The organism is Mesorhizobium sp. WSM4976 (assembly GCF_029625685.1).
GTDB lineage: Bacteria > Pseudomonadota > Alphaproteobacteria > Rhizobiales > Rhizobiaceae > Mesorhizobium.
Genome location: NZ_JARTVT010000003.1, coordinates 64,415 through 176,917, shown reverse-complemented (window position 1 = coordinate 176,917; position 112,503 = coordinate 64,415). Strand labels below are relative to the sequence as shown.

Annotated in this window: 110 protein-coding genes (1 of these 110 running past the window's edge); 53 read left to right on the top strand and 57 right to left on the bottom strand. The window is 64.3% G+C overall.

Going from position 1 to position 112,503, the window contains the following annotated elements; translation table 11 throughout:
* Positions 1-691: the 5' portion of a YafY family protein gene (locus tag P9272_RS04930; protein WP_278159470.1), read on the bottom strand. Its footprint begins 20 nt before the window's first position; the window shows 691 of its 711 coding nt (coding positions 1-691); it begins with the start codon at positions 689-691; its stop codon lies off the left edge, out of view.
* Between the two features lie 99 nt (positions 692-790).
* On the opposite strand from P9272_RS04930, the gene P9272_RS04925 reads away from it, so the two are divergent.
* From P9272_RS04925 to P9272_RS04895, 7 genes are all read left to right on the top strand, one after another.
* Positions 791-1,276 (top strand): DUF1772 domain-containing protein, encoded by a 486-nt coding sequence (locus tag P9272_RS04925; protein ID WP_278159468.1) that lies wholly within the window; start codon positions 791-793, stop codon positions 1,274-1,276.
* 88 nt (positions 1,277-1,364) lie between these two features.
* A complete protein-coding gene (locus P9272_RS04920) occupies positions 1,365-2,447 on the top strand; it encodes a class I SAM-dependent rRNA methyltransferase (RefSeq protein WP_278159466.1) in 1,083 nt (360 codons plus the stop codon).
* 1 nt (position 2,448) lies between these two features.
* Positions 2,449-3,309, top strand: coding sequence for an RNA methyltransferase (locus P9272_RS04915; protein ID WP_278159465.1), 861 nt, complete (start codon positions 2,449-2,451; stop codon positions 3,307-3,309).
* Positions 3,310-3,319: 10 nt separating this feature from the next.
* The gene (gene lspA, locus P9272_RS04910) at positions 3,320-3,808 is read left to right on the top strand and encodes a signal peptidase II (protein WP_278159463.1); all 489 of its coding nucleotides are present in this window, start codon (positions 3,320-3,322) and stop codon (positions 3,806-3,808) included.
* A 54-nt stretch (positions 3,809-3,862) separates the two neighbouring features.
* The gene (locus tag P9272_RS04905) at positions 3,863-4,852 is read left to right on the top strand and encodes an MDR family oxidoreductase (RefSeq protein WP_128256263.1); all 990 of its coding nucleotides are present in this window, start codon (positions 3,863-3,865) and stop codon (positions 4,850-4,852) included.
* A 121-nt stretch (positions 4,853-4,973) separates the two neighbouring features.
* Positions 4,974-7,253, top strand: coding sequence for a PAS domain-containing hybrid sensor histidine kinase/response regulator (locus tag P9272_RS04900; RefSeq protein ID WP_278159461.1), 2,280 nt, complete (start codon positions 4,974-4,976; stop codon positions 7,251-7,253).
* A gap of 195 nt (positions 7,254-7,448) precedes the next feature.
* A complete protein-coding gene (locus P9272_RS04895; protein WP_278159459.1) occupies positions 7,449-8,324 on the top strand; it encodes a GNAT family N-acetyltransferase in 876 nt (291 codons plus the stop codon).
* 61 nt (positions 8,325-8,385) lie between these two features.
* Here P9272_RS04895 and P9272_RS04890 read toward each other — a convergent pair whose 3' ends face one another.
* Together P9272_RS04890 and grpE are read right to left on the bottom strand one after the other, a co-directional pair.
* Positions 8,386-9,030, bottom strand: a complete 645-nt coding sequence (locus P9272_RS04890; protein ID WP_128256343.1) for a trimeric intracellular cation channel family protein — start codon at positions 9,028-9,030, stop codon at positions 8,386-8,388.
* A 121-nt stretch (positions 9,031-9,151) separates the two neighbouring features.
* Positions 9,152-9,784, bottom strand: coding sequence for a nucleotide exchange factor GrpE (grpE, locus tag P9272_RS04885; RefSeq protein WP_042641032.1), 633 nt, complete (start codon positions 9,782-9,784; stop codon positions 9,152-9,154).
* A gap of 218 nt (positions 9,785-10,002) precedes the next feature.
* Between grpE and P9272_RS04880 the strand changes: the two genes are divergently transcribed.
* Complete coding sequence (locus P9272_RS04880; protein WP_128256267.1) at positions 10,003-10,203, top strand: hypothetical protein; 201 nt, start codon at positions 10,003-10,005, stop codon at positions 10,201-10,203.
* A 22-nt stretch (positions 10,204-10,225) separates the two neighbouring features.
* Here P9272_RS04880 and P9272_RS04875 read toward each other — a convergent pair whose 3' ends face one another.
* The 7 genes from P9272_RS04875 to cysG all read right to left on the bottom strand — a co-directional run bounded on the left by P9272_RS04875 (position 10,226) and on the right by cysG (position 17,723).
* Complete coding sequence (locus P9272_RS04875; RefSeq protein WP_278159454.1) at positions 10,226-10,846, bottom strand: DJ-1/PfpI family protein; 621 nt, start codon at positions 10,844-10,846, stop codon at positions 10,226-10,228.
* A gap of 193 nt (positions 10,847-11,039) precedes the next feature.
* On the bottom strand, positions 11,040-12,647 hold the full coding sequence (locus P9272_RS04870) for a GMC family oxidoreductase N-terminal domain-containing protein (RefSeq protein ID WP_278159452.1): 1,608 nt from the start codon (positions 12,645-12,647) through the stop codon (positions 11,040-11,042).
* A gap of 160 nt (positions 12,648-12,807) precedes the next feature.
* A complete protein-coding gene (locus P9272_RS04865; protein WP_278159451.1) occupies positions 12,808-13,347 on the bottom strand; it encodes a DUF934 domain-containing protein in 540 nt (179 codons plus the stop codon).
* 170 nt (positions 13,348-13,517) lie between these two features.
* The gene (locus P9272_RS04860) at positions 13,518-14,282 is read right to left on the bottom strand and encodes a phosphoadenylyl-sulfate reductase (protein ID WP_278159449.1); all 765 of its coding nucleotides are present in this window, start codon (positions 14,280-14,282) and stop codon (positions 13,518-13,520) included.
* Positions 14,257-15,927 (bottom strand): nitrite/sulfite reductase, encoded by a 1,671-nt coding sequence (locus P9272_RS04855; RefSeq protein WP_278159448.1) that lies wholly within the window; start codon positions 15,925-15,927, stop codon positions 14,257-14,259. Before P9272_RS04855 ends, P9272_RS04860 begins: the two co-directional genes overlap by 26 nt.
* 42 nt (positions 15,928-15,969) lie before the next feature.
* Positions 15,970-16,275: a DUF2849 domain-containing protein gene (locus P9272_RS04850; RefSeq protein ID WP_128256273.1), complete on the bottom strand. Its 306-nt coding sequence runs from the start codon at positions 16,273-16,275 to the stop codon at positions 15,970-15,972.
* A complete protein-coding gene (gene cysG / locus P9272_RS04845; RefSeq protein WP_128256274.1) occupies positions 16,272-17,723 on the bottom strand; it encodes a siroheme synthase CysG in 1,452 nt (483 codons plus the stop codon). Before cysG ends, P9272_RS04850 begins: the two co-directional genes overlap by 4 nt.
* Positions 17,724-18,139: 416 nt before the next feature.
* On the opposite strand from cysG, the gene P9272_RS04840 reads away from it, so the two are divergent.
* Complete coding sequence (locus P9272_RS04840; RefSeq protein ID WP_128256275.1) at positions 18,140-18,580, top strand: host attachment family protein; 441 nt, start codon at positions 18,140-18,142, stop codon at positions 18,578-18,580.
* A gap of 217 nt (positions 18,581-18,797) precedes the next feature.
* Positions 18,798-20,597: a YbaL family putative K(+) efflux transporter gene (ybaL, locus tag P9272_RS04835; RefSeq protein WP_278159443.1), complete on the top strand. Its 1,800-nt coding sequence runs from the start codon at positions 18,798-18,800 to the stop codon at positions 20,595-20,597.
* Between the two features lie 6 nt (positions 20,598-20,603).
* On the opposite strand, the gene P9272_RS04830 is transcribed toward ybaL, so the two are convergent.
* Positions 20,604-21,410, bottom strand: a complete 807-nt coding sequence (locus P9272_RS04830) for a helix-turn-helix transcriptional regulator (protein ID WP_278159442.1) — start codon at positions 21,408-21,410, stop codon at positions 20,604-20,606.
* 124 nt (positions 21,411-21,534) lie between these two features.
* Between P9272_RS04830 and P9272_RS04825 the strand changes: the two genes are divergently transcribed.
* Positions 21,535-22,452 carry a zinc-binding dehydrogenase gene (locus P9272_RS04825; RefSeq protein WP_278159440.1) on the top strand — a complete coding sequence of 306 codons (918 nt, stop codon included), beginning with the start codon at positions 21,535-21,537 and terminating at the stop codon, positions 22,450-22,452.
* Between the two features lie 111 nt (positions 22,453-22,563).
* Here P9272_RS04825 and P9272_RS04820 read toward each other — a convergent pair whose 3' ends face one another.
* The 9 genes from P9272_RS04820 to P9272_RS04780 form a co-directional block, all read right to left on the bottom strand.
* A complete protein-coding gene (locus tag P9272_RS04820; RefSeq protein ID WP_278159438.1) occupies positions 22,564-23,313 on the bottom strand; it encodes an SDR family oxidoreductase in 750 nt (249 codons plus the stop codon).
* Positions 23,314-23,378: 65 nt separating this feature from the next.
* Positions 23,379-25,664, bottom strand: coding sequence for a transglycosylase domain-containing protein (locus tag P9272_RS04815; RefSeq protein WP_278159436.1), 2,286 nt, complete (start codon positions 25,662-25,664; stop codon positions 23,379-23,381).
* Between the two features lie 309 nt (positions 25,665-25,973).
* Positions 25,974-26,360, bottom strand: a complete 387-nt coding sequence (locus P9272_RS04810; RefSeq protein WP_278159434.1) for a hypothetical protein — start codon at positions 26,358-26,360, stop codon at positions 25,974-25,976.
* The gene (locus P9272_RS04805; protein WP_278159432.1) at positions 26,357-27,106 is read right to left on the bottom strand and encodes an acyltransferase; all 750 of its coding nucleotides are present in this window, start codon (positions 27,104-27,106) and stop codon (positions 26,357-26,359) included. Before P9272_RS04805 ends, P9272_RS04810 begins: the two co-directional genes overlap by 4 nt.
* Before the next feature lie 457 nt (positions 27,107-27,563).
* Positions 27,564-27,710: a hypothetical protein gene (locus P9272_RS04800; RefSeq protein WP_128260363.1), complete on the bottom strand. Its 147-nt coding sequence runs from the start codon at positions 27,708-27,710 to the stop codon at positions 27,564-27,566.
* Positions 27,711-27,737: 27 nt separating this feature from the next.
* The gene (locus tag P9272_RS04795; RefSeq protein WP_278159430.1) at positions 27,738-27,992 is read right to left on the bottom strand and encodes a GlsB/YeaQ/YmgE family stress response membrane protein; all 255 of its coding nucleotides are present in this window, start codon (positions 27,990-27,992) and stop codon (positions 27,738-27,740) included.
* Between the two features lie 111 nt (positions 27,993-28,103).
* The gene (locus tag P9272_RS04790) at positions 28,104-28,304 is read right to left on the bottom strand and encodes a hypothetical protein (protein ID WP_128260365.1); all 201 of its coding nucleotides are present in this window, start codon (positions 28,302-28,304) and stop codon (positions 28,104-28,106) included.
* Positions 28,305-28,371: 67 nt separating this feature from the next.
* On the bottom strand, positions 28,372-28,992 hold the full coding sequence (locus P9272_RS04785; protein WP_128260366.1) for a ribonuclease D: 621 nt from the start codon (positions 28,990-28,992) through the stop codon (positions 28,372-28,374).
* A gap of 147 nt (positions 28,993-29,139) precedes the next feature.
* A complete protein-coding gene (locus P9272_RS04780; RefSeq protein ID WP_278159427.1) occupies positions 29,140-30,525 on the bottom strand; it encodes a M20/M25/M40 family metallo-hydrolase in 1,386 nt (461 codons plus the stop codon).
* A gap of 425 nt (positions 30,526-30,950) precedes the next feature.
* Between P9272_RS04780 and polA the strand changes: the two genes are divergently transcribed.
* The gene (gene polA / locus P9272_RS04775) at positions 30,951-33,914 is read left to right on the top strand and encodes a DNA polymerase I (protein ID WP_278159425.1); all 2,964 of its coding nucleotides are present in this window, start codon (positions 30,951-30,953) and stop codon (positions 33,912-33,914) included.
* A gap of 226 nt (positions 33,915-34,140) precedes the next feature.
* Here polA and P9272_RS04770 read toward each other — a convergent pair whose 3' ends face one another.
* The 8 genes from P9272_RS04770 to P9272_RS04735 form a co-directional block, all read right to left on the bottom strand.
* Complete coding sequence (locus P9272_RS04770) at positions 34,141-34,545, bottom strand: Fur family transcriptional regulator (protein WP_041003614.1); 405 nt, start codon at positions 34,543-34,545, stop codon at positions 34,141-34,143.
* A gap of 139 nt (positions 34,546-34,684) precedes the next feature.
* A complete protein-coding gene (gene mgrA / locus P9272_RS04765) occupies positions 34,685-35,731 on the bottom strand; it encodes an L-glyceraldehyde 3-phosphate reductase (protein ID WP_128260369.1) in 1,047 nt (348 codons plus the stop codon).
* Between the two features lie 167 nt (positions 35,732-35,898).
* Entirely contained in the window at positions 35,899-37,041 is a 1,143-nt protein-coding gene (locus tag P9272_RS04760; RefSeq protein WP_278159422.1) for a Gfo/Idh/MocA family oxidoreductase, read from the bottom strand.
* 5 nt (positions 37,042-37,046) lie between these two features.
* Positions 37,047-37,799, bottom strand: a complete 753-nt coding sequence (locus tag P9272_RS04755; protein WP_278159420.1) for a sugar phosphate isomerase/epimerase — start codon at positions 37,797-37,799, stop codon at positions 37,047-37,049.
* Between the two features lie 31 nt (positions 37,800-37,830).
* The gene (ugpC, locus tag P9272_RS04750; protein WP_278159670.1) at positions 37,831-38,928 is read right to left on the bottom strand and encodes a sn-glycerol-3-phosphate ABC transporter ATP-binding protein UgpC; all 1,098 of its coding nucleotides are present in this window, start codon (positions 38,926-38,928) and stop codon (positions 37,831-37,833) included.
* Positions 38,928-39,860 carry a carbohydrate ABC transporter permease gene (locus P9272_RS04745; RefSeq protein ID WP_278159417.1) on the bottom strand — a complete coding sequence of 311 codons (933 nt, stop codon included), beginning with the start codon at positions 39,858-39,860 and terminating at the stop codon, positions 38,928-38,930. The genes ugpC and P9272_RS04745 overlap by 1 nt, the downstream gene beginning before the upstream one ends.
* Positions 39,853-40,746 carry a sugar ABC transporter permease gene (locus P9272_RS04740; RefSeq protein ID WP_128260373.1) on the bottom strand — a complete coding sequence of 298 codons (894 nt, stop codon included), beginning with the start codon at positions 40,744-40,746 and terminating at the stop codon, positions 39,853-39,855. Before P9272_RS04740 ends, P9272_RS04745 begins: the two co-directional genes overlap by 8 nt.
* 78 nt (positions 40,747-40,824) lie before the next feature.
* A complete protein-coding gene (locus P9272_RS04735; RefSeq protein ID WP_278159414.1) occupies positions 40,825-42,063 on the bottom strand; it encodes an ABC transporter substrate-binding protein in 1,239 nt (412 codons plus the stop codon).
* A 387-nt stretch (positions 42,064-42,450) separates the two neighbouring features.
* On the opposite strand from P9272_RS04735, the gene P9272_RS04730 reads away from it, so the two are divergent.
* The gene (locus P9272_RS04730) at positions 42,451-43,497 is read left to right on the top strand and encodes a LacI family transcriptional regulator (RefSeq protein ID WP_278159412.1); all 1,047 of its coding nucleotides are present in this window, start codon (positions 42,451-42,453) and stop codon (positions 43,495-43,497) included.
* Here the strand turns inward: P9272_RS04730 and gndA are convergent.
* The 6 genes from gndA to P9272_RS04700 form a co-directional block, all read right to left on the bottom strand.
* Entirely contained in the window at positions 43,485-44,921 is a 1,437-nt protein-coding gene (gene gndA / locus P9272_RS04725) for an NADP-dependent phosphogluconate dehydrogenase (RefSeq protein WP_278159410.1), read from the bottom strand. The two genes, P9272_RS04730 and gndA, sit on opposite strands and share 13 nt — an antisense overlap.
* Positions 44,922-45,043: 122 nt before the next feature.
* Positions 45,044-46,639, bottom strand: a complete 1,596-nt coding sequence (locus P9272_RS04720; protein ID WP_278159409.1) for a copper resistance CopC/CopD family protein — start codon at positions 46,637-46,639, stop codon at positions 45,044-45,046.
* An 85-nt stretch (positions 46,640-46,724) separates the two neighbouring features.
* Positions 46,725-47,243: a YcnI family protein gene (locus tag P9272_RS04715; RefSeq protein WP_278159407.1), complete on the bottom strand. Its 519-nt coding sequence runs from the start codon at positions 47,241-47,243 to the stop codon at positions 46,725-46,727.
* A gap of 30 nt (positions 47,244-47,273) precedes the next feature.
* The gene (locus P9272_RS04710) at positions 47,274-47,828 is read right to left on the bottom strand and encodes a copper chaperone PCu(A)C (protein ID WP_278159405.1); all 555 of its coding nucleotides are present in this window, start codon (positions 47,826-47,828) and stop codon (positions 47,274-47,276) included.
* A gap of 88 nt (positions 47,829-47,916) precedes the next feature.
* Positions 47,917-48,264, bottom strand: coding sequence for a hypothetical protein (locus tag P9272_RS04705; RefSeq protein ID WP_278159403.1), 348 nt, complete (start codon positions 48,262-48,264; stop codon positions 47,917-47,919).
* A 124-nt stretch (positions 48,265-48,388) separates the two neighbouring features.
* Positions 48,389-49,324, bottom strand: coding sequence for a GntR family transcriptional regulator (locus P9272_RS04700; protein ID WP_278159401.1), 936 nt, complete (start codon positions 49,322-49,324; stop codon positions 48,389-48,391).
* 258 nt (positions 49,325-49,582) lie between these two features.
* On the opposite strand from P9272_RS04700, the gene P9272_RS04695 reads away from it, so the two are divergent.
* The 5 genes from P9272_RS04695 to P9272_RS04675 all read left to right on the top strand — a co-directional run bounded on the left by P9272_RS04695 (position 49,583) and on the right by P9272_RS04675 (position 56,179).
* A complete protein-coding gene (locus P9272_RS04695; protein ID WP_128260382.1) occupies positions 49,583-51,088 on the top strand; it encodes an altronate dehydratase family protein in 1,506 nt (501 codons plus the stop codon).
* Between the two features lie 335 nt (positions 51,089-51,423).
* Entirely contained in the window at positions 51,424-52,419 is a 996-nt protein-coding gene (locus P9272_RS04690) for an ABC transporter substrate-binding protein (protein WP_128260383.1), read from the top strand.
* A 157-nt stretch (positions 52,420-52,576) separates the two neighbouring features.
* Positions 52,577-54,130 (top strand): sugar ABC transporter ATP-binding protein, encoded by a 1,554-nt coding sequence (locus P9272_RS04685; RefSeq protein WP_128260384.1) that lies wholly within the window; start codon positions 52,577-52,579, stop codon positions 54,128-54,130.
* Positions 54,127-55,092: an ABC transporter permease gene (locus P9272_RS04680; protein WP_042640741.1), complete on the top strand. Its 966-nt coding sequence runs from the start codon at positions 54,127-54,129 to the stop codon at positions 55,090-55,092. The genes P9272_RS04685 and P9272_RS04680 overlap by 4 nt, the downstream gene beginning before the upstream one ends.
* Before the next feature lie 70 nt (positions 55,093-55,162).
* Entirely contained in the window at positions 55,163-56,179 is a 1,017-nt protein-coding gene (locus P9272_RS04675; RefSeq protein ID WP_278159394.1) for a zinc-binding alcohol dehydrogenase family protein, read from the top strand.
* 6 nt (positions 56,180-56,185) lie between these two features.
* Here the strand turns inward: P9272_RS04675 and phnF are convergent, their stop codons facing one another.
* The gene (phnF, locus tag P9272_RS04670) at positions 56,186-56,923 is read right to left on the bottom strand and encodes a phosphonate metabolism transcriptional regulator PhnF (protein ID WP_278159669.1); all 738 of its coding nucleotides are present in this window, start codon (positions 56,921-56,923) and stop codon (positions 56,186-56,188) included.
* A 136-nt stretch (positions 56,924-57,059) separates the two neighbouring features.
* On the opposite strand from phnF, the gene phnG reads away from it, so the two are divergent.
* The 12 genes from phnG (at position 57,060) to phnE (P9272_RS04610) (ending at position 67,481) form a co-directional block, all read left to right on the top strand.
* Positions 57,060-57,521, top strand: a complete 462-nt coding sequence (gene phnG, locus P9272_RS04665; protein ID WP_278159392.1) for a phosphonate C-P lyase system protein PhnG — start codon at positions 57,060-57,062, stop codon at positions 57,519-57,521.
* Positions 57,521-58,132, top strand: coding sequence for a phosphonate C-P lyase system protein PhnH (phnH, locus tag P9272_RS04660; RefSeq protein WP_278159390.1), 612 nt, complete (start codon positions 57,521-57,523; stop codon positions 58,130-58,132). The genes phnG and phnH overlap by 1 nt, the downstream gene beginning before the upstream one ends.
* A 1-nt stretch (position 58,133) precedes the next feature.
* Positions 58,134-59,246 carry a carbon-phosphorus lyase complex subunit PhnI gene (locus P9272_RS04655; protein WP_278159389.1) on the top strand — a complete coding sequence of 371 codons (1,113 nt, stop codon included), beginning with the start codon at positions 58,134-58,136 and terminating at the stop codon, positions 59,244-59,246.
* Positions 59,243-60,154, top strand: coding sequence for an alpha-D-ribose 1-methylphosphonate 5-phosphate C-P-lyase PhnJ (locus P9272_RS04650; RefSeq protein ID WP_278159387.1), 912 nt, complete (start codon positions 59,243-59,245; stop codon positions 60,152-60,154). Before P9272_RS04655 ends, P9272_RS04650 begins: the two co-directional genes overlap by 4 nt.
* Complete coding sequence (phnK, locus tag P9272_RS04645; protein WP_128261171.1) at positions 60,151-60,927, top strand: phosphonate C-P lyase system protein PhnK; 777 nt, start codon at positions 60,151-60,153, stop codon at positions 60,925-60,927. Before P9272_RS04650 ends, phnK begins: the two co-directional genes overlap by 4 nt.
* 2 nt (positions 60,928-60,929) lie before the next feature.
* Positions 60,930-61,637 (top strand): phosphonate C-P lyase system protein PhnL, encoded by a 708-nt coding sequence (phnL, locus tag P9272_RS04640; protein ID WP_278159385.1) that lies wholly within the window; start codon positions 60,930-60,932, stop codon positions 61,635-61,637.
* A complete protein-coding gene (locus tag P9272_RS04635) occupies positions 61,634-62,251 on the top strand; it encodes a DapH/DapD/GlmU-related protein (RefSeq protein ID WP_278159384.1) in 618 nt (205 codons plus the stop codon). The genes phnL and P9272_RS04635 overlap by 4 nt, the downstream gene beginning before the upstream one ends.
* A gap of 112 nt (positions 62,252-62,363) precedes the next feature.
* Positions 62,364-63,074: a DUF1868 domain-containing protein gene (locus tag P9272_RS04630; protein WP_278159382.1), complete on the top strand. Its 711-nt coding sequence runs from the start codon at positions 62,364-62,366 to the stop codon at positions 63,072-63,074.
* A gap of 116 nt (positions 63,075-63,190) precedes the next feature.
* Positions 63,191-64,048, top strand: coding sequence for a phosphonate ABC transporter ATP-binding protein (gene phnC / locus P9272_RS04625; RefSeq protein WP_278159380.1), 858 nt, complete (start codon positions 63,191-63,193; stop codon positions 64,046-64,048).
* 140 nt (positions 64,049-64,188) lie between these two features.
* Positions 64,189-65,097, top strand: coding sequence for a phosphonate ABC transporter substrate-binding protein (phnD, locus tag P9272_RS04620; protein ID WP_128261166.1), 909 nt, complete (start codon positions 64,189-64,191; stop codon positions 65,095-65,097).
* Between the two features lie 58 nt (positions 65,098-65,155).
* A complete protein-coding gene (gene phnE, locus P9272_RS04615) occupies positions 65,156-66,112 on the top strand; it encodes a phosphonate ABC transporter, permease protein PhnE (RefSeq protein WP_278159377.1) in 957 nt (318 codons plus the stop codon).
* Between the two features lies 1 nt (position 66,113).
* Positions 66,114-67,481, top strand: coding sequence for a phosphonate ABC transporter, permease protein PhnE (gene phnE / locus P9272_RS04610; protein ID WP_278159375.1), 1,368 nt, complete (start codon positions 66,114-66,116; stop codon positions 67,479-67,481).
* Between the two features lie 82 nt (positions 67,482-67,563).
* Here the strand turns inward: phnE (P9272_RS04610) and P9272_RS04605 are convergent, their stop codons facing one another.
* The 3 genes from P9272_RS04605 to P9272_RS04595 all read right to left on the bottom strand — a co-directional run bounded on the left by P9272_RS04605 (position 67,564) and on the right by P9272_RS04595 (position 70,955).
* Positions 67,564-68,415: a sugar phosphate isomerase/epimerase gene (locus P9272_RS04605; RefSeq protein ID WP_278159373.1), complete on the bottom strand. Its 852-nt coding sequence runs from the start codon at positions 68,413-68,415 to the stop codon at positions 67,564-67,566.
* Positions 68,416-68,564: 149 nt separating this feature from the next.
* The gene (locus tag P9272_RS04600; protein ID WP_278159371.1) at positions 68,565-69,752 is read right to left on the bottom strand and encodes a Gfo/Idh/MocA family oxidoreductase; all 1,188 of its coding nucleotides are present in this window, start codon (positions 69,750-69,752) and stop codon (positions 68,565-68,567) included.
* 147 nt (positions 69,753-69,899) lie between these two features.
* Positions 69,900-70,955: a sugar phosphate isomerase/epimerase gene (locus P9272_RS04595; RefSeq protein WP_278159369.1), complete on the bottom strand. Its 1,056-nt coding sequence runs from the start codon at positions 70,953-70,955 to the stop codon at positions 69,900-69,902.
* A gap of 399 nt (positions 70,956-71,354) precedes the next feature.
* Between P9272_RS04595 and P9272_RS04590 the strand changes: the two genes are divergently transcribed.
* The 4 genes from P9272_RS04590 to P9272_RS04575 are packed head-to-tail and all read left to right on the top strand — an operon-like array spanning position 71,355 to position 75,171.
* Positions 71,355-72,242 carry a sugar phosphate isomerase/epimerase gene (locus tag P9272_RS04590; RefSeq protein WP_128261160.1) on the top strand — a complete coding sequence of 296 codons (888 nt, stop codon included), beginning with the start codon at positions 71,355-71,357 and terminating at the stop codon, positions 72,240-72,242.
* A 54-nt stretch (positions 72,243-72,296) separates the two neighbouring features.
* Positions 72,297-73,466 carry a mandelate racemase/muconate lactonizing enzyme family protein gene (locus P9272_RS04585; protein ID WP_128261159.1) on the top strand — a complete coding sequence of 390 codons (1,170 nt, stop codon included), beginning with the start codon at positions 72,297-72,299 and terminating at the stop codon, positions 73,464-73,466.
* 2 nt (positions 73,467-73,468) lie between these two features.
* Positions 73,469-74,185, top strand: coding sequence for a FadR/GntR family transcriptional regulator (locus P9272_RS04580; RefSeq protein ID WP_128261158.1), 717 nt, complete (start codon positions 73,469-73,471; stop codon positions 74,183-74,185).
* Between the two features lie 5 nt (positions 74,186-74,190).
* Entirely contained in the window at positions 74,191-75,171 is a 981-nt protein-coding gene (locus tag P9272_RS04575; RefSeq protein WP_278159366.1) for a hydroxyacid dehydrogenase, read from the top strand.
* A gap of 118 nt (positions 75,172-75,289) precedes the next feature.
* On the opposite strand, the gene P9272_RS04570 is transcribed toward P9272_RS04575, so the two are convergent.
* Complete coding sequence (locus tag P9272_RS04570; RefSeq protein WP_278159364.1) at positions 75,290-76,585, bottom strand: amidase; 1,296 nt, start codon at positions 76,583-76,585, stop codon at positions 75,290-75,292.
* Between the two features lie 120 nt (positions 76,586-76,705).
* Between P9272_RS04570 and P9272_RS04565 the strand changes: the two genes are divergently transcribed.
* Positions 76,706-77,053 carry a GFA family protein gene (locus tag P9272_RS04565; protein WP_278159362.1) on the top strand — a complete coding sequence of 116 codons (348 nt, stop codon included), beginning with the start codon at positions 76,706-76,708 and terminating at the stop codon, positions 77,051-77,053.
* Between the two features lie 61 nt (positions 77,054-77,114).
* Here the strand turns inward: P9272_RS04565 and P9272_RS04560 are convergent, their stop codons facing one another.
* Positions 77,115-78,023 (bottom strand): SDR family oxidoreductase, encoded by a 909-nt coding sequence (locus P9272_RS04560; RefSeq protein WP_278159360.1) that lies wholly within the window; start codon positions 78,021-78,023, stop codon positions 77,115-77,117.
* A gap of 93 nt (positions 78,024-78,116) precedes the next feature.
* Between P9272_RS04560 and P9272_RS04555 the strand changes: the two genes are divergently transcribed.
* Positions 78,117-78,695, top strand: a complete 579-nt coding sequence (locus P9272_RS04555; RefSeq protein ID WP_278159358.1) for a helix-turn-helix domain-containing protein — start codon at positions 78,117-78,119, stop codon at positions 78,693-78,695.
* 336 nt (positions 78,696-79,031) lie between these two features.
* A complete protein-coding gene (locus P9272_RS04550; protein ID WP_347404031.1) occupies positions 79,032-79,850 on the top strand; it encodes a Tat pathway signal protein in 819 nt (272 codons plus the stop codon).
* Positions 79,851-79,947: 97 nt separating this feature from the next.
* Here the strand turns inward: P9272_RS04550 and P9272_RS04545 are convergent, their stop codons facing one another.
* The 7 genes from P9272_RS04545 to P9272_RS04515 form a co-directional block, all read right to left on the bottom strand.
* Positions 79,948-81,051, bottom strand: a complete 1,104-nt coding sequence (locus tag P9272_RS04545; RefSeq protein ID WP_278159354.1) for an ABC transporter ATP-binding protein — start codon at positions 81,049-81,051, stop codon at positions 79,948-79,950.
* Positions 81,052-81,157: 106 nt separating this feature from the next.
* Positions 81,158-82,261, bottom strand: a complete 1,104-nt coding sequence (locus P9272_RS04540; protein ID WP_278159352.1) for an ABC transporter ATP-binding protein — start codon at positions 82,259-82,261, stop codon at positions 81,158-81,160.
* Complete coding sequence (locus tag P9272_RS04535) at positions 82,258-82,479, bottom strand: hypothetical protein (RefSeq protein ID WP_128261151.1); 222 nt, start codon at positions 82,477-82,479, stop codon at positions 82,258-82,260. The genes P9272_RS04540 and P9272_RS04535 overlap by 4 nt, the downstream gene beginning before the upstream one ends.
* Complete coding sequence (locus P9272_RS04530) at positions 82,476-83,432, bottom strand: carbohydrate ABC transporter permease (RefSeq protein ID WP_278159349.1); 957 nt, start codon at positions 83,430-83,432, stop codon at positions 82,476-82,478. The genes P9272_RS04535 and P9272_RS04530 overlap by 4 nt, the downstream gene beginning before the upstream one ends.
* Before the next feature lies 1 nt (position 83,433).
* Positions 83,434-84,339, bottom strand: a complete 906-nt coding sequence (locus P9272_RS04525) for a sugar ABC transporter permease (protein WP_278159347.1) — start codon at positions 84,337-84,339, stop codon at positions 83,434-83,436.
* A 65-nt stretch (positions 84,340-84,404) separates the two neighbouring features.
* Positions 84,405-85,721 (bottom strand): extracellular solute-binding protein, encoded by a 1,317-nt coding sequence (locus tag P9272_RS04520; RefSeq protein ID WP_128261149.1) that lies wholly within the window; start codon positions 85,719-85,721, stop codon positions 84,405-84,407.
* Positions 85,722-86,110: 389 nt separating this feature from the next.
* Positions 86,111-86,767: a TetR/AcrR family transcriptional regulator gene (locus P9272_RS04515; protein ID WP_278159343.1), complete on the bottom strand. Its 657-nt coding sequence runs from the start codon at positions 86,765-86,767 to the stop codon at positions 86,111-86,113.
* A 209-nt stretch (positions 86,768-86,976) separates the two neighbouring features.
* Here P9272_RS04515 and P9272_RS04510 point away from each other — a divergent pair, with 209 nt between their 5' ends.
* The 3 genes from P9272_RS04510 to P9272_RS04500 are packed head-to-tail and all read left to right on the top strand — an operon-like array spanning position 86,977 to position 89,451.
* Positions 86,977-88,173, top strand: a complete 1,197-nt coding sequence (locus tag P9272_RS04510) for a Tm-1-like ATP-binding domain-containing protein (RefSeq protein WP_278159341.1) — start codon at positions 86,977-86,979, stop codon at positions 88,171-88,173.
* A gap of 11 nt (positions 88,174-88,184) precedes the next feature.
* Entirely contained in the window at positions 88,185-89,030 is an 846-nt protein-coding gene (locus tag P9272_RS04505; protein ID WP_278159339.1) for a phosphoenolpyruvate hydrolase family protein, read from the top strand.
* Between the two features lie 4 nt (positions 89,031-89,034).
* On the top strand, positions 89,035-89,451 hold the full coding sequence (locus tag P9272_RS04500; protein WP_128261145.1) for a cupin domain-containing protein: 417 nt from the start codon (positions 89,035-89,037) through the stop codon (positions 89,449-89,451).
* Positions 89,452-89,623: 172 nt separating this feature from the next.
* On the opposite strand, the gene P9272_RS04495 is transcribed toward P9272_RS04500, so the two are convergent.
* Positions 89,624-90,814, bottom strand: coding sequence for a Xaa-Pro peptidase family protein (locus P9272_RS04495; protein WP_128261144.1), 1,191 nt, complete (start codon positions 90,812-90,814; stop codon positions 89,624-89,626).
* Here P9272_RS04495 and P9272_RS04490 point away from each other — a divergent pair.
* From P9272_RS04490 to P9272_RS04460, 7 genes are all read left to right on the top strand, one after another.
* Positions 90,795-91,157 carry a hypothetical protein gene (locus tag P9272_RS04490; RefSeq protein ID WP_278159335.1) on the top strand — a complete coding sequence of 121 codons (363 nt, stop codon included), beginning with the start codon at positions 90,795-90,797 and terminating at the stop codon, positions 91,155-91,157. The two genes, P9272_RS04495 and P9272_RS04490, sit on opposite strands and share 20 nt — an antisense overlap.
* Positions 91,145-92,755, top strand: coding sequence for an ABC transporter substrate-binding protein (locus P9272_RS04485; RefSeq protein WP_278159334.1), 1,611 nt, complete (start codon positions 91,145-91,147; stop codon positions 92,753-92,755). Before P9272_RS04490 ends, P9272_RS04485 begins: the two co-directional genes overlap by 13 nt.
* 85 nt (positions 92,756-92,840) lie before the next feature.
* Positions 92,841-93,827: an ABC transporter permease gene (locus P9272_RS04480; RefSeq protein WP_278159332.1), complete on the top strand. Its 987-nt coding sequence runs from the start codon at positions 92,841-92,843 to the stop codon at positions 93,825-93,827.
* Positions 93,824-94,654 (top strand): ABC transporter permease, encoded by an 831-nt coding sequence (locus P9272_RS04475; RefSeq protein ID WP_278159330.1) that lies wholly within the window; start codon positions 93,824-93,826, stop codon positions 94,652-94,654. The genes P9272_RS04480 and P9272_RS04475 overlap by 4 nt, the downstream gene beginning before the upstream one ends.
* Positions 94,651-95,664 (top strand): ABC transporter ATP-binding protein, encoded by a 1,014-nt coding sequence (locus tag P9272_RS04470; RefSeq protein WP_278159328.1) that lies wholly within the window; start codon positions 94,651-94,653, stop codon positions 95,662-95,664. Before P9272_RS04475 ends, P9272_RS04470 begins: the two co-directional genes overlap by 4 nt.
* The gene (locus tag P9272_RS04465; RefSeq protein ID WP_278159326.1) at positions 95,661-96,437 is read left to right on the top strand and encodes an ATP-binding cassette domain-containing protein; all 777 of its coding nucleotides are present in this window, start codon (positions 95,661-95,663) and stop codon (positions 96,435-96,437) included. Before P9272_RS04470 ends, P9272_RS04465 begins: the two co-directional genes overlap by 4 nt.
* Before the next feature lie 64 nt (positions 96,438-96,501).
* Positions 96,502-97,005, top strand: coding sequence for an L-2-amino-thiazoline-4-carboxylic acid hydrolase (locus P9272_RS04460; RefSeq protein WP_128261190.1), 504 nt, complete (start codon positions 96,502-96,504; stop codon positions 97,003-97,005).
* Positions 97,006-97,013: 8 nt separating this feature from the next.
* On the opposite strand, the gene P9272_RS04455 is transcribed toward P9272_RS04460, so the two are convergent.
* The 8 genes from P9272_RS04455 to P9272_RS04420 all read right to left on the bottom strand — a co-directional run bounded on the left by P9272_RS04455 (position 97,014) and on the right by P9272_RS04420 (position 105,781).
* Entirely contained in the window at positions 97,014-97,799 is a 786-nt protein-coding gene (locus tag P9272_RS04455) for a DeoR/GlpR family DNA-binding transcription regulator (RefSeq protein ID WP_278159323.1), read from the bottom strand.
* A gap of 62 nt (positions 97,800-97,861) precedes the next feature.
* Positions 97,862-99,160: an FAD-binding oxidoreductase gene (locus tag P9272_RS04450; RefSeq protein ID WP_278159321.1), complete on the bottom strand. Its 1,299-nt coding sequence runs from the start codon at positions 99,158-99,160 to the stop codon at positions 97,862-97,864.
* A 2-nt stretch (positions 99,161-99,162) separates the two neighbouring features.
* Entirely contained in the window at positions 99,163-100,533 is a 1,371-nt protein-coding gene (locus P9272_RS04445; protein WP_128261192.1) for a glutamine synthetase family protein, read from the bottom strand.
* 441 nt (positions 100,534-100,974) lie between these two features.
* Positions 100,975-101,736, bottom strand: a complete 762-nt coding sequence (locus P9272_RS04440) for a glucose 1-dehydrogenase (RefSeq protein ID WP_128261193.1) — start codon at positions 101,734-101,736, stop codon at positions 100,975-100,977.
* 11 nt (positions 101,737-101,747) lie between these two features.
* Positions 101,748-102,560, bottom strand: coding sequence for an ABC transporter permease (locus P9272_RS04435; protein ID WP_278159317.1), 813 nt, complete (start codon positions 102,558-102,560; stop codon positions 101,748-101,750).
* Positions 102,560-103,423 (bottom strand): ABC transporter permease, encoded by an 864-nt coding sequence (locus P9272_RS04430; RefSeq protein WP_278159315.1) that lies wholly within the window; start codon positions 103,421-103,423, stop codon positions 102,560-102,562. Before P9272_RS04430 ends, P9272_RS04435 begins: the two co-directional genes overlap by 1 nt.
* Positions 103,424-103,500: 77 nt before the next feature.
* On the bottom strand, positions 103,501-104,664 hold the full coding sequence (locus P9272_RS04425) for a spermidine/putrescine ABC transporter substrate-binding protein (protein WP_278159313.1): 1,164 nt from the start codon (positions 104,662-104,664) through the stop codon (positions 103,501-103,503).
* A complete protein-coding gene (locus P9272_RS04420; protein WP_128261197.1) occupies positions 104,645-105,781 on the bottom strand; it encodes an ABC transporter ATP-binding protein in 1,137 nt (378 codons plus the stop codon). The genes P9272_RS04425 and P9272_RS04420 overlap by 20 nt, the downstream gene beginning before the upstream one ends.
* A gap of 117 nt (positions 105,782-105,898) precedes the next feature.
* Here P9272_RS04420 and P9272_RS04415 point away from each other — a divergent pair, with 117 nt between their 5' ends.
* Positions 105,899-106,711 carry a LuxR C-terminal-related transcriptional regulator gene (locus P9272_RS04415; RefSeq protein WP_278159309.1) on the top strand — a complete coding sequence of 271 codons (813 nt, stop codon included), beginning with the start codon at positions 105,899-105,901 and terminating at the stop codon, positions 106,709-106,711.
* Here P9272_RS04415 and P9272_RS04410 read toward each other — a convergent pair.
* Positions 106,689-107,342, bottom strand: a complete 654-nt coding sequence (locus P9272_RS04410) for a GntR family transcriptional regulator (protein WP_278159668.1) — start codon at positions 107,340-107,342, stop codon at positions 106,689-106,691. The two genes, P9272_RS04415 and P9272_RS04410, sit on opposite strands and share 23 nt — an antisense overlap.
* A gap of 337 nt (positions 107,343-107,679) precedes the next feature.
* On the opposite strand from P9272_RS04410, the gene P9272_RS04405 reads away from it, so the two are divergent.
* The 5 genes from P9272_RS04405 to P9272_RS04385 form a co-directional block, all read left to right on the top strand.
* Positions 107,680-108,807: a BMP family ABC transporter substrate-binding protein gene (locus P9272_RS04405; RefSeq protein ID WP_278159307.1), complete on the top strand. Its 1,128-nt coding sequence runs from the start codon at positions 107,680-107,682 to the stop codon at positions 108,805-108,807.
* Positions 108,808-108,910: 103 nt separating this feature from the next.
* Positions 108,911-110,035 carry an ABC transporter permease gene (locus P9272_RS04400; RefSeq protein WP_278159305.1) on the top strand — a complete coding sequence of 375 codons (1,125 nt, stop codon included), beginning with the start codon at positions 108,911-108,913 and terminating at the stop codon, positions 110,033-110,035.
* Complete coding sequence (locus tag P9272_RS04395) at positions 110,035-110,961, top strand: ABC transporter permease (RefSeq protein WP_278159303.1); 927 nt, start codon at positions 110,035-110,037, stop codon at positions 110,959-110,961. Before P9272_RS04400 ends, P9272_RS04395 begins: the two co-directional genes overlap by 1 nt.
* A gap of 40 nt (positions 110,962-111,001) precedes the next feature.
* On the top strand, positions 111,002-111,703 hold the full coding sequence (locus P9272_RS04390; RefSeq protein ID WP_278159301.1) for an isochorismatase family cysteine hydrolase: 702 nt from the start codon (positions 111,002-111,004) through the stop codon (positions 111,701-111,703).
* A 10-nt stretch (positions 111,704-111,713) separates the two neighbouring features.
* A partial coding sequence (locus tag P9272_RS04385; RefSeq protein WP_278159299.1) for an ATP-binding cassette domain-containing protein occupies positions 111,714-112,503 on the top strand: 790 nt, incomplete at its 3' end.

Below are 112,503 nucleotides of genomic sequence, written 5' to 3'. Positions count from 1 at the left end.
CGCCGCTCTGGCCTGCCGCGCCGAGCGTCGTCCGCCATTCCTTCAGCATGGACTGGCGGCGGCGCGGATAACGGATGTCGGTGGCCGTCAGTTCGGACATCCTGTCCGCGCGGAAATGCCGGAAATCCTCGCGCATCTCGCACCACGCCACCATCACCCGCACCTTGTCGAAGAAGCTCAGCGCGAACGGCCAGACCAGGCGCTTCGACGGCGAGCCACCGGCGTCGCGATAGAGGAAGCCGAGCTTGCGCTCGTCGCGGATCGCCTGCCGCACGACGCCGAGGTCGATCGCTTCGACGTTTTCCGATCGCGGCCCAACAAGCAGTGTCGTCGCGTCGAGATCCTCACGCAGATCATCCGGCAGCACCGCGGCAATCTTGGCTAGCGCGTCGGCTGCGGCGGCCGACAACCTTTTGTCCGGCTGTTTCGCCACCCAACGCGAGCCGAGCACGATCGCCTCGATCTCCTCGTCTGTGAACATGAGCGGCGGCAGCATGAAGCCCGGCTTCAGCACATAGCCAAGCCCCGCCTCGCCTTCGATCGGCGCCCCCTGCCCCTGCAGCGTCGTGATATCGCGATAGAGCGTGCGGATCGACACACCCATCTCGTCCGCAAGCGTGCGGCCGCTCACCGGCCGGCGATGGCGGCGCAGGATCTGGATAAGGTCGAGCAGGCGTTCAGAGCGAGGCATGATTGGCTATCCGGTGCGCCGGACAATAGGGCTGGCCCCGTCATCACGGCAAGCGACCCTCCAAGGGAACGCCTGCCGGTCGCGGCCGTTGTGCCCATCATGGAGATGCGCGGTTTCCTGTTGTTCTGGTCTGCGCTGACCGCTTTCGTTGCGGCGCTCAGCCTGGGACCGTCCTTTGCCCATGTGCTGGAATCGCTGCCCAGGCTGACGAAATGGTCGCCGGCTCTGTGGCGAGAGGCGACCGTCTTCAATGACCAGTTCATGCTTTTCGCCGTGATCGGAGCACCGCTCGATATCGCCGCCATCCTGTGCCCGGCGCTTCTCGCCTGGATGCTGCGCGGCCAAGCAGGCGCGTTCTGGTTCGTGCTCGCCGCCACGTTGCTCTACGCCGTTTCGCTGGCGCTCTGGTTCGGTCTCGTCAAACCGGCCAATGACGTTCTCGCGACCTGGGCGCCTGGACCGATCCCGGACAATTTCGAGGCCGTCCGGCTGCGTTGGGAAACCGGCCACATGGCGGTGACCGGGGCGAAGGCCCTTGGCTTCATTTCGCTTTGTTTCGGCCTGCTGGGCGTCCGGCATGGTTGATGGTCCCACCATCGGATGAGCCAGGCTTTGTTGCGCCGGGGGGCTTAGCTGTGGCAGAAGCGGGCCGAACCGCCGGAGATGATCCTTCTTGAAATCTTTTCGCGACAAACGCCGCGATGGCCGCCCGCATCCCGCAAGGGCGGAACAACCCCGCCCGCGCGATGCGTTTGCGGCCGGACGGGAGCAGGCAGCACCCGTCGAGCGCCGCGAAACCAAACCTGCGGATCGGCAGGACGCCAAACCGGCGCCGCGCGTGCTTGCGCGCCGCGAGGGCTCCTTGCCCGCCGAGCGCCTGCCGCTGATCCTCGAAGTCGCGCCCAACGCCGATTACGCGCTGCTGGACAGCGGCGCGGGCGAGAAGCTCGAGCAATACGGCCCCTACCGCATCGTGCGCCCCGAGGGCCAGGCGATCTGGCAGCGAGCCCTTCCCGCGAAGGAATGGGACCGTGCCGACGCCATCTTCACCGGCGACACCGACGAGGAAGGCATCGGCCGCTGGCGCTTTCCGAAGTCGCCGCTCGGCGAGACCTGGCCGATGAAGCATGACGGCATCGACTATCTCGGCCGCTTCACCTCGTTCCGCCATGTCGGCGTCTTTCCGGAACAGGCTTCGCATTGGGATCATATGGCGGGGCTGATCGCGGGGGCGAAGCGCCCGGTCAAGGTGCTCAATCTTTTCGGCTATACCGGCCTTGCCTCATTGGTGGCGGCCCGCGCCGGTGCCGAGGTCACCCATGTCGATGCCTCGAAGAAGGCGATCGGCTGGGCGCGCGAGAACCAGGAAATGGCCGGCCTTGGCGACAAGCCGATCCGTTGGATCGTCGAGGACGCGGTGAAATTCGCCGAGCGCGAGGAGCGCCGCGGCAGCCGTTACGACATCGTGCTGTTCGATCCTCCGGCCTATGGCCGCGGCCCGAAGGGCGAGGTCTGGCAATTGTTCGAGGACCTGCCGGGCCTTACCGACCTCTGCCGCTCGATCCTGACGCCAAAACCGCTGGCCGTCGTCCTCACCGCCTATTCGATCCGCGCCTCCTTCTTCGCCATCCACGCGCTGATGCGCGATACCTTCGCCGGCATGGGCGGCACGGTCGAATCCGGCGAGCTGATCATTCGCGAGAAATCCGCCGGCCGAGCGCTGTCGACCTCGCTGTTCTCGCGCTGGGTGGCTTGAAATGAACGCACATGAGGGCGCTCGCCCTGTCGGGCAGGTCAAGGAAGTCACCAGCCTCGCCAATCCACTGGTCAAGGACATCAAGGCGCTGGCGCTCAAGAAATTCCGCGACCAGCAGAACGCCTTCATGGCCGAGGGCCTGAAGCTGGTCATCGACGCGCTCGACCTCGGCTGGTCGATCAGGACCCTGGTTTTTGCCAAGGCCGGACGCGGCAATCCGGCCGTCGAAAAAGTCGCTGCGCGGACTGTCGCCGCCGGCGGCACGGTGCTGGAGGTCTCGGAAAAAGTGCTTGCGGCCATCACCCGGCGTGAAAACCCGCAAATGGTGGTCGGCGTATTTGCCCAGCAGACCGTGCCGCTGAAGGACATCCGCGCCAGGGATGGCGACGTCTGGGTGGCGCTAGACCGCGTGCGCGACCCCGGCAATCTCGGCACCGTCATCCGCACCGTCGACGCCGTCGGCGCCAAGGGGGTCATTCTGGTCGGCGACACCACCGATCCCTTCTCGCTGGAGACGGTGCGCGCCACGATGGGCTCGATCTTCGCCGTGCCGGTCGCGAGAGCAACCGAGCAGGCCTTCCTCGCCTGGCGACGCGATTTTTCCGGACTGGTCGTTGGAACGCACCTGAAGGGAGCGGTCGACTATCGCTCGGTCGATTTTTCCAGAGGGCCGGTTCTGCTGCTGATGGGCAACGAGCAGCAGGGTCTGCCCGACAGCCTCGCCGAAAGCTGCGATCGGTTGCTGAGAATCCCCCAGGCCGGCCGCGCCGATTCGCTCAATCTGGCGGTCGCCACCGGCGTGATGCTGTTCGAGATAAGGCGCGGCGCGTTGAAGCTCGAGCCTACCAACGACAGCCGATGAGGACTGTTCCGTGAAATCCTGGTCCCCCTATGCCCTGCTGGTCGTTGTCGCCATTGCGCTCGACCAGTGGATCAAGCAGCTGATCGAGAACGGTCTCGCCTTTCAAGAGAAGGTCGATCTCCTGCCCTTCCTGGCGCTTTTCCGCACCTATAACACCGGCATCGCCTTCTCGATGTTCCAGTCCTTCGGCGATACCGGCCTGGTGGTCATCGCGGTGTTGGTCGTCGCCTTCGTGTTCTATCTCGCCACGCGCACGCCGGCCGCCCATGTCATCGCCCGCATCGGCTTTGCGCTCATCATCGGCGGCGCGCTCGGCAACCTCATTGACCGGGCCGTCTACGGCCACGTCATCGACTACATCCTGTTCCATACGCCCGTCTGGTCCTTCGCGGTGTTCAATCTCGCCGACGCCTTCATTTCGGTCGGTGCGGCGCTCGTCGTCTTCGACGAGTTGATCGGCTGGGGCCGCGAGGCCAAGCCGCAGGACCCCGGCAATTGACCTCACGCGGTTGAAGCCGCAGAGTTCTCACCAGCCAGAACCGAGGAGAAAACCGTGACCGACACCTTCAAAGCCATCCTCGTTTCGCGCGATGCCGAGAAGAAGCAGTCCGTCGATGTCGTCGACCTTACCGAGGCCGACCTGATGGAAGGCGACGTCACCGTCGCCGTCGAGGCGACGACGGTGAACTACAAGGATGGGCTCGCCATCACCGGCAAGGCGCCGGTCGTGCGCCGCTGGCCGCTTGTCCCGGGCATCGATTTTGCCGGCACGGTGATCGAGTCTTCCCATGCCGACTGGCGCAAGGGCGACAAGGTGATCCTGAACGGCTGGGGCGTCGGCGAGACGCATCACGGCGCCTATGCCGGCCGGGCTCGCGTCAAGGGCGACTGGTTGGTCCCGCTGCCCGAGGGCATGAACGCGCATGATGCGATGGCTGTTGGCACGGCGGGCTACACGGCCATGCTCTCCGTCATGGCGCTGGAGCGTCACGGCATCGTGCCGGATCGCGGTCCGGTGGTGGTGACGGGCGCCGCTGGCGGCGTCGGCTCGGTCGCCATCTCGATCCTGTCCAGTCTGGGCTATCATGTCATCGCCTCAACCGGCCGCAACGCCGAAAGCCCCTATCTGATCGACCTCGGCGCAGCCGAGGTGATCTCGCGCGAGGAGCTCAGCCAGCCGGCGAAGCCGCTCGCCAAAGAGCGCTGGGCGGGCGGCGTCGACTCAGTCGGCAGCCATACCTTGGCCAATGTGCTGTCGATGACCTCCTATGGCGGCGCGATCGCCGCCTGCGGCTTGGCCGGCGGCATGGACCTGCCGGGAAGCGTCGCGCCCTTTATCCTGCGCGGCGTCTCGCTGCTCGGGATCGATTCGGTCATGGCGCCGAAGGCAGTCCGCCTGGAGGCATGGCGTCGCATCGGCGCCGACCTCGACCAGAAGAAGCTGTCGACATTGTCGCGCACGATCGGTTTCGACGGCATCGTCGCCGCCGCGCGCGACATCGTCGAAGGCAAGGTCAGGGGCCGCGTCGTCGTCGATATGTAGCCGGAGGGCCCCTCAAAGTTTGTTCCGCCCACGCCCGCAGGGCGGCCGGAATCCGCGCAATCGCTAAAATTCGAACGATCCCTCCCAGTCTTCCATAATTTCTGTCTGGCATAGTCCGCGCATGGTCGCGGACTCCGACATCAGGCAGGACAGCAAAGCCGCGGGCGCTGACAGGCTCATCCCCAATGCGCCGAAGCGGCAGGTGCTCGTCGCGCCGCCGCTGGCTCCCGACTTGCCTGCCGCCAGCCACGAAGGCCTGCCCTTCCTGACGATCGTCGCCATCGTCGTCCTGGCAGGGCTCGCGCATCTCACCGGGGCGCCGCTCATCGTCACCGTCGGACTCGCCGCGGCGGCCTTCGCCGGCCTTGCCATGCATCTTCGCAACCGCCGCGACGAGCGGCGCACCGCGGCACTTCTCGACGAGACCGCCGCCCGCAGCCGCGCCGAGATCGAAACCCTCGCCGACCGCATGTGGGAGATGCAGGAGAGCGAGGAACGCTTCCGTGGACTGATCGACGCGCTCGGCGACCTCGTCGTCCATCGCGATCGCGACGGCCATATCGTCTATGCCAACAGCGTCTTTGCCTCGCTTGTCGAGGTCGACCCTCGCAACCTCGCCGGCAAGACCCTGTCCGAGCTTGGCATCGACGTCGGCATCGTTCCCGACGCCGCCTTCTCCGATCATGAATGCCTGAGCTCCACCGATGTCGCGATCCGCACCCCGAACGGGCCGCGCTGGTTCTCTTGGATCGAATTGTCGGTGCGCGACAAGGATACGGGCGCGGTCTCGCACCGGGCGATCGCCCGCGACATCACCGCCCGCAAGCGCGCCGAATCCTCGCTGATCACCGCGCGCGAGCGGGCCGAATATGCCAGCCAGGCCAAGTCGCGCTTCCTCGCCACCGTCAGCCATGAGATCCGCACGCCGATGAACGGCATCATGGGCATGGCGAAGCTGCTTGCCGACACCGACCTGTCGCCGGAACAGCGGACTTATGTCGGCGCTGTTTCGACCTCGGCCAGCGCGCTGCTCGCGCTTATCGAGGACCTGCTCGACTATTCCAAGATCGAGGCCGGCCGCTTCGAGCCAGAGCCGCAGCCGACTTCGCTGCGCGAAATCGCCGACAACATCATCGAACTTCTGGCCGCGAAGGCCTTTTCCAAGAATATCGGTCTCGGCTGCCATGTCGAGCCCGACGTGCCGCAGATGATCACCGCAGATCCCGGCCGCTTGCGCCAGGTGCTGCTGAACCTCATCGGCAACGCGGTCAAGTTCACCGATACGGGCGGCGTGCTGCTCACCGTGGCGCGCGCCCGCACCGAAACCAGCGACTGCATCTGCTTCACCGTCGCCGACACCGGCCCCGGGCTGCGTGAAGAGGACATGGAACGTATCTTCGAGGAGTTCGAGCAATCCGACGGCACCTCGACCAGGGTGCATGGCGGCGCCGGCCTCGGCCTTGCGATCTCGAAGCGGCTGGTGGCGGCGATGGGCGGCACGATTTCCGTTTCGAGCCGGCTCGGCGAAGGCTCCGAATTCGTCCTCGAGATCCCGGCGGTCGCGGCGACCGAGCCACCGCCGCACCGGCACAACATCCTCGCCGACCGGCGGGCGGTGATCGTTTCGAAGAACGCTATCGAGGCCGATGCCATCGCCCGCGCGATCAGGGCCCATGGCGGCATCGTCGAGGTTGCGGCGACGCCAAGCCAAGCCGCTCCATTCGCTGCCGGCTGCAACGTGCTCTTGATCGACGCCGCGCTCGAAAACAGTGACGGCAGGTTGCTCAAGCGGTTGCGCGACTCAGGCTTTGCCGATTGTGAGGCCATCACCCTGATCGCGCCGACGGACCGAGGCATGCTCGGCGAATTCCGCGCCAGCGGCTACGCCACCTTCCTCGCGAGGCCCGTGCGCGGCGAGACCCTCTTGCGGGTGCTGTTGACCACCCATGGCTCCGCGCTCACCCAGCCGCGGCCGGCGCCGCGCGGCACCGCCTCGGTACGCAGGCGCGATCAGGGCCTGTCGGTGCTGATCGCCGAGGACAATGACATCAACGCCATGCTCGCCCGCGCCACGCTGCTCAAGGCAGGGCATCGCGTCAAGGTTGTCGGCAACGGCAAGGCCGCGGTCGATGCCGTTACCGACGCCGGCCTCAAGTTCCGCTTCGATGTGGTGCTGATGGACCTGCACATGCCTGTTATGGACGGCCTGGATGCGATCGCCGCCATCCGCCGCCATGAAGAGTCCCTGGCCATGCCGCCGATCCCGATCATGGTGCTTTCAGCCGACAGCCAGGAAAAGACCCGGCATGCCGTGCTCGCCCATGGCGCCAGCGGTTTCGTGACCAAGCCGCTCGACCCGGACGCGCTCGTCCAGGCGGTTGAGGGCCAGGTCGCCGCCTGACGAAATTTTGAACCCTTGAAAGCCATGCATTGCCTGGCTTTCGCGGCCGTAAGATAGCCGGTTGAGGGTATTGTCCAGCCGACAAAGTATTGCCCGCCACGCCGTATCACGGTACTGTCACAATCCTGTTGCACCTACACCGTATCCCCGTGCCAAGAGGGATGGCTCGAAGGAGAATCACTCGTGCATACAGTCATGCCTGAATGTGACACTCGGCCGAATGCCGGCGGCGCCCTGCTCGCTGCCCGTACCGCCGACGCCGTCGCAAGCGGTGCTCCGCTGGGCCGGATCGGCAACCTCGAAGTGCGGCTCGCCCGCAACGAGGCTGAGATCGCCGCCGCCCAGGAAGTCCGCTATCGGGTATTTTATGACGAGCTTGGCGCGAGGAAGGACCTGTTCCAGGCGCAGGACCGGCGCGATGCCGACCGTTTCGACCCGCTCTGCGATCACCTTCTCGTGTTGGACACGTCCCTTCCCGGTCCTGAGCATCGCCGCATCGTCGGCACCTATCGCCTGTTGCGGCAGGAGATCGCCGCGACCGCCGGCGGGTTTTATTCCGAGGGCGAGTTCGAGCTCACCAAGCTGATCGCGCGGCATCCCGGCCAGCGCTTCCTCGAGCTCGGCCGCTCCTGCGTTCTGCCGGAATACCGCTCCAAGCGCACGATCGAGGCGCTGTGGCAGGGCATCTGGGCCTATATCAACCATTACAGCATCGGCGTGATGACCGGCTGCGCCTCTTTCCACGGGATCGTGCCGGCGGCGCATGCCGAGGCGCTGACCTATCTTGCCCATCATTGTCGCACCAACTCCGCCTGGGATGTCCGGGCGGTTCCCGGGCGCTACTGCTCGATGGACCTTATGCCGATCGAGGCGGTGAACACCAAGGCGGCGATCGCCGCCATGCCGCCGCTGGTCAAGGGTTACCTGCGCGTCGGGGCCCGCATCGGCGATGGCTGCGTGATCGACCACGAATTCTCGACTGTCGACGTCTTCGTCGTCATGCCGGTCAAGGAGATCGGCGCCCGCTACGTCAACTATTATGGCGGCGAGGGGCAGCGCTTCGCGGCGTGAGGCCATCGAATAGCGAATAACACGCTATCTCGGCCGATCTCTATTCGCTACTCCCTATTCGCTATTCGCTCCTCCACGGAATATCTTCCGGCCTTCGCCCTGGCCGACTCCGATAGGCCGCAAACGACCAGCCGAATTTAAGCGCCCCGCCGCGCACCACGAACGCGCCCGCGAAGCCAAGCAGGCTGGACGCCAGCGCCGGTAGGCCGGCAAGATCGCCAAGGGTGAAGATGGCGGCACCGGCCAGGGCGGCCGTGACATAGATTTCAGGCCTGAGCAGCACCGAGGGTTCGCCGGCAAGCAGGTCGCGCAGGATGCCGCCGAAGGTCGCCGTCAGCACGCCCATGATGACCGAAACGACGGGCGAGCCGGTGATCGCCAGCCCCTTGGCTGCGCCCATCACCGAGAACGCTGCGAGGCCGACGGCATCGAGCCAAAGCAGCAGCTTGTAGCGGGATTCAAAACGATGGGCGCTGAAGAAGACCAGCACCGCGACGGCGGCGCAGATCAGCACATAGCCACTGTTGGCGACCCAGAATACGGGCAGGTTGAGGATGACATCGCGCAACGTCCCGCCGCCGATGCCGGTGACGCTGGCCAGGAACAGGAAGCCGATGATATCGAGCTGCTTGCGCGACGCGGCAAGCGCGCCCGTCGCCGCGAAGACGGCGACGCCGGCATAGTCGAGCAAGGCGATTGGGTTCAAGGACATAGGGGAGTAGGGCAGTAAGGGAATAGGGCAATAGGGAATTGAATAGCATAGAACCGCGCGAAAGTACGGTTTCGATCCCCTACTCCCTTACTGCCCTACTCCCTTACTCCCCTATTCAAGCATCCTTCTCGGCCTGCTCGTTCACCGGGCCGGGCTCGACCTTCGCCTCGGCGGTTGCCTTCGGGCCACCCTTGGCGACGCCGACCATCGCCGGCCGCAGAACACGCTCGCCGATCGAATAGCCGGGCTGCACCACCTGGACGACGGTGCCGGCCGGAACCTCCGGATTAGGCACCTCGAACATCGCCTGGTGAAAGTTCGGATCGAACTTCTCGCCTTCAGGCGCGAGTTTCTTCACGCCGTGGCGCTCCAGCGCCGACAGCATGGCCCGCTCGGTGAGGTCGACGCCTTCGATCAGCGCCTTGAAGCCGGCATCGCCGGAGGCCTTGGCCTCGGCGGGAATGGCATCGAGCGCGCGGCGCAGATTGTCCGACACCGACAGCATGTCGCGCGCGAAATTGGCCACCGCATAAGTGCGCGCGTCATGCACGTCGCGCGCGGTGCGCCGCCGCAAATTCTCCATTTCGGCCGCGACGCGCAGCGCCCGGTCCTTCAGTTCCTCGTTTTCCTTCAGCAGCCGCACGAGCGCTTCATAGTCGCCGTCGACGCCACCTTCCGCACGCTCGCCGGAAGCCTGGGTGGCTTCCATATCTTCGGGCGTGCGTTCGTCTTTTGCCTGGTCGCTCATCGCCGTTTCCCGTCATTCGGATTGGTCTGGATTTGCGCCCGATATCGAGGTTTGGAGGCCAAAAATCAAGAGGTAAGCGCTCGCGGCGGATGTCGAGCCATCGTTCCAAATTAATTCAAATTTTACCCTATCACGCGGCTTTGCTTGCCCTCGAATGCCGTTGCGGGAACCATAAACGGGCTGGAGGAGTTTCGAAGCCGACACAGGATTTTGGGACAATGAACGGCAACAACGGCAACCGGCGCGCCGAATTGGCCAACGATATCAGGCGGCAGGCGGGCAGCGAAGCGACGAAGCGCTTTTTGCGCACCTTGCCGGCATTTCGCCTGGAAAAAGAGGTGCCTCGGCGGCTGAGCGACCTGCTTGAACGCCTAGACGCCGTGGACGCCAGAAAAGCAGGCGGCGAGCGGCGTCGATAGCCTCGCGCCGCGATTGAGGGCCTCAGGCCGCCTTTCGGTCGTCGCGCATCAACGCTTCGCCATGGCGGATCTCGGTGCCGAGCACCTTCAGGCATTCCCGCATGAAAGCGGCAAGGCCAGGCCAGCCTTTTGCCGACACCAGATTGCCGTCGACATGCGCGCCGGTCGGCGCGACGTCGATATAGATGCCGCCGGCGAGCGTCACTTCCGGCTCGCAATAATGCAGCGCCGCCACTTCCTTGCCGCGCACCACGCCGTCGACCGCGATCAGGATCTGCACACCGTGGCAAATGGTGAAGATCGGCTTGCCGGTCTCATGGAAATGCCTGACCAGCGCCTGCACGCGCTTGTCGATGCGGATATATTCCGGTCCGCGCCCGCCCGCCGCGTAGACCGCGTCGTAGTCGGCCGGGTTCACCTCGGCGAAAGTCTTGTTGAGGATGTAATCGTGGCCGAGCTTTTCGGTATAGGTCTGATGGCCTTCAAAGTCGTGCAAGGAGGTCTTGAGCACGTCGCCCGCCTTCTTGTCAGGGCACACGACATGGACCATGTGACCCACCGCATGCATGGCCTGTTCAAAGACGAAAATCTCGTATTCCTCGCTGAAGTCGCCAACGAGCATCAATATCTTCTTGCCGGCCATGCCGTTTCCTCCCTTAGCTGGCTATCTATTTCGGGGTTCTAAATAATGACCCCATCGTAAGGTGAGGACGGCAAAAGGGGAAGCGCAAATCCCCAAATGTGGTCTGACCAGATGGGTTCGATCCCGTCTCGGGGCGTGCAAGGGCCACAACGTCGCGACGGAACAGGAGAGGCTGGTCCGACCAGGACCGCGATCAGACCGCGGCCCGGATCATATCCGCGGCCTTCTCGGCGATCATAATCGTCGGTGCATTGGTGTTGCCGCCAATCAGGGTCGGCATCACCGAGGCATCCACCACACGCAACGCTTCCAGCCCACGAACCTTGAGCCGCGGATCGACCACTGCCATGTCGTCAACGCCCATCTTGCAGGTGCCGGCCGGGTGGTAGATCGTGTCCGCGCGTGCCCTGATATGCGCCATCAGTTCGGCATCGCTCGAAGCGCCGGCGGTATAGATTTCCCTGGCGCGATATTTCGCCAGCGCCGACGCCTCCAATATGGCGCGCATCTTCCGCACGCCCTTGAGTAGCAGGTCGGCGTCGCGCTCGTCCTCGAGGAAGCGCGGATCGATGCGCGGCGGCGCCAGCGGATCCCGGCTCATTAGACCCACCTCGCCGCGCGAATGCGGCCGAAGCACACAGACATGGCAGGAAAAGCCGTATCCCATATGCAGCTTGCGGCCATGGTCGTCGATGATGGCGATGCAGAAATGCAGTTGCAGGTCGGGACGCTCGACTGTCGGATCTGATTTGAGGAAGGCGCCGCCTTCGGCGTAAGGGGTGGCGATCATGCCGGTCCCGTCCTTGCGCCAGCGCAGCATGTGCCTGATCAGGCCGGGCATGCCCGTGAGCCCGATGCCCACCAGATCCGTGTGCCGCGACTTCCAGGCGAGAATGAAATCGAGATGGTCCTGCAGGTTCTTGCCCACGCCCGGCAATTCGTGGACGAGCGGAATGCCGTGCGCCGCGAGCTCCACCGCCGGGCCGATACCGGAGAGCAGGAGCAGTTGCGGCGAGCCGAACGCCCCTGCGCAAAGGATGACTTCGCGCCTGGCTTCCGCCACGGCTTCGCTTTTGCCACTGCGGTAGCGCACGCCCGTGGCGCGCCGGCCGTTGAGCACGACGCCCGTCGCATGCGCGCCGGTGACTACGGTGAGGTTCGGCCGGTTCATCGCCGGATGCAGATAGGCCGCCGCCGCCGAGCAGCGCTCGCCGTTGCGGCGCTCGCCCCAGAACTGTGTCACCTGATAGAGTCCGGCCCCTTCCTGCTCCGGCCCGTTAAAGTCATCGTTCAGCCTGATCTGGTTTTCACCGCAGGCCTCGACGAAAGCCCTGGAGATCGTGCGCGGCTCCTGCTGTTCGCAGACCCTCAGCGGCCCGTCGCCGCCATGCAGCGCGTCGCCGCCGCGCTGGTTGCCTTCGGCGCGCCGGAAATACGGCAGCACCTCGTCCCACGACCAGCCCTCGCAGCCAAGCTCGGCCCATTCGTCATAATCGCGGCGATGGCCCCGCGTGTACAGCATCGCGTTGATGGCGCTCGACCCTCCGAGAGCCTTGCCCCGCGGCTGATATCCTCTGCGGCCGTTGAGACCTTCCTGCGGTACGGTCTCGAAGGCCCAGTTGTTGATCTTCGGCCGGCCGGGCAGCAGTGCGATGATGCCGGCGGGGGCGCGGATCAAGAGATCCTTGCCGGCGCCTCCCGCCTCGAGCAGGCAGACCGTCTTCGATGGGTCCTCGGAAAGTCTCGCGGCAAGCGTCGAGCCGGCGGAGCCGCCGCCGGCAATCACATAGTCGTAGCGCATGGTTCCCTCCGGCGGATCTTTCCGTCCGTTCCCTTGAGAGAATGCCTGCTGAAGCGCCTTGTAAAGGTGCCGCCGCGTCAGCCAGTGCATGATCCCCGAACCGAGGCTTCGGAAAAGATCTCCGACAAAGGACTGGATCAGGATGACGGTCAACCGAACGTCATTCTGATCCAGAGCGCTTGCGCCGCCATGAGTATTTCGGGCCTTTCGGCTCAGCTTCCGCGGCCGGCTGGTAATAAACCGGCAGGCCGCCGGTGCGCCCTTCCTCCAGGCGCTTCAACAGCACCGGATTGGAGACCTCGAACTCGTCGAAGCCGAGCCGCAGCATATGCGGCAGCTGGTCGACCAGCACCTGGCCGGTGGCGCGCACCGCGCCCTTGAAATGATGCCGGACGCGCAGCAACTCGCCCTTCGAGAAGGAGCGGCCGTCATTGAAGGCCGGGAACGCGAGCGCCACCAGCGACAATTGGTCCAGCAAGCCGGTTATCTTGTCGAGCTCGTCGCCGGGCTGCAGCAACACACCGAGGCGTTCCTTGGCTGACTTGCGGATTTCTTCATCCAGCCCGAGAAAAACCTGAAGCGGCAGGATGAAACGGCCATTGCCGGCCAGCGCCTCGGCGCTTTGGGCGTGCGTCCACTCGTCCTCGCGAAAACCGTCAGGGGTCCAGAGGCGGGTCCCCGCTGTCGTCGATCCAGTCATCAAAAATCCTAAGGTCCTAAAGATTGCAAGGATTTGCCGAGATTCAGGTCAGGCCGAGCGGAAAATGGTGGCTTCCGAGAACCAGAGCGGAGCGTACTTGAAGTACGTGAGCACCGGAAGCGCAGGAAGTCGCCATTTGCAGGCCGGCCTCACATGAATATCGGCGTATCCTAAAGAGAGGCGTCGGTCAGCGACTTCTCCAGTCCGGAGAGATGGATACCACACTCGGTTTTCGCGTGCCCGGCCCAGCGGCCGCTGCGCGCGTCCTCGCCGGGTTGCACCGGCTGCGTGCATGGGAAGCAGCCGATCGACAGATAGCCATAGGCGACCAGCGGATTTTCGCGCAGTGCATGCTCGCGCATATAGTCGGCCTGGTCCGATGTCGTCCAATGCGCCAGCGGATTGATGCGTATACGCGAACCGACCGCCTCGAAGACGGGCAGTGCAGCCCGCGTCGAGGCCTGGAAGCGCTTGCGTCCAGTGAACCAGGCACGGAACGGCTCGACACCGCGCGCCAGCGGCTCGACCTTGCGCACGTTGCAGCAGGCGTCCGTGTCGGTCTCATTGAGCCGGCCGGTCGGATCGACGCGTTCGAGCGCCGCCTCGTCCGGCTTGACCACCCTTATATCCGTCAGGCCGAAATCGGCAATCAGCGCGTCGCGATAGCCGAGTGTCTCCTCGAAATGCTTGCCGGTGTCGAGGAAGATCACCGGCAGCGAGCGGTCGATCTCCGAGATCATGTGCAGCAGCACCGCCGAATCCGCGCCGAAGGAGGAGACCGCCGCGACCTCGCCGCGGAAGGATTCGCGCGCCGCGCGCTCGATGATCTCGATCGGCTTCAGATGGCCGAGCAGCGCGTCGAGCCCCGCCGCTTCGGCGGCGATGCCGGCCTCGACGTCGACAATACGGTCAAGCGGCCTTGGTTTCGCCAGCATAGAGCGCCTCCTTGAACGGCGCGGGACCGACACGGCGGTAGGCGTCGATAAAACGTTCGTCGGGACTGAGCCGAAGGCCGAGATAGGTGTCGACGATCTGCTCGATGGCATCGGTGATCTCTTCCGATGAGAAGCCGCGGCCGATGATCTCGCCCACGGAGGTGTTCTCGTCGGCCGAGCCGCCAAGCGTCACCTGGTAGAGCTCGGAGCCTTTCTTCTCGACGCCGAGGATGCCGATATGGCCGACATGGTGATGGCCGCAGGCGTTGATGCATCCGGAGATCTTCAGCTTCAACTCGCCGATCTCGCGCTGCCGCTCCAGCGAAGCGAAGCGCCGCGAGATTTCCTGGGCGACCGGAATAGAGCGCGCCGTGGCCAGCGAGCAATAATCGAGGCCAGGACAGGAGATGATGTCGCTGATCAGATTGGAATTGGCGGTCGCCAGGCCAATCTCGACGAGCGCGTCATAGACAACCTTCAGATCGGCGCGCGCCACGTGCGGCAGGATGAGGTTCTGCTCGTGGCTGACGCGCAGCTCGTCGAATGCGTATTTCTCGGCAATGTCGGCAACCGCCTCCATCTGGCTGTCGGTGACGTCGCCGGGCACCTCGCCGATGCCCTTGAGCGAGATCGTCACCGCCGCGTAATCGGGATGGCGGTGCGTCACGACATTCTGCTCGAGCCATTCCGAAAAGCTCTTGGAATCGAGCCGGGCTTGCTTGACGAGAGCATCACCTTCCGATCGGGCCGACAGCGCCGGAGGCGCGAAATAAGCATTGATCGCCTGGATATCGGCCTCCGGCAATTTCAGCTCGGTGTCCTTGAGCTGCTGCCATTCGGCCTCGATCTGTCGTGCGATCTCTTCGACACCGGTCTCATGCACCAGGATCTTGACGCGTGCCTTGTACTTGTTGTCGCGGCGGCCGTAGAGGTTGTACACGCGCAGGATCGCCGTGCAGTAGGACAGAAGATCGGCTTCCGGCAGGAAATCGCGGATCCTCTTGGCGACCATCGGCGTGCGGCCCAGACCCCCGCCGACATAGACGGCAAAGCCCAATTCGCCAGCCGCATTCTTCTTCAGATGCAGGCCGATGTCATGCGCCTGAATGGCAGCCCGGTCGCGCTCGGCCCCCGTCACCGCGATCTTGAACTTGCGCGGCAGGTAGGAAAATTCCGGATGAACCGAGGACCATTGGCGCAGGATTTCCGCATAGGGCCGCGGATCGGCGACCTCGTCGGCGGCCGCCCCCGCGAAGTGGTCGGCGGTGACGTTGCGGATGCAATTGCCGCTGGTCTGGATGCAATGCATCTCGACGCTGGCTAGATCGGCCAGGATCGCCGGAACATCGGCAAGCGCCGGCCAGTGGAACTGGAGGTTCTGGCGTGTGGTGAAGTGGCCGTAACCCTTGTCGTATTTGCGCGCGATATGGGCGAGCATGCGCAACTGCCGGCTGTTCAGCGTGCCGTAAGGCACGGCGATGCGCAGCATATAGGCATGCAGCTGCAGGTAGACGCCATTCATCAGCCTGAGCGGCCGGAACTGGTCCTCGGTGATCTCGCCGGCAAGCCGGCGCTTCACCTGGTCGCTGAACTCGGCGACGCGGGCCTGAACGAAATCGTGGTCGAACTCGTCGTAACGGTACATGCTTCGTCTTTCAGGGCGCGTCCGCCCGTTGCTTCCTTGGATTCAAGCGGCTCGTTGCGCCTGCGGGCTCGCCTGCTTGCCGAGATCGGGGTGAATCGTCGGGCCCGCGGCTCGTATCTTCTCGCGCAGCCGCACCGGCTCGACCAATCCATCGACAATTGTGACGTCGATCACGTTGACGTCCAGAACTTCGTTGTTGGCGGCGGCGGCAGCGCCGATCGCTTCCAGCCGGTCCTCCGCCGCCTTGTCGTGCGCGACATCGGCATGGCCGACCGCCTCCGCCCAGCCGCCATCGGCATACCAGACGGCGATGCCGTCGGAGAGCCTGTTTGCGGTCAGAACCTTCATGGTTGAACTCCTTCGGCGGCGGCCGAAGCCGCGCCCTCATGCCTGTGTGCCGCGAGCGGCTCGGATTGTTCGAAATTGGCGCCGGCGACCGCATCGCCGATGATCGTCATCACCGGACCGGTGAGATCGGCGCGCTCTTCCAGCGACGGCAGATCGGCAAGCGTGCCGTGGAAACGACGGCGATTGCCGAGGCTGGCATTCTCGACGACGGCCACGGCCGTGTCCGGCGACAACCCGGCTTCGATCAGCCGTCCAGCGACTTCCGCCGCGACCGAGCGACCCATATACACGGCAACGGTCGCACCGGAGACGGCAAGCTTTGCCCAGTCGGGCAGCGAGTTGCCCTTGAGGTCGTGGCCGGTGGTGAACACCATTGAGGACGAAACCCCGCGCAGCGTCAGCGGCAGTTCGAAATCGGCGGCGGCGGCGAAGGCGGCGGTGACGCCCGGAACCACCTCATACGCTATCCCGGCCTCGCGCAGCGCCGCCATTTCCTCGCCGGCGCGTCCGAACACCAGCGGATCGCCGGACTTCAGCCGCACCACGCGCTTACCGGCCTGGCCTAGCTCGATGAGTAGGGCGTTGATCTCTTCCTGGCTCTTGGAATGGCAACCCTTGCGCTTGCCGACCGGCAGGCGCTCGGCGTCGCGGCGCCCCATGCCGACGATCGCCTCCGGCACCAGCGCATCATAGACGATGGCATCGGCTTCCATCAGCAGGCGGTGGGCACGCAAAGTCAGCAGATCCTCCGCGCCGGGGCCGGCGCCGACCAGCGCGATATGCCCCGCGGCCGGCGCATTCGCGCTCAGGAGCTCGAGCGCTGCGCCATGCGCCTGGGCGTGGTCACCGGCTTCGATAGCCTTGGCCGGCGCGCCGGCGAAGAAGTCGCTCCAGAAGCGACGACGGCGACTACCCTTCGGCAGCCGCTCGGCGGCAACGCGGAACGAAGCCGCCAAGGCGGCCAGTCGGCCGAGCGACGGCGACAGCATGCGGTCTATGCGGACACGCAGCATCTGCGCCAGAACCGGTCCGGCACCCTCGGTCCCGATGGCAATCGCAACCGGCGCGCGGTTCACCAACGCCGGGGTTAAGAAGTCGCAAAGATCCGGGCGATCTACCACATTGACCGGGATGCCCAGCCGTCGCGCGTCATCAACGACGCGGCCATCGAGCGCCTCGTCACCGCTCGCAGCGAACACCAGGGCAGCACCCTGGAGATGCGCGGCAGCCTCATAGGGTGCATTGATGTGAACGGCGCCGATCGATGCGATGAAATCCAACAGCCCGCCACTGGCATTGTCGGCGACGATGCGTAGCACCGCGCTCGACTGCGAAACCAGCCTGGCCTTGGCGAGCGCTTCCTCGCCATTACCGACGATGGCTACGGCTTGGCCGTCGACCCGCATGAAGACGGGAAAGGCATTGAGTTTGGCGTTGGCTGGCGACATGGCGACGAGCAATATTGAAACAGTTTGGCAGTTTTACGCGGGCAGGCCAAAAACCAGAAGGCAAGCACTCGCGCGTCGCCGAACGGCAGGCAATCGCTTTTTCGCAGCCGCGAAGAGCAAGAGAAAAAAATTCTACTTTGGGGATGAGAGAGCCAGAACGGCGTGAGAAACCACCCTGATCTGCCGCGATTTTTAGCACCGGCTCCGGAAAGCGGCAAAACAGTTTTTTCTAAATTCTACTAACTTAGTAGATTAAACCCAACCTTGTCGCTCGATGGCCAGCCTCACCTGGAGAGAGCAGTTGAGAGCGCACTGGCAGGTCGGAACAATCCTGCTCCGCGGCTCGTTTGGCTAGCAATCCATTCTGTCGATCTGGGCTCGACCGGTCGGCAATCCGCAAGCAAAGGAGGAACGCCATGAACATCAAGCTGAAGCACGGATTGTGGGTCGTCGTGGCCGATGGTGAGAAGGCGCTTTTCCTGCGCAACCAGGGCGACAACAAGTTCCCGAACCTGGAGGTGGTACAGGAGATGGAGCAGGAGAACCCCGCCACACGCGAGCAGGGCACGGACAAGCCGGGCCGCCAGAGCAACGAAGGCCCCCGCAGCGCCGTTGAGGAAACCGATTGGCACCGCCTCGGCAAGGAACGTTTCGCTGTCGAGATCGCAGACCGGCTTTACAAGCTCGCGCATCGTGGTGCATTCGACGCGGTCGTGCTGATCGCGCCCCCGCAGGTGCTTGGCGAGATGCGCCAGAAACTGCACAAGGAGGTGAGTGAGAAGGTGCAGGCGGAGATCCCAAAGACGCTCACCAACCACACGATTCCGGATATCGAGAATCTGTTGCAAGCGGCGTAGGCGACGAAGGAAGAGCGGCCTCAAGGCTGGATCGCGTCTCGAAGCCGCCTCTTTGTCGGCGCGGCGCCGATTTTCCGGTCCACGCCCTTCTTCAGCGTCGATTTCTGCACGGCGGCGGTTGCATCATCGCCGCTCCGTCCACCATATTGCCCGAAGGCGACGGCCTCGGCGGGCGCCCATCCGACATCGTGAATTTTCGAAAGGCGCGCAAAAGACAATGCCGCATGACACGCCCCTTATCGCCACCATCGTCGCCGGTCTGGGGCTGGCTTTCGTCTTCGGGGCTCTAGCCAACCGCTTCCGCATCCCGCCGCTTGTCGGTTATCTCGTCGCCGGCGTGCTTGTCGGGCCTAACACGCCGGGCTTCGTCGCCGACGCCAGCCTTGCCAACGAACTCGCGGAAATCGGCGTCATCCTTTTGATGTTCGGCGTCGGCCTGCATTTTTCGCTGAAGGATCTCCTGTCCGTCCGCGCCATCGCGGTGCCGGGCGCCATCGTGCAGATCGGCTTCGCAACGCTGCTTGGCGTCGGGCTTGCCTGGCTGCTCGGCTGGTCCCTCGGCGCGGGCCTGGTCTTCGGCCTCGCGCTTTCGGTCGCCTCGACCGTGGTGCTTTTGCGCGCGCTGCAGGAGCGGCGGCTGATCGAGACCGAGCGTGGCCGCATCGCCGTCGGCTGGCTGATCGTCGAGGATCTCGCCATGGTGCTGGCGCTGGTTCTGCTACCCGCGCTCGCTGGCGTGCTCGGTGGCCAACCGCAGGTCGAGGATCATACGAGCCTGCTCTCGCTGCCCGCCAGCTACGGCATATGGGGCGTTGTCGGCATCACGCTCGCCAAGGTCGCCGCCTTCGTCGTCGTCATGCTGGTGGTCGGCCGCAGGGTCATACCGTGGATCCTGCATTACGTCGCGCATACCGGCTCACGGGAACTGTTCCGGCTCTCGGTGCTGGCCATCGCGCTCGGCGTCGCCTTCGGCGCGGCGAAGCTGTTCGGCGTCTCGCTGGCGCTCGGCGCCTTCTTCGCCGGCATGATCATGAGCGAGTCCGAGCTCAGCCACCGCGCGGCGGAGGAATCGCTGCCGCTGCGCGACGCCTTCTCAGTGCTGTTCTTCGTCTCGGTCGGCATGCTGTTCGACCCTCTCAGCCTGATCAGCAACGGCCTGCCGATCCTCGCCACCTTGGCCATCATCGTCGTAGGCAAGTCGATCGCCGCCTTCGTCATCGTCATCGCCTTCCGCTATCCGATCGCGACCGCGCTGATGATTTCGGCGAGCCTTGCCCAGATCGGTGAGTTCTCATTTATCCTTGCCGAGCTCGGCGTCGGCCTGAAACTCCTGCCAGAACAGGGCCGAGATCTGATCCTTGCCGGCGCGATCCTCTCGATCCTGCTCAATCCGCTGATGTTCCTGGTTGTCGACTGGATGAAGCCGTGGCTGGAAAAGCGCGCCGGAAAGGCCGCGCCGGTCGAAGCGCAAAGGCCGATCGGCCCGGCCACCGAGCCCGGCCAGGTCGCCTCGGTCCAGGCAGCCCCAGGAAAGGAAGACGGCCCGCCACCCAGGACCACACTTGCCGGCCATTCCATCCTGATCGGTTATGGCCGTGTCGGCAGCCTGGTGGGCGCAGCGCTGAAGGAAGCCGCCCTGCCGTTCCTGGTGATCGAGGATGCCGACAAGACGCTGGCGAAGCTGCGGGAGGATGGCGTGGAGACCGTCGCTGGCAACGCCGCCAATGCGGACGTCTTCTCAGCCGCCAATCCGGAGGGCGCGAGGCGGCTGATCCTCGCCATCCCCAATGCCTTCGAGTCCGGCCAGATCGTGCTTCGAGCCCGCACCGCCAATCCCGCGATCACTGTGATCGCCCGCGCGCACTCCGACGCCGAGGTCGAGCACCTGAAAGGCCTCGGCGCCGACACCGTGATCATGGGCGAGCGTGAGATCGCCCGCGGCATCGTCGAGGTGGTGACCGGCAAACCCACCGATCCGGCGGGGCTCGCCATGGCGATCAACCCGCAGCCAGCTTGATGCCTCTCAGGCCTTGAACGCGGAGCCGCCATTCTGCGCGATGTCGCTGAGATATTTCGCCGGCGGCTTGCCCAGCGCCTTCTTGAACATGGTGATGAAGGCGGTGACGGATTCATAGCCCAGATCGCCCGATACCTGCTGCACGCTGGCGCCGGCGGACAGTTCCCTGAGCGCCACGATCAGGTGTAACTGCTGGCGCCAGCGGCCGAAGCTCAGGCCCGTCTCCTTCACCGCGAGGCGCGCCAGGCTGCTCTCGCTAAGCGCCAAGCGATGCGCCCACTCCGCTAGCGTGCTGCGGTCGGCGGGGTCGTCGGCCAGTGCCTCCGCGATCCGCCGCAGCCGAGGCTCGGCCGAGATCGGCAGGTGCAATTGCTGGACGGGCATAAGCGGCAGCTCGGCAAGCAGGACCCTTCCCAGGAAATCGCAGCGCGGATCGTCCGGCGCGCATTCCGACAGCTCGATGATCACCTCGCGCAGCAGCGGCGAGATCGAAAGCGTGCTGCACCGATCCGGCAGGTCGGCGGCGCCGGGCTCGATATAAACGAAGAACATCCGCGCATTCGCCGTCGCGATGTTGCTGTGTTCCATCCGGCTCGGCACCCAGACCCCGCAATGCGGCGGCACCATCCAGAGCCCGGTCGGAACCCTGCAGGTGACGCCGCCGCCAAGCGCAAAGACGAGCTGCCCCTTGCGGTGCCAATGCTCGCGCACCTCGGCCTTGGTCTCGGTGACGTCGACGCCGACGGCGATCGCCGGCGCGGCCACGTCGTCGACGTCGAAATCCAGCCAGGGCCAGCGAAGCGGCTGTCTCATGCTTGACCGTTTTTAGAGATCATTTGGCTCTATATCTAAATTCTTCAATTACGAAAGTCGATAGGATGACACCGATATCGTCGCATCGATCGGGTCTTCCAGACGTCAATTTCAAAGGTGGCCAATGCTCGCTCTCGCTATTTCTTCCGACAGCCCCAGCCAACTCAAGTTCACAGAGGTCGACGAGCCCAACTGCAACTCAAATGAAGCATTGGTGACAGTTCATGCGACATCATTGAACCGTGGCGAGTTGCGCCTGCTCGCCATCCGCCCCGACGGCTGGATCCCCGGCCAGGACATCGTTGGCATCGTGGAACGCGCGGCGGCCGACGGCTCAAGCCCGGCCGCGGGCACGCGCGTCGCGGCCTTGGTCGACCAGGCCGGCTGGGCCGAGCATGTCGCCGTTCCGACCGACCGCCTCGCCGTCATACCCGACGCTGTCAGCTTCGCCTCCGCCGCCACGCTGCCGGTCGCGGGCACGACGGCGCTGAGGACCTTGCGCCAAGGCGGCGATCTCGCCGGCCAGCGGGTGCTGATCACTGGCGCAAGCGGCGCGGTCGGCCGCTTTCAGATCCAAATCGCGTGCGAGCAAGGCGCTTCCGTGACGGCGATCGCCTCGGCCCGACACCACGATGACCTTCGCGATTTGGGCGCCGGGAAGATCGTCGAGTCGATCGAACTGGCGGAGGGACCGTTTTCGCTGATCACCGAGTCGGTCGGCGGCAAGAGCCTGGCTGATGCGATCGAACGCGTCGCGCCGGGTGGAACGATCGTCATGTTCGGCTCGAGCAGCGGCGAGCTCACGCCGGTTGGATTCCGCCAGTTCGTTCCCGGCCACGAAGGCGCGCGGCTACAAACCTTCGCCTATTACACCTCCGGTTCAGCCATCGGCGCCGATATTGCCGCGCTGCTCGATCTGATCGTGGCCGGCCGGCTTGAAACGCGCGTGGCCATGACGGTGCCCTGGACGGACATCGGTCAGGCCCTGGACGCGCTCAGACAGCGCAGCTTCAGCGGCAAGGCCGTTCTCACGATGGCTTGAAGTCAGCCGCCTAGAGCGTTTCACCGTTTCGTGGAAACGGCGAACCGCGCTAACCCTTTGTTTTTACGAAATTCTGGACAGAAAACCGCTCACACTTTTCCTGGAATTGCTCTAAACGTGCTGGCCGCCATTGATGTGGATTTCCGAGCCGGTCACGTAGGACGACTGGCCGGAGCACAGGAAATAGATGATGTCGGCCACCTCCGAGGTGGCGCCCAGCCTTCTCAGCGGGATCGTCTCAACTATCTTGTCGGTGCCGGGCGACAGGATCGCCGTGTCAATCTCGCCCGGCGCGATCGCGTTGACGCGGATGCCGTATGGGCCGAAATCATGCGCCATCTCGCGCGTCAGCGAGCCGAGCGCCGCCTTCGACGTCGCATAGGCCGTGCCGGCGAATGGATGCACCCTTGTGCCGGCGATCGAAGTGACGTTGACGATCGAACCCTTGGCGGCGGCGAGCTCCTTGAACAGGCCGCGCGCCAGCATGATCGGCGCGAAGAAATTGACCTGGAAGACGTCGCGCCAGACATGCATCGGCGTGTCGATCGAATTCATCCGGCTGCCATCCTTCAGCTTCGGCGAGATGCCGGCATTGTTGACCAGCGCGTGCAGTTGCCCGCCATGCGCCTCCAGCCGGTGGCGGATTTCCGAAACGGCGATGCCGACGTCCTCCTGGTCGGCGAGATCGACCTTGATGTGATCCTCGGGGCCGGCAGGCCACGGGCAATCCTCGGCAAAGGCCTGGCGCGAACAGGTGATCACGCGCCAGCCCTCGCGCGAAAAACGCTTCACCGTCGCATGGCCGATTCCCCGGCTTGCGCCGGTGAGCACGATGGTTTTTCTGCTGTCGGTCTCGGCCATGACTTTGTCTCCGGCCGGACATGTAGCCGAAGGCGCTTGCCATTACGAGAGGCGAAGTTGCCGCTCTACCCGCCGCCGAGGATATCGAGGATCGAGGTCTGCCGCCTTTTCTTCGGTCCGCCGACATCGCCGGGCGGCACCGGATGCTTGATCGAGGCGGTCGATCCGCTGTCGCTCGGCATGTCGAAGCCGCCGGCGTCGACGGTCTCGGCCGGCCGGGGCTGGCGCGCGGGTGCCTGCCGTGCCGGCGCCTGGGCAACAGGCTGCGATTGGGCTGCAGGCTGCGACTGGCCGACGCCCGCGGGCGGGGCGGGCGGCGGCTGCGAGGCATCCGCCGACGGGATCTCGTCCGGCACGATCGTATCGGAGGGGGTCGACTTCCAGGTGCCGGGCAGCGGCCGCACCGGCACGCCTTCATGCGCCGCCACCATGAATTCGTGCCAGGCCTGCGCCGGCAAGGCGCCGCCGGTCACCTTCTTCATCGGGCTGCCGTCGTCATTGCCGAACCACACGCCGGTGGTGAGGTTCGCGGTGTAGCCGACGAACCAGGCGTCGCGCGAGTTCTGGCTGGTGCCGGTCTTGCCGGCCGACGGCCAGTTGAACGCTGCCTTTTTCGCGGTGCCGACCTCGACCGTGCCGGTCATCATCGAGTTCATCATGCCCACGATATCGGCCTTGATGACGCGCGGCGCGCTGCCGGTGCTGCCCTCGTAGAGCACCTTGCCGCTGGCGGTGGTGATGCGCTGGATGAAGTGGATGTCCGGCTTGTAGCCGCCATTGGCGAAAGGCACATAGGCCGAGGTCAGTTCCAGCGGCGTCACTTCCGAGGTGCCCAGCGCGATCGAGGTGTTGGCCTGCAGGTCGGACTGGATGCCCATGCGATGCGCGGCTTCCACCACCGCGTCGGGCCCGACCTCCATGGTGAGCTGCGCCGCCACCGAGTTCAGCGACTTGGCCAGAGCCGTCGCAAGCGTGACCTTGCCGTAATATTTGCCGCCATAATTGTCGGGCGTCCATTTGCCGATTTTGATCGGCGCGTCGTTGCGGATGCTGTCGGGCGTGCGGCCGGTTTCCAGCGCCGCCATGTAGACGAAGGGCTTGAAGGCGGAGCCCGGCTGCCGGCGCGCTTCCGAGGCGCGGTCGAACTGGCTGGTCGAATAATCATAGCCGCCGACCATGGCGCGCACCGCGCCGGAATCATCGATCGATACCAGCGCCCCCTGCGTGACGTTGAGCTTCTTTCCGCTTTCGTCGATCAGCCGGCGGATCGACTGTTCGGCAAGCTTCTGCAGGTTGAGATCGACGGTGGTGTTGATGACGATGTCGCCGCGCACGTCGCCGATCAGGTCGGGAAGCTCGTCCATCACCGTATCGGCAACGTAGTTTTCCGAGCCGGTCCAGTAAGACGGCGCGCGCGTCGCCGGCGCGCTCAGCGCGGTCTTGTATTCCTTGTCGCTGATCTTGCCGGTCTCGCGCATGGCCGCGAGCACGAGCTGCGCGCGATCCTCGGCCGCCTTCGGGTCGCGCGCCGGCGAAAGCTTCGACGGCGCCTTGAGCAGGCCCGCCAGAAGTGCTGCCTCCGAAAGCGATACGTCGCGCGCGCTCTTGCCGAAATAGCGCCGCGAAGCCGCCTCGACGCCATAGGCGCCTGAGCCGAAATAGACCCGGTTGAGGTACATTTCGAGGATCTGGTCCTTCGTGTGCTTGTGCTCTAGCCAGAGCGCCAGCAGCACTTCCTGCACCTTGCGCTCCAGCGTGCGGTCCGGCGTCAGGAACAGGTTCTTGGCCAGCTGCTGCGTCAGCGTCGAGCCGCCTTGCGAGAAATGGCGGCCGAGCAGGTTGGTGACCATGGCGCGCGACAGGCCGATCGGGTCGATGCCGAAATGCGAATAGAAGCGCCGGTCCTCGATGGCGACGACGGCCTCCGGAATATAGGGCGACATCTCGTGCAGGCCGACTGCCTCGCCGCCCGACGCGCCGCGATTGGCTATAAGCTGCCCATCGACCGAGACGATCTTGATGTTGGGCGCACGGTCCGGGACCGACCAGGTCGTGGCCGCCGGCATCTTGGCGCCGTAATAGACGACGACGCCGGCCGCCGCGATGCCGCCCCAGATGCACAGCACGAAGCACCAGTAGACCAGCCGGGTGGCGATGCCGAGCAGCCCGCGCCGGTTGCGGTCGCGGCCACGGCCGCGTGATTTCGCCTTGGCGGATCTGCCCTTTGCAGCGGATTTGCGGGTGCGCGGCACGACGCGATCCTCCTCGCTCACCGAAAAGCCCTCGGAGGATTTCGCCCGCGGCGATCCGTCGAAGCTCGGTTCGATGCGACTGTCTCTGCGGTTCGCCATGCGCTCTAGTCTGTCTGTCCCCAAATGCCGATGGCGTTCGGGTTGAAGACTAGATGCGGCGGTTTAAAGGCGCGTTAAAGCAGGGTTTATGCGGCCTTTTGAAAACCCTTGGGATTTTCTGAATGTGCCACCGCCATCGCCACTTGGGCGGCACGAGGAGAGCCGCCGTCAGAGGGCGAGCGGATCAGGGATTTGCGAGAGGGCCATTCATCCGCCTGACCTCAGCGGCTGAAACTCCACTTCCGGCTGCTCGGTGCGCTGCCCTGCGTCAAGCGGCAAGATGACCTTGCCACTGCCGTGACTGCACCTTCAGCCCGGCTGGGAAGCCGCCGCGGCGCGCCTGGCTCTGGCCGGGATCGCATCAGCGGCAGCCGGCACGACATATCGAAGACGCAGGCGCAGGAACGGCGCTTCGATGCAGGAATAGCTGAGATAACCGATTGGGATGGTTGCCACGAAGCACGCCATGGACCAGAGGCATGCGACGTAGAAATTGCTGATCTCCATGATGCTGTCGTTGATGAATGCGGCGAGCTCGTGCACGAAAAACAGGTGCAGCAGGTAGATCGAATAACTGTACGATCCGGCCTTCTCCATGATCCTGAACGGCAGGCTCGTTTGCTTCCTTGCAAAGGTCGTGTCGTAGTAGGCGATCCCGAAGGCGTAGGCGGCCGCCTCCAGGGTGGGCAGGATCACCCATATCCAGGGCGGCGCCGACCGGGGCCCCAGATGGTAGAACCCGCCGCCGCGTCGAACCACCAGAAGAATCCCGAAAATGACGCCAGAACGGCCAGCGCCAGCCAGTGCCTGCCCTTCGCATAGGCGCGAAAGTGGAAGGCAAGAATGCCGGCCAGGAACTGGTCCGCATGTCCTATGATCGTCCAGTACGCTGCCCACTGCACCTCGCCGAACTGCACATACAAAGCGAGCCTCAGCAAAATGGCTGCAGCAACGAACAGCAACGGCGCAAACTGGAATCGCCTGCACGCCATCAGCAGGAACGGCAGCAAAAGGTAGAAATGAGCTTCGACGGTGACCGACCAGCCGCCATTGGGAAGCGTGGGGAAAATCAGTCCCTTGCCGACATCGGTGAAATACGTGCCGAGGTCCTCGCCTGCCAGATATCTGCGGTAAGCCTCGATGCAAATCACGGCGAACAAAAGGGGCAGCAGCCTGAGCGCCCTGTTGGCGAAGAACGGCAGATATCTGACCTGCTTGCCGTCAAGAAGCTTGGCAAAAAGGTAGCCAGAAAGCGCCATGAACAACGAGACGCCGGTGTGCCCTTCGTCCAGGATGGCGAACAAGGGTAGAGCCGGTACGAAGCCATAGGCGACCGGCCCATCCGGAGATGCATGGAGGAAGTGAAAGGTGAAGACCAGAAAGGCCGCCAAGCCACGGATATGATCCAGCGCTGGATAGTATTCTCCGGTCGAGGACTTCATCTTTAGATCACGCGCCCCCGCGCCTTGCCGGCCACCAACTCGGAGCGATCCCCGACCTTACATCGCGCGCAGTGGGCGCCTGAAGCTCGGTTCGACGTGATTGTCCCTGCGGTTCGCCACGGCTCTTGCTTGCCTGCTCCGGCGCTATTGGCGTTAGGATTGCAGACTAGATGGAGCGGGTTAAAGCAGTGTTTATGCAGCCTGTTGAAAACCCTTGGTTTTCAACATCCAACTCTCGCGTGGTCCGGTTCGAGATCAGGTCGACCACCCTGCTGGACGCCGCACCATTGCGAATGGATGGGTGCTCAAAGTCCCGCCGCCTTGGCCACAGCGCGCCTTGCTCAAAGGCTACGGCAAGCCCGCGCAGTCCCTGTATCTCCGGCCGAAATACCCCCGGCGCAATGTCGTCTCGCAAAGCCAGTCTATCCCTCACGGCGCCGGCGGCTGGCCACCGTGATCAGTTCTGCTGGATTGAAATACCTTTGTCGTCGATCTTGAGCTCGACGCCTTTCGGCCTAGTCTGCTCGCGATAGACATAGATGCCGAGCGCGATGATCACGACCACGAGAGCGCCGATGATGACATAGAGCATGTTCTGCTTCATGGCGCGTCCCCGATGTCTGTTTGAAGATCAGGCCTGTTTCACCAGTTTGATCAGCACCAACAGGACCACCGCGCCGATCGTGGCGTCGATGATCGTCGCAAGGATCCCGCCGCCGACGGCAAAGCCCAGCCTTGGGAATATCCAGCCGGCGATCACGGCGCCGACGATGCCGACGACGATGTTGCCGACCAGTCCGAAGCCGAAACCCTTGACGATCAGGCCGGCGAGCCAGCCGGCGATCGCGCCGACGATGATGAAAACGAGCAGGCTTTCAATTCCCATTGCCAATCCCTCCGTGAGCGGAGGACCGACGAAGCCACACGCCCCGAATCGACCATCCGACTGTGACGGATGGAACCTATTGGAAAGCGGCCAGCCTCGCCAGCGCCAGCTTCATTCGTCGTCGTCACCCGATGCCGGACGCCAGCTCGTCGGATCGACCCTCTTCTGCGTGTCGCTGTCGGTGTAGACCCACCAGCCGCCATCGCGGTACTGCCCGACGGATTCATTGACGACGCCGTCGCCGTCCTTCCACAGGATGGTGACCTTCGACCCGTCCTTCGGCGCGCTTTCTATCGGTTTGCGCTCTGCCATTCACTCCCTCCACGAACCGGCCCGCTCCGTGAGCAGGCAAGAACGCCCGCTGACGCGCCGGGTTCCGTCAGCTATGCGCGAAGATGTCTTCCTCGGCCCAGCCCATCAGGTCGAGCTTGGCGCGGGTCTGCAGGAAGCGGAAGCAGGCATCCGCCTCCTTGGTGCGGTTTTCGCGCGTCAGGCGCGCCGCCAGCACCTCGCGCAGGCGGTGCAAATAGAGCACGTCGGAGGCGGCATAGTCGAGCTGTTCGGGCGAGAGCGTTTCTGCGCCCCAGTCCGAGGATTGCTGCGCCTTGGAGAGACCAATGCCGAGCAACTCGTTACAGAGATCCTTCAGCCCATGGCGGTCGGTGTAAGTGCGGACGAGCCGCGAGGCGATCTTGGTGCAGAACACCGGCTCCGCCATCACGCCGAAGGCATTGTAAAGCACGGCGATGTCGAAGCGGCCGTAATGGAACAACTTTGTGATCGCGCCGTTCCTGAGCAGGCTGACGAGGTTCGGCGCCTCTTTTTGGCCAGGCGCGATCTGGATGACGTCGGCGCTGCCGTCGCCGGGCGAGATCTGCACCACGCATAGCCGGTCGCGATGAGGGTTCAGGCCCAGCGTTTCCGTGTCGATGGCCACCGCCTCGACATTGTAGCGGGTGAGGTCGGGCAGATCGTTCTTGTGGAAACGGATATCGGTCATTCTCTTCTCCGGATCGCACAGCGGCGCCGCACATCCCTGGGATGCGCGCAGCACGCCGCGGCACTTCGCGCCAGCTAATTCGTCCTCGCCGCGATCCGGCGAAAAATCAACAGAAAGTTGAATCTCACCTCTTTCGTGACTTTCGCCTCAGCGGGTCAGCGCATCGAGTATACGCGCCCAGGATCGCTGCCCCTGGTGGAAGGAGGTCAGCTCGTATTTCTCGTTCGGCGAATGGATGCGGTCGTCATCCAGGCCGAAACCGACCAGCAGCGATTCCATGTCGAGATAGGTCTGGAAATCGCCGACCACGGGGATGGAGCCGCCGCTACCGATGGTCAGCGCCTGCTTGTCCCATTCATCGGACAGCGCGTCCTTGGCCTTGGCCAGGAACGGCGAGTCGTAGGAAAGCTGGATCGCCGGCGAGCCGCCATGCGGATGGAATTCCACCGAGCAGTCGCCGGGAATGCGCTCGCGCACGAAACCCTGGAAGGCGGCGCGGATCTTCTTCGGATCCTGCTTGTGCACGAGCCGGAACGACACTTTCGCCGACGCTTCCGCCGCGATCACCGTCTTGAACCCTTTGCCGGTGTAGCCGCCGATGATGCCGTTGAATTCCGCCGTCGGTCGCGCCCAGGTCATTTCGAGCACCGAGCGCCCCTTTTCGCCGGCCGGGATGGAGAGACCGACCGGGCCAAGGAAAGTCTCGGCCGTTTCGCCGAGGCCTTCCCAGGACTTCAGCACTTGGCTGGGCGTCTCCTCGACGCCGTCATAGAAGCCCGGAATAGTGACCCGGCCGTCCTTGTCGTGAACATCGGCCAGCACCTTGGCCAGGATGCGGATCGGATTGGCGGCCGGGCCGCCATAGAGGCCCGAATGCAGGTCGCGGCTGGCCGCCTTGACGGTGACCTCCTCGCCGACCATGCCGCGCAGCGACACGCAGATCGACGGCGTCTCGCGGTTCCACATGCTGGTGTCGCAGACCAGCGCGAAATCGGCCTTCAGCTCGGCGGCGTTGGCCTCCAGGAACGGCTTCAGCGACGGCGAGCCGGATTCCTCCTCGCCCTCGAACAGGATGGTGACGCGGCAGGGCAGATTGCCGTGCACCTGCTTCCAGGCGCGGCAGGCCTCGACGAAGGTCATCAACTGCCCCTTGTCATCGGCCGAGCCCCGGCCGGTGATCACCTTGCGTCCAGGCTCGATCTCCTTGATTGAAGGCGCGAACGGGTCGGTGTCCCACAATTCGATCGGATCGACCGGCTGGACGTCGTAATGGCCGTAGAACAGCACATGCGGCGCGCCCGCCGGGCCTTCGTGATGCGCCACCACCATCGGATGCCCGGGCGTGTCGCGCACACTCGCGTCGAAGCCGATCAGCTTGAGCTCGGCGACCAGCCATTCGGCCCCCTTGCGGCAGTCGGCGGCGAAGGCTGGATCGGTGGAGATCGACTTGATGCCGAGCAGGCCGAACAGCCGCTCCAGACTCTGGTCGAGGTTCTGGTCGAGACGCTCAAGGACGAGGGAGATTCTGGACATGCTCTTTGCCTTTCGATTTTGGGCAGACCCTAAAGGGCCACGCCGAAAACGAAAAGCCGTGATTGTTGGACCAACCCGGGCAATCGCTGCCGCAACATAAAAGAAGACCGCCGTGGTGGAGGGGGAACCACGGCGGTCTTTACTCGAAACGTTGCGGCAGCCCGGAGAGGGGGGATAGGCTGCCGCAGTTTGCCCGGAATAGGCGGGGGACGGGCCTTGCTCCGGACTTCGGCGAAAACTGCCGATGATGTGTATTTGGGTTTGTGAACATGGCGATTCAAGGGCATGAAAATTACACTTTTGTAACATGCCCGTGAGCGCCCAAATTTCCGCCGGACAGGATGTGTCAGGGGTGTTGCCCGAACCGGTGGGTTCCGCCGCCTTTGGCATGGACCGCGAAGGCTGGCCGCGCTATCCCTGCCGGCATGAAAAAAGGCGATCACCTCTTCCTCGTCGACGGCTCCGGCTACATTTTTCGCGCCTATCACGCGCTGCCGCCGCTCAACCGCAAATCCGACGGTCTGCCGACCAGTGCCGTGCTTGGCTTCTGCAACATGGTTTGGAAGCTGATGCAGGACGCTCGCAACACCAATGTAGGCATCGTGCCGACGCATTTCGCCGTCATCTTCGACTATTCCTCGAAGACCTTCCGCAGCGATCTTTATCCCGAATACAAGGCGAACCGCTCCGCTCCGCCGGAGGATCTGATCCCGCAATTCGGGCTGATCCGCCAGGCGACCGTGGCCTTCAACCTGCCTTGCATCGAGATGGAGGGTTTCGAGGCCGATGACATCATCGCCACCTATTGCCGGCTCGCCTGCGAGGTCGGCGCCGACACCACCATCATCTCATCCGACAAGGATTTGATGCAGCTGGTCGGCCCGACGGTGGGAATGTACGACCCTATGAAGGACCGCCAGATCGGCATCCCCGAAGTGATTGAGAAATGGGGAGTGGCGCCGGAAAAGATGATCGACCTGCAGGCGCTGACCGGCGACTCGGTCGACAACGTGCCGGGCGTGCCCGGCATCGGCCCGAAGACCGCTGCGCAGCTGCTGGAGCAGTTCGGCGACCTTGACGGGCTGCTGGCGCGTGCTTCCGAGATCAAACAGGAAAAGCGGCGCGAGACAATCATCGCCAATGCCGACAAGGCCCGCATTTCGCGTCAGCTTGTGACGCTGAAGAACGATGTGCCGCTGAAAGAAGGACTGGACGACCTGGTGCTGCACGCGCCGGACGGACCGAAGCTGATCGGCTTCTTGAAGACCATGGAATTCACAACGCTGACGCGACGCGTCGCAGAGGCGACCGCCACCGAGATCGGCGACGTCCAGGCTTCCGCCGTCATCGTCGAGCGGGCCGATGCCGCGCACGGGCCCGATGTCGGCGCCGGAGCGCCACCGCGACAGCCGGCGCCTCAGCCAAACGGCGACGCAAAACCCGCCGCGTCCGCCACGAGGGGCGAGGATGCGCCTCCGCAGGGCGACACCCCATCGCTCCTCTCCGCGCTGCGGCTGGAACAGGCGGCGGCCCGCAAGATCGATCCTTCGGCCTATGGCGCCATCCGCGACGCGGCCGCGCTGAAGGCCTGGATCGCCGAAGCCCGCGACGCCGGCATCCTCGCCTTCGACGCCGAGACCAGCTCGTCCGACCCGATGCGGGCCGATCTCATCGGCCTGTCCATGGCCATCGCGCCCGGTCGCGCCGTCTATGTGCCGCTTGCGCACAAGAGCGGCAATGGCGACCTGCTTGGCGGCGGCCAGTTGGAGAACCAAATCCCGGTCCGCGAGGCGCTGGCGCTGCTCAAGCCGCTGCTCGAGGACCGGTCGGTCCTGAAAATCGTGCAGGACATGAAATATGACATCGTCGTGATGAGTCGGCACGGCATCGAGGTCGGACCGTTCGACGACACGATGCTGATCTCCTACGTGCTCGACGCCGGCACGTCGGGCGGTCATGACCTCGCCTCGCTGTCGGAAAAGTGGCTCGGCCACGCGCCCGCGTCGAAGAAGGAACTGGCCGGCTCGGGCAAGAGCGCCATCGGCTTCGATCAGGTCGACATCGAGCGCGCGACCGCCTATGCCGGCGAACAGGCCGACTTGGCGCTGCGGCTCTGGCAATTGCTGAAGCCCCGGCTCGCCGCCAAGGGCCTCGTTTCCGTCTATGAGCGGTTGGAACGGCCGCTTGTGCCGGTGCTTGCCCGCATGGAGCAGCGCGGCATCTCGGTCGACCGTCAGATCCTGTCCAGGCTTTCGGGCGAGCTGGCGCAGGGCGCTGCCCGCGTCGAGGAAGAGATTTACGGCATCGTTGGCGAGCGCATCAACATCGGCTCGCCAAAGCAGCTCGGCGACATCCTGTTCGGCAAGATGGGCCTGCCGGGCGGCTCGAAGACCAAGACCGGCCAGTGGTCGACCTCGGCGCAGCTTCTGGAAGACCTTGCCGCCGAAGGCCACGAGCTGCCGCGCAAGATCGTCGACTGGCGCCAGCTCACCAAGTTGAAGTCGACCTATACCGACGCGCTGCCCGGCTTCATCAACCCCGGCACCAACCGCGTGCACACTTCATATGCGCTTGCCGCGACCACGACCGGGCGGCTTTCGTCCTCCGACCCCAACCTGCAGAACATTCCTGTACGCACCGCCGAGGGCCGCAAGATCAGGACCGCCTTCATCGCCGACAAGGGCCACAAGCTGGTCTCGGCCGACTACAGCCAGATCGAGTTGCGCGTGCTTGCCCATGTCGCCGAGATCCCGCAGCTCAAGCAGGCCTTCGCCGACGGCGCCGACATCCATGCCATCACCGCGTCGGAAATGTTCAACGTGCCGGTGGAGGGCATGCCGTCGGAAGTGCGCCGGCGCGCCAAGGCAATCAATTTCGGCATCATCTACGGCATCTCCGCCTTCGGCCTCGCCAACCAGCTGTCGATCCCGCGCGACGAGGCGAGCGCCTATATCAAGCGCTATTTCGAGCGCTTCCCCGGCATCCGCGACTATATCGAGGAAACCAAGGCCTATGCGCGCGAGCACGGCTTCGTGGAAACCATCTTCGGCCGGCGCATCCATTATCCGGAGATACGATCCTCCAACCCGTCGGTCCGCGCCTTCAACGAGCGCGCCTCGATCAACGCCAGGCTGCAGGGCACCGCCGCCGACATCATCCGCCGCGCCATGGTGCATATGGAGGAAGCGCTGGAGAAGGCGAAGCTATCCGCCCGCATGCTGTTGCAGGTGCATGACGAGCTGATCTTCGAAACGGTGGAAGCTGAAGTCGAAGCGACCATTCCCGTCGTGCGCCGCGTGATGGAAAACGCGCCCATGCCGGCAGTCTCGATGTCGGTGCCGCTGCATGTCGATGCACGGGCGGCGAACAATTGGGACGAGGCGCATTAGCCTGAAAACGGCGGCAACAATCCGCCGCCGAGTTCCTTCACCTCTGGCCTGCTTGCCATCTCCCCCCGCAAGGTGGGAGATCAGCCGTCATCTCTGATTTCGCTTATCTTCAACGTTGCAGAAATGAGCGGAGCGCCAGAACCTCCAATCTCCCCCTTGCAAGGGAGATGTCCGCCAGGACAGAGGGGGGGTGCCTCGCACCAGCATCAACAAGCCGGCTGACTCATCAAGCGGCTTCCGCCCTGCACTTCGCGCACACGCCCCTGAATTCAATCACCGCCTTCTTGGCCGCAAAGCCCGTCGAGCGCACCCATTCGTCCAGCCGGTGGTCGACGTCGTGGTCGGACATCTCGGTCACCTGGCCGCAATTGTCACAGATGGCGAAGGCGGTCATCGAATGGCTATGGTCGTGCGGCTCGGCGCAAGCGACAAAGGAGTTGAGGCTTTCCAGCCGGTGCACGAAGCCCGACTTCACCAGCGTGTCGAGAGCCCGGTAGACCTGCAGCGGCGCCCGGAAACCGCGCTCGCGCAGCTGGTCGAGCAGAGTATAGGCGCTGAGCGGCCCGCTCGACGCCTCGAGCTTCTCCAGCACGCAGAGCTGGTTCTTGGTCAGCGCATCTCTTGCCGTCATCTTGTTCGCCCAATCGACGCTTGCACGCGCGACCGCATGTCAAGGACTTCAATTTCCCCTGAGATAGCGACGAACGAGTGATTTTGCCACTGTTTCCGCAGCCCCCGCTACTGGGCGCCGACGGTTCGCCGGCTAAACGCTACTTGCGCGGCGGCCCTTTGCGTTCGGCGGAGGCGGCCCACAGGTTGATGTCGGACTCGCGCGCGTAAGTGTCGATCTCGGCAAGCTCGGCGTCGCTGAAGTCCAGCGCCTTGAGCGCGCCGACGCAATCCTCGACCTGTTCCGGCCGGCTGGCGCCGATCAGTGCCGTGGTGACGCGGCCCTTGCGCAGCACCCAGGCCAGCGCCATCTGCGCCAGCGTCTGACCTCGGCGGCCGGCAATGGCGTTGAGCGCCTTGATGTTGGCGATCGACTTGTCGTTGATGAAAGCCGGCCTGAGCGACTTGCCCTGCGATGCGCGGCTGCCCTCAGGAATACCGCCGAGATATTTGTCGGTCAGCATGCCTTGCGCCAGCGGCGAGAAGACGATCGAGCCGATGCCCAACCCCTCCAGCGTGTCGAGCAGCCCGTCCTCCTCGACCCAGCGGTTGAGCATCGAATAGCTCGGCTGGTGGATGAGGCAGGGGGTGCCAAGCTGCCGCAAGATGTCGGCCGCCTCGCGCGTGCGCTGCGAATTGTAGGAGGAGATGCCAACGTAGAGCGCCTTGCCCGAGCGTACTGCATGGTCGAGCGCGCCCATCGTTTCCTCGAGCGGCGTCTCGGGATCGAAACGGTGCGAATAGAAGATATCGACATAGTCGAGCCCCATGCGCTTGAGGCTCTGGTCGAGGCTGGCCAGCACATATTTGCGGCTGCCCCACTCGCCGTAGGGACCGGCCCACATCCCGTAGCCCGCCTTGGTCGAGATGATCATCTCGTCGCGATAAGCAGCGAAATCGGTGCGCAGGATCTCGCCGAATGCGGTTTCGGCGGAACCTGGCGGCGGGCCGTAATTGTTGGCGAGGTCGAAATGCGTGATGCCGAGGTCGAAGGCCTTGCGCACGATCGCCTGCTTGGTCCGGTGCGGCGTGTCGTTGCCGAAATTGTGCCACAGCCCGAGCGAGATCGCCGGCAGCTTCAGGCCGGACCGGCCGCAGCGGTTATAGATCATCTGCTCGTAGCGGTTTTCGGCGGGGACATAGGGCATGGGAAATCCTCGGGATCGAAGCGGCGCCGCAAGCGCCGCTAGAGCATGAAGCCGAAAAGTGTCGAGCGGTTTTCGGGCGACTTCATGCTTGGCTCAGGAGTCAATTGAATCGATGCTTGCCCCTAACCCTTACCCTCTCCCCGCCGAAACGGGGAGAGGGTTGCCACTTAGTTTTTCTTGGCCAGCAGTGCCTTCGCGTCCTTGATGCCGAGCGCGGCCGGCCGCTCGCAGCTCGTCTGCATCGCGACGTACTTGCCGCTTTCGCCGGAACGCAGGATACCGGTCATCACGTCGACGGCGTGCAATGCCAATTCCATCGAGCAGCGGTGCGGCCGCCCTTCGGCGATCGCGATAGCCATGTCGGCAAGGCCGGCGGTGCGGTAATTGGCCATCATGCCTTGGCCGTGCATCTCGTTCGGCACGCCGAACGGATGGTTCCATTTCGGCAGTTTCTTCACCGGCTTGGCCGAGTCGGTGAAGCGCACCTCACCGCCGAAGAAATTCGGGTCCGGCACGAAGACGGTGCCCAGTTCGCCATAGAGCTCCATCGGCGCGTGGCCGTGGCTCCAGACGTCCCAGGAGGTGTTGAGCGTGATCACCGCGCCATTGGCGAATTCGAGCAGCGCATGGATGGTGGTCGGCGTGTTGACCGGGATCTTTTCGCCCGCGCGCGGTTTGGAGCTGATCGTCCGCTCCTTGGCAGGTGTCGTTGCGAAAGCCGCCACCTGTTTCACCGGCCCGATCAGCTGGATCAGGTTGGTGACGTAGTAAGGTCCGATGTCCAGCACTGGACCGGCGCCCGGCTGGAAGAAGAAGTCCGGATTGGGATGCCAGTGTTCCATGCCGTGGCCCATCACATGGCAGGTGCCGCTGGTGATCTTGCCAAGCTTGCCGCTGTCGATCAGCTCGCGGGCCAGCTGGTGCGCGCCGCCGAGGAACGTGTCCGGCGCCGAACCGATGCGCAGGCCCTTCTTCTCGGCCCGTTTCTTGAGGTCGAGCCCTTCCTCGATCGACAGCACGAACGGCTTTTCCGAATAGACATGCTTGCCGGCGTCGAGCGCCTGCTTCGACACTTCGTAATGCACCGCCGGAATGGTCAGATTGACGATGATGTCGATCTCGTCGTCCTCGAGAAGATCGTTGACCGTCTCGGCGCGCAGCTTGAACTCCTTTGCCCGCGCTTTCGCCGCATCCATGTTGATGTCCGCGCATGCGCGCATCTTGATGCCGCGGAACAGCGGCGCCAGCGAGAAATACGCCCTCGATATGTTGCCGCAACCGATGACGCCAACGCCAAGCTTGTCTGCCATTTCAATTACTCCTGCCAGCTCTTGGCTGCCGCGATCGAGCGCCGGGCATAGCGCTCGATGTCGTTGGGGTTGTCCTGTTCCATGATGAAATACTGCGCCGCGCTCTTGGCGCGCAATGTCTTGAACAGGCCCGCCCAGTCGATCGTGCCGTGCCCGACATCGGACCAGCCGTCCTCGTCCAGCCGCTCGCCCGGCTTGGCGATATCCTTGACGTGCACGGCGACGATGCGCTTGCCGTGTTTTTCGATCCAGGGCAGCGGATCGGCGCCGCCGCGCACCACCCAGGCGACGTCCATTTCCCAGCCGATATCGGGTGCGGCGGACAGGATGTGGTCCTGCGGCAGCGAGCCGTCGGCAAGCGCCTTGAACTCGAAATCATGATTGTGCCAGGCAAAGCCGTATCCGCCCTTCTTCGCCGTCTCGCCCACCTTGGCCAGGCGCTCGCCGAAGCCGCGCCAGCCGGCGGCGTCGGAAGGACGCTGGTCGGGCATCAGATAGGGGCAGACCAGCAGCGTGATACCGAGCGCGTCGGCGATCTTGCGCACGCCGTCCAAGTCGTTTTCCAGCGCGTCGATCGAAAAATGCCCGGTCGGCATCGCCAGCCCGTTCTTGTCGAGCTCGGCGCGGAAGGCTTTCGGGTCGTCATAGACGCCGCCGAAGCCCTCCACTTCCTTGTAGCCGAGCTCGCCGAGCATTCTCACCACGCCGTCCCATGGCTGGAAATTGCGGGCGCTGTAGAGTTGGAATGACCAGTTCATCTGTCCTGTCCGTTCGGTTGGTCCTGGGAGATTAAATTCGGTTGCCTGTTTGAGCGTCGAAGAGCGAGGCGCGCATCGGATCGAAGCCGACGCTGACCGGATCCCCGTTCTTCGGCGTGCGTTCGGAGGTGACGCGCACGGTGAAGTTCCGCCCGCCGAGCTTCAGCCACACCAGCGTATCGGAGCCCATCGGCTCCACGACCTCGACATTGGCCGTCGCGGCGAATGGCCAGCCCGTGCCGCTGTTGAAGGCGACATGCTCGGGCCGGATGCCGAACACTGCGGGGCCTGGCGCCGGCTCCTTCTCGAAGGCATAGGTCGCAAGCGGGATGCGCACATCCTCGACGGCAAAGTGCCAGTCGCCGCCGTCCTTCTCCAGCCTGCCGTCAGTGAAATTCATCGCCGGCGAACCGAGGAAGCCGGCGACGAACCGGTTGACGGGGCGGTTGTAGATGGTCTGCGGCGCGTCGAGCTGCTGGATCACGCCACCCTTCATCACCGCGATGCGATCGGCCAGCGTCATCGCCTCGATCTGGTCGTGGGTGACGTAGATCATCGTGTTCTGCAAGCGTCGGTGCAGCAGCTTGATCTCGACGCGCAATTCCGAACGCAGCTTGGCGTCGAGATTGGAGAGCGGCTCGTCGAACAGGAAGACATCGACATCGCGCACCAGCGCCCGCCCGATCGCCACGCGCTGGCGCTGGCCGCCCGAAAGCGCCGAGGGCTTCCTCTGCAAAAGCGGCTCGATCTGCAGGATCTCGGCGGCGCGAGCGATGCGCTTGGCGATCTCGTCCTTCGGCACGCCGGCGACGCGCAGGCCGAAGGAGAGGTTCCTCTCCACCGTCATCTGCGGATAGAGCGCGTAGGACTGGAACACCATGCCGATGCCGCGGTCCTTCGGCTCTTCCCAGGTGACGTTCTTGCCCTTGATGAAGATGCGCCCGTCCGAAATGTCGAGCAGGCCGGCGATGCAGTTGAGCAAGGTCGACTTGCCGCAGCCGGACGGGCCGAGCAGCACGATGAACTCGCCCTCGGCGACATCCAGGTTGAGCGTCTGCAACACCGAGACGGCGCCGAAATTGAGCGACAGGTCCTGGATCGAAACGCTGGGATTGGCGATGTCCATCATCATCCTTTCACCGCGCCGGCGGCGATGCCGCGCACGAAGAGCTTGCCGGAAACGAAGTAGACGATCAGCGGAACCAGCCCGGTCAGGATGGTAGCGGCCATGTTGACGTTGTATTCCTTCACGCCCTGGACCGAATTGACGATATTGTTGAGCTGCACCGTCATCGGATAAGTGTCGGGGCGTGTGTAGACGACGCCGAACAGGAAGTCGTTCCATATGCCGGTCACCTGCAGGATGATGGCGACGACGAAGATCGGCAGCGACATCGGCAGCATGATGCGCAGATAGATGCCCCAGAAGCCGGCGCCGTCGACGCGCGCGGCGCGGAACAATTCCTCCGGCATCGAGGTGAAATAGTTGCGGAAGAGCAGCGTCAGGATAGGCATGCCGAAGATCGAATGCACGATCACCAGCCCGGTCAGCGAGCCGTAGATACCGATCTCGCGCAGGATGATGACGATCGGGTAGATCATCACCTGGTAGGGAATGAAGGCGCCGACGATCAGGATGATGAAGAAGGTGTCGGCGCCCTTGAAGCGCCAGTTGGCGAGGGCATAGCCGTTCACCGATGCGATCGCTATCGACAAGACCACCGACGGCACGGTGATGCGCACCGAATTCCAGAAGCCTCGCGAGAGCCCGTCGCAATTGAGCCCGGTGCAGGCCGTCGCCCACGCCTTCACCCAGGGCTCGAAGGTGACCTCCATTGGCGGCGAGAAGATGTTGCCGAGGCGGATCTCGGGCATGCCTTTCAGCGATGTGACGATCATCACGTAGAGCGGCAAAAGATAGTAGAGCGCCACGACGATCAGCGTGCCGTAGAGGAAGATGTTGCGGCGCGACAGCACGTGCCGCGGTTTCGGCCCGCTCGGGCCGGCGGCACCGCGCCTGAGCGCTTCCGCGCCGGGGGACAGGGAGGCGATGTCAGCCACGCTTCTTGCCTCCGAATTCGAGATAGGCCCAGGGCACGATGACGATCACCACCGAAAGCAGCATCATGGTCGAGGCGGCGAAGCCCTGGCCGAGATTCTGGGCGAAGAACATGTAGTCATAGACATATTTCGCCGGCACTTCCGAGGCGATGCCGGGACCGCCGCTGGTCTGCGCCACGACGAGGTCATAGACCTTGACGATGCCGGCGGCGATGATCACCAGCGTGGTGATGAAGACCGGCCGCATCATCGGGATGATGATGAAGAGATAGGTCTTCCAGGCGGGGATGCCGTCCACTCGCGCCGCCTTCCAGATGTCCTCGTCGATGCCGCGCAGGCCGGCTAGCATCAGGCACATGATGAGCCCCGTGCCTTGCCAGAGCGCGGCGATCGAGATGCCGTAGATGACGATGCTGGAATTATAGAGCGGGTCGAAGCTGAAGCTCGTCCAGCCGAGGTCGCGCACGACGCGCTGCACGCCGAAATCCGGATTGAGCAGCCACTGCCAGACCAGCCCGGTGACGATGAAGGACAGCGCGAAGGGATAGAGGAAGATGGTGCGGAACGTGTCCTCGAAACGGATCTTCTGGTCGAGAAGCGCCGCCAGCAGGAAGCCGATGACCAGCGAGAACACCAGCGAGATCGCCCCATAGATCAGGAGGTTCTCGATCGAGATCAGCCAGCGCGATGTCGACCAGAGCCGGTGATACTGGTCGAGCCCGACGAAGTTGAGCCGCGGCAACAGCTTCGAATTGGTGAAGGAGTAGAGCACCGTCCAAGCCGTTCCGCCGACGAACACCACCAGAGCCGTCAGGATCATCGGAACCGACGCGATCTTGGCGTTGAGGTTGCGAAATAGCTGGTTGGGGCGTTCGCTGTTGCTCATCTCGGCAGCCGGACAGTGAGACGTCAAACTCCCGGCCCCGGATGGGCTGGGGACGGGAGTTGGCGGGGGCGCCGTCGATCAGTCGGCGGAAGCGATGATGTCGGCGAAGCGCTTCTGGGCTTCTTCGAGCGTCATGTCGGGCTTGGCGAAGAATTCGGAGAACAGGTCCTCCTTCTGCTTCTGGCTGTCCTGCGAGAGCAACTGGTCCGTCCACGGGATGACCGCGCCCTTGGCGAGGATGGCGAGACCCTTCTTCATGCAGTCATTCGCGCTGTTGAGGTCGACGTCGCCACGCACCGGCAGCGAGCCCTTCTTGAGGTTGAAGGCGACCTGGGTCTTGGGATCGAGCAGCGTCTCGGCCAGCACTTCCTGCGCCTTGGATTTCGCTTCGTCCTTGAGCAGCGGGAAATAGAAGGCATCGCCGCCCGTGGCGATCACCTCGTTCAGGCCGAGGCCGGGCAGGCAGGCATAGTCCTTGCCGGCGGTCTTGCCGGCAACCTGGAACTCGCCCTGCGCCCAGTCGCCCATGATCTGGCCGCCGGCTTTGCCGGTGATGACCAGATTGGTGGCCTGGTTCCAGTCCTGCACATTGGTGTTCTTGGCCATCTTGCGGGCGTCGTCCGCCGCCTTGAACACCTTGGCGATCTCGGGGCCGGCGGCGAATTTCGCATCCTTGTCCTTGTAGACCTTGAGGAAGGCGTCGGTGCCGCCAACCGCGGCCAGCAGCACGTCGAAGGCACCCGATGCCTGCCAGGGCTGACCACCGACCGCAAGCGGGATGATGCCGGCCTTCTCCAGCGCCGGAGCGGCGGCCACGAATTCGTTCCAGTCCTTCGGCATCGGCACACCGGCCTTCTGGAAGGCCTCGTTCGACAGCCACAGCCACTGCCAGGAGTGGATGTTGACCGGCACGCAATAGATCTTGCCGCCGATGGTGCAGCTGTCGAGCAGGCTCTTTGGCCGCACGATCTCCGTCCACTTGTCCTTGGTGGCGATATCGGTGAGGTCGCGCATCAGCCCGGCCTGCACCAGCTCCTCCGCCTGACGGCCGTGGTTGAACTGGGTGGCGCCCATCGGGTCACCGCCGGTGATGCGGCTGATCATGATCGGCCGAGCCGTGCCGCCGGAGCCGGCGATAGCGCCGTCGACCCAGTGATTGCCCGTCGCGTCGAAGGCCTTGGCAAGCTCGGCCACCGCCGCCGCCTCGCCGCCAGAAGTCCACCAATGGGTGACTTCCAGGTCGGTTGCTGCCGCCGGACCGGCGAAGTTAAGTGCGACCGTCGCTGCAAAGGCACCGGTCAGGAATTTGTATCGCATTTCGGCTTCCTCCCAGAATCTGAAACGTTACAGATTTTGGATACGGCAAATGACCGGCATAGGCAACCCCTTGTCTCAAAGCAGCCTAAGATTTTTTCGAGGCGCGAACAAAATCCTTCTCTCAAGGAGCCGATGCTGGCGCCAAAGTGACCGATCGGGGCTGAAATCGACCCTAGATCGATATTTCTTTTTGATTCCAGGGACTTTGGGTTCCTCTCTGCACGCGGACTGCAAAGGTCGTGACCTTACCCGGCCAATCACGAAGATTGGCAACCTGTAACGTTTCAGTATACTGGGCGCTCGTCGCGTGCAGAAGTCGCGCAATCGTCAACGCCGCACGATTGCCGGTCGGTCCCGCGGCTGCTATGCGCCTGACGGGCGGGACGAATGGATAGACGGGTAAAGAAGAAGGACAACGACGACACGTCGGGCAAGGAGCGGCCGACGCTGAAGACGCTCGCCTTCATGACCGGGCTTGGCGTCACGACGGTGTCGCGTGCGCTGAAGGATGCACCCGAGATCGGCGCGGAGACCAGGCGCCGCGTCCAGCTGGTGGCCAAACAGATCGGCTATCGCCCGAACCGCGCCGGCGTACGCTTGAGGACCGGCAAGACCAACGTCATCTCGCTTGTGTTGAACACCGAGCACGAGCTGATGAGCTTCGTCTCGGACATTATCTACGGCGTCACCGAGGTGATCGCCGATACCCCCTATCACCTTATCGTCACGCCTTACTCGCGTTCGCAGGATCCGCTGGACCCGGTGCGCTACCTGGTCGAGACGGGCTCGGCCGATGGCGTCATCATCTCGCGCACGCAGCCCAACGACCCGAGGGCGCGCTACATGCTGGAGCATGGCGTTCCCTTCGCCACGCATGGCCGCACCGACATGGGGCTGGTGCATCCCTATCACGACTTCGACAATTATGCTTTTGCCGGCGAAGCCGTCCGCGCGCTCGCCGGCAAGGGCCGCAACCGGTTGGCGCTTGTGACACCGCCGGTTGGCCTCACCTATTACCGCTATACGGTGAATGGCTTTGCCGATGCGCTGAGCGAGGCCGGCGCCAGCGAAGTGCCGTTCAACACCGTCTCCATCGACCATACGATCGAGCAGATCAGGATGCGCACCGCCCAGCTCATGCGCCGAGACGACCGCCCGGACGGCATCATCAGCAGCGCCGCCGCGGCAACGCTCGCCGTCGTCGCCGGCATCGAGGATGCCGGCCTGAAGCTCGGCCGCGATGTCGACGTGGTGTCGAAACAGTCATCGGAGGTGCTGCACCTGTTCCGGCGGGAGCTGCTCGTCGTCAACGAGGATTTCCGGCTGGCCGGCTCAGAGCTGGCCCGTGCCGTGCTCGGCTGGATTGCAGGCAAGGAACCCGGCTCGCTGCAATCGCTGAGCAAGCCGAGCGAGGTTCTGCCCTATCGGGGCTGATGCTCAGCCCCACTCCCCCACGGACCATGGAAAGCCCCCTGCTCGCCGATGCGCTCGAAGCCATGCGCGCCGAAGAAGTCGCGCTGTGCCTGGATGAGGTTCGACGTCCCGCGCCCCTGCCGGTAGCTGTCGAAATAGGCGAGCGCCGAAGCCAGCGCCGGCACCGGCGAGCCGGCTTCGGAGGCCCGCGCCACGATGCGCCGGAGCGACGGCTGCGCCTCCTTCATCATGGCGATGAAGGCCGGGGCCATCAGGAGGTTGGTGGACGCGCTGCCGGAGCCGAACGCCTCGGCCATCGTGTCCAGCATCTGGGAGCGGATGATGCAGCCGGCGCGCCAGATCTTGGCGATGGTCGGCATCGGCAGGTTCCAGTTGAACTCCTTCGAGGCGCCGCTCATCACCGCGAAGCCTTGCGCGTAGGCAGCGATCTTGCCGGCGAACAGCGCCAGTTCCAGATCCTTGAGCAGCGCGGCTTTGTCGCCGGAAATCTTCTCGACGCCGATATTGCCATAGGCCTTTTCCGCCGCCTGCCGCTCGTCCTTGATCGAGGACAGCACCCGCGCCGCGACCGCCGCTTCGATCGCCGTCGCCGGAATGCCGAGCTGCTGCGCCTCGATCACCGACCATTTGCCGGTGCCCTTCTGTCCGGCGCGGTCGAGGATGATGTCGACCACCGGCCTGCCGGTCTTGGGATCTTCGGCGGCGAGCACCTTGGCGGTGATCTCGATCAGGTAGGAGTTGAGGCGGCCCTTGTTCCATTCCTCGAAGACCTTGCCGATTTCCTTGGGCGCCATGCCGAGGCCGTCGCGCAGGATGCCGTAGATCTCGGCGATCATCTGCATGTCGGCATATTCGATGCCGTTGTGGATGGTCTTGACGAAGTGACCGGCGCCGTCATGCCCGAGCCAGGCGGCGCAAGGCTCATCCTTGAACTTGGCGGAGATCGCCGTCAGCACCTTCTCGACCCGCTTCCAGGACTCTTCGGTGCCGCCGACCATGATCGACGGACCGTGGCGCGCGCCTTCTTCGCCGCCCGAAACGCCCATGCCGATAAAGGTCAGGCCCGAGCCGGAGAGTTCTGAGAAGCGCCGCATCGTGTCGCGGAAATTGGCGTTGCCGGCATCAATGACGATGTCGTTGTCGGAAAGCACGCCGCGCAGTGCCGCGATCTGTTCGTCGACCGGCTTGCCGGCCAGCACCATGATGATGATCGGGCGCGGCGGCCGGATCGCCGCGGCGAGTTCTTCCAGGCTGTAGCAGGGGACGACCATATCCTTGAGCGAACCGGCACTCTCGACAAAGGCATCGGTGCGCGACGGCGTGCGGTTGAAGACGGCGATGCGATGCCCGTGCTCGGCGATATTGAGCGCCAGGTTGGAACCCATCGTGCCAAGGCCGATCAGGCCGATTTCGGCTTTTTCCATCGTTTCTTCCCTGCTTTCGCATGCTTGCTGGAGGCTGCGTCCCAGAGAACGCCTTTTCCAGATGAATGACGGGGCTCGGCGGCGGCGTCAACCGCCTCGCCGTATTCTACGTGGACGGGTCCTCAATCGGACCGGATATCGATCGGTGCTTCGATCTTCACCATCTCGAAGTCTGAAACGAGAATATCGAGCCTGGCGTTCCAGCGGCCGGGCAGCGGAATGACGAGATTGTCGACGCGCCAGGTGCCGTCGCCGGGTTTGCTCGCCGGCCGCTTGATCGGCTCGATGCCGGAATCAGGCTTCGACAGCACCAGCGTCACCTGCTTGGCATCGAGCGGCCCGAAATCGCCGGTCATGATCACCATCGATGCGGCGACTGTGCCGGCATGTCCAGGCGTGATGCTGAGATCGGCCATCGCTTCCAGCGTGTGGATGTGGATCGACACCGGCTGCGCTGCAGCGATCGCCAGCGCGCGCGGCGGCGGGGTGAAGCGCCAGCCGGCCGCGACGCCGAAAATGGCGAGCACAATGACCACCTCGATGCCGATCGAGCGAACCAGCCGCCGCTGCACCTCCGTGTCGCCGGCCTCGGCGGGCGCCGTCAGCGTCCAGCGATTAACCGCGGCGAGCGTGAACAGGAAGAGCAGCAGCGCCAGCTTGAGCAGCAGCAGGCGGCCATAGGCTGTGCGGACTAGCGCGGCCGGTTCCTGCACCTGGATGATCGCCAGCACGACGCCGCTTGCGGCAAGCAGGATGACGACCGGCAGGATCGCGCGGGAGAAGCGGCGCAGAAAGACCTTTGCTTCCGCCGGCTCCCGCCGCAATGCCAGAGCGAGCGGCGCCAGCGACCCGGCCCAGAAGGCGAGTGCGGTGCCGTGCAGGAACACCAACGGCCGCGTCAGCCATTGCGGCTCGGCGGCACTGGCGTGACCGCTCGCGGCAAGAGCGCCGCCGACACCGAGCAGTGCTGCGCCTGCCGACAGCTTGCGAAGACCTGACGGCCCGGCAAGCGACAGCAGAGCGACACCAAGCGCGATCAGGCCGATCAGCACCGTCCAGACGAAGCTCGTCTCCAGCGCTGTCTTCCACACGGCCGGCGTCGCAAAGCGCGCCAGCGGCGCGCCAAGTCCATCGAGCCCCTGCAGCCCGAGCGACACCGGCGCGCCAATCAGGCCGAAAATCAGAGCCGCAGCGACAAAGCGCTGGCCGCGGCGCCTGTCCCCGGCCAGCCAGGCGAGCGCGAATGCGCCGCCGACGCCGAGGAAGAGGCCGGCGTAGAGAAGCAGCCTGGCTGCCCAGATCGCCGCGCGCAGCGTCCAGTCCACGGCTTCGCCCGCCACCGGCGCGGCACTTGGCGCGCCGATGGAAAACAGCGTCGAACCGCCGACCGGATGGCCGTCGACCGACACCACCCGCCAGCTCAGCACATGCGAGCCGGATTTGAGCGTTTCGGGATTGTCGATCTCGACCGTCTGGTCGTTGAGACGGAAGGATGTCAGCGCAAGCTGCGAGCCATCGGGCCGCACAAGCGTGAGCACCAGCGGCGAGACGGGCTCGCTGAAGGTCAGCGAAAACTGCGCCGGGCTTTGCGTCAGCACCGCGCCGTCGGCTGGATCGGTCGCGACCAGCGCCGCATGCGCGAAGGCGCGGCCGGGCATGGCCAATGCCGCCATCGTCAGGAGCACTGCCACCAGCCAGACAAGCGGGCGGGTATGCATGCGGATCGTCGAGGGAGACTGTGCTGCGTTCATGCCGTCGTGACAGGAAATGGTGGCGCGTCCCGATGGAGCGCGCCAACAGAGATCATTTTTTCGGCAGCAATTTGATGCCGGGCGCCGGAGTTTCCAAGGCGTCCGCATCCTGGCCCGTCGCCGGGATCTCGATCCAGCGATCAGTGGCGTCGCCGCATTCCTGCACCACCGGGAAATAGAGCATCTGGCCGGCCGGCAAGTCGGCCGCAAGCGAGGCCCGGAAGACGAATTCGTCATAGAATTCGTCCGGCAAATTGCCGCCGCTCCAGCCGACTTCCTTGACGCCGGTGGTAAGCGTTTCGCCGTAGAGCTGGTAGGATTTCTCGTAGTTGCCCTTCTTGGTCTGCAGCGTCCAGCCGGGCTTGGGCATCGGCTTCACCGCGATGACGCCCTCCGGGATCTGCACGCGCACAGCCGTCGTCGTCTTGCCCTCGCAGCCATGCGGCACGCGCAAGACCGCCTTGTAGGTCGAGCCGACAGCCGCTTCCTGCGTTTCTAGCGTGATATGGGCGAGCGCGGCATTGGTCCCGAGCGTGCAAAGCGCGCCCGCCGCCAAGATATATTTCTTCATGAATTGTCCCTCTGATTTCGGATCGGCGGATTATTCGGCGTGGTCCATGTCCATGTCGCCACTGCCTGGCTCTCCGATGCCTTCGACGGCGAACTCGACTTTGACGCTGCCTGCCTTCTCGAAGGTCAGCGTGGCGGGAAATTTCTCGCCCTGCTTCGGCTGCCGCTTCAGGCCGGTGAACATCAGATGGTAGGCGCCGGGCTTCAGCGCGACCTTGCCGCCGGCCGGGATCTCCAGCCCGCCCTCGACCGGCCGCATGGTCATGACGCCGTCCTTGACGCCCATCTCATGCAGTTCGGCCTTGTCGGAGATGTCGGAGGAAATCGACAGCAGCCGGTCGGACGCGCTGCCCTTGTTGACCACGGTGAAATAGCCGCCGGCGACCTTGGCGCCGGGCGGCGTCGCCCGCGACCAGGGATGGTCGATCTCGAGGTCGCCGGCCTTGAACTCATGCGCGACGGCGCCGGGAATGCACGCCAGGAGAAGAACAACGAAAAGCGCGGCGAAGGCGAGACGCCGCCGGAAGTCGAGTTGCGGCGTGCCGCGAAGGGCGAAGGCTTGCGCCTGGGATAGAAGATTGGACATGGGTGCTCCATGATATGAGGATCGCGCCGCTTCGCGGCCACGAACAGTTTGATCTTTGGATGAACGGGCTCGCGGAAGGTTCCGCGGATCAGCCGATTGCCGGTGGCGCGCGCGGATTGGCCGGCGAGCGATCGCGGGTGAAGTCCAAGTGCTGGAAGGCAGGGACTGCAAAAGCGACGGTCTCGAACGCTGTCGCCGTGTGAAGCGCATTCGCCTCCGGCGGTGGCAGATGCACCGGCGAAACCATGCTGCAGCCGAGCGAGCAGCAGGCCGGCATTTGCTGCTGGTGCGGATCGCCGCCGGGGAGTTTTACGGCCCCTTCATGCGTGCAGATGACGTTGCCGAACGCATCGAGCTGCGACGGCGCGCCAAAGGCGAAGGCGCCGAGCGACGACTGAAGCAACAGGAGCAGCGCCGCGACGAACGCGGCCGGCATGCTCCATCGTCTCAGCCGGATATGCAACGGAAAGCCTCTCCCGGAAACCTGACGGACCCTAGCACGGGGAATGCGGCCGGAAAATCGGCAAAACCGTGCTGCGGCAACGCGGCGCGATACCCGTTCATGCCCGGGCAAATGTGCCCGATAACGTACCGTCGGCGGGCTGCGCCTGGCGTCCTTCAGGTATCGAGCTCAGCAGCGTCTGGCGCGCCGACTTCAGGTGCTTGCGGCAGGCGGCGTCCACCTTGCCGGGATCGCGTGATTTGAGCGCCGCGATATAGGCGAGATGCTCCTGCACCGCGACTTCGTTGCGCTGGCGCTCCTCGGCCTTGTTCCACTGATAATGGTAGTGGAAGATCATCGCGATCACGTCATAGAAGTCGACGATGAAGCGGTTGTGCGAGGCGCGATGGATCAGCCGGTGGAAACGCTCGTCCAGCTCGGAGAACTCGTTGAAGCGGGTGGCGATGTCGCTGGCAAGCCGGCGATGATCGATTTCCAGCCGGTCGAGATCGGCCCACACCGCGCTGTCTTCCGGCAGCGCGGCGAAGGCAGCAGCCGAGCGCAGCTCAAACATCTCGCGGATCTCGGTCAGCTCCAGCGCGAAGGCGCGCGTGAAACCCTTCAGCACCCAGTGGCTGTTGCGCCGCTTCTCGATCAGCCCGAAGCGCGAGAAGCGGATCAGGAACTCGCGCACGCTGGTGGTGCCCACCCCGATCTCGCGCGCCAGCTCCAGCTCGTTGATCTGCATGCCGGCCTCGGCGCCGCCGGCAAGCAGCCTGCGCATGAAGGAGCGCTCGATGATCTCGGCCAGTGAGTCTGTCTCTTCCTCGGGGAAGAAATCCTCCGGCCGCGGCCCCCTGAGCACTGTCTTGTTGCGCTTGTTCCAGGCGATCAGCCCGGTCTCTTCCATGCGCGAAAGGATGCTGCGCACCGTGGTGCGGCTGACACCGAGAAGCGTGCCCAGTTCCGGCTCGGACGGCAGGCTTTGGGTCTCGTCGAGCAGCCGCAGGCAGCGGTTGAACGCGTCCTTGTAGACGTTGTTGCTCTTCGACATGCCTGTATCCCCCAGCGCTTGCGACGGACGGCCGAAAGCGCGATATGACTGGTGTCTCCTAAGGCACGGCCCCGAAAAGCGGAATCGCTTTTCGCCGGCTTGCCAAACGGGGCGGTCGCGCATCGAACAAAGGGCGCCGGCCGCCGCTGATGAAAAAACAATTGACGCAAAAATGTTTTTTCACGATAAAAGACATTACCTTCAAATGGGCGCATGTCAATCCGCCCGCATTCCCAGGATGACCCAGGACAGCCGCTCGTGAACCCTGCAAACACCATTCTTCTTTCCCCCGCCGACAATGTCGCGGTTGCCAATGGCCACATCGAGATTGGCACCGCGCTGCCGGGCGGCGCCACCGCGATCGCGGTGATCGAGCCTGGCCACAAGGTTGCGATCAGGCCGATCGCGGCGGGTGAAGCAGTTGTGAAATACGCGCAGGCGATCGGCCGCGCCACGCAGGATATAGCGCCCGGCGAGCACGTCCATTCGCACAATCTGGTCTTCGAGAGCGGCCGCCTGCCGGTGGTGCCACCGAGCGAGGCCGAGCACGCCACCGAAGCCGACCGCAAGCGCACCTTCATGGGCTACCGGCGCGCCGACGGGCGCGCCGGCACGCGCAACTTCATCGGCATCATTGCCAGCGTCAATTGTTCGGCCACCGTCTGCCACGCCATTGCCGACGAGGCCAACCGGACGATTCTGCCGAAATATCCCGGCATCGACGGTTTCGTGCCGATCGTCCATGGGCAGGGCTGCGGTATGAGCGGCACCGGTGACGGCATGATGGTTCTGCACCGCACGCTTGCGGGTTATGCCCGCCATCCGAATTTCGGCGGCGTGATGATGGTCGGGCTCGGCTGCGAGGTCAACCAGCTCACTCTCTATGGCCAGAAGGGTGTCGCGGCGGGAAAACGTCATTTCAACATCCAGGACGCCGGCGGCTCGCGCAAATCGGTCGAGAAGGCGATGGGCGTGCTCACCGAGATCGCCGAGGAGGTCGGCCACCTCAAGCGCGAGCCCATCCCGGTCAGCGAGATCGTCGTCGGCCTGCAATGCGGCGGCTCGGACGGCATGTCGGGCATCACCGCCAACCCGGCACTCGGCGCCGCTGTCGACATCCTGGCCGGAGTCGGCGGCATCGGCATCTTGTCGGAAACGACCGAGATCTACGGCGCCGAGCACCTGCTCGCCTATCGCGCCGCCTCGCCGGAGATCGCCGCCAAGCTCGACGGCTTTGTGAAGTGGTGGGAGGAGCATACCGCCAAGCACGGTGCCTCGATCGACAACAACCCCTCGCCCGGCAACAAGCGCGGCGGCCTGACCACCATCCTTGAAAAATCGCTGGGCGCCGTCGCCAAGGGCGGCCAGACGCCGTTGAATGGCGTCTTCGGCTATGCCGAGAAGGTTTCGGGCCACGGCCTCGTGTTCATGGACACGCCCGGCTACGACCCGGTCTCGGCGACAGGCCAGGTGGCGGGCGGCGCCAATGTCATCGTTTTCACCACCGGCCGCGGCTCCTGCTTCGGCTGCCGGCCGACACCTTCGATCAAGGTCGCGACCAACTCGACCATGTACCACCGGATGGAGGAGGACATGGACGTCAATTGCGGCGTCATCGCCTCGGGCGAGAAGACCATTGCCGGCATGGGCCGCGAGATCTTCGAGCTGATCATCGAGACGGCGTCCGGCCGCAAGACCAAGAGCGAGGCCTTCGGCTACGGCGACAACGAATTCGTGCCCTGGCATCTCGGCGCAACGCTTTAGTCCGCAAGTCAATATTGCGACGGAGGCCAGCAACCCGGCCTTCCCACGTGCGACCTTGCGAAGGAATGAATATTCCACGTTGACAGAGAGATGGAATTATCGTTCCATGCCAACGGGAGGAACGGGAAGCATCTATGTGCCGCCGAGGCGAGCCGGTAGGGCAGAAAAGGCCCTCGCCCGCATCACACAAACGGCACCAGAGACCGCTTGCATCGGCCATGGCAATGCTCTATCAAAAAATGGCATCTGTTTTTTATTGATAAAGTTCTGTTTGGCCCGCGCCTGTCCAGATGGAGCTTCCGAACCTTCACCAGGCGACCTTAGGGAGGAACCTAATGAAATTTGTGACCAGCCTTCTCAACCGCCGCGCTTTCGTGGCCTTGGCCGCGGCGTCGATGCTTGCCGGCGCGATGCATTCCGCGCCCGCCGCGGCGGCCGACGTGACCATTCCGATCATCGTCAAGGACACCACCTCCTTCTACTGGCAGATCGTGCTGGCTGGCGCCCGCAAGGCCGGTAAGGACCTCGGCATCAAGGTGCCCGAGCTCGGCGCCCAAGCCGAAACCGACGTCAACGGCCAGATTTCGATCCTCGAAAACGCCGTCGCCAGCAACCCGGCGGCGATCGTCATCTCGCCGACCGAGTTCAAGGCGCTCGGCAAACCGATTGATGAGGCCGCTTCCAAGGTCAAGGTCATCGGCATCGATTCCGGCGCCGACTCCAAGGCCTTCACCTCCTTCCTGACCACCGACAACGTCCAGGGTGGCCGCGTCGCGGCTGACGGTCTCGCCGCCGCGATCGGCGCCGCCAATGGTGGCAAGGTGGAAGGCAAGGTCGCGCTGATCACCGCGCTTCCCGGCGCCGGCTCGCTCGAGCAGCGCAAGCAGGGCTTCATCGAACAGATCAAGGCCAAATATCCGGGCCTTCAGCTCGTCGCCGACAAATATGCCGACGGTCAGGCCACCACCGGTCTCAACATCGCCACCGACCTGATCACCGCCAATCCGGACCTCAAGGGCATCTTCGCCTCGAACCTGATCATGGCGCAGGGCGTCGGCCAGGCCATCGCCGAAAACAATCTTGGCGGCAAGGTGGCGCTGATCGGCTTCGACAGCGACGAGAAGCTGATCAAGTTCCTCAACGATGGCGTCATCTCCGGCCTCGTCGTCCAGGACCCGTACCGGATGGGCTATGACGGCATCAAGACCGCTCTGGCCGCGTCGAAGGGCGAGAAGGTGGAGGCCAATGTCGACACCGGTGCCAACCTCGTCACCAAGGCTAACATGAAGGATCCCAAGATCGACGCGCTGCTCAACCCGAAGCTCAACTGAGCAAGCGTCGTCACACTCGTTTCCGGGGCCTCGCGCCCCGGAAACATTCGTCAGGCCATTTGGAAATTGCCGGTCCTGATCTAGGTTCTGACTTCAAGATGCGCGGCAGACGCATCGCTGCGTACCCAATGGTTGAGACCAATCTGGGAGGATTGTCATGACGTCGACGGCGCAGGAACTGCACCCCGCCCCCACACTGCAGCCGGGAAGGACGATCCTCGAGCTCAAAGGGCTGGAAAAGCGCTACCCCGGCACGCATGCGCTGAAGCCGGTGCACCTCGCCTTCAAGGCGGGCGAGATCCACGCCATCGTCGGCGAGAACGGCGCCGGCAAATCGACCCTGATAAAACTCTTGACCGGCGTTATGCCGCGCACCTCGGGCGAGGTGATCTGGGAAGGCAAGCCGGTGGCTCTGGCCACGCCGCATGAGGCGATGGCGCTGGGCATCAACGCCGTCCACCAGGAGGTGGTGCTCTGCCGCCATCTCACGGTCGCCGCCAACATGTTCCTCGGCGAGGAGGAATCCCGCTTCGGCCTCCTGCAGCAGCGCGCGATGGTCAAGGATGCGCAGAAGATCATCGACGGGCTGGGCTTCGACCTGCCGGCGCATGTCGTGCTCGGCGACCTAACCATCGGCCAGCAGCAGCTGATCGCCGCAGCTAGAGCTACCGTTCGCGGCACGAAGTTCCTGATCTTCGACGAGCCGACCGCCTACCTCACCCGCAAGGAGGCCGACCAGCTTTTCAAGCTGATCCGCCGGCTGAAGGGCGAAGGCGTTACCATCATATACATCAGCCACCGCATGGAGGAAGTGTTCGAGCTTGCCGACCGCGTTTCCGTGCTGCGCGACGGCACTTTGGTCGGCACCCGCAACATCGCCGAGACCGACGAGCCCGAGCTGGTCAAGCTGATGATCAACCGCTCGATCGAGCAGATCTATCACAAGGAGCATTTCACGCCGGGGGCAACGATCGTCGAGACGAAGAACCTCTCCGGCAAAGGCTTCGAGAATGTCTCGGTGACGGTCCGCGCCGGCGAGATCGTCGGTCTCTACGGCCTGATCGGCGCAGGGCGCAGCGAGTTCGTCACCACGCTTTACGGCCGTCATAAGAAATCGGCCGGCCAGATCCTGTGGGAGGGCAAGGAGGTCCAGGTCAACTCCGAGCACGACGCGATCAAGCTCGGCATGGCGCTGGCGCCGGAGAGCCGTCGTGATCAGGGCCTGTGTCTCAACCTGTCGGTTGGCATGAACCTCAACCTGCCGATCTACAAGCGCATCTCAAACAACGCGCTGATCTCGGGAGCCATGGAGAAAGCCGAGGCCGATCGCCAGATCGCCGACCTGCGCATCAAGACGCCGACACGTAGAGCGCTCGCCTCCAGCCTCTCAGGCGGCAACCAGCAGAAGATCGTGATCGGCAAATGGCTGGCGCATGGCGCCAAGCTGTTCATCTTCGATGAGCCGACGGTGGGCGTCGATGTCGGCACCAAGGCCGAGATCTACCGCCTGTTCTCGACGCTGTTGTCGAAGGGGGCGGGCATCATCCTGATCTCGTCCTATCTGCCGGAAGTCTACGAGCTTGCCGACACGCTGCATGTGTTCCGGCGCGGCAAGCTGGTCGCCACGCATGGGTTCCGCACCGCGAGCCACGAGGACATTCTGGGGCAGGCACTGGCCGAGAAACAAGAAAAGACGGGAGGACAAAAATGAGCACCGAGGCGATCCCCGCCGAAAAACCCAAGCGCAATTTCAACGCGCTCTTCGGCCTGACCCTGCTTGGCCTTCTGCTGCTGATGTGGATCGTGCTGGCTGTCGCCACGCCCTCCTTCGCCACGGCGCTGAACATCACCAATCTTCTGCGCCAGGGCTCGCTGATCGCGATCCTCGCCGTCGGCCAGACCTTCGTCATCATCACCGGCGGCATCGACCTGTCGGTCGGCGCCGTGGTCGGCTTCACCACCGTTGTGGTGGCGCTTCTGATCAATGCCGGCTGGCCGATCTGGGCGGCGGTGCTGATCACCTTGCTGGTCGGCGTCGCCATCGGCCTCTTCCACGGCTTCGGCATCGTCAAGATGGGCCTGCCGCCCTTCATCATCACACTGGCCACCATGACCTCGCTGCGCGGCATCGGCCTTCTGATGACCAACGGCAACTCGATCTCGATCAACAGCGATCCTTTCCAGGCCTTCTCGCGCGGCTCGCTGTTCGGCATCCCCTATCTGTTCTGGATGGTGATCCTGGTCGCCATACCGTCCTACATCTTCCTCCACCACACGCGCTGGGGCCGCTATCTGTTCTCGGTCGGCTCCAACGCCGAGGCCGCACGCCTGTCCGGCGTCAACGTGCCGCGCACAATCTTCATGGCCTACATCCTGTCCGGCCTGCTCGCCGCCTTCGTCGGGGTGCTGCTCGCCTCGCGCATCGGCATCGGCAACCCGACACAGGGCGACACCTACGAGCTGCAGGCCATCGCCTCGTCGGTCATCGGCGGCACCTCGCTGTTCGGCGCCATCGGCTCCGTGCACGGGCCGCTGATCGGCTCCTTCATCCTGTCGACGATCAACAACGGCGCCAACCTGCTCAACGTCAACACCTTCTGGCAGCGCGTCATCACCGGAGCACTGATCATCGTCATCGTCTACTTCGACGGCCTGCGCCGTCGCGGCAAATGACACCTCCCCGAAACGTCCGCGCCGGCCCCGCTAGAGCGAGGCCGACGCTCTTTTGCCTTGGATTTGCGATATGAAAGCCGTTGTCTGCCGTTCGCCCGGCGAGCTTGCCCTGGAAGACCGCGCAGCGCCCGGCGCGCCTCCGCCCGGCTGGGCGCGTGTCGCCGTCAGCCATGTCGGTATCTGCGGCACCGACTACCACATCTTCGAAGGCAAGCATCCCTTCCTCGCCTACCCGCGCATCATGGGCCATGAGGTTTCCGGCACCATCGTCGAAAAGGGGGAAGGCGTCGATCTTGCCGTCGGGGAACCGGTCATCATCAACCCCTATCTTTCATGCGGCAAATGCATCGCCTGCCGGAACGGCAAGCCGAATTGCTGCGTGAGGATCGAGGTGCTGGGCGTCCATCGCGACGGCGCCATGTGCGACGAGATCCTGGTGCCGGCGCAGAACCTTTATCCGACAAACGGCCTCTCGCTGGCCGATGCCGCGGCGGTGGAATTCCTGGCGATCGGCGCGCACGCCGTGCGTCGATCGCTTGGGCTCCCCGGCCAGCGCACGCTGGTCATCGGCGCCGGCCCGATCGGGCTGGGCACGGCGATCTTCGCCCGCATCGCCGGGCTCGACGTCAGCCTGCTCGACATGAGCAGCGAGCGCCTCGGCTTCGCCGAAGAGGAACTCGGTTTTGCCGTGCTAGACGCCTCGAAGGCCACAGCTGCCGAACTGGGGCGGCAGGCGACCGGCGGCGAAGGGTTTGACCTCGTCTTCGACGCGACCGGCAACACGGCATCGGTGCAGTCGGCCTTCGCCCATGTCGCGCACGGCGGCACGCTGGTGCTGGTCAGCGTCGTCAAGGACGACATCACCTTCTCCGACCCCGAATTCCACAAGCGCGAGATGACGCTGGTCGGCAGCCGCAACGCGCTCAAGGCCGATTTCGAGCATGTCGCGGCTTCGATCCGCAACGGCACAGTGCCGTTGGGCAAGCTCGTCACCCATCGCACGACGCTTGCCGCAACGCCGCGCGACCTCGCCAGATGGACGCATGAGAAGTCGGGGCTGATCAAGGCGGTGATCGAGGTCGGGTGAGCGCCGCTAATCGCCGGCCGACAGTCTCAACTCCACTCGCTCCGCCGGAAAGCGCGATTCCGCGAACTGGATCGGCTGACCGTCGAGCGCGACATTGACAGCTACGGTGACCAGCACGATGGCGCCGGGCTGCAGATCGAGGGCTGCGAGGTCGTCGGCATCGGCGTGCCGCGCCGACAGCACAGTCGAGTGCCGCAGATAATCGTTGATGCCGAAGCGCTTCAGCGAGGTGGTGATCGACCCCGTCTGCGCCATCGCGTCCTCGATGCCGGCGAAGCGCTTGGCGTCGAACCAGGTGGTTGCGCGTGACACCGCGTGACCATCGGCCTCGCCGCGCGTCTCCAGGCGGATGACGGCCGCGCCCTTGGCGATGCCCAGCGCCTCGGCGATGCGTCGGCTGGCCGGCTCCGTCGAGGACGACAACAGCGCGATATGCCGCTCGCTCGTCTGCCCCTGCAGCCCGGTCGAGAAGCGCGTGCGCGCGCCGATCGGATAGGACAGCCGCTTGCGCGACAGGACGAAGGTGCCGCGCCCCTGCTCGGCCCTGAGCACGCCTTCCTGCACTAGCGCGGCTATAGCGCTGCGCACCGTATGGCGGTTGACGCCGTAGCGTTCCGCCAGCGCGACTTCGGGCGGCAGCGCCGCATTCTCGGCAAAATCGCCGCTTGCGATCCCCTGCAATATCTTGTCGGCGATCTGCCGCCACAGCGACACGCCGTTGCGCCTTTCGATGCTGCTCGCCAGTCCGGTCACCCATCGCCCTCATGCATTTTCCCCCGGGTTGTCATCCACCCGTCATGGACTCCCGTTACGAGATAAGTATAATTTGTATAATTGTCTATATCAATAGACAAATTTTACGCATGCAAGGAGCGACGCCATGCGAGGACAGGAAGCGCGCGAGCAGGCCGGGCGGAAAGCCTTGATGGCGACGCTGGCGCACGCCGAATCTGATGAGATTGCGCGCCTGTGGAACGAGTCGGGCCTGCCCTCCGAGGCCGAGCTCTTGCGCGGTCCGGAAACCGGACTGGTGACGGTGCGCGGACGGATCGGCGGCGGCGGCGCGCCCTTCAATGTCGGCGAGGCGACCGTCACCCGCGCCACGGTGCGGCTGCCTTCGGGCCAGGTCGGCCATTCCTATGCGCTCGGGCGCGACAAGGACAAGGCGAGGCTCGCCGCGATCGCCGACGCGCTTTGGCAGGACCCGGCGCAGCGTGAAGCGATCGAGACAAAGCTCGCCGCGCCCTTGCGCGCGGCGCTCGACGCAGCGCGAGAGACGCGGCGCGTCGAGACGGCGGCCACGAAAGTGGATTTCTTCACCATGGTGCGCGGAGAGGACTGATGGATATCACCACGCAATCGATCGACGGCGGCTTCGCCGAGCCGGTCTTCAACGCGCAAGTTGTTTTCCGCGCCATCATGGATGCGATTGCGCGCCCAGGCACCGTCCAGAACCTGCCGCAACTCGCCCGCCCGCCGGCGCCATTGTCGGCGACGGCAGGCGCCGTGGCGCTTTCGCTCTGCGACAACGGCACACCGGTCTGGCTAGATCCGCCGCTGCAGGCGGAAGCCTCGGTCAAGGCCTGGGTCGGCTTTCACACCGGCGCGCCTTTGGCCAACACGCCGGCCGACGCGCATTTTGCCCTGATCGCCAATCCGAAGGAGATGGCGGCGCTCGACGGTTTTGCGCAGGGCACGCAGGAATATCCCGACCGCTCCACAACGCTGATCCTCCTGGTCGACGACCTTGCTTCCGGCCCCTCGCTGCTGCTCGAAGGTCCGGGGATCGAAAAGACGTCGATGATCGCGCCTCCAGGCATGCCGCGCCATTTCGTCGAGCAGTGGAAGCAGAACAATCAGCGTTTCCCGCGCGGCGTCGACATCATCCTGGCGGCGCCAGGCAGCCTTGCCTGCCTGCCGCGCACCACCCGCATCAAGACGATGGAGGCGTGACATGTATGTCGCGGTGAAAGGCGGCGAAGCCGCCATTGCCAATGCGCACCGCCTGCTGGCCGACCGCCGCCGCGGCGACCGCTCGGTGCCGGCGCTGCGCCTCGACCAGATCGTCGAGCAGCTGGCGCTCGGCGTCGACCGCGTGATGAGCGAAGGCTCGCTCTACGATCGCGAGCTCGCGGCTCTTGCCGTCGTCCAGGCGCGCGGTGACATGATCGAGGCGATCTTCCTGGTGCGCGCCTACCGCACCACGCTGCCGCGCTTCGGGTACACCAATCCGGCCGATACCGGCGCCATGCAGGTCGAGCGTCGTATCTCGGCCACCTACAAGGACCTGCCGGGCGGCCAGGTGCTCGGCCCGACCTTCGACTACACCCACCGCCTGCTCGATCCGGAGCTTGCCGCCGGCGCCGAGGTCGAGACGCCGGCGCAGCGCCCGGTCGAGCCGGAGGCCATGCCGCGCGTCTCGGCGATCCTCGCCCATGAAGGCCTGATCGAGGCCGACGGCGAGATGCCACTGGACCATGTGCCGGGCGACATCACCCGCGAGCCGCTGCAGTTCCCGATGGCGCGCGACATCCGCCTGCAGGCGCTGTCGCGCGGCGACGAAGGTTTCCTGCTGGCGCTCGGCTATTCGACGCAGCGCGGCTATGCCCGCAACCACCCCTTCGTCGGCGAAATCCGCATCGGCGAGGTCGAGCTGGAGCTCGACGTGCCGGAGCTGCCCTTCGCGGTGCCGCTCGGTGCGATCCGCATCACGGAATGCCAGATGGTCAACCAGTTCAAGGGCTCGGCCAAGGCGCCGCCGCAGTTCACCCGCGGCTACGGCCTGGTCTTCGGCCAAAGCGAGCGCAAGGCGATGGCGATGGCGCTATGCGACCGGGCGCTGCGCGCGGGCGAGCTCGGCGAGGATATTGTCGCCGCGGCGCAGGACGAGGAATTCGTCATCTCTCATTCCGACAATGTCCAGGCGACCGGCTTCGTCGAACATCTGAAGCTGCCGCATTATGTCGACTTCCAGGCCGAACTCGGCCTCGTTCGCCGCATGCGCGCCGAATACGAGGCGCGGGAGAATGAGGACAGGGCTGAAGAGAAAAGGGAGGCCGCGGAATGAACGCGCAATCGACCGACATATCCACCTACAACTTCGCCTATCTCGACGAGCAGACCAAGCGGATGATCCGCCGCGCCATCCTGAAGGGCATCGCCATCCCCGGCTACCAGGTCCCCTTCGCCTCGCGCGAGATGCCGATGCCTTATGGCTGGGGCACCGGCGGCGTGCAGGTCACCGCGTCGATCATCGGTCCGGATGACGTCTTGAAAGTCATCGACCAGGGCGCCGACGACACCACCAACGCGGTCTCGATCCGCGCCTTCTTCAAGAAGGTCGCCAAGGTCGCCGTTACCACGGAGACGGCGAAGGCGACGATCATCCAGACCCGCCACCGCATCCCGGAACATCCGCTCAACGCAGGCCAGGTGCTGGTCTTCCAGGTGCCGATCCCCGAGCCGCTGCGTTTCTTGGAGCCGCGCGAGACCGAAACGCGCAAGATGCATGCGCTGGAGGAATACGGCCTGATGCATGTGAAGCTCTACGAGGATATCGCCAAGCACGGCCGCATCGCCACCACCTATGCCTATCCGGTCAAGGTCGAAGGCCGCTATGTGATGGACCCCTCGCCGACGCCCAAATTCGACAATCCGAAGATGCATCGTTCGCCGGCTTTGCAATTGTTCGGCGCCGGCCGAGAGAAGCGCATCTACGCGGTGCCGCCCTTCACCGACGTCGTCAGCCTCGATTTCGAAGATCACCCCTTCGAGGTGCAGACCTTCGACCAGCCCTGCGCGCTCTGCGGCGCCGAGAATGTCTATCTCGACGAGGTCATCCTCGACGACCATGGCGGCCACATGTTCGTCTGCTCGGACACCGACCATTGCGAGAAGCGGCAAGCCGACGGCCATCATGGCCACCTTGCCCCCGAGACCCATTCTGCTTCTGGAAAAATGGAGCCGGCCGAATGACCGACGAACCGCTGCTGCGCGTTTCAGCGCTTTCGAAATTCTACGGCTCGCGCGTCGGCTGCGAGAATGTCACCTTCGACCTCTGGCCGGGCGAGGTGCTGGCGGTGGTCGGCGAATCCGGCTCCGGCAAGACCACGCTGCTCAACTGCCTGTCGACCAGGCTGCTGCCCTCCTCCGGCACCGCCAGCTATCGCATGCGCGATGGCCAGCGGCGCGAGCTCTACCGCATGAGCGAGGCCGAGCGCCGCTTCCTGATGCGCACCGACTGGGGTTTCGTCCACCAGAACCCGGCCGACGGCCTGCGCATGACGGTGTCGGCCGGCGCCAATGTCGGCGAGCGGCTGATGGCGGTCGGCGACCGCCATTACGGCAGGATCCGCGCCACAGCCGTCGACTGGCTGTCGCGCGTCGAGATCGACGACGACCGCATCGACGACGAGCCCCGCGCCTTTTCCGGCGGCATGCGCCAGCGCCTGCAGATCGCCCGCAACCTGGTGACCGGGCCGCGGCTCGTCTTCATGGACGAGCCGACCGGCGGCCTCGATGTCTCGGTGCAGGCGCGCCTGCTCGACCTGTTGCGCGGGCTGGTCACCGACCTTGGGCTGGCGGCGATCGTCGTCACCCACGACCTCGCCGTGGCTCGTCTTTTGTCGCAGCGCATGATGGTGATGAAGGACGGCCGCGTCGTCGAAAGCGGCCTCACCGACCGCGTGCTCGACGATCCGCGCGCGCCTTATACCCAGCTTCTCGTGTCTTCGATCTTGCAGGTTTGACGATGGCCACGCCCCTTGTTGTTTCCGATGTCGCCAAAAGCTTCACCATGCATCTGCGCGACGGCGTCACGCTGCCGGTGGTGACGGGTGTCTCCTTCTCGATCCGCGCCGGCGAATGCGCCGTGCTCGGCGGTCCGTCCGGCGCCGGAAAAAGCTCGATCCTGAAAATGCTCTACGGCAACTATGCCGTCGATGAAGGCCAGATCATCGTCCAGCATGGCGGTGGTCTGATCGACCTCGCCTCCGCCAGCCCGCGCACCGTGCTTTCCGTGCGCCGCCACACCATAGGCTATGTCAGCCAGTTCCTGCGCACCGTGCCGCGCGTCTCGGCGCTGGACGTGGTGGCAGAGCCGCTGGTAGAGCGTGGCGAGGACAGGGAGGCGGCACGCGAGAAAGCGCGCGCCTTGCTTGCGCAGCTCAATCTGCCCGAGAAACTCTGGGCGCTGCCGCCGGCGACCTTCTCTGGCGGCGAGCAGCAGCGCGTCAACATCGCGCGCGGCTTCATCACCGAGCATCCGATCCTGCTGCTTGACGAGCCGACCGCTTCGCTTGACGCCAGGAACCGCGACGTCGTGGTCGAGCTCATCGACGCCAAGAAGACAGCGGGCGTTGCGCTCCTCGGCATCTTCCACGACGTCGACGTGCGCGATGCTGTCGCCGACCGCGTCATCGACGTCACCGCCTTCGCCGCCGGAAAGATCGCCGCATGAGCAAGAAACTTTCGGAGACGCCGCTGATCCATCCGACGGCGCAGGTCGAAACCTCGACGCTCGGCCGCTGGACCGAAATCGCCGAGCGCAGCCGCGTCGCCGAATGCGAGTTCGGCGACTATTCCTACATGATGCAGGACTGTGCCGTCTGGTGCTCCACCATCGGCAAGTTCTCCAACATTGCGGCGAGCGTGCGCATCAACGCCACGAACCATCCGACCTGGCGGCCGACGCTGCATCACTTCACCTATCGCGCGTCGGATTATTGGGACGACGCCGAGCACGAAAGCGAGTTCTTCGCTCAGCGCAGAGCCAGGCGCGTCACCATCGGCCACGACACCTGGCTCGGCCACGGCTCGACCATCCTGCCGGGCGTCACCGTCGGCGACGGGGCGGCGGTCGGCGCCGGCGCGGTGGTGTCGAAGGACGTCGCGCCCTACACCATCGTCGGTGGCGTGCCGGCGAAACCGATCCGCGAGCGTTTCGACCGCCGCACCGCCGAGCGTTACCAGGCCTTAGCCTGGTGGGACTGGGACCATGCAAGGCTGCGCGCCACGCTCGACGATTTTCGGGAATTGTCGGCCGAGGCGTTTCTCGAGAAACACGGCGACTGATTTCGGTGAATGGTCATAGTGAATGGCAACGAAGCCCTTCTTTCTCACCATTCACCATTCACATCCTTGACACATGACTCGGACAAAAGCCGATCTCCCCCAGGAGATCGCCATGCTCGCCACTGTTAGACCCTCGCTCGCCGCATTCTTCGAAGGCTCCAACCCGGCGCCGCCGGTCCATCTCGGCACCCGTTACGACGCGTCGGGCAACTTCCTCCCTGAACCGGGCAACACGGCCGTCAGCCATCTGGTCAAGGACTCGCCTTCCGAAGCGGCGATCATCGAGGTGCGCAAGCGCATGCTGGCCATGCCGGACGCGGATCGCCTCGCCTTCACGCCGATCTCCAGCCTCCACATGACGCTCTTCCAGGGCATCATCGAATATCGCCGCCGTCTGCCCTACTGGCCTTCGGATGTGCCGCTCGACACCGGCATCGACGATATGACCCGGCTCTATCTCGAGCGCCTGCAAGGCTTCGGTGGTCGCGGCGCATTCAATATCAGAGTTGTCGAAGTCGTGCCGACCGGCCTGACCGTCGCCGGCGCCACCCAAGAAGACCGCCAGGTCCTGGAAGCCTGGCGCGATGCGCTGTCCGTGCCGTTCGGCTACCGCCATCCGGACCATGACACTTATGTCTTCCACATCACCTTCGCCTATCAGATCCGCCGCCTCGCCGACGAGCGGGCCGCGGCCTGGCAGGAATTGTTCGACGACTGCCTGTCGTTCCTCGAGCGCGAGGCGCCGGTGATCGAGTTGAAGGCTCCAGCCTTCTGCAGCTTCGGGGACATGAAGCATTTCGAGGAATTGCTGATGCTTGGCTGAATCCCCAAGCCTGTGACTCGTAACAAAACTGACATCAATCCGACACCCCAGCTTCATCGGGCTGCGCTAGCGAAGGCTAACAGACCTGCAAAACCGCGACGGACTGGAGCTTTGGTATGTCAGCATCATCGGCCACGCTGGAAATCCGCGGCGTTACCCGACGATTTGGCAAGAACACCGCTGTCAGCGACATCAACATCTCGATCCCGCGCGGTCAGATGGTTGGCATCATCGGCCGCTCCGGCGCCGGCAAGTCGACATTGCTGCGCATGATCAACCGCCTCATCGATCCCAGCCAGGGGTCGATTTTTTTTGACGGCGCCGAGGTCTCCTCCCTGCAGGGCTCGCCGCTGCGCCGCTGGCAGCGCGACTGCGCCATGATCTTCCAGCAGTTCAACCTTGTGCCGCGCCTCGACGTCTTGACCAACGTGCTGCTCGGCCGCCTCAATCATCGCTCCACAGTTTCCAATTTGCTCGGCATGTTCACGCGCATCGAATGCGCCGAGGCGGTCGCCGCGCTCGAGCGCCTCGACATCGCCCGCACCGCGCTGCAGCCGGCCGGCACGCTGTCCGGCGGCCAGCAGCAGCGTGTGGCAATCGCCCGCGCCATGATGCAGCAGCCGAAGGTGCTTCTGGCCGACGAGCCGATTGCCTCGCTCGACCCGCTCAACGCCAAGGTGGTGATGGATTCGCTGCGAGACATCAATTTGCGCGAAGGCATCACCGTCGTCACCAACCTGCACACGCTGGACACCGCGCGCGCCTATTGCAGTCGCATCATAGGCATGGCCGCCGGCAAGGTCGTCTTCGACGGCGCTCCGGAAGACCTCGACCGCGACGCCGTACGCATGGTCTACGGCGCCGATGCCAGCGGCGCCGAGATCTCCGAGGCGATCACGTCGACCAGCGTGACCATCAGGCCGAAGATCACCGCATTGGCCGGACCGCTCGAACCCGCCTTCCCTGGCTACTGAGTCCACCGCCCCGACCCCAGTCGGTCCGGGCAATCGTGGATTTCGGCAGAGCAACCCGGATCGCCCGCCAGCGTCAAAGGCAAGACTTGAAGAATCAGAACGCCGCCGGCGCGCAGCCGGAACAACAGGAGAGAGAGCAAATGATCAGGAAGATGGTTTTTGGCGCGGTTTCGCTGCTCGCCATTGCGGCAAGCGCCGCGCACGCCGCGGATATCAAGGAATTCCGCGTCGGCATTCTCGGCGGCGAGAATGAGACCGACCGTCTGCGCAACTATCAGTGCCTGGCCGACCATCTGAAGTCGGAATTCGGCTTCGAGAAGGTTTCGCTGTTCCCGGCCGCCGACTATGACGGCGTCATCCAGGGCCTGCTCGGCGGCACGCTCGACTTCGCCGAGCTCGGCGCGTCCGGCTACGCCAGCGTCTATCTGAAGGACCCGAAAGCCGTCACCCCGATCCTCACCACCAAGCAAACCGACGGCTCGACCGGCTATTATTCGGTCGGCCTGGCGCTGAAGACCTCCGGCATCACCGACATCAAGTCGGCCAAGGGTAAGAAGCTCGGCTATGCCGATCCGGATTCGACCTCGGGCTACCTGATCCCGCTGACCCAGATCCCGAAGGACACCGGCGCTTCCAACGAGACCTATTTCGCCTCGACCCAGTTCAACGGCGGCCACGAGAACAACATCCTGGCCGTGCGTGACGGCAAGGTCGACGTTGCGGTGGACGACTCTTCGGGCATCGGCGACTTCAAGAACGGCTACACCTCCGGCACCTTCCACAAGGAAGTCGCCAAGGGCGCCGTAGACCCGAACGACTTCGTCGAGGTGTGGCGCTCGGGGCTGATCCCGAACGGTCCGCTGGTTGTCCGCACCGCGCTCGGCGACGACATGACCGCCAAGCTTACCGCCTTCTTCACCGCCCTGCCGGCCAAGGACAAGGCCTGTTTCGAAGGCGTCGAGGGGGGCGACTTCACCGGCTACGTCCCGGTGAAGCCGGAATTCTACAACGTCATCGTCGAAGCCCGCAAAGCCGCTATCGGCGGTTAAAGGCAAGATCAGAAAGGGCGGCGGCTCCTCCAGCGCCGCCCTTTTTGCATGCTCGATCATGACCTTCTCAACAGCTTTCCATTCCGACACCACCCGCCAGCAGGCCGACGCCTGGCGGCGCCAGACTTCGCTGCGCCGCTTCTACACCGCGCTTGGCGTCGGCCTGCTGCTTGTCGCCATGTTCGCGACCATGTGGTTCGCCGACGAGGCCAATGCCGGCCACTTCTTCGACCGGCTGCCGCATATCCTCGATTTCCTGAGCTGGCTGGTCCCGAAGGACTGGAACGATGTCTGGCGGGCGCTGTTCGACATCGCCTCGCCCAACGACAAGGGCACGCAGGAATTCAACTTCCCGCTCGGCCGCGTCTATGTCTGGGGCGGCTTCTACATCCCCGAATATTTCGAGCTGATGCTGACCACGGTGAACGTGGCGCTGGTTTCGACCTTCGTCGGCTTCGTCTTCGCCGTTCCCTTCTCCTTCATCGCCGCGCGCAACCTGACGCCGAACCCGATCCTGCGGCTCGTCGTCAAGCGTTTCATGGAACTGCTGCGCGCCTTCCCCGAGATCGTCATTGCCGGCCTGTTCGCGGCCATCGTCTCGATCGGCCCCGTCGCCGCCATCATCGCCATCGGCCTGCATTCGATCGGCGCGCTGGGCAAGCTCTTCTACGAGATCAACGAGAACATCGACATGCGCCCGGAGGAGGGTCTGCGCGCGGTCGGCGCCAACTGGTTCGAGCGCGTGCGCTTCGCCGACCTGCCGCAGGTGCTGCCCAATTTCATGTCGTACACGCTGCTCAGAATCGAGATCAACGTGCGCATCTCGACCATCATGGGCGCGGTCGGCGGCGGCGGCATAGGCGAGGAGCTGAAGCTCGCCATCTCGCGCGGCTTCGGCGCCAAGACGCTGGCGCTGGTGCTCCTGCTCTTCATCACCATCTTCCTCGTCGACCAGTTCTCCGCCTGGCTCCGCCGCAAGTTCGTCGGCGAGCAGGCTTTCCTGATGAGTGCTTGAAATGGCCGCCATGACAGTCGACGAAATTGGCGCCATCGAAGACCGCCATCCGCAGATATTCCAGCGGCCGGCCTACAAGCGCTTCTGGCCGCTGTTGCTGGTCGCGGGCACGGTGCTCTATCTTGGCTATGCCTTGTGGTTCTTCAGCCTGCCGCAGGTCCTGCGCGAGTCGCATTGGGAGCGCCTGCCGCTCTTCCTGTCGCAATGGATCAGCTATGATTTGCAGCCGGAATTCCGGCTCGACCAGCCCGAGATCACCCCGAAATATCCGCGCTTCTCGGCGCTCGGCGAGAACCCCGATCCCGACTGGGTGATCAAGAACTCCGACGGCACCTTTACCGTTCAGATCGACGGCAGCGCCAAATCCGTCACCTTCGACAAGAGCAGGGCGGCGATCACGGCCAATGGCGTGACCGTGCCGATATCGCTGACCGGCGGCAAGCCGGTGGTCACAGGTCCGGTGCCCGACTGGGTGACCGTCCATGAAGACGAGATCGTCGCCAAGCTGGGCTTTGCCGGCGAGGTGCGCGTCACCGTCGACCGCGTCAAGGTGCGCAAGCGATTCCTCGGCTGGGCGAATTTCGTCTTCGACACGCGCTCGCCCTTCTTCGGCAAGCCGGCCGGCGAGGTGATCTCTCTGCTCGTCTCCGGGCCGGAACTCAAGCCTGGCACATCGAACCTCGCACTGGCCGCCGCCAACATCTGGAACAACGCCCAGTGGCAGCACGGCGACGTGTGGACGAAGCTGCTGCAGACCATCGTCATGGCGTTCCTCGGCACGCTGCTCGGCGGCATCGTCGCCTTCCCTCTCGCCTTCTTCGCGGCCCGCAACATCACGCCGAGCGGCGTGCTCAGCCAAGTGCTGAAACGCTTCTTCGACTTCATGCGCTCGGTCGACATGCTGATCTGGGCGCTGTTCTTCACCCGTGCCTTCGGCCCCGGGCCGCTGGCCGGCAGCGCCGCGATCTTCTTTACCGAGATCGGCACGCTCGGCAAAACCTATTCCGAGGCGCTGGAGAACATCGACGACAAGCCGCGCGAGGGCGTGCTCTCGACCGGCGCCAACGGCATTTTGGTGCAGCGCTATGGCGTGCTGCCGGAGGTGGTGCCGGTCTTCATCAGCCAGACGCTCTACCAGTGGGAATCGAACACCCGCGGCGCCACCATCATCGGCGCCGTCGGCGCCGGCGGCATCGGCCTGAAGCTGTGGGAAGCGATGCGCACCAATTCGAACTGGGCCAACGTCTTCTACATGGTGCTGTTGACGCTGCTCGTCGTCTTCATCTTCGACAACATCTCGAACTTCCTGCGCCGCAGGCTCAGCCGCACGCTGCATGATTATAATAGGCTGCAGGCTAAATGGGGGTAGTTTCGCGCCTTCGTCATCCAGGGGCGGAGCAAGGAGCAAAGCGACGCAGCGCAGTCCCCGAGGATGACGAAGGGAGAGGCGTTTACGCGGCAGCCTTCCACCCATCCCTGATATGCTTGTACCCTTCCCGATACACCGCCTCCGGGCTCTCCGCGAAATCCCGCCACACCTTGGTCGCTGCAGCCAGATCCTTCAGCGAGCGCCCAAACGATTCGATCGTCAGCCAGTCGTCGTAACCGGTCCGGCGGATGGCGGAGAAAGTCTCCTTCCACGGAATGTTGCCGCGCCCCGGCACGCCGCGATCGTTCTCTGAAATGTGGATGTGAACGATATTGCGGCGATGCTTCGTATAGGCGCCGATCGGATCGGCCTCCTCGATATTGGCATGGAACGTGTCGTACATCGCCTTGATGTGCGGCCGGTCGATCGTGTCGATATGCTCCGACAGGTCGGCCATGGTGTTGACCAGATAGCATTCGAAGCGGTTCAGCGCTTCGAGCCCGATGGTCACGCCCTTCTTGCCGGCATGATCGCCAATGGCGCGCTGCGAGGCGACCGAGCGCTTCTTCTCGGCGGAAGTCGGCCCGCTGCCCGAAAAGGCGCCGAGCGTCGAATGCAGCGGACCGCTGAGCGTCTTCGCGCCCAGCGCCGCGCTGCAATCGATCGCCCATTTCATATAGTCGATGCCGGCCTTGCGCGTCGCGGCATCCGGCGAGATCAGGTTCATCGCCGGATCGCCCATGGCCGAGACCGCGGTGCGCTCAAGGCCGATACGATCGAGCATGTCGCCGAGTTTTTTATAGTCGTCAGGCGCGCCCGCGAAGACCGGTATCTCGACGCCGTCAAAACCGGTCGCCTTGATGTTTTTCAGCAGCGCCTCGTGCTTCTTCGACACGCTGGTGGTCCATAAGAACATGCACATGCCGATTTTCATCGACACCCCCCTCCCCATCACCTTTCGCTCAAGGGGTGATGAGATTCAGGTCAGGCAGGGTCGCAAACGACGGATTCCGGAGCGAACTTCATGCACTTGGGCACCGGAAGCGGTCATTTCGGACCGGCTTCACCTGAATATCGGCACCCCTAAAGCTTCGTCCACGCCCCGTTTTTCTTCGACGACTTCACACATGCCTCGATGAAGGCCATGCCTTCGACGCCGTCGGCGATCGTCGGGAAGACAACATCCTTGCCCGGCTTGCCGCCCTTCCGGCGCGCCGCGCGAATGGCGCGGGCGGCCTCCTGGTAGATGTTGGCAAAACCTTCGAGATAGCCTTCCGGATGGCCGGACGGCACGCGGCTGACGCGCGCGGCGACCGGCAGCGCACCGGCACCAGCCCGCGTCAGAAGCTGCTTCGGCTGGCCGAACGGCGTGTACCAGAGATAATTCGGATCGGCCTGCACCCATTCCAGCCCGCCCTTGGAGCCGTAGATGCGCAGCTTCAGCCCGTTCTCATGGCCGGGCGCCACCTGGCTTGCCCAGATCATGCCCTTGGCCGGATGCCTGTTGCCGACCGGCTTGAAGCGCAGCATGACATTAACATTGTCGTCGAGCTGACGGCCCGGCACGAAGGCGTCGAGGTCGGCCGACAAAGAATCCAGCTCCAGCCCGGACACGAAGCGGGCGAGGTTGTAGGCATGCGTGCCGATGTCGCCCAGCGCGCCGCCGGCGCCGGCCTGCTTGGGGTCGGAGCGCCACGAGGCCTGCTTCTGGCCGGTGGCGGCGAGGTCCTCGGTCAGCCAGTCCTGCGGATATTCCGACTGCACGATGCGGATATCGCCGAGCTGGCCCTTGGCCACCATCTCGCGCGCCTGCCGGATCATCGGATAGGCGGTGTAATTGTGGGTGAGAACGAATACCTTGCCGGTCTTCTCGACCAGCGCTGCCAGCTTCTTCGCCTCGGCGAGCGAGGTCGCCAGCGGCTTGTCGCAGATCACATGGATGCCGGCCTCGAGGAAGGCCTTGGCCGCTGGCACATGCACATTGTTGGGCGTGACGATGGCCACCGCCTCGATGCCGTCGGGACGCTTGGCTTCGGCCTTGGCCATCTCCGCATAAGAGCTGTAGCTGCGCGCGGGATCGAGCCCGAGCTCGGCGGCGGAAGCCTTCGCCCGCGCCGGGTCCGACGACAGCGCGCCGGCCACCAACACGAAGTCGTTGTCCATGCGCGCCGCGATGCGATGCACCGCGCCGATGAAGGCGCCCTGCCCGCCGCCAACCATGCCGTAGCGGATCGGGCCGCCTCCCGCTTCCGACTTCGATGCGCCGACCATTTTTCGTCCTCTCCTCTAGGCTCTTTACCCTCTCCCTTGCGGAGAGGGACCGACGCGCGGCGTCGGGCGGGGTATAAGGGTCCGCCGCGGCTTGGAATTCAACCCCGCCCGGACCCGCAGTCCAACCATCTCAAGGAAGTTCCCCGGTCAAATCCCCATCATCGCCCGCAGCAGCTTCTTGTCGGTCGTGCCGGCGGCGAAATCGTCGAAGGCTTTTTCCGTCACCCGGATGATGTGATGCTGGATGAAGGGCGCGCCTTCGGCGGCACCGTCCTCGGGATGCTTCAGGCAGCATTCCCATTCCAGCACTGCCCAGGAATCGTAATTGTACTGGGTGAGCTTGGAGAAGATGCCGCTGAAATCAACCTGCCCGTCGCCAAGCGAACGGAAGCGGCCCGCCCGGTTCACCCATCCCTGGTAGCCGGAATAGACGCCTTGCCGTCCGGTCGGATTGAACTCGGCATCCTTGACGTGGAACGCCTTGATCCGCTCGTGGTAGATGTCGATGAATTCCAGATAGTCGAGCTGCTGCAGCAGGAAATGCGACGGGTCGTAATTGATGTTGCAGCGCTTGTGCCCGCCGACCGCGTCGAGGAACATCTCGAAGGTCGCGCCGTCGAACACATCCTCGGATGGATGGATCTCATAGCCGACATCGACGCCATTGTCCTCATAGACATCGAGTATTGGCTTCCAGCGCTTGCCGAGCTCGCCGAAGGCTTCCTCTATCAACCCCGCCGGCCGCTGCGGGAACGGATAGAGGTAAGGAAAGGCCAGCGAGCCGGTGAACGAGACCGAAGCGTTCAATCCGAGATTGCGCGATGCCTTGGCCCCGAACTTCATTTGTTCGACGGCCCATTGCTGGCGCGCCTTGGGGTTGTCGTGCACCGATGGCGGCGCGAAGCCATCCATCTGCGCGTCGTAGGCAGGATGCACCGCCACCAGTTGCCCCTGCAGATGCGTCGACAATTCCGTGATTTCGACGCCCGCGTCGGCGCAGATGCCTTTCACCTCGTCGCAGTAGGCTTTCGACGAGGCAGCCTTCTCGAGGTCGAACAGGCGTCCGTCCCAGGTCGGGATCTGCACGCCCTTATAGCCGAGGCCGGCCGCCCATTTGGTGATCGAAGCCAGTGAATTAAACGGCGCGGCATCGCCCGCGAACTGCGCCAGAAACAGCCCGGGACCCTTCATCGTCGTCGGCATCGGCATCCTCCCTCTCTTGTTTTCGCGACCAAGCATAGCGCCGATTGGAGCGAGGGCCAGCCTGTTTGGTCAGTCCTGACGGCATCTAAACGCCACGCCATTCTGGTATTACCAAATCCCGTAATTCGGTCAAGCGCCTGAAAAGCTAAAAGAAGCCACTTGCTCGCCCTTAGGAATATGAAATTACCTTTTGAAATCATGGTATTGTCAAGAACGCTCAGCTTCCTATGCCCACTTCTTGCCGCGCATGAAAATTTGCTGTAGACGTCATGATAGGCCCAATTGGTCGAACCAGTTTCACGAAAACCTGGCAACGCCTTGGGGAGGAAACGTGCGGCCGCCTCTGTCGGAGGCTTCGCGGGGTAAAATGTGACAGGCGAATTCTGGGAAGGATAGACCATGCATCTTTCGACGCACAATTGGATGCGGGCGGAGCCGCTGGAGGTGACGCTGAAGCGCATCAAGAAATTCGGCTACGAATCGATCGAGATTTCCGGCGAGCCCGAGCAGTACAAGACCAAGGAGACGCGCGCGCTGCTCAAGGAGCATGGCATCCGTTGCTGGGGTTCGGTGACGCTGATGTTGGGAGAACGCAACCTCGCCGCCAAGAACCAGGGCCAGCGCGAGCGATCGGTCCAATATGTCAAGGACGTGCTGACCATGGTGAGCGAGCTCGACGGCGAAATCATCACGCTGGTGCCCGCCACCGTCGGCAAGGTGGTGCCGGATGGCACCGAGGCGGAGGAATGGGGCTGGGTCGTCGACGCCACGCGTGAATGCTTCTCCCATGCCAAAAAGGTCGGTGTCCGGATCGCTATCGAACCGCTTAACCGCTTCGAGACCTATCTCTTCAATCGCGGCGCCCAGGCGCTCGCGCTCGCCGACGCGGTGAGCCCCGAATGCGGCGTCTGCCTCGACGCCTACCACATCCACATGGAGGAATTTAACGTCTATGACGCGATCCGCCAGGTCGGAAAGCGCCTGTTCGACTTCCATGTCGCCGACAACAACCGCTTTGCCGCCGGGCTCGGCCAGATCGACTGGCCGAAGATCGTGCGCACGCTGAAGGAAGTAGGCTATGACGGCGCGCTGACCAACGAATTCGTCGCCCCTGTCGACCGCACGCCGGCCGCACCCTATCCGGACATGGTCGAGCGCAATCCGGTCGACATCTCGCCCGAGCAGCTCAAATTCATCCAGGACCACGGCTCCAGCGTGCTTACGGAGAAATTCTACACCGACCAGATGCGCATCACCGCTGAAACGCTGCTGCCGCTGATCAAGTAGACCTCCGATCAAAGCTTGTCCTCCGCCCGGCGGGCGGGGGGTCGAAGGGAAAATATGCGCATCAAAAGCGTCCAGGCCTGGTGGGTTCGCATCCCGATCGAAGTCGCGAAGCAGCATCGCAGCGACTTCGGTCAGGTGACGACGTTCGACGCCGCCATTCTGCGCATCGAGACCGATGACGGCCTGGTCGGTTGGGGCGAAGGCAAGAACGCCGCCGGCAGCGCCGGCAGCTATGGCGCGCTCGTCCATATGCTCAACCACGAGATCGGCCCGCAGATCATCGGCCGCGATCCGGCCGACATCGGCATCATCTGGGAAATGCTCTATAACGGCGTGCGGCACGAGACGGCCGCGCATGCCGGCCATGCCATGCCGCGGCTGGCGCGGCGCGGCATGAGCGTGGCGGCGATCAGCGCCGTCGACATTGCGCTTTGGGACATCCTCGGCAAGTCCCTCGGGCAGCCGGTATGGCGACTGCTCGGCGGCCGCAAGGTCGAGCGCATGCAGGCCTACGCTTCGGGCGGCTGGGCCTCCCCCGACGCAATCGGCGAGCAGTTGAAATCCTACGTCGCCAAGGGCGGCTTCAAGGCGCTGAAGATGCGCGTCGGCGCCATGGACGGCGCCCCGCATCTTTCGGCCGCGCGCGTACGCGCCGCAAGGCAGGCGATCGGTCCGGACGTCGATTTGATGGTCGACGCGCATGGCACCTACACCGTCGCCGAGGCCAAACGCTTCATCCAGCTCACCGCCGATCTGGACCTCGCCTGGTTCGAGGAGCCGGTGATCGCCGACGACAAGCCGGGCATGGCCGAGGTGCGCGCCTCGGGCTCGACGCCGATTGCTACGGGCGAAAGCGAGGCGACGCGCTACGCTTTCCGCGATCTGGCGGTCCTGAAATCGGCCGACATCTTCCAGCCGGATCCGGCGTTTTGCGGCGGCATCAGCGAGGCGATGAAGATCGGCACCATCGCCAGCGCCTTCAACCTGCGCTTCGCGCCGCATCTTTGGGCCGGCGCGCCCTGCTTCTTTGCCGGGCTGCATGTGTGCGCCGCCTCGCCCGCCAGCTTTATCATCGAATATTCGCTCGGTGCCAATCCGATGATCCACGACCTGGTCGAGGAGACTGTCGAAGCCAAGGACGGTATGATAGCGATCCCTGAAAAGCCTGGATTGGGTTTCACCATCGCCGAGCGATTCCTGGAGGCGCACGCGCAACGAATTTGACGATGAAAGAAAAGAACCTTCTCGCGGAACTTGCCGCCTATCTCTTCGCCAACTCGGACAAGGAGTCCGGCCGGACGCCATCGGAACGCGAGTTGGCGGAACATTTCGGCGTCAGCCGCGGCCAGATCCGCGAGGCGCTCGCCATTCTCGAAGCCATGCGCATCGTCGAGCGCCGCGCCAAGTCCGGCATCTATATCGACACCAAGCAGGCGAGCGTGGAAGCGCTGGCGCTGTTTGCCCGCGCCGGCCTGCCGCTCGATCCGGTGCAGATTTATGAGACGGTAGAACTGCGCAAGATCCACGAGATCAAGGCGGCCGAGCTTGCCTGCTCGCGCGCCACCGAGGAGAACTTCGAACGCCTGCGCGAGATCCTGAAAGCATCCGAAGAGCGCATCGCCGCCGGCGAAGGCCTCGCCAAGGAGGACCGCGAGTTCCACCTCGAGATCGTGCGCGCCACCAAGAACAGCGTCTTCCACAACATCTGCAGCGTCTATTACCTGATGGGCGAGCAACGCCTGCCGATCTATTTCAACGATCCGGAACGCAGCGTGCGCTCCCATGCCGAGCACATCCAGATCTACGAGGCGCTGCTGCGTCGCGACGGCAACCTGGCCCAAGCTCTTATGAGCGCCCATTTGCAGGGCGCCGAGAGCTACTGGAAAGGGATCATCGAAGGCCGCGGAACAGAACCGAAAAGCGCGGCGCTCGAGAAGGCCTGAGTGCAATGCGCAAGATACTCTCGACGCATCCGCTGCACCCTCGTGCCACGGCGATGCTGGTGGGTGCCGGGCGGCTGATCGTCGCTTCCGCCCTTGATCCCAAAACCCTGACCGCCGAGGCCCGCGAGGCCGACATCGTCATTGTGCGCGCGCCGCTGCCGCCGGAGCTGTTTGCGGGTGCTTCGAGCCTGCGCGCCGCGATCCGCCATGGCGCGGGACTGGACATGATCCCGGTCGAGGCGGCGAGCGCCGCCGGCGTGCTGGTCGCGAACGTGCCAGCGGTCAACGCCCGCTCGGTCGCCGAGCATGTGATGTTCATGGCACTCGCCCTGCTGCGGCGCTTCCGCGTGATGGACCGTGACCTGCGCGCCAAGGGATGGCTTTCCGGGCGCGAGCATGCCAATTCGACCAGCGAGCTGGCCGGCAAGACAATCGGCATCGTCGGCCTCGGGGCGGTCGGACAGGCCGTCGGGCATATCGCCGCGCAAGGCTTCGACCTCAATGTCGTGGCGACGACGCGCAGCCTGCGCCCGGCGCCCGAGCGAGTCGGCTTCCTGTCGATCGACGCGCTGGTCGAGCAGAGCGACATCGTCGTGCTCTGCTGCCCGCTGACGGAGGAAACGCGCGGCCTGATCAGCCGCGAGCGCATCGCACGCATGAAGCCCGGCGCGCTGCTGATCAACGTCTCGCGCGGCCCGGTGGTCGACGACGAGGCGCTGATCGAAGCTTTGCGGAAGGGCCGCATCGGCGGCGCCGCGCTCGACGTCTTTTCCACGCAGCCGCTGCCGCCCAACCACCCCTATTTCGGCTTCGACAATGTCATCGTCACCCCGCATATGGCCGGCATCACCGAGGAATCGATGATGCGCATGGGCGTCGGTGCAGCGGGCGAGGCGCTGCTGGTTCTCGCCGGCAAGTTGCCGGTCAACCTGCGTAATCCGGAAGTCGTCGAGCGCTACCGGCGGCGGTTTCCTGCAGGGGATTAAATCACCGACGATCGTTGCGACGATGCGGAGCTAAGATACCGGCGGGAGAGGGGGGCGCGAAGGAACGCAGCGGCAATTTTTCCTGACGCCAATTTGCCTCGGTTCGCAGCACCCCCTATCAACGTCTAAGCAGCGCCTCGACAGCGGCGGCAATGCGCAACAGATGTCTGTCATGCCCGTGCTTGCCCACGAGCATCAATCCGGCAGGCAGTTTCGTGCCTGGCATCGGCAGCGAGATCGCGCATAGGTCGAACTGGTTGGCGACCTGCGTGTTGCGCAAGAGCAGCCCTTCGGTCCTGTCGCGCAACGCTTCGTCGCCGGCTATGGCGGCGATGGACGGCGCGACCATCGGCACCGTCGGCAATGCCAGGAGATCGACCGCCTCCAGCCGTTCCGCCATCGCCGCCACAAGCTCGCGGCGGCGGCGGATCGTGCGGATATAGGTCGAAGCGGGAACCGTTAGCGCGCGCGACAATGGCCCGGTGACATGCGGATCGACCGGCACCGAGGCGCCGTCCGCCAGCCAGTCGGCATGCACTTCGGCGCCTTCCATGGACGCGATCGTGCCGCGTTTGGTAGCCGCGCGCATCTCGGCGATGAGATCGTCGATGGACAAATCCGTGGCGCGGGCGCCGGCCTGCCCGATCCTATCGATGCAGCCCTCGAACGCTCCGGCGACCTCGGCTTGCGTCTCGCCGAACAGCACGCCGCGCGGAATGCCGATACGCAAGGTCGCAAGCGGGACCGGCTGAAGGGCCGCCGGCTCATCTGCGGCCATGATCGCATCGGCGACCGCGCAATCGGCGACGCTGCGGGCAAGCGGACCGATCGAATCCAGCGTCATCGACAACGGAAAGGCGCCCGTCAAAGGCACGCGCCCGGCCGTCGGCTTGAAGCCGACGACACCGTTCAGCGAAGCCGGAATGCGCACCGAGCCGCCGGTGTCCGACCCGATGGAGATGTCACTCGTGTGCTCGCCGACGGCAACGCCGGCTCCCGATGACGAGCCGCCGGGGACAAGGCTGGCGTCGGCGGCATTGCCCGGGGTGCCGTAATGCAGATTGTCGCCGATCGCGGTGAAGGCGAATTCGGTCATGTTGGTCTTGCCGAGGATGACCGCGCCGGCCTGGCGCAGCCTTAGCACGACCGCCGCATCTCGCGCGGCAGGTGCGGCCTCGGCGCGGATCAGCGATCCGGCCGTCGTCGGCTCGCCGGCGACGTCGAACAGGTCCTTGATCGAAACGATACGCCCGTCGAGCGGCCCAAGGCTGACGCCGGCTTTGCGGCGGGCATCGGACGCATCGGCGGCGGCCCGCGCGGCCTCGCTATAGAGCTTCGTATAGACCTTCCCGTCGCCCGCGCGATTGGCAAGACGTGACAGGATGATTTCAAGACGGTCGCGGATGGATTGCATTTTCGATGTCGGGCCTTGCAAAGTTGCAACGTCTTTTAGGTACGTGGCCTGATGTTGGCCCGGCAAAGAGATAACCCGGCAAGCGTGCCTTTGCACCCTGCCAGCGATAGGAAGATGCTGATGCTGTACAAAGGCAGCTGCCACTGCGGCAAGGTGGCATTCGAGGTCAAGGGTGAGATCGGCAGCGCCGTGCGGTGCAACTGCTCGATCTGCGCGCGCAAGGGCGCGCTGCTGTGGGCCGTACCGCATGAGAAGCTCAATCTGGTCGCCTGGGGCGACGACCTCGGCCGCTACACTTTCGGCAAGGCTCGGATCGCGCACCGCTTCTGCCGCAGCTGCGGCATGCATCCGTTTGCCGAAGACGTCCGCGAAGGCAGCGGGCGGACGGCCTATATCAACATCAACTGCATCGACGATGTCGACCTTGCCAGCATCGAGGTGTTCGAGTTCGACGGCCGCTCGGCCTGACGCTTTTGTCTTTGCGCAATTCCGGACGGAAAACCGCTGCGCACTTTTTCCTGGAATTGCTCTATCGGTAGCCGGTCGCATCGGCCGGCTTTCCGGCATCCTGGACTTCAGGGACATAACGCCAGGCGTCGGGACGCGATCCGTCGAGATCGGTGAATCCGTAGACTTGCGCCAACCCGCCGCTGGACAGAGACTGGCCGTTCCAGCGCGAGCGCTCGAAATCCGCGGCAAGTGCCACCACAGCGCGACCGACGAAGCGCGGCGTCTCGGATATGGCGAAATGCGGCACATTGGCTGTCGCGTCGTGCCAGTTTTCTTCCCGCACGCCGAACGCCTCCAGCATCATCTCCGAGCGCAGCCAGCCCGGCGTCAGCGAGACGGACGTCGCGCCATACCGTTCCAGGTCCTTGGCATGCGCCCAGGCCATGCGGTTCACCGCCACCTTGGCGAGATCGTAGAAGGGCGACAGCCGGTAGTGGTCGGCATTGTATTCGGCCGTGCCGTCGGTGACCTCGACAAGCAAGCCGCCTGGCTGCTCGATCATCAGCGGCAACGCGTGGTGCGCGGTGATCAGGTGCGTATCGATCCCAAGCCGCAGCAGCCGAAGGCCGTTTTCCAGATCGTGTTCCCAGACGGACTTGTTCCATTCGAACAGCTTCTCGCCACCCCACAGATCGTTGACCAGCATGTCGAGCCTGCCCTGCTCGGCGCGGATACGCGCAACAAGCTGCTGAACCTCTTCGGAGATCAGATGGTCGACCCTGACGGCGATGCCCCTGCCGCCCTGCGCGGTGACCAGCTCCGCTGTCTCCTCGATGGTTTCCGGGCGTTGATAATCCGATTGCGAGGTGCGCGTCGTGCGGCCGGTGACATAGACGGTGGCGCCGGCAGCGCCCAGCTCAACCGCAATTCCGCGGCCCGCGCCACGCGTTGAGCCGGCAACGAGCGCGACTTTCCCTTGAAGCGTCATTGAACCTCCAGACTTGAACTGAGCACAAGGAGAGCTGGCGTTTGCCGCTCTCGTCATTTATAAATGATCGTTCGTTTATAAATGAGAGTCAAGATGACACGGCCCAAAACCCAATCCGACGAGCAGGTACTGGAAGCCGCGTACCGGCTGATGCATGCTGACGGACCGGAAGCATTGACCTTTGAAAAGCTGGCGCGAGCCTGCGGCCTTTCAGGCTCGACACTGGTGCAGCGCTTCAAGAACAAGACGCTGCTTAGGCAGCGCACGCTGCTCTATGCCTGGGATGGGCTCAATCGAAAGACCGAGCAGGCGGCGGCATCGGTTCCCAGAACTCCGGCCGGCGCCGTCGAGTTGCTGGTCGCTCTCTCGAGCGGCTATGGCGACATCGAATCCTATGCCGAAGGTCTGCTCGTCCTGCGCGAGGATTTGCGGGACCCGGCTTTGCGGGCACGTGGCGCTGCCTGGAAGGCCCAGCTGAGCAGGGCGCTTGCCGCTTGCTTTGCCAATGTTCCCGGCATCCCCGAGGATATCGGCCTGCTTATGGCCGCCCACTGGCAGGGCGCGCTGCTGTGGTGGAGCTTCGACCCTGACGGCATGGAACTCACGGCCTATGTAGAGCACAGTCTGAGGCGCTTCGTAACCGCCATCACAATGCCGGCTCGAAACCCGTAACTGAGCGCGAAGGAGGTGTGGAGCCTCCGCCATGACGGTCACCAGGGCCGCGGGGTTGCCGCCCCTCAAAATCGAAGCGCCAGCCACGCCGGCCCGTTGGCCTCGGAAATGGGGCACAGAGATCGGTCTGCCAAATCGGACATCAGTGTCGGAGCCCAGGCTGGCTGGGCGAAATGACCTTGACGGAGATCAAGGACGATTTGCCGGTCGGACCTATCCTGCCGATGTGATTGGTCACGGGACACAATGAACAGGCGAACAATTCTATTGGGCGCAGGCGCCGCGCTTATCGCGGCCGGGTCAGGCGCCGCTGCCTGGCGATCGGCGGTCGGGTCCATGGCTCAATATGAGGCCTTCGCCGCCGGATTGCGTGACCGCCTGACGCCCGATCTTGAGGCCGTCGTACGCTACGCAACCTTGGCCGCCAACAGCCATAATACGCAGCCCTGGCGGTTCCAGCTTGAACAGCATGCAATCGAGATCCGGCCTGACCTTCAGAGGCGGACCCCGGTCGTCGACCCTGACGATCATCATCTCTATGTCAGCCTGGGATGCGCCGCGGCCAATCTCACGCTCGCCGCGGCGGCGACTGGCCGTAGCGGCGAGGCTTCGCTTACGGCGGACGGCAACGGAATCCGTTACGATTACCTCATGGGCGAGGCGAAAGCAGAGCCGTTGGTCGACGCCATTCCGAAACGCCAATCGACGCGTGCCGAATATGATGGCCGCGCCACCCCTGCCGCAGATCTCGCCGAACTTGAGCGCGCAGCCGCGATACCGGGTGTGAGCTTGGCGCTTGTCACCGATCGGACGCGAATGAAGCAGGTGCGGGATCTCGTCCTTGCCGGCAATGAAGACCAGATGAACGACCCTGCATTCATGCATGAGCTGAAGGAGTGGATACGCTTCAACCCGCGCAGCGCGGCGGCAAGCGGCGATGGGCTCTTCTCCGCCGTGAGCGGCAGCCCGGTGCTGCCGACCAGCCTGGGACTCAAGCTCGCTTTCATCAATCAGCCTGTCGAGGTCGCCCGCCTGCGCGCCGACCTGGCGGCGATCGTCGGCGAGACCCGCAGGCCGGATATTGTGATGCGCTTCGGGTATGGGCCTGCCTTGCCGTTTTCGCCAAGGAGGCCGGTGGCTTCGGTCATCGCATGATGGTGGGTGGCTGACATGGTCAGTGGCAGTCAGTCGTCAGCTAGGCTGCGCGCCGGCTCTCGGCCCGGTCGGGCGGATAAGGCGGCAGGTGAAGTCGTTATCCTGCGTGCCGCAAGCTGACGCCGCTGCCTTTGTCGAACAGCACCACCTTGTCGGGATTCCAGGCAAAGCGCACGGCCTGTTCGATCGAGACATCGGTCCTGGCTGGGACGGTGGCGCGCAGCATCGTGTCGCCGACCCTGAGCGTCAGGATCTTCTCCACGCCATGGTTCTCGACATCGTGGACACGCGCCTCGACGGGTGCGCCGCTCTCCAGATGGACATCCTCCGGGCGGATGCCGAAGACGAGCGGCCGACCGTCGGTCGCGCCGCTCGTCCTGCCCCCGCCAGAACTCTTTGCCCCAGTTGAAAGCGGTAGTTCGAAATTCACCGGCGCCATCACCGCGCGGTCATTGACCAGCTTGCCGTCGATGAGGTTCATCGGCGGCGAACCGACAAAGCTCGCGACATAGGTGTCGCGCGGATTGTTGTAGATCTCATGCGGCGTGCCGGTCTGGACGATGCGGCCGTGGTTGAGCACGCCGACCTTGTCGCCCATCGACATGGCCTCGATCTGGTCATGCGTGACGAACAGGAAGGTGGCGCCGAGCTGCATCTGTAGGTTCTTCAGCTCCGTGCGCAGAGCCTCCCGCAGCTTGGCGTCGAGCGCCGACAGCGGCTCGTCCATCAGGAAGACGCGCGGCTTGCGCACGATGGCGCGGCCGATCGAGACGCGCTGCATCTCGCCGCCGGAAAGACGGTCGGTCTTGCGATCGAGAAGATGCTCGATACGAAGCGTGCGGGCAGCGCGCGCGACGCGATCCTTGATCTCGGCATCGGGCAGCCGGCGGATCTTCGGCTTCAGCGGAAATTCGAGGTTCTGCCGCACCGTGTAGCGCGGATAAAGCGAATACTGCTGCAGCACCAGCGCGACGTCGCGTTCGGCCGCGCCCCAATCGGCGACGTCGACGCCGTCGATGACGACCTGGCCCTCGGTCGGCTTGTCGAGCCCGGCGATCAGGCGCAGCGTCGTCGTCTTGCCGGCGCCGGTCTCGCCGAGCAGCACGAAGAACTCGCCGTCGGCAATGTCGAGATTGAGGCCGGTCAGAGCGGTATGACCGCCGAATTTCTTGGTGATGTTCTTGAGCTCGATATGGGCCATGTCTACTGTCTCATTTCCATTTCGAGGGTGATCGGCCCTCCGCTATGGCTCCGGCCGTTCGATTGTTCGAAAGGCCAAATCGTTGGCCGCTCGTGTCCTTCGGCCATCACAATCTCACCCCCAGCGACTTGCCGCTTGCCGTGTCGAAGAAATGCGCCTGCTCCGGATCGATGCGCACATGGACCTTCTCGCCGGGACCCGAGACATAGCCGGCCTTGGTGCGCGCACGCAGCATCGTGGAGCCGACCTTGAGGTCGACGATGTCGAAGGATCCCAGCGGCTCGATGATGCTCGCCTCGACCGGCATGTAGCCGGGCGCCGCATCGTGCCGGACGAGCACACCCTCCGGCCGGATGCCAAGCGTCAGGCCACCGTTGGAATGCCCATTGAGCTTGGACAGGAGCCGGTGGGGGAACTCGAAGCCCGCCGGCCCGTCGCCGACCGTCACGGAAGCGGCGCCGGGCCGGTCGGCGACGCGGGCCTCGGCGATGTTCATCACCGGGCTGCCGACGAACTGCGCCACGAACAGATTGGCCGGGTGCGAATAGACCTCGTCCGGCGTGCCGACCTGCTGGATGAAGCCCTCGTGCATGATGACGATGCGGTCGGCGAGGCTCATCGCCTCGATCTGGTCGTGGGTGACGTAGATCGTCGTCGATCCCTGCTTGACGTGCAGGCGCTTGATCTCGGCCCGCATCTCCTCGCGCAGCTTGGCGTCCAGCGCGCCGATCGGCTCGTCCATCAGCATCGCCTTCGGCCGCCGCACCAGCGCCCGGCCGATCGCCACGCGCTGCATGTCGCCGCCCGAAAGCGCCGAGGGCCGCTTGTCGAGCAGATCGGTGATGCGCAGGACCCGGGCGACCTCGCGCACGGACTTGTCGACCTCGCCGCTGCTCATGCGCGTGGCGCGCAGCGGAAAGGCGACGTTCTCGAACACCGTCATATGCGGGTAGAGCGAGAAGGACTGGAACACCATGGCGATATCGCGGTCGGCGGCCTTGAGGTGTTGCACCGGCTTGCCGTCGATCAGGATGTCGCCGTTGTCGATCGTCTCCAGCCCCGCGACCGCGCGCAACGTCGTGGTCTTGCCGCAGCCGGACTGGCCGAGCAGCACGATGAACTCGTTGTCGGCGATGGCGAGATTCAGATTGTGGATGACCTGGACGGCTCCGAAGAATTTCTCGATCCCGCGAAGTTCGATCTGCGTCACTGCCGGGCTCCCTCATGCGTCGCGGCGCCGGTTGCCTCGCTCTGCTCCGGCGCGATCTTGGACGTGATGTTGAAGCCGATCAGCCCGATCAGGATGATCGTCACGCCATAGGAATGCAGGTCGAGGCTCCATGGCTGGCAGAGCGCGACGATGCCGAGCACCATCAGGATCTGCGAGGCCGGCAAAAGGTACTTCTCGTTGACGGCTCGGAAACTCATTTGCGGATCGCTCCGAACGTCACGCCGCGAAGCAGATGGTTGCGCAGCAGGAAGGTGAAGATCGCGACCGGTAAGAGGAACAGGAATGTGCCGGCTGCGATCGTGGTCCAATCCGGCAGGCCGGAGCCGATCTGCGACGGGATGAAGGGCGGCGCCGTCTGGGCGCGCCGGTTGGTCATGATCAGCGCGAAGGCGTATTCGTTCCAGGCGGTGATGAAGCAGAACACGGCTGTCGCCGCGATGCCCGTCGCCGCTTCCGGCAGCACGATCTTGAAGAAGGCCTGCATGCGCGTGTAGCCGTCGACGAGCGCTGCTTCCTCATATTCCTTCGGGATCTCGTCCATGAAGCCTTTCATCAGCCAGACCGAGAAGGACAGGTTGAAGGCGACGTAGAGGATGATCAGCCCGACATGCGAGTCGTTGAGGCCGACCATGCGGTACATCAGGAACATCGGGATGGCGACCACCACCGGCGGCAGCATGCGCGTCGACAGGATGAAGAACAAAAGATCCGCCTCGCCGGCGATCTTGAAGCGCGAGAAGCCATAGGCGGTGAAGGTTCCCATGCCCACCGCCAGCACCGTGCTGATCACCGCCACGATCAGGCTGTTCATGAACCGGTCGGGATACTGCGAAAGCTGCACGTCCTTGCCGACCTTCAGCACCCGCTCGCCGCCGTCATAGATGCGTTTTTCCCACCACGGCGCGGCCTCGTAGACTTGCGGATCTACGGGCTTCTGCATCTGCACGCGCTTGGTGAAGAGACGCACGAACGGCGTCACCTCCGGCTCGAACAGCACGGTGGGGGGCACGCTGACGGCGAGCTCCTTCGGCTTGAAGGCCGTCGAGGCGATCCAGTAGATCGGCGCCAGGAAGATCAGCGTCGCGACCAGCACCGCGGCGATTGCCGCGCGGTTGAAAGCGACCTCGGAAGAAGTGCGGACGGCGGCCATCTCAGCGCTCCTTCACCTTGTTGAGATACTTCACGTAGAGGTTGGTGATGGCCAGCACCATGATCAGCACGATGTAGGCCAGCGCGCAGGACTTGCCCGTATCCCACTGCTGGAAGGCCTGCTTGTAGAGGCGGATCGCGATCAGCTCTGCGGTCGGCTGGGTCGTCATCGTGTAGGCGATGTCGAAGGTCTTGAAGGCTTCCATGGTGCGGAAGATCAGCGCGATCAGGAGGATCGGCGAGACCAGCGGCAAGGTGATGCGGGTGAAGGTGTACCACCATCCGGCGCGGTCGATCGCGGCGGCCTCGTAGAGATGCTGCGGCACCGCCGACAGCCCGGCGAGCGACAAAAGCATCACGAAGGGCGACCACATCCAGATGTCGGTGATCGCGACCGCGTAGAGCGCGCTGTCGGGATTGGAGAGCCAGGCGAAGTCGCCAAGGCCGAAGACATAGTTGATCGGGCCCCAGGACGGGCTGTAGAGCAGCTGCCAGAACAGGCCGACGACCGCCGCCGACATCATCATCGGCAACAAAAGCAACGTGGTGATCAGGCCCTTCATCGGAAAGGAGCGGTTGAGCAGAAGTGCTAGGCCGAAGCCGACGACCATCTGACCCGCCACTGAAACGATGACGTATTTCGCCGTGATGACGAAGTTGGACCAGATGTGGTCGTCGCTGAGCAGCTCGCGATAATTCTGCAGGCCGACGAACTGCCAGGGCTCTGTGCGGTTCGCGGCGAAATTGGTGAAGGAATAGCCCAGCGAATAGATTAGCGGGAAAATGTTGAAAACGATCAGAAAGACCAGCGTCGGGATGATGAACAGGTTGCGGATGGTGAGATCCGACCAGCCGCGAGCGGCAGCCCTGGACGCGGGATCGAGATTGGTGAGGGCTACCGAAGCCAACTTTGTCTCCTGAAAACAGGAATGCCGGAGGGGAAACCCTCCTCCGGCATTCTGACTGTGATGCTTTACTTGTAGCGGTTGTACTTGGTGAAGGTCGCCTTCCAGTCGGCGGCGGTCTTGTCGAGCGCCTCCTGGGCGGTGCCCTTGCCGCCGACCACGAACGGATAGATGTTCTGGTTCAGCTGATCGAGCACTTCGGCGTATTCAGGCGTTGCCCAGAAGTCCTTGACCATGAACATCGTATCGTAGAACGCCTTGTTGTAGGGCGTTGCGTTCTGGAAGGCTTCGGACTTCAGCACGGCCTGGCTGCAGGTGTAGCCGCCGAGCTCGGCCCACTTCTTCTGGGTCTCGTCCTTGATGAACCACTCGAGGAACTTCATCGCCTCGTCCTTGTTCTTCGAGTACGAGATGACGGAGATACCCTGACCGCCGAGAGCGGCAAAGCGCTTGCCATCCGGGCCGGCCGGATTGGCGAAGAAGCCGGTGACATCGGCATAGGGGTTGGTTGCCTTGTTCACCAGCGGCGGGAAGAAGGCGAAGAAGTTCATGCTCATCGCGGCGAGACCGCCGGTGATCGCCTGGTTGTCTTCCACGAAGAAGGTCTTGCCCCAGCCCGGAGGCGTGAACTTGTAGAGCTGCTTGTACATGTCGAGGCCGGCGGCGGCCTGCTTGGAGTTGGTGATGCCGTCGACCTTGTAGGTCGCATAGTCGCCGAGATCGCCACCATAGCTGAAGATGGCGCTTTCGACGCCCATCGCCATCGCGTCATAGGAATTGTCGGTATAGATGGCGACGCCGTAGCGCTTCTGGTCCGGACGATGGAAGAACTCGGCGATGTCGCGCAGCTGCGCATAGGTCGTCGGCACGGCGAGATCGTAGCCATACTTCGCCTTGAAAGCTTCCTTCTCCTTCGGGTCCTCGAACCAGTCCTTGCGATAGGACCAGCCGATCGCGTCGCCCTCGAGCGGGATCGCCCAGTACTTGCCGGACCCGCCGGGGTATTCGGCATAGTATTTGATGGTCGCCGGCGCCATCACGTCATTGAGCTTGTGCTTGTTGAAGAAGTCGGTGAGGTCGACATAGTGACCCTGCGTCGAACCGGCGCCTAGCCATTGCGAGTCGCCGACGACCAGGTCGTAGGCGTCGCCATGCGCGTTGAATTCGGTGAAAGCCTTGGTCTGGAAGTCGGGCCACGGTGTGGTCTGAACCGTGACCTTCACGCCGGTCTCGGCCGTGTAGTCGTTGACGAGCTCCTGCAGGTAGTTCGCCGGATCCCATTCCGCCCAGAAGATCGTGAGTTCCTTCTCCTGCGCGCGGACGGATGTCCCGCAGGCGAGTGCCAGCCCGATACCAGCGATCACGCTGGTCATTATCTTGCGCATAGTTTTCCTCCCTTGTGCGCATTCCACCGTGTCATGGAGCCGGCGGTGATGCCGACTCTGGTAGTTCCTCCTGTGATGCGCCTCCCCGGTTCTGGGCCTCCTCGCCCTGCCGGAAATGCAACGCAGCCTTCACTTTTGATCCGCGTTGTCGGTCCTAATCTGGTATTACCAATTTCAGCTTGGCGTCAAGCGCTTTCTTGAGCGAACGATAGCAGCCGAGCAAGCGGATCGTTGCAATATCTAGCTGTTTTCCCTAGTTTTTCCTACTCTGCGATATGAGGTGCCCTTGTCGCGGGCGGTCCACGACAATTAACATTCGAAATTGACCTCGTGATCTGGTCGAACCAGATTCAAGCGGCTGTTGCCTTTGACGCTGCCGTCATTCCTGCTCATGTCGCTCCTGATTCCGCCATTGCGGCGCGCACCAGCGCCCCCGCCGCCCATTGCGCCACCGACATCATCTCGGCGCTGTCCAGCCCCCAGATGTCCTTCAGCACCGTGACCACCTCGACGCCGAACACCAGGGACAGCGCCTGCGCCAGGCGCCTGAACTGGCGCGGCTTCAAGCGGCCTCTGAGCGGCGCGATGGCATCCTTCAGCAGGTCGACCCGATGGCCGCGCGTAAAGGCGGGCTCAGCCCCGAGCGTACCGGCCTGGCGCCGCGCCCATTGGTCGAGGGACAGTTTCAGCGCCGCCTTGAATGTCGCTTCGAAGGCTTCGATGCGCGGCATCGCGGTGGCGAACAGATCCGCCACGCGCCGTTCGACATCATTCGACGTGGAGTTCCAAGTGAGGATTGGGCCGAGCCCTTCGTCGACCACAGCCTGCACCAGCGCTGCCTGGCTAGGGAAATACCGGTAGGCAGTCGCGCGCGACACCGCGGCCGCCTCCGCGATCTCGCTGACCGAGGGTGTCATGCCGGATTGCATCAGCCGCGTAGCCGTTTCCAGCATCAGCCGCCTGGTGCGGGCGCGCGCGCCCTTCTCGACGGCAGGCGCCTGGGCGGCCTCATCCTTGGCGACGGCTTGTTGACGTGAGACATCCATATCAATACGATACGCGCGTCTCAAAAATTTGCAATGGCGCAATGCCGGGCAATGACGGGGCCCCACCAGCGACGAGGCTTTGCCGAGGAGCTTACGGGTGGGGCAAAAAATGAGGTCCCCACCAGCGACGAGGCTTTTGCCGGGAGCTTAAGGGGGGACAAGAAGGCAGGCGGCAAAAGCCGACCATGCCGGACGACGGGGAACTGCGGATGAAGCGCATCTATGTGGTCGGCACCGCCGACACCAAAGGTGAGGAACTCGCCTTCCTGGCCGATGCCATCACTGCTGCCGCCGGCGCGGCCGTGCGTGTCGATATCGGCACGCGGGGCGCGACCGTCCCGGTCGATATCCCGGCTAGCGAGGTCGCCGCGCATCATCCCAAGGGAGCCCACGCGGTTCTCGGCCTCGATGACCGCGGCGCCGCCGTTGCCGGCATGGGCGCCGCTTTCGCCAGCTTCATCCAGTCGCGCGACGACATAGCCGGCGTGATCGGTATCGGCGGCGGCGGCGGCACCTCGATCGTCACCGCCGGCATGCGCGCGCTGCCGCTCGGCCTGCCGAAGCTCATGGTCTCGACGCTGGCTTCCGGCGACACCGCGCCTTATGTCGACGTGTCCGACATCATCATGATGCCGTCGGTGACCGACATGGCGGGACTGAACAGGCTCTCCCGCGTCGTGTTGCACAACGCCGCCCAGGCGATCGCCGGCATGGCGGCGAAGCCCGCCCCGGCCGATGCCGGAAAGCCGGCGCTGGGGCTCACCATGTTCGGCGTCACCACGCCTTGTGTGACCGCGATCGTCGAGCGCTTGCGCGCCGACTATGACTGCATGGTCTTCCACGCCACCGGCACCGGTGGCCGCTCGATGGAGAAGCTCGCCGATTCCGGCCTGCTCGCCGGCGTCCTCGACATCACCACGACCGAGGTCTGCGATCTTTTGTTCGGCGGCGTGCTGGCGGCAACCGAGGACCGCTTCGGCGCAATCGCCCGCACCAAATTGCCCTATGTCGGTTCGGTTGGCGCGCTCGACATGGTCAACTTCTGGGCACCGTCGACGATCCCGGAGCGCTACCGCGGGCGACTGTTCTACAAGCACAATCCCAATGTCACGCTGATGCGCACCACGGCCGACGAATGCCGCCGGATCGGTGAATGGATCGGCGGCCGCCTCGCCCGCTGCGATGGCCCGGTCCGCTTCCTGATCCCGGAAAAGGGCGTCTCAGCGCTGGATGTAGAAGGCGGCGTCTTCTTCGACGCGGAAGCCGATCAGGCACTGTTCGACGCCATCGAGCGCACGATCGAGCCGACGAAACACCGCACAGTCACGCGCCTGCCGCTGCACATCAACGATCCCGCCTTCGCCAAGGCCGCGGCCGAGGCGTTCCTCGACATCGCCAAAAAGTGAGACCGACAACCATGGCCGCCATTCCGCGCAAAACGATCCTGGAGAAATTCCGCAAGATGATCGCCGACGGCGTGCCGATCGTCGGCGGCGGCGCCGGCACCGGCTTGTCGGCCAAGGCCGAGGAGGCCGGCGGCATCGACCTGATCATCATCTACAATTCCGGCCGCTACCGCATGGCCGGGCGCGGCTCGGCCGCCGGGCTGCTTGCCTATGGCAACGCCAACGAGATCGTCAAGGAAATGGCCTATGAGGTGCTGCCGGCGGTGAAGAAGACACCGGTGCTGGCCGGCGTCAACGGTACCGATCCCTTCGTCATCATGCCGCTGCTTCTTTCTGAGCTGAAGACGATGGGCTTTTCCGGCGTGCAGAATTTTCCGACCGTCGGCCTGTTCGACGGCACCATGCGCCGGAGTTTCGAGGAGACCGGCATGGGTTTTGGCCTCGAGGTCGACATGATCGCCGAAGCGCACAAGCTCGACCTGCTCACCACGCCCTACGTCTTCAATCCGGACGAGGCGCGCGCCATGACCAGGGCCGGCGCCGACATCGTCGTCGCCCATATGGGTGTGACGACCGGCGGCTCGATTGGCGCCACCTCGGCAAAGACGCTCGACGCTTGCGTGAAGGAAATCGACGCCATCGCTGATGCCGCGCGCTCGGTGCGCAAGGACGTCATCCTGCTTTGCCATGGCGGGCCGATCTCGATGCCCGACGACGCCCGATACATCCTCGAGCGCTGCGAAGGGCTGCACGGCTTCTATGGCGCCAGCTCGATGGAACGGCTGCCGGCCGAACGGGCGATCGCCAGGCAGACGGCGGATTTCAAGGCGGTATCGATCGCGAAAAGGAAAGGATGAGGCAATGGCCGACAGGAGCAAGGTGTTCGTCTACCCGAAGGATGTCAGTGCCTTCGGCTTCGACTGGGGCAGACTGTCGCTGACCGTCGCGCCGGAAGTGAACGGCGCCGAACGCTTTTCCGGCGGCGTCGTCGACCTGCCGCCGGGTCGGGGCCACACCCGCCACAATCATCCCGGCGCCGAAGAGATCATCTTCGTCATCTCCGGTCATGGCGAGCAGATGGTCGAGGACGAGAAGGGAAACCCTGTCGTGGCGAAAGTCGGTCCCGGCTGCACCATCTACGTGCCGGAAAGCCGCTTCCACTCGACGCTTAACACCGGCGACCAGCCGATGCAGCTTTTCGTCGTCTATTCGCCAGCCGGACCGGAACTGGCGCTGCGCGACCTGCCGGATTTCAGGCTGCTGCCGGCGGACAAATAATCTTCAGCGTCGCAGCCCCCCATCCGGCCGCTTCGCGACCACCTTCTCCCCGCGGGAGAAGAGCTTGGCGCCGAAGCTGACAGGCTCCTCTCCCCTCGGGGAGAGGTCGGATTGCCCCGAATTCCCTTCGCAATTCGGTTGGCAATCCGGGTGAGGGGGAGCGCCGTCAGCGCTAAACCACCCCGCCCTGGTTCCACCCGCGCCCACGATCGCCGAACATAACATAGCCGGCGTCGGTCACCGCCACCGTGTCCTCCAGCTTGATGAAGCCGCGTGTCGGGTGAAGCATGGTCGTCTCGACCGACAGCACCATGTTCTTTTCCAGCGGCTTAGCCGCATAGGTGCCTTCATAGGCGACCGGATGGTTGGTCATCAGGAACGGCGCCTCATGGGTGATGAGCCCCATGCCATGGGCGAAGAAATCCGTGTAGGCCGCGACCTTTGAGGCCTTCAGCACGCTTTCCGCATGAGCGATCATGTCGCCGCCCAGCGTGCCGGCCTTGACCTTGGAAAAGGCCGCCTGCTGCACCGCTTCGATCTCGGCCAGGAGATCCTCCAGCTCGGCGTCCGGCTCGCCGAGCACGCCCATGCGGCAAAGGTCGCCGATATAGCCGTGATAATTGCCGCCGGAATCGATCGACATCACCTCGCCCTTCTTCCACGCTTGGCTGGACGCCGCGCGGTTGTGGCTGGAGCCCAGCGTCAGCAGGCAATATTCGAAATGCGCGCCGCGATTGGTTTCCTCCCGCCGGAGCTGCTCGATGATGTCGGTCTTAGTTGTCCCTTCGCGCGCCCAGGCGATCGTCGCCAGCATGGAGTCGGTGATCAGCTCGGAAGCGATGCGCAACTGCTCCAGCTCCGCCTCGGTCTTGTTGGCGCGCATGCTCTCAAGCATGCCCGTCGCGTCGACCAGCTTGGCGTCCGGCAGCGCCTTGCGGACCAGCATATAGGCGTCCGACGGCAGGAAGCCCGGCTCGATACCGATACGCGCCGCCGACTTGCCGATCTGCTTAAGATGCTCCACCGCCAGATTGGCGGCGTCGAGCGTGCCCCAGCAGGCGGCGTGCAAGGTGGGCGTCCAGAATGGATGGTTCTGATGCTCGCCGCCCTCCATCTTGTTGCCGATATAGGCGGCGTGTTCCGGCCCGCCCTTCTCGTAGAGGAGGATCGGTAGATAGCGGCTGTGGCCGATGGCGTCCATCGCCGCGAAGAAGATGAACTTGTAGCCGCCGAGCAGATATTGCGTGTTGTGCTTGGAGGTGGCGAAGAGCACGTCGATGCCCGCCTCGTCCATCAGCCGGTCCACCCGCGTCTGGTCGAACGGAATGCTGCGGACCTCGGTCTTGCCCGGAGCGATGTTCATCTGCCTCTCCCTGTTTTCATCGGTCGCCGGAGCGCCGAACGTCATGATTTTGGCTGTCGGCCAAATCTGCATCATTTTGGCCACTCTGGTCCAGCCAGAATTGATCACTTTCACCCAACAGGCGGTTCATGTCCTGATGTCGATCCCGCATCGCTGTAATCTGGTCCTACCAAACAAGGGGATGACATCTTCTTTCGGCTCGCTGGTCCAGCGGACGGAAATTTCAAAGCCAAGCCATGATGCGCCAAATCCGTCTCTGGCGAAACCTTTGCCAAAGCCCATAATCGCGATTGGCGCGCCTGCCACGGTGCGAAGAGGGGAGTTCGAGCGATGTCCGAATTGACGATTTCACGCCGCGGCCTGCTGGCCGGTTCGGCCCTGCTACTGGTCTCGACCGCGCTGCCAGCCATTGGCTTTGCCCAGACGCCCAAGAAGGGCGGCCGCCTGGTGCTGGCCGCCGATTCCGAACCGCGCAATCTGAACCCGGCAATCGTTGCATCGAACGGCGTCTTCTTCATCTCCAGCAAGATCGTCGAGACGCTGGCCGAAGCCTCCTTCGACGGCAAGGACGGGCTTCAGCCGCGACTCGCCCTTTCCTGGGAAGGCGCTGCCGACGGCCTGTCGGTGACCTTCAAGCTGCGTGACGGCGTCAAATGGCATGACGGCAAACCCTTCAGCTCCGCTGACGTCGCCTTCTCCGCGCTGCAGATCTGGAAGCCGCTGCAGAATCTCGGCCGCACGGTGTTCAAGGATTTGGAGGCCGTCGACACGCCGGACGAGCTGACGGCCGTTTTCAAATTCGCCAAGCCGACGCCGTTCCAGCTGATCCGCAACGCGCTGCCGGCGCTGTCGAGCGTCGTGCCGAAGCACCTTTATGAAAACGGCAAGATCGAGGACAACCCGGCCAACAACGCGCCGGTCGGCACCGGCCCATTCAAATTCGCCGAATACAAGGCAGGCCAATATTACCGGCTGACCAGGAACGACGCCTATTGGGGCAAGGACGAGCCCTATCTCGACGAGATCGTCTACCAGGTGCTCCCCGATCGCACATCTGCGGCGGCCGCGCTGGAAGCGGAAGAGATCCAGCTCGCCGCCTTCTCCGCCGTGCCGCTCGCCGACCTCGACCGCATCTCCAAGGTGCCGGGCTTGAAGGTCATCACCAAGGGCTATGAGGGGTTGACCTACCAGCTTGTCGTCGAGATCAACCACCGCCGCAAGGAACTGGCCGACCTCAAGGTGCGGCAGGCAATCGCCCATGCCATCGACAAGGATTTCGTCGTCAAGACGATCTTCCTCGGCTATGCCGCGACCGCCACCGGCCCGGTGCCGAAGAGCGACCCACAATTCTACACAGCCGACGTGCCGACCTATCCTTTCGACGTCGCCAAGGCCAATGCGCTGCTGGACGAAGCCGGCTACAAGCGCGCCGACGACGGCAAGCGCTTCGCGCTGAAGATGCTGCCGGCGCCCTATTTCAACGAGACGAAGCAGTTCGGCGACTACCTGCGCCAGGCGCTCGCGGCAATCGGCATCGACGCCGAGATCGTCAACAATGACTCGGCCGCCCACATCAAGGCCGTCTACACCGACCATGCCTTCGACCTCGCCGTAGGCCCGCCCGTGTTCCGCGGCGACCCGGCGATCTCGACCACCATCCTGGTGCAGAGCGGCATTCCGGACGGCGTGCCCTTCTCCAACCAGGGCGGCTACAAGAACGCCGATCTCGACGCGCTGATCGTCAAGGCATCCGAGACGCTCGATACATTGGCCCGCACCGGGCTCTACAAGGAGTTCCAGAAGAAGGTGGCCGCCGATCTGCCGCTGATCAACGTCGCCGAATGGAGCTTCATCTCCGTCGCGCGCGACACCGTCGGCAACATCGCCAACAACCCGCGCTGGGCGGTGTCGAACTGGGCGGACACTTATTTGGCGGGTTGATCCCCGCACTTGCGGATCGGCAGTCGGGGTGCTCAGCTTCGAGAATGAGAGTTCCTTCGCGCCCCCCGTGCAGCGTCCTTTCGCCATGACCCGCGCCCTCCGCCTCCTTCGCCGCCGTCTCGTCGGCAGCGCCTTCGTGCTTCTCATCGTCGTCATCGGCAGCTTCCTTCTTCTCGAAGCCGCCCCCGGCGACGCGGTCGACGCCTATATTGTCTCGACTGGCGGCGATGCGGGCATGATCGAATTGCTGCGCCATCGTTGGGGCCTCGACCAGTCGGAGCTCACTCGCCTCGCCAACTACCTTTGGGCCTTGCTGCATCTCGATCTCGGCCAATCGGTCACTTTCTCCCGGCCGATCCGCGACATCATCCTCGAACGCCTGCCGACCACACTGATCCTGATGGGCAGCGCCACCGCGCTTTCCTTCGGTCTCGGCTCAGCGCTCGGCATCTATGCCGGCGCGCGGCCCGGCAGCTTCCGCGACCGCTTCCTCTCGATCGGCTCGCTGGCGCTCTATGCCGTGCCCGGCTTCTGGCTCGGCCTCGTGCTGATCGTCGTCTTTGCCGTTGATTTGCGCTGGCTGCCGATCGGCGGCATCAAGACCATCGCCTCCGGCAAAACCGGGTTTTCACGCGCCGCCGACGTCGCCGCCCATCTCGTGCTGCCGGTGTCGGCGCTCGGCTTTATTTATCTCGCGCTTTACCTGCGCATGATGCGCGCCGGCATGGCCGAAGCTTGGCGTCAGGATTTCGTGCTCGCCGCCCGCGCCAGGGGCCTGCCGCGCCGGCGCATCGTGCTCGCGCATGTTGCCCGCAACGCGTTGCTGCCCTTGGTCACCATGCTCGGCCTGCAATCGGCGCAGATGCTCGGCGGCAGTGTCGTCATCGAAAGCGTCTTCGCCGTGCCCGGCCTCGGCCGGCTGGCGCAGGAAGCCGTCGCCGGGCGCGATACGCCGCTGCTCCTCGGCATCATCCTGGTCAGCGCCGTTCTCGTCATCGCCATCAACCTTCTGGTCGATCTCGCCTACGCTGTCCTCGATCCGCGCGTCGGCGCCGGCGAGGCGAGCGCATGAAGCGCCTGCGCCGTCTCTTGCACACGCCGGAAGCGATCGCGGGCGCGCTTATTCTCGCCTTGCTGATCGCGATGGCGCTGGCCGCGCCACTGCTGTTTCCTGGCGACCCGCAGGCCATCGCCGGACCGGCGCTGCTACCGCCGTTCCGGGACTGGTCGCTGCCGCTCGGCACCGATCGGCTCGGGCGCGACGTGCTGGCCGAGCTCTTTCATGGCGCCCGTACCTCGCTGGCGGTCGGCCTGGCGGCGGCTGCCGCGGCGCTCCTGATCGGCGCGGTGGTCGGTACTTTGGCGGGCTTTGCCGGTGGCCTGATCGACGAAGTGCTGATGCGCATGACCGACGCCTTCCAGACCGTGCCAAGCTTCCTGCTGGCGCTCGCCTTCGTCAGCATCGTCGGGCCGTCGCTCGGCGTCGTCGTCGCCGCGATCGCGATTAGCGCCTGGACCGGGCCGGCGCGCGTCGCCCGCGCGGAAGTGCTGTCGATCCGCGAACGCGACTATGTCGCCGGCGCCCGCGTCATCGGCATGCACCCGCTGGAGATCGCGTTTCGCGAGGTGCTGCCCAATGCCTTGCCGCCGGTGCTGGCGCTGTCGTCGGTGATCGTCGCGGCCGCGATCCTCACAGAAGCGGCGCTCTCCTTCCTCGGCCTCGGCGACCCCAACCGCGTCACCTGGGGCGGCATGATCGCCGAAGGCCGCACGGTGCTGCGCACCGCGCCGTTTCTGTCGATCGTTCCGGGCGTAGCGCTCGTGCTGACGGTGCTTGGCGTCTACCTTGCCGGCGAAGGTGTGGTGGAGAGCACCGCGGTGCGCAGGAGCCTGTCATGACGGCGCTGCTTTCCATTCGCGATCTCTCGGTGGCCTATCGGCGCGATGGTGTCGAGGTGCCGGCGCTGAAAAGTGTGAGCCTGGACGTTCTCGAAGGCGAGCGCCTGGCGATCATCGGCGAAAGCGGTTCTGGCAAGAGCACGCTAGCGCTGGCGATTGCGGGATTGTTGGCGATGGGTACCGAGATTGGCGGGATGATTGAGTGGTCAGCAAGCCAATCACAGACGCCTCGTTCCTTCGCACCCCTCTCTGGCCTGCCGGCCATCTCCCCCGCAAGGGGGGAGATTGGCAGCTTCGCCGACGGCTCCTCTCCTGCAACTCTGGAAATTAGCAAAAGCAGCGATGACGGCTCAATCTCCCCCCTTGCGGGGGAGATGCCCGGCAGGGCAGAGGGGGGTGTGCCGGAACGCCGACCGTCCGCGATCGGCAACACACAGGCCCCCCTCCTCGGCAGCGACATCGGCTTCGTCTTCCAGGACCCCTCCTCCAGTCTCGACCCGGTCATGCCAATCGGCAAGCAGATCGCCGAGGTCGCGCACACCCATCTCGGCCCCGGCTGGAAAGGCGCCTACGCCAAGGCCAAAACCCTCCTCGAACGCGTCCGCCTACCCAATCCCGACGCCACTATCCACGCCTACCCCCACCAGCTCTCCGGCGGGCAGAAGCAGCGCGTGGCGATCGCCGCGGCAATCGCCGCCGGACCGAAACTCCTGATCGCCGACGAAGCGACGAGCGCGCTCGACACCATCGTCCAGGCCGAGATCGTCGCCCTGATCCGCAGGCTGGTCAGCGAGGACGGCATGACGCTCATCTTCATCAGCCACGACATCGCGCTTGCCGCTTCGCTTGCCGATCGCATCGCGGTGCTGCGCCATGGCGAACTGATCGAACTCGGCGAGACCAGTCAAATCGTCAACGCGCCGCAGCAAGCCTATACGCGCGCCCTGCTCGACGCTCATCTTGGCCTCAACGCCGAGCCTCTGCTTGACCGACAGGACACCTCGGCATGAGCGTGCTTGCCGTCTCCAATCTCACCAAGCGCTACTATCGCGGCGGCAAGCCTTTCGCGGCTGTCGACGACGTGTCCTTCGAGATCGGTCCGGCGGAGACGCTGGCGCTCGCCGGACCCTCCGGCAGCGGCAAATCGACGATCGCAAGGCTGGTGCTGCGGCTGATCGAGCCCGATGCCGGCCGCATAGACTTCGAAGACGCAGATTTCCTCACTATGTCAGGCGCCGCTTTGCGCGCCCGTCGTGCCCGCCTGCAAATGGTGTTTCAGGATCCGCTCGCCGCCTTCAATCCCCGCGCCACCGTCGCGCGCGTGCTCAACGACCCCTTGCGCGTCCATGGCATCGCCCCGCGTGCCGACCGTCCACGCCGCATCGCGGCGCTTTTGGAGCGCGTCGGCCTCGACGCCGGCCTTGCCCAGCGCGCCATCCACGAGATTTCCGGCGGCCAGCGCCAGCGCGTCGCGATCGCTCGCGCCATCGCCACGCGGCCGTCGCTGATCGTGCTCGACGAGGCGGTGTCGGCGCTCGATGTTTCGGTGCGCGGCCAGATCCTGGAATTGCTGCTCGACCTGCAACGGCAGGAACGCATCGCCTATCTGTTCATTTCCCATGACCTCGGCGTCATCCGCGCCGTGGCGCACCGCATCGTCATCCTCGATGCCGGCCGGATCGCGGAGAGCGGCGATGCCCGCGCCGTCATCGCCTACCCGCAATCATCGGTCGGCAAGGCATTGGTAGCAGCCATGCCGAAACTGGTCAGAGACCGACGATGATCCCGCAAAGTGGCAACCGGTTTGCGGACAAGATCATGGTCAAACAACAAAATCAGGACTCCTCATGACCGACCCCGCAGCCAAAGCCGAAAAGCTGTCGCGCGAACTCGATTCCGCCTTCCGCAACCGGGCCGACCTCTATCGCCTGTTCCTCGACGAGCTGACCGCCGAGCTCGGCGCGGAGAAGGCCGAGGCGGTGATGATCCGCAGCATCGAGAAGCGCGGCCGGGAAGTGGCGGCAGCCGCTTTCGCCGCATTCGGTCCAAACGACGCGCCGGCGATCGGCGAGGCGTTCCTCGCCGTCAGTCCGGATGGCGGGCGCATGTATCCGACCCATGTCGAGCGCGGGCCGGACCACATCGCCTTCAAGGTCAAGCGCTGCCCGCTGAAGGACGCCTGGGTCGAGGCCGGTGTCGGCGAGGAGAAACTCGCCACGCTCTGCCGCATCGCCGGCGCCTTCGACCGCGGCCTGTTCGAGGCGACCGGCGTGCGTTTCGACAATGTCACCTGGACGCCGGGCCACGGCTCCGGCTGCTGCCATATCGCATTGACCAACCGCGACGCTTAACCGATTATCTATTCGGCAAAGACGTGCAGCTCGCCGCCCGCTTCGTCGACGGCGTCGCGCAGCTCCGTTGCCGGCTCGCTGTCGGTGACGATGTCTGAAATCTCGCTCAGCGCGCACACCAGCTCCAGGCCGCTGCGGCCGAACTTGTCGTTGGTAACCACAAGCATCGTCGACAGCGATCGCCTCATCATCGCCCGCTTCACTGCCGCCGCGCCCGAGATCATGTCGCTCGGCCCTTCAGCGTTCAGCGCCGAAGCGCCGATGATGGCGACGTCGGCATTGTAGCGGCGCACGAATTCAACCGTGTCCTCGCCAAGCACCGCGGCCTCGCGGCTGTCATAGGTGCCGGGGCAGAGGATGACACGGAAACCGGGATTGGCACCGGCCACCGAGGCGACGCCGATTGAGTTGGTGATGATCGTCAGGTCCCGGCCGTGCTGCGAGAGGCTGCGCGCCACCTCGTAGGTGGTCGATCCGCCATCAATCATCACGATCGAGCCTTTCTCGACCAGTCCGGCCGCGCCACGCCCAATGCGGGCCCGCTCCTCGACCAAGGTAAGGCCGCGTTCGGCAATCACCGGTTCCGATGTCACCAGCGAAATGGTGGCGCCGCCATAGGTGCGGTTGAGGAGTCCCGCCTCGCCGAGCTCGATGAGATCGCGGCGGATGGTCTCGCCGGCGACGCCGATGCGGCGCGCAAGCTTCGAGATGCGGATCGAGGCGGAGCGCCGGACCTCCGACAGGATCAGTTCGTGTCGCTCCTTCTTCGTCAGTCGGCCCGGCTCGATATTCATTGCCCTTCCTTCTCGCTTCCCGGCGCGGAGACATTAGTCACGCCGGGGAAAGGAAACCAGCGTCAGTGTCTGAGCCGATCGCGCATCGCGTACCACAACATGCCGAGCACATAGAGCGGTCCGCGCAACGCGGTGCCACCTGGGAAGGGCAGCGGCGTCAGCGTCGAGAAAAGGTCGAGCCGCGAGGCATCGCCCGTGATCGCTTCCGCCAAGAGCTTGCCCGACAGCGTCGACAGGATGACGCCCTTGCCGGAATAGCCATGCGCGAAATAGACCTCGCCATAGTGTCCGACATGCGGCAGGCGCGACGTCGTCACCGACACCAGCCCGCCCCAGGCATGGTCGATGCGGCAGCCCCTGAGCTGCGGAAAAGTCTTTTCCATATGCGGCCGCACGAAGCCGGCGATGTCGGCAGGCGGCGACGGCGTGTAGCGCTCGCCGCCCCCGAACAGCAGGCGGCCGTCCGCCGACATGCGGTAGTAATTAACGACGAACAGCGTGTCCGAGACCGCGACATTGGCCGGGATGACATTGCGCTCACCCAGAGGCTCGGTGGCGACGATATAGTTGCCGACCGGCATGATGCGGCTGTTGACGCGCGGCTCCAATCCCTTGAGCAGCGCATCGCCGGCCAGCACCACATGTCTGGCGCGGACCGATCCTTTGTCGGTGACCGCGCGGATCGACGGCTCCCGCTCCAGCCGCACCGCAACCGAGTTCTCATGGATGACGACCCCTGCGGCGACGGCCGCACTGGCAAGCCCCAGCGTGTAGTTCAGCGGGTGCATGTGGCCGCCGAGCGGCTCGTAGACCGCGCCCTGATAGGGCGTATCCACCATCTGCCGCGCCTGCGAAGCCGACAGGATCTCGACATCGGTGAACTTCATCACCTTGGCGAGGCATTCGGCCTCTTCCTCGAAGTCGCGCACATCCGAAGCGCTGACCGCGCCGACCAGATGACCGGTCTGGCGCAAATCGCATTCGATGCCGTGGCGCTCGATGATGTCGAGCACCAGCCCGCGCGCCTCGAAGGCGAGGTCGAACAGCGCCTTGGCCCGTTCCGGCCCGAAGGACTTGACCAGGCCTTTGGCGCCCTTGCGCAGGCCGGGGATCATCTGGCCGCCATTGCGGCCCGAGGCGCCCCAGCCGATCTTGCCGCCCTCGAGCAGCACCACCTTCAGGCCGCGTTCGGCTGCATGCAGCGCCGCCGAAAGACCGGTGCAGCCGCCGCCAACCACCACCAGATCGGCCTCGACATCGCCGGCAAGTGCGGGATGGTCGGGCGCCGGATTGGCGGTGGCGACATAATAGGATTTGCCGATGTCGAGACCGGAATTGAAACCTGTCGAACGCAAGGCCATGATCACACCTTGAGCAGCAGATGGTCGCGCTCCCAGGACGTCACGACGCTCTGGAACAGGTCTAGCTCGACGCTCTTCACGCGCAGGTAGGTCTGGAAGAAGTCCTCGCCGAGCAGCGCCCGCACGGGCCCGCAGGCGGCGAAACGATCGAGCGCTTCCTCCATCGTCTTCGGCAGTGTGCTCTTACTTTTGTAGGCATTGCCGAAGGCCTCTTCCGAGCGCGCAAGCTTCTCCTCGATGCCGAGATAGCCGGCGATCAACGACCCGGCCATCGCCAGATAAGGATTGGCGTCGGCACCAGGGAGACGGTTCTCGATCCGCCGCGCGGCGCGGCCGCCCATCGGCACGCGCAGACCGCAGGAGCGGTTGTCATGCGACCATTCGATGTTGGCCGGAGCGCTGTGGTTCGGCCGGATGCGGCGGTAGGAATTCACGTTGGGTGCAAACAGCGGCATGATTTCAGGGACGTATTTCTGCAGGCCGCCGATGAAGTGCGCGAACATTTCACTGTCCTCGCCGTCCTCGCCGGCGAACAGGGGCTCATCCTTCCGGTCGGCGATCGACATGTGCAGGTGCATCGAGCTGCCGGCCTGGGCGGCGATCGGCTTGGCCATGAAGGTGGCGTGCATCCCGTTCGCCTGCGCGGCCTGCCGCGCCAGGCGCTTGAACAGCAGCACCTTGTCTGCGAGCGCCAGCGGATCGCCATGGAGGAAGTTGATCTCGAGCTGCGCGGTGCCGGATTCATGGATCAGCGTCTCGAGCGGCAGGCCTGCGGCCGCCGAATGCGTGTAGATGCGCTGGATGACCGGTTCAAATTCCTCCAGCGCCTGCATGTCGTAAGGATGCTGCACGCTTTCGGGCCGGCCGTTGCGCCCCACCGGGGCGGTCAGAGGCTGGTCCGGGTTGGGGTTGGGGGCCGTGAGATAGAATTCGAGTTCCGGCGCCACAACAGCGCGCCAGCCGCGCTGCTCATAAAGCCCGAGCACGGCTTTCAGCACATGGCGTGGCGAGGCCATCCACGGCCGATCGTCCATGTGGAAGGTGTCGGCGAAAACATAGGCTCTGCCGACGCTGCCGGGCGCAAGGCACAGGCTCGAAACGTCCGGCACCATGCGCATATCTGGATCGGAATAGGCAAAGCCCTCGTCGATCGAGCCGGAATAGCGGCCATCGATGGCGACCAGGAAGGCGCTGCTCGGCAAATAGAGCGCGCGGTCGTCGAGCGACTTCAGGAATTTGGCTACAGGCAAGGTCTTGCCGCGCAGCACGCCGTTGACGTCCGGCACGAAGCATTCGACTTCGTTGATCGCGTGCGTCTTCAGCCAGCTTTGCGTGTCCGCGCCGACGAATGTAGTGTTCAGATTGTCAGGCATTTGGTCGTGTCCGTACGAAGGAGAGATCGCTTCGGCGGGCAGGTCCGTTCCGGGTGGGGCGTTATCTAAGCTGCGTTATCCGAGGACGGACGCCCGCCTGATGACCGGCCGATAGGCCGGGTCCGGAGTGCCTGGCACCCCTTCGGTCCAGCCGTCGCGAACGACATGCGAGCCGACCTTGGTCTCCTCCGCGCGCTGCAGGTTCTCGCGGCGGCAGCAGCGCATTTTCAATGATGCCCCGCGCACGCAAAAGAAATACCGCAGGCAACAAAATGCCTGGCGCGGTATTGCTGTTTTGGAGCTTGCATGACGGGTCCCATTAGAGCAATTCCAGGAAAAGTGTGAGCGGATTTCCGTCCGGAATTGCGTAAAAACAAAGTGGTCGCGCCTATGATTTGACCGATCATCGCCGGTGGCGCAAGTCCGCTTCACTGGACCAGGTCAGCCAATGCTCTCGCCGCCATCGACCACCAGCGCCTGCCCGGTCATGAAGGACGAGCGGTCGGAGACGAGGAACAGGATGGCCTCCGCGATCTCCTCCGCGCTCGCCCAGCGCCCCATCGGGATCTTGGTGCGGACATAGTTCTCGATCGCGTCGCGCCCGCCCATCTGGGCGATGAACGGCTCGTTGAAGGGCGTGTCGACCCAGCCCGGGCAGAGCGCGTTGATGCGTACATTGTGCTTGGCGTAATCGAGCGACATCTGCCTGGTCATCGCCACCACGGCATGCTTCGACGTGGCGTAGGCGATCATCTCGCGATCGTAGAAGACACCGGAATTGGAAGCGGTGTTGAGGATGACGCCGCCGCCCTGCGCGATCATCGCCGGCATGACGGTCTTCGCCGCCAGGAATTGCGCCCGCACATTGATCCGCCACGAAGCATCCATGCCATCGGTGCCCACTTCCGTCAGCGTGCCGCCGACCTGGATGCCGGCATGGCTGTGCAGGATGTCGATCCGGCCATGCCTGCCGAGCGTTCCCTCGATGAGCTCCTCGACGGCCGTATCGTCGCCCACATCCGTGAAGACCGCCTCGGCACGGCCGCCAACGTCGCGGATTGCGGAGGCCGTGGCCTCCCCAGCCGCGGGGTCACGGTCAGCGATGACGACGTGTGCCCCTTCCCTGGCCATGATCATGGCCCCGGCGCGTCCTATGCCCGACCCGGCGCCCGTCACCACGGCGATACGGTCTTTCAAAATCATGGATCTGTCTTTCAAGGCGATGGTTTGCGTCGGCCGAGCTGCCATTGCGCGAGCAGCACGAGCACGACCGAGGCGCAGAGCACGATCGTCGCGATAGCGTTGATCTCGGGCGTCACGCCGCGTCGGATCGAGGCGAAGACGTAGATCGGCAGCGTCGTCTGCGCGCCGGCGACGAAGAAGGCGACGATGAAATCGTCGAAGGAGAAGGTGAAGGCGAGCAGGAACCCCGCGATCACCGCCGGCATGATCTGCGGCAGCACGATCGAGCGGAACGTCGTCAGCGGCGTGGCGTAGAGATCGCTGGAGGCCTCGACCAGGTTGCGGTCGAGGCTGCTGAGCCGCGTGCCGACGATCATCGTCACCAGCGCCATCGAAAACAGGCCGTGCGCGGCGATGATCGAGCCATAGCCCAGCGACAGCCGCGGCGGCTGGTCGGTCGGCCAGAGCGAGGCGAGGAACGGATTGACGACGGCAAAGAGCTGCACCAGCGCGACCAGCGTCGAGATGCCGATGACGACGCCCGGCACGACGATCGCCGCGCCCAGCAATGCGTCGAAGAGTGCCCTTGTCCGCACGCCGACGCGCTGCAGCCCAAGCGCAGCCGCCGTGCCGCACAAGGCCGCGAGCAGCGCACTGGTGGTGGCGATGAACAGGCTGTTCTTCAGCGCCTCGACCAGGAAGGGATTCGACAGCGCCTTGCCATACCATTGCACCGAGAAGCCGGTGAACTCGCTGGCATGGTGACCGGCGTTGAAGGAGAACAGCACGACCAGCGCGATCGGCAGATAGAGGAAGGCAAAGACGGCAAGGACGAAAGCACGCATCAGATCAGGTCCACCCGGCGTGCGCCCGAAAGCCTGGTCGAGATGCGGTTGGCGACGATCAGCACCACGACCGAGACCAGCACCAGCGTGATGGCGATGGCCGAGCCGAACGGCCAGTTGCGCGATTGCAGGAAGAGATCGACTAGCGCGTTGCCGATGAAGAACACCTTGCCGCCGCCGAGCAGCGTCGGGATCAGATATTCGCCGAGCAACAGGATCATCACCAGCGAGAAGCCGGTCATCACGCCGGGCAGCGACAACCTGAGCGTCACGCCAAGGAAGGTGGAAAAGGGAGTCGCGCCAAGATCGGCGGAAGCCTCGAGCAGCCGGCGGTCGAGTCGTTCGAGGCTGACGTAGATGGGCAATATCATCAGTGGCAGATAGCCGTAGACAATGCCGAGCAGCACCGCGCCCGGAGTGTTGATTAGCCTGAGGTCCTGGATGCCGACATAGGCGAGCAGGGCCGGAATGCCGCGCCCGCCAAGGATGTACATCCAGGCATAGGTGCGCATCAGAAGGCTGGTCCAGAACGGAATGACGATCATCGCGAGCAGGATCAGCCGCCAGCGCTCCGGCGCGCGCAGCGCCAAGTAATAGGCAACGGGGTAGGCGACGAGCAGGCATGCCAGCGCGCCGATCGGCGCCAGCACCATCGTGTTCCAGAACGCCGTCGCCCGAGCCGGCAGGTTGGCATATTGCGCGAAGGTCAGCGCGGCCTGGTAGCCGCCCTCCGGCGCCCGCTCGCCGACGCTGAAGATGGCGATGGCGATGAAGGGCAGGACCAGGAAGATGACCAGCCATAGCGCCGCCGGAGCAAGCAGCAGCGTCGTTACGAGGTTTTTGCGAAAGAGACTGCCGCGCATCGGGAAAGCCGGTTGGGAGCCGGCGGACCTTCGTCCGCCGGTCGCATTGTCTTGATGAGGTTTGTGGCCGGTCTCCCTCAAGCCGACTTGAAGCGCGCCATCAGCTCGGCGCGACCAGGATCCGTCAGCGTCGCGGCGGCGCCGAACTCCAGCGGCTTCAACAAATCGGCCGCCGGATAGAGGATCGGGTTGTCGAGCACCTCTTTCGGCAGCAGCGCGTTGACCCGCGCATCGGTCGAGGGCGCGCCATTGGCCAGATGCTCCTTCACCGCCACCTTCGGGTTCATCAGATAGTTGAGTAGCGCATAGCCGGCCGGCTTGTTCGGCGCGTCCTTCGGGATCGCGTAGAAGTCAGTCCAGATCTCGCCGCCTTCCTTGCCGAGCACATAGGCGATCTCGGGGATGTCGCGATGGAGCTGCGCGCCGTCATTGGTCCAGCACATCGTCATCCAGGCATCGCCGGCGCGCATTCCCGGCTGGTAGTCGCTCGACACCGCGAACAGATGCGGCTTGACCTTGAGCAACAGTTCCTCGGCCTTGGCGAGCTCGTCCTGCTTCAGCGAGTTGAACGAATAGCCGTAATATTTCAATGCATTGCCGATTGTGGTCAGCTGGTAATCATGCACCATGGTGCGGCCGTCGCCTTCGGCCATAGCGGTGTCCCAGAATTCCTTCCAGCTCGACATGGGCTTGGTGAGCTTCTTGGTGTTGACGGCAAAGCCGGTCGTGCCCCAGTTCTTCGGCACGGCGTAGATCGTGCCGTCGATCGTGCCTTCCGCGGTGAAGCGCGAGTCTTCCGACTTGCCGTCGAAATTCGGCAGCTTGGCCATGTCGAGCGCTTCGATGATGCCGAGCTTCTTGTAGGTCGAGATGGTGTAATTGGTCGGCACGAACAGGCTCCAGCCCGAGCCGCCGGCCTGCAGCTTGGCCAGCATTTCCTCGTTCGATCCGAAGACGTTGACCTCGACGGCCACACCCGTCTCGGCCTTGAAATTCTCGAAGGTCTGCGGGTCGTGGTAGTTCGGCCAGGTGGCGATCGACATGCGGTCGCCGAGGTTCTCGGCGGCGAAGGCCGGCGTCGGCATGATGCCGAGCTCGCGCGCCATCACCGCGGTCGCGACACCGAGGCCTGTGAGGCCGAGGAAGTCGCGCCGGCTGATCGAGCCGCGCTTCAGGCGCATCAACTGGTCGACGAATGTATCGGGGGTTATCGGCAGTCCGTCACGATAGGATTTCGGCATTTTGGTCTTCCCTCTGGTTGGTCCCGTTATTGTTGGCATTGGGAAACGCCAGCGGCGCTCCGGCGGCAAAGCCGATGGCGACGGGTTCGCCCGGCTTGAACAGGTTGCCCTGGCCGATCACGTGGTCGGCCTTGGCGAGCAGCGGTCCGATGCCCGGGACCTCGATCGCGTATTCTGCAGTCGAGCCCAGGAAGATCCGGTTGCGGACGATGCCTTTCAGGCTGCCGCCTCCCGGTGCCGAGAGGCCGAGCGACTCCGGCCGCAGGCTTACGGACACGGCCTCGCCCCGACTGAGTGGCACCCGCTTGCGCGCGGAGATCACCGTGCCGTCGGCAAGGGCGACATCGACGAGGTCCCCGGAAAGGCCGGCTACCTTGCCGCTCAAAAGATTGGTCTTGCCGACGAAATCGGCGACGAACAGGTCGGCAGGCTCGTCATAGATTTCGCTCGGCTGTCCGAGCTGGACGATACGGCCGCCATTCATGACGCAGACGAAGTCGCTCATCGACAGCGCTTCCTCCTGGTCGTGGGTGACCAGCACGAAAGTGATGCCGATCTCGCGCTGCAAGTTCTGCAGTTCGATCTGCATGTCGGTGCGCAGCTTCTTGTCGAGCGCCGCCAGTGGCTCGTCGAGCAAGAGCACCGCCGGCTTGTTGACCAGGGCTCGCGCCAGCGCCACGCGCTGCTGCTGGCCGCCCGAAAGCTCGTGGATCTTGCGGCGTCCGTAGCCGGCGAGTTGCACCATCGAAAGCGCCTCGCCCGCTCGCTGGCCGATCTCGCGCGACGACAGCCGCGGCCTCGCCTGACGCAGCCCATAGGAGATGTTCTCCTCGACATCGAGATGCGGGAACAGCGCGTATTGCTGGAACACCATGTTGACCGGACGCCGATAGGGCGGCGTACCGGCCATGTCGCGGCCGCGGATCAGCACCTGACCCTCGCTCGGCTGCTCGAAGCCGCCGATCATGCGCAGGCACGTCGTCTTGCCGCAGCCAGAGGGGCCGAGCAACGCGACAAAGGCGGAGGGCGGGATGGCAAGGTCGATGCCGCTCACCGCGGTGACGGCGCCATAGCGCTTGGTGACCGCGCGAAATTCGATATCGGGCACTGCAGTCAAGCCACGGCTCCAGCGACAGCATGAGGCAATGTCGTGACGCTAGCAGAGCCAATGGTATCTAGTATATACCTCATAGGTGGTATATTTAACCGATTTTAGCATCTAGAGGGGTATGGATTGGCCGCCTCCCGCAGTGACGACTACAACGCCTTGGCTGAGGTGATAGCCGCAGCGCGCGAAACCGGCGGCGACAATTTCGGCAAGGCAATCGTGGGCTGGCTCAGCGGACATGTCCGCTTCGATCATTGTGTGATCTTCGGCTATCGCGGCGCCGCGCGGCCGCCGCTCCTGTTCCAGACCTTCTCGCCGGCTGAGAGCCACATCTTTGTCGCGCTCTATCAGGAAGGGCCCTATCTGCTCGACCCGTTCCATCATGCCGCGGTCGAGCGCAAGGAAGGCTTCTGGCGCATGCGCGAGCTGGCGCCGGATCGCTTCTATGCCAGCGAATACTACCGCTCCTATTACAGCCAGACCCGGCTTGCCGAGGAAGTTGGCTTCTTCGTGCCGCTGGCCGGCAAGGACGCGCTGGTGCTGTCGCTGATGCGGCTGCGCGCTACCGGCCCGTTCGGAACCGCCGACGCCAGGCTGCTGCGCGACATGGCGCCGGCGGTGATCGGCTTCTGCAAGCATCGCTGGCCGTCCCTGCCCGCCGAAGGCGTTGCGGCCCAGCCTTCCGGCGAAACCATGACGATGGCCAACGAGCTCGACCGCGCTCATATCTGGAAAAGCCTGTCGCTGACTTCGCGTGAAAAGCAGGTCGTCGACCTCGTGCTTCAGGGCCATTCGACGGAATCGATCGCCAGAGCGCTGCGCATCGTGCCGGGGACCGTCAAGGTCCACCGCCGCAACATCTACCGCAAACTGAAGATCAAGTCGCAGGCCGGCCTGTTCGCGCATTTCGTCGAAATCATCGACGCGCGGATAGGCTAAGCGTCGCCTCCATCGGATCGACTGCCGCGAATACCGCGCTCGCCTCGCTGACGATGGAGACATGATCCCTGGCAGCCTTGCCCGCAGCCGCTGCATCACCGCGCATGATCGCGGTGACGATCACATCATGCTCCTGCCAGGACTTGGCCAGCCGGCCCGGCAGCATGAACTGCGCACGCCGGAACGGCGCCAGCCGGCTGCGGGTCGCCACGGTCAAATCATGGATATGCGTGTTATGGGCGCCGCGATAAAGCCTGCTATGGAACTCGGTGTTGAAATGCTCGTAGTCCTCCTCGGCGCCGAGCTGCACCATGCGCGCCGACGCCTGATGCTCCTTCTCCAGCGAGCGGCGCTCGGTGCCGGTCATGCGCTCGGCGGAGAAGCGCGCGCAGATCGCCTCCAGCTCGGCCATGCTCTCGAACATCGAGGCGAGATGCTCCTGCGTGACCACGGCGACGATAGCGCCCCGGTTCGGCCGCCTCTCGACCAGCCCGATGGCGCTCAACTGGCCGAGCGCCTCCCGGACCGGCGTGCGCGAAACATCGAAGCGGGCGGCAAGCGAGGCCTCGTCGAGCTTGTCGCCGGGACGCAGATAGCCGGTGACGATGCGATCCGCGATCGCCCTCACCATCTGATCCACGGTCGTGCCCGACCTGACCAAGCGCCTTCCCGACACGTCTCCTCCCGCCCAGTTTAATTGCGAACGGCCCGCTGGGTGGACGGCCCACGGGCTTTCTCGACTCAAGGTCGCATCTCTGTATGCCTAGATTTTGACCGTAATGTCAAATTGATCGTTTTTCAGGCAAAAAGTGCATGCACTTGCCTTTGGTTTATGCAGGCTTTCTAAAATGGTCTATTGATTTTATTACAGAAAACCACACAAAGGAACTGGCACAGCGATTGCATGCACTTTCTTGACACCACGTCAAACGACCCCCACCGGGGTCCAAGAAAGGGGAGCATTCGATATGACCGGGAAATTCATGCTTAGCCGCCGCGACCTGCTCAAGACCTCCGCCGCCGGGGCGGCGCTCGGTCTGGCCTCGGCGGCCTTTCCGATGCGCGCGGCGCGCGCTGCCGCCGCGACCGTCGGCTTCATCTATGTCGGCCCGAAGGACGACTATGGCTACAACCAGGCACATGCCGAGGGCGCGGCGTCGCTGAAGAGCGTCGAGGGCATCTCCATCGTCGAGGAAGAGAACGTCCCCGAGACTGTCGACGTCCAAAAGACGATGGAATCGATGATCAATCTCGACGGCGCTTCGCTGATCTTCCCGACCTCCTTCGGCTATTTCGATCCGCATATGCTCGCCATGTGCGCCAAGTTCCCGGACGTGCAGTTCCGCCATTGCGGCGGCATGTGGAACAAGGACAAGCACCCGATGAACGCCGGCTCCTATTTCGGCTATATCGGCATGGGTCAGTACTTGAACGGCGTCGTCGCCGGCCACACCACCAAGTCGAAGAAGCTCGGTTTCGTCGCCGCCAAGCCGATCCCGCAGGTCTTGCTCAACATCAACTCCTTCCTGCTCGGCGCGCGCTCGGTCGATCCGGCGATCACCTGCCAGGTGATCTTCACCGGCGAGTGGTCGCTGGCGGTGAAGGAGGCCGAGGCCACCAATGCGCTGATCGATCAGGGCGCCGACGTCGTCACCTGCCATGTCGACAGCCCCAAGGTGGTGGTCGAGACGGCCGCCGGACGCGGGGCCTTCATCTGCGGCTACCACGCCAACCAAAGCCCGCTGGCGCCGGAAAAATACCTGACCGGGGCGGAGTGGAACTGGGCCAAGGTCTACAAGATGTTCGTCGACGACCTGATCGCCGGCAAGCCGCTGCCCAATTTCACGCGCGGCGGCCTTGCCGACGGCTTCGTCAAGATGAGCCCGCTAGGTCCCGCCGTGGGCGAAGCGGCGCGCAAGCAGTTCGACGCCACGCTGGCCGAAATGATGAAGGGCGGTTTCTCCGTCATCAAGGGACCATTGAAGAGCAACAAGGGCGCCGTCGTCGCGACCGAAGGCCAGGCCTTCGTCGAGACCGCCATCGAGCTCGAAAGCATGGACTATCTCGTCGAGGGCGTCGTCGGCTCGACGGCCTGAGGCATTGCGTGTTGCCCAAAGCGCACAGCGGTTTTGGGATGACGACACGCATCCGAACAAGGCCTTGAAGCACGCTTCGTACGCGAGCCGAGGGAGACGGGATATGGCGGACACTGCGAGCAGCCCGGACGTGCGGACCATCCTCGATGCCGGAGGATACCGGGCGGCGCTCGAATGGACCGCCAGGCGGGCGGAGACCTTCATCATTCCGCTCGCGGCGCTGGTCGTCGGCATGGCGCTGTTCAGCTTGTTCATCCTGGCTGTCGGCAAGTCGCCGGTCCAGCTCTATGAGACGATGTGGCGAGGCGGCTTCGGCTCCTGGTTCTCGATCCAGAACTCGCTGTCGCGCGGCGCGCCGCTTCTGCTTGCGGCGCTCTGCGTGGCGCTGCCCGCGCGCCTTGGCCTGGTCGTCATCGGCGGCGAAGGCGCCATCGTGCTGGGCGGCGTCGCCGCGGCGTCCATCGGCGTCGGCCTCAACGGCGCGCCGTCTTTTCTCGTCGTTCTCCTCATGGGCGTGGGGGGCGCAGCCGCCGGCGGCATCTGGATAGGTGCCGTCGGCGCGCTCCGCCACTATCGCGCCGTCAACGAGACCATCTCCAGCCTGCTGATGGCCTACATAGCCATCGCGCTGATGAACCATCTTGTGGAAGGCCCGCTGCGTGACCCGGCCTCGCTGAACAAACCCTCGACCCAGCCGCTGGCCGACATCTATCGCGTCGGCAACATACCGGGCATGGAGGTGCATTGGGGCCTGGTGGTCGGCATCCTCGCCTGCATGCTTTCCTGGCTGCTGATCGAGAAGACTCGCTGGGGCTTCGCCGCCCGCATCGCAGGCGGCAATGTCAGGGCCGCACAGGTGCAGGGGCTGGCAGTCGGCCCGCTCATCGTCGGCTTCACCGCGCTCGCGGGCGGTTTCGCCGGCCTTGCCGGCATGCTGGAGGTCGCGGCCGTGCAGGGCAGCGCCAACGGCTCGCTTGCCGCCGGCTATGGCTATACCGGCATCCTCGTCGCCTTCCTCGCCCGCCACAACCCGCTCGCCATCATCCCCGTCGCCGTCCTGCTCGGCGGCATTGATGCGTCGGGCGGCCTGATCCAGCGCCGCATGGACCTGCCCGATGCGACCGTGCTGGTGCTGCAGGGCATGCTCTTCATCGTCATCCTGTTCAGCGAGGCCTTCTACGGCCGCTTCAAGCTCTTCAACCCGGACCTCTGGCAGAGGAGCAGCTGATGGAGACGACCGACATCGGACTGTGGGGCGTGCCGCTCGCCATGCTCGGCGGCGCCATCCGCGTCTCCACACCCTTCATCTTCGTCTCGCTCGGCGAAGCCATCACCGAGCGTTCCGGCCGCATCAATCTCGGCCTCGAAGGCACGCTGGTGTTCGGCGCTATGAGCGCCTACGCGGTGGCTGTCATGACCGGCTCGCCATGGCTCGGCCTTCTGGCCGCGGCGCTCGCCGGTCTCTGCTTCGGTCTCTTTCATGGCTGGATCTGCAAGTTCCCGAAGGTCAACGACATCGCCATCGGCATCGCGCTGATGCTGTTCGGCACCGGCCTCGCCTTCTTCTTCGGCAAGCCCTTCATCCAGCCTTTGGCGCCCGACCTGCCGGCGATCCCCTTCGGCGCCTGGTCCGATATCCCGCAGGTGCAGGCGGCGCTCAACGTCAACGTGCTGTTCCTCATCGGTGCCGCGCTTGCCGTCTTCCTCTGGTGGGCCTTCCGCAACACCCGTATCGGCCTCATCGTGCGCGTGGTCGGCGACAGCGCCGATGCGGCTCGCGCCATGGGTCTCAACCCCAACACGGTGCGGCTGCTCGCCACCGGCGTCGGCGGCGCGCTCGCCGGCATCGGCGGCGCCTACCTGTCGCTCTATTATCCCGGCAGCTGGACCGAGCGCATCTCGTCCGGCCAGGGGCTGATGGCGGTGGCGTTGGTCATCTTCGCGCGCTGGAATCCGCTCGGCTGCTTTGCTGCCGCGCTTTTGTTCGGCGGCGCCGGCGCGCTCGGCCCGGCGCTGCAGTCGGTGGGCGTCACAGAGGGCTACTACCTGTTCTACGCCGCGCCCTACATCCTCACCCTCATCATCATGATCGCCACCTCGTCGCCGAGCCGCGCGCTCGCCGGCGCGCCCGGCGAACTGTCGATCACCAAATGACCGCGCACCACGCACCGCTCGCGAGACCGGAGTTTTCGCCATGAACGCCAGAGCCGAGATCACCCAGCGCCACATCGACGCCGATCCCTATCCCTGGCCTTATAATGGCGATCTCAGGCCCGACAACACGGCGCTGATCATCATCGACATGCAGACCGATTTCTGCGGGCCTGGCGGCTATGTCGACCATATGGGCTACGACCTGTCACTGGTCCGCGCGCCGATCGAGCCGATCAAATCGGTGCTCTCCGCCATGCGGGCCAAGGCCTACACCATCATCCACACCCGCGAGGGCCATCGCCCAGACCTCGCCGACCTGCCCGCCAACAAGCGCTGGCGCTCGCGCCGCATCAATGCCGGCATCGGCGACCCGGGTCCGTGCGGGCGCATCCTGGTGCGCGGCGAGCCGGGCTGGGACATCATCCCGGACCTCTATCCGATCGAGGGCGAGCCGATCATCGACAAGCCTGGCAAGGGTTCGTTCTGCGCCACCGACCTCGAGCTGATCCTCAACCAGCGCGGCATCGACAACATCGTGCTCACCGGCATCACCACCGATGTGTGCGTGCACACCACCATGCGCGAGGCCAACGACCGCGGCTTCGAATGCGTGATGCTGGAGGATTGCTGCGGGGCGACCGACTACAGCAACCACCTGGCGGCGATCAAGATGATCAAGATGCAGGGCGGCGTGTTCGGCGCGGTGTCGAATTCCGCCGCGCTCGTCGCGCAGTTGCCGTGAGGAGCCGGCGATGAGCGGAACGCAAGGAAAGGCGATCGGCGTCGAGACCATCGGCATGACCATGCGTTTCGGCGCCTTCACCGCGCTTGACGATGTCTCCATCAAGGTGCCGGCAGGCTCCTTCCATGCCCTGCTCGGCGAGAACGGCGCCGGCAAGTCGACACTGGTCAAATGCATGATGGGTTTCTACCACCCGACATCGGGCGACATGCTGGTCGACGGACGCCAGGTCGCGATAGCCAGCCCCAGGGATGCCTCAGCACTCGGCCTCGGCATGGTCTACCAGCATTTCACGCTGGTGCCGTCGCTGACTGGCGCCGAGAACCTGGTCATCTCGCGCGAAAAGGTGCCGGGCGTGATCGACTGGCGCAAGGAACGCACAGCACTTGCCCAATTCATGGAGCGCATGCCCTTCAAGCTGCCGCTCGACGTCAAGGTGGCCGAACTCGCCGCCGGCGAGAAGCAGAAGCTGGAGATCATCAAGCAGCTTTATCTCGGCCGCAATTTCCTGGTGCTGGACGAGCCGACATCCGTGCTCACCCCAGGCGAGGCGCAGGAAGTGCTCGGGCTGGTGCGCGGCATGACCAAGGCCGGCGATCTCACCGTGCTGATGATCTCGCACAAATTCCACGAGGTCACCGCATTCGCCGACGACATCACCGTGCTGCGCAAGGGCAGGCTCACCGGAACCGGCAAGGTCTCCGAGCTCACCCACAAGGCCATGGCCGCGATGATGATCGGCGACCAGCCGATCGCCGCGCTCGACAGCCGCGCGGCGCCGAAGCCGGACGCCGAGATCG

Excerpts from the sequence above, each read along its gene's own strand:
- P9272_RS04825 (WP_278159440.1), top strand. The coding sequence starts at position 21,535 with ATGCTCGCTCTCGCTATTTCTTCCGACAGCCCCAGCCAACTCAAGTTC.
- P9272_RS04405 (WP_278159307.1), top strand. The coding sequence starts at position 107,680 with ATGACCGGGAAATTCATGCTTAGCCGCCGCGACCTGCTCAAGACCTCC.
- P9272_RS04500 (WP_128261145.1), top strand. The coding sequence starts at position 89,035 with ATGGCCGACAGGAGCAAGGTGTTCGTCTACCCGAAGGATGTCAGTGCC.
- ugpC (WP_278159670.1), bottom strand. The coding sequence starts at position 38,928 with ATGATGGACATCGCCAATCCCAGCGTTTCGATCCAGGACCTGTCGCTC.
- P9272_RS04395 (WP_278159303.1), top strand. The coding sequence starts at position 110,035 with ATGGAGACGACCGACATCGGACTGTGGGGCGTGCCGCTCGCCATGCTC.
- P9272_RS04710 (WP_278159405.1), bottom strand. The coding sequence starts at position 47,828 with ATGTCCAATCTTCTATCCCAGGCGCAAGCCTTCGCCCTTCGCGGCACG.
- gndA (WP_278159410.1), bottom strand. The coding sequence starts at position 44,921 with ATGGAAAAAGCCGAAATCGGCCTGATCGGCCTTGGCACGATGGGTTCC.
- P9272_RS04830 (WP_278159442.1), bottom strand. The coding sequence starts at position 21,410 with ATGAGACAGCCGCTTCGCTGGCCCTGGCTGGATTTCGACGTCGACGAC.
- P9272_RS04915 (WP_278159465.1), top strand. The coding sequence starts at position 2,449 with ATGAACGCACATGAGGGCGCTCGCCCTGTCGGGCAGGTCAAGGAAGTC.
- cysG (WP_128256274.1), bottom strand. The coding sequence starts at position 17,723 with ATGTCGCCAGCCAACGCCAAACTCAATGCCTTTCCCGTCTTCATGCGG.
- P9272_RS04740 (WP_128260373.1), bottom strand. The coding sequence starts at position 40,746 with ATGAGCAACAGCGAACGCCCCAACCAGCTATTTCGCAACCTCAACGCC.
- P9272_RS04805 (WP_278159432.1), bottom strand. The coding sequence starts at position 27,106 with ATGAAGTCCTCGACCGGAGAATACTATCCAGCGCTGGATCATATCCGT.
- P9272_RS04520 (WP_128261149.1), bottom strand. The coding sequence starts at position 85,721 with ATGCGCAAGATAATGACCAGCGTGATCGCTGGTATCGGGCTGGCACTC.
- P9272_RS04470 (WP_278159328.1), top strand. The coding sequence starts at position 94,651 with ATGACGGCGCTGCTTTCCATTCGCGATCTCTCGGTGGCCTATCGGCGC.
- phnD (WP_128261166.1), top strand. The coding sequence starts at position 64,189 with ATGATCAGGAAGATGGTTTTTGGCGCGGTTTCGCTGCTCGCCATTGCG.
- P9272_RS04475 (WP_278159330.1), top strand. The coding sequence starts at position 93,824 with ATGAAGCGCCTGCGCCGTCTCTTGCACACGCCGGAAGCGATCGCGGGC.
- P9272_RS04820 (WP_278159438.1), bottom strand. The coding sequence starts at position 23,313 with ATGGCCGAGACCGACAGCAGAAAAACCATCGTGCTCACCGGCGCAAGC.
- P9272_RS04460 (WP_128261190.1), top strand. The coding sequence starts at position 96,502 with ATGACCGACCCCGCAGCCAAAGCCGAAAAGCTGTCGCGCGAACTCGAT.
- P9272_RS04570 (WP_278159364.1), bottom strand. The coding sequence starts at position 76,585 with ATGCAATCCATCCGCGACCGTCTTGAAATCATCCTGTCACGTCTTGCC.
- P9272_RS04455 (WP_278159323.1), bottom strand. The coding sequence starts at position 97,799 with ATGAATATCGAGCCGGGCCGACTGACGAAGAAGGAGCGACACGAACTG.
- P9272_RS04630 (WP_278159382.1), top strand. The coding sequence starts at position 62,364 with ATGCTCGCCACTGTTAGACCCTCGCTCGCCGCATTCTTCGAAGGCTCC.
- P9272_RS04465 (WP_278159326.1), top strand. The coding sequence starts at position 95,661 with ATGAGCGTGCTTGCCGTCTCCAATCTCACCAAGCGCTACTATCGCGGC.
- P9272_RS04485 (WP_278159334.1), top strand. The coding sequence starts at position 91,145 with ATGTCCGAATTGACGATTTCACGCCGCGGCCTGCTGGCCGGTTCGGCC.
- P9272_RS04895 (WP_278159459.1), top strand. The coding sequence starts at position 7,449 with ATGCCTGAATGTGACACTCGGCCGAATGCCGGCGGCGCCCTGCTCGCT.
- P9272_RS04815 (WP_278159436.1), bottom strand. The coding sequence starts at position 25,664 with ATGGCGAACCGCAGAGACAGTCGCATCGAACCGAGCTTCGACGGATCG.
- P9272_RS04795 (WP_278159430.1), bottom strand. The coding sequence starts at position 27,992 with ATGGGAATTGAAAGCCTGCTCGTTTTCATCATCGTCGGCGCGATCGCC.
- P9272_RS04505 (WP_278159339.1), top strand. The coding sequence starts at position 88,185 with ATGGCCGCCATTCCGCGCAAAACGATCCTGGAGAAATTCCGCAAGATG.
- P9272_RS04445 (WP_128261192.1), bottom strand. The coding sequence starts at position 100,533 with ATGCCTGACAATCTGAACACTACATTCGTCGGCGCGGACACGCAAAGC.
- P9272_RS04685 (WP_128260384.1), top strand. The coding sequence starts at position 52,577 with ATGACGTCGACGGCGCAGGAACTGCACCCCGCCCCCACACTGCAGCCG.
- P9272_RS04535 (WP_128261151.1), bottom strand. The coding sequence starts at position 82,479 with ATGAGTTTCCGAGCCGTCAACGAGAAGTACCTTTTGCCGGCCTCGCAG.
- P9272_RS04785 (WP_128260366.1), bottom strand. The coding sequence starts at position 28,992 with ATGACCGATATCCGTTTCCACAAGAACGATCTGCCCGACCTCACCCGC.
- P9272_RS04390 (WP_278159301.1), top strand. The coding sequence starts at position 111,002 with ATGAACGCCAGAGCCGAGATCACCCAGCGCCACATCGACGCCGATCCC.
- P9272_RS04855 (WP_278159448.1), bottom strand. The coding sequence starts at position 15,927 with ATGTACCGTTACGACGAGTTCGACCACGATTTCGTTCAGGCCCGCGTC.
- P9272_RS04495 (WP_128261144.1), bottom strand. The coding sequence starts at position 90,814 with ATGAACATCGCTCCGGGCAAGACCGAGGTCCGCAGCATTCCGTTCGAC.
- P9272_RS04545 (WP_278159354.1), bottom strand. The coding sequence starts at position 81,051 with ATGGCCCATATCGAGCTCAAGAACATCACCAAGAAATTCGGCGGTCAT.
- P9272_RS04605 (WP_278159373.1), bottom strand. The coding sequence starts at position 68,415 with ATGAAAATCGGCATGTGCATGTTCTTATGGACCACCAGCGTGTCGAAG.
- P9272_RS04870 (WP_278159452.1), bottom strand. The coding sequence starts at position 12,647 with ATGCGCTACGACTATGTGATTGCCGGCGGCGGCTCCGCCGGCTCGACG.
- P9272_RS04735 (WP_278159414.1), bottom strand. The coding sequence starts at position 42,063 with ATGCGATACAAATTCCTGACCGGTGCCTTTGCAGCGACGGTCGCACTT.
- P9272_RS04430 (WP_278159315.1), bottom strand. The coding sequence starts at position 103,423 with ATGCGCGGCAGTCTCTTTCGCAAAAACCTCGTAACGACGCTGCTGCTT.
- P9272_RS04700 (WP_278159401.1), bottom strand. The coding sequence starts at position 49,324 with ATGTCGAAGAGCAACAACGTCTACAAGGACGCGTTCAACCGCTGCCTG.
- P9272_RS04595 (WP_278159369.1), bottom strand. The coding sequence starts at position 70,955 with ATGCCGACGACGATGAAGGGTCCCGGGCTGTTTCTGGCGCAGTTCGCG.
- P9272_RS04800 (WP_128260363.1), bottom strand. The coding sequence starts at position 27,710 with ATGAAGCAGAACATGCTCTATGTCATCATCGGCGCTCTCGTGGTCGTG.
- P9272_RS04865 (WP_278159451.1), bottom strand. The coding sequence starts at position 13,347 with ATGACTGGATCGACGACAGCGGGGACCCGCCTCTGGACCCCTGACGGT.
- P9272_RS04760 (WP_278159422.1), bottom strand. The coding sequence starts at position 37,041 with ATGGCAGACAAGCTTGGCGTTGGCGTCATCGGTTGCGGCAACATATCG.
- P9272_RS04680 (WP_042640741.1), top strand. The coding sequence starts at position 54,127 with ATGAGCACCGAGGCGATCCCCGCCGAAAAACCCAAGCGCAATTTCAAC.
- P9272_RS04860 (WP_278159449.1), bottom strand. The coding sequence starts at position 14,282 with ATGCTGGCGAAACCAAGGCCGCTTGACCGTATTGTCGACGTCGAGGCC.
- P9272_RS04925 (WP_278159468.1), top strand. The coding sequence starts at position 791 with ATGGAGATGCGCGGTTTCCTGTTGTTCTGGTCTGCGCTGACCGCTTTC.
- P9272_RS04770 (WP_041003614.1), bottom strand. The coding sequence starts at position 34,545 with ATGACGGCAAGAGATGCGCTGACCAAGAACCAGCTCTGCGTGCTGGAG.
- P9272_RS04900 (WP_278159461.1), top strand. The coding sequence starts at position 4,974 with ATGGTCGCGGACTCCGACATCAGGCAGGACAGCAAAGCCGCGGGCGCT.
- P9272_RS04650 (WP_278159387.1), top strand. The coding sequence starts at position 59,243 with ATGAACGCGCAATCGACCGACATATCCACCTACAACTTCGCCTATCTC.
- P9272_RS04880 (WP_128256267.1), top strand. The coding sequence starts at position 10,003 with ATGAACGGCAACAACGGCAACCGGCGCGCCGAATTGGCCAACGATATC.
- P9272_RS04780 (WP_278159427.1), bottom strand. The coding sequence starts at position 30,525 with ATGTCCAGAATCTCCCTCGTCCTTGAGCGTCTCGACCAGAACCTCGAC.
- P9272_RS04585 (WP_128261159.1), top strand. The coding sequence starts at position 72,297 with ATGCGCATCAAAAGCGTCCAGGCCTGGTGGGTTCGCATCCCGATCGAA.
- P9272_RS04480 (WP_278159332.1), top strand. The coding sequence starts at position 92,841 with ATGACCCGCGCCCTCCGCCTCCTTCGCCGCCGTCTCGTCGGCAGCGCC.
- phnE (WP_278159377.1), top strand. The coding sequence starts at position 65,156 with ATGACCTTCTCAACAGCTTTCCATTCCGACACCACCCGCCAGCAGGCC.
- P9272_RS04435 (WP_278159317.1), bottom strand. The coding sequence starts at position 102,560 with ATGCGTGCTTTCGTCCTTGCCGTCTTTGCCTTCCTCTATCTGCCGATC.
- P9272_RS04425 (WP_278159313.1), bottom strand. The coding sequence starts at position 104,664 with ATGCCGAAATCCTATCGTGACGGACTGCCGATAACCCCCGATACATTC.
- P9272_RS04690 (WP_128260383.1), top strand. The coding sequence starts at position 51,424 with ATGAAATTTGTGACCAGCCTTCTCAACCGCCGCGCTTTCGTGGCCTTG.
- P9272_RS04575 (WP_278159366.1), top strand. The coding sequence starts at position 74,191 with ATGCGCAAGATACTCTCGACGCATCCGCTGCACCCTCGTGCCACGGCG.
- P9272_RS04530 (WP_278159349.1), bottom strand. The coding sequence starts at position 83,432 with ATGGCCGCCGTCCGCACTTCTTCCGAGGTCGCTTTCAACCGCGCGGCA.
- phnH (WP_278159390.1), top strand. The coding sequence starts at position 57,521 with ATGGATATCACCACGCAATCGATCGACGGCGGCTTCGCCGAGCCGGTC.
- P9272_RS04655 (WP_278159389.1), top strand. The coding sequence starts at position 58,134 with ATGTATGTCGCGGTGAAAGGCGGCGAAGCCGCCATTGCCAATGCGCAC.
- P9272_RS04565 (WP_278159362.1), top strand. The coding sequence starts at position 76,706 with ATGCTGTACAAAGGCAGCTGCCACTGCGGCAAGGTGGCATTCGAGGTC.
- P9272_RS04440 (WP_128261193.1), bottom strand. The coding sequence starts at position 101,736 with ATGATTTTGAAAGACCGTATCGCCGTGGTGACGGGCGCCGGGTCGGGC.
- phnG (WP_278159392.1), top strand. The coding sequence starts at position 57,060 with ATGCGAGGACAGGAAGCGCGCGAGCAGGCCGGGCGGAAAGCCTTGATG.
- phnC (WP_278159380.1), top strand. The coding sequence starts at position 63,191 with ATGTCAGCATCATCGGCCACGCTGGAAATCCGCGGCGTTACCCGACGA.
- P9272_RS04600 (WP_278159371.1), bottom strand. The coding sequence starts at position 69,752 with ATGGTCGGCGCATCGAAGTCGGAAGCGGGAGGCGGCCCGATCCGCTAC.
- P9272_RS04560 (WP_278159360.1), bottom strand. The coding sequence starts at position 78,023 with ATGACGCTTCAAGGGAAAGTCGCGCTCGTTGCCGGCTCAACGCGTGGC.
- P9272_RS04755 (WP_278159420.1), bottom strand. The coding sequence starts at position 37,799 with ATGAACTGGTCATTCCAACTCTACAGCGCCCGCAATTTCCAGCCATGG.
- P9272_RS04510 (WP_278159341.1), top strand. The coding sequence starts at position 86,977 with ATGAAGCGCATCTATGTGGTCGGCACCGCCGACACCAAAGGTGAGGAA.
- P9272_RS04840 (WP_128256275.1), top strand. The coding sequence starts at position 18,140 with ATGAACATCAAGCTGAAGCACGGATTGTGGGTCGTCGTGGCCGATGGT.
- phnE (WP_278159375.1), top strand. The coding sequence starts at position 66,114 with ATGGCCGCCATGACAGTCGACGAAATTGGCGCCATCGAAGACCGCCAT.
- P9272_RS04590 (WP_128261160.1), top strand. The coding sequence starts at position 71,355 with ATGCATCTTTCGACGCACAATTGGATGCGGGCGGAGCCGCTGGAGGTG.
- P9272_RS04790 (WP_128260365.1), bottom strand. The coding sequence starts at position 28,304 with ATGGCAGAGCGCAAACCGATAGAAAGCGCGCCGAAGGACGGGTCGAAG.
- P9272_RS04850 (WP_128256273.1), bottom strand. The coding sequence starts at position 16,275 with ATGAAGGTTCTGACCGCAAACAGGCTCTCCGACGGCATCGCCGTCTGG.
- polA (WP_278159425.1), top strand. The coding sequence starts at position 30,951 with ATGAAAAAAGGCGATCACCTCTTCCTCGTCGACGGCTCCGGCTACATT.
- P9272_RS04875 (WP_278159454.1), bottom strand. The coding sequence starts at position 10,846 with ATGGCCGGCAAGAAGATATTGATGCTCGTTGGCGACTTCAGCGAGGAA.
- P9272_RS04635 (WP_278159384.1), top strand. The coding sequence starts at position 61,634 with ATGAGCAAGAAACTTTCGGAGACGCCGCTGATCCATCCGACGGCGCAG.
- P9272_RS04515 (WP_278159343.1), bottom strand. The coding sequence starts at position 86,767 with ATGGATGTCTCACGTCAACAAGCCGTCGCCAAGGATGAGGCCGCCCAG.
- P9272_RS04730 (WP_278159412.1), top strand. The coding sequence starts at position 42,451 with ATGGATAGACGGGTAAAGAAGAAGGACAACGACGACACGTCGGGCAAG.
- P9272_RS04410 (WP_278159668.1), bottom strand. The coding sequence starts at position 107,342 with ATGGTGAGGGCGATCGCGGATCGCATCGTCACCGGCTATCTGCGTCCC.
- P9272_RS04675 (WP_278159394.1), top strand. The coding sequence starts at position 55,163 with ATGAAAGCCGTTGTCTGCCGTTCGCCCGGCGAGCTTGCCCTGGAAGAC.
- P9272_RS04555 (WP_278159358.1), top strand. The coding sequence starts at position 78,117 with ATGACACGGCCCAAAACCCAATCCGACGAGCAGGTACTGGAAGCCGCG.
- P9272_RS04580 (WP_128261158.1), top strand. The coding sequence starts at position 73,469 with ATGAAAGAAAAGAACCTTCTCGCGGAACTTGCCGCCTATCTCTTCGCC.
- P9272_RS04400 (WP_278159305.1), top strand. The coding sequence starts at position 108,911 with ATGGCGGACACTGCGAGCAGCCCGGACGTGCGGACCATCCTCGATGCC.
- P9272_RS04550 (WP_347404031.1), top strand. The coding sequence starts at position 79,032 with ATGGCTCAATATGAGGCCTTCGCCGCCGGATTGCGTGACCGCCTGACG.
- phnK (WP_128261171.1), top strand. The coding sequence starts at position 60,151 with ATGACCGACGAACCGCTGCTGCGCGTTTCAGCGCTTTCGAAATTCTAC.
- phnL (WP_278159385.1), top strand. The coding sequence starts at position 60,930 with ATGGCCACGCCCCTTGTTGTTTCCGATGTCGCCAAAAGCTTCACCATG.
- mgrA (WP_128260369.1), bottom strand. The coding sequence starts at position 35,731 with ATGCCCTATGTCCCCGCCGAAAACCGCTACGAGCAGATGATCTATAAC.
- P9272_RS04715 (WP_278159407.1), bottom strand. The coding sequence starts at position 47,243 with ATGAAGAAATATATCTTGGCGGCGGGCGCGCTTTGCACGCTCGGGACC.
- P9272_RS04720 (WP_278159409.1), bottom strand. The coding sequence starts at position 46,639 with ATGCATACCCGCCCGCTTGTCTGGCTGGTGGCAGTGCTCCTGACGATG.
- ybaL (WP_278159443.1), top strand. The coding sequence starts at position 18,798 with ATGCCGCATGACACGCCCCTTATCGCCACCATCGTCGCCGGTCTGGGG.
- P9272_RS04705 (WP_278159403.1), bottom strand. The coding sequence starts at position 48,264 with ATGCCGGCCGCGTTCGTCGCGGCGCTGCTCCTGTTGCTTCAGTCGTCG.
- P9272_RS04450 (WP_278159321.1), bottom strand. The coding sequence starts at position 99,160 with ATGGCCTTGCGTTCGACAGGTTTCAATTCCGGTCTCGACATCGGCAAA.
- grpE (WP_042641032.1), bottom strand. The coding sequence starts at position 9,784 with ATGAGCGACCAGGCAAAAGACGAACGCACGCCCGAAGATATGGAAGCC.